General features: G+C 68.4%; 101 protein-coding genes, 1 tRNA gene, 1 other RNA gene and 4 pseudogenes (2 of these 107 only partly in view). 51 read left to right on the forward strand and 56 right to left on the reverse strand.

Annotated features, from left to right (window positions below; all coding sequences use genetic code 11):
• Positions 1-59, reverse strand: the 5' portion of a protein-coding gene (locus ACFTWF_RS08285) for a dihydrofolate reductase family protein (protein ID WP_378460762.1). 520 nt of this gene lie to the left of the window's left edge; 59 of the gene's 579 nt are visible here — the first part of the coding sequence; its start codon is at positions 57-59; its stop codon lies off the left edge, out of view.
• An 84-nt stretch (positions 60-143) separates the two neighbouring features.
• Here ACFTWF_RS08285 and ACFTWF_RS08290 point away from each other — a divergent pair, with 84 nt between their 5' ends.
• Positions 144-725, forward strand: coding sequence for a TetR/AcrR family transcriptional regulator (locus ACFTWF_RS08290; RefSeq protein WP_378460763.1), 582 nt, complete (start codon positions 144-146; stop codon positions 723-725).
• A gap of 13 nt (positions 726-738) precedes the next feature.
• On the opposite strand, the pseudogene ACFTWF_RS08295 reads toward ACFTWF_RS08290, so the two are convergent.
• Positions 739-1,215, reverse strand: a pseudogene (locus ACFTWF_RS08295) (lysophospholipid acyltransferase family protein); the annotation flags it as partial.
• Between the two features lie 53 nt (positions 1,216-1,268).
• On the opposite strand from ACFTWF_RS08295, the gene ACFTWF_RS08300 reads away from it, so the two are divergent.
• Positions 1,269-1,856 (forward strand): TetR/AcrR family transcriptional regulator, encoded by a 588-nt coding sequence (locus ACFTWF_RS08300; protein WP_378460764.1) that lies wholly within the window; start codon positions 1,269-1,271, stop codon positions 1,854-1,856.
• Here the strand turns inward: ACFTWF_RS08300 and ACFTWF_RS08305 are convergent.
• The 3 genes from ACFTWF_RS08305 to ACFTWF_RS08315 are packed head-to-tail and all read right to left on the reverse strand — an operon-like array spanning position 1,840 to position 4,784.
• The gene (locus ACFTWF_RS08305) at positions 1,840-3,378 is read right to left on the reverse strand and encodes a metallophosphoesterase (protein WP_378460765.1); all 1,539 of its coding nucleotides are present in this window, start codon (positions 3,376-3,378) and stop codon (positions 1,840-1,842) included. The two genes, ACFTWF_RS08300 and ACFTWF_RS08305, sit on opposite strands and share 17 nt — an antisense overlap.
• A 39-nt stretch (positions 3,379-3,417) precedes the next feature.
• On the reverse strand, positions 3,418-3,978 hold the full coding sequence (locus ACFTWF_RS08310) for a TIGR03086 family metal-binding protein (protein ID WP_378460766.1): 561 nt from the start codon (positions 3,976-3,978) through the stop codon (positions 3,418-3,420).
• On the reverse strand, positions 3,975-4,784 hold the full coding sequence (locus ACFTWF_RS08315; protein WP_378460904.1) for a helix-turn-helix domain-containing protein: 810 nt from the start codon (positions 4,782-4,784) through the stop codon (positions 3,975-3,977). The genes ACFTWF_RS08310 and ACFTWF_RS08315 overlap by 4 nt, the downstream gene beginning before the upstream one ends.
• Before the next feature lie 155 nt (positions 4,785-4,939).
• Between ACFTWF_RS08315 and ACFTWF_RS08320 the strand changes: the two genes are divergently transcribed.
• Positions 4,940-5,455, forward strand: coding sequence for a hypothetical protein (locus tag ACFTWF_RS08320; RefSeq protein ID WP_378460767.1), 516 nt, complete (start codon positions 4,940-4,942; stop codon positions 5,453-5,455).
• Here the strand turns inward: ACFTWF_RS08320 and ACFTWF_RS08325 are convergent.
• The 4 genes from ACFTWF_RS08325 to ACFTWF_RS08340 all read right to left on the reverse strand — a co-directional run bounded on the left by ACFTWF_RS08325 (position 5,430) and on the right by ACFTWF_RS08340 (position 7,991).
• Entirely contained in the window at positions 5,430-6,110 is a 681-nt protein-coding gene (locus ACFTWF_RS08325) for a YoaK family protein (RefSeq protein WP_378460768.1), read from the reverse strand. The genes ACFTWF_RS08320 and ACFTWF_RS08325 overlap by 26 nt on opposite strands.
• 101 nt (positions 6,111-6,211) lie before the next feature.
• Positions 6,212-7,171, reverse strand: coding sequence for an alpha/beta hydrolase (locus ACFTWF_RS08330; RefSeq protein WP_378460769.1), 960 nt, complete (start codon positions 7,169-7,171; stop codon positions 6,212-6,214).
• 178 nt (positions 7,172-7,349) lie between these two features.
• Positions 7,350-7,437, reverse strand: a tRNA-Ser gene (locus ACFTWF_RS08335).
• Positions 7,438-7,496: 59 nt separating this feature from the next.
• Entirely contained in the window at positions 7,497-7,991 is a 495-nt protein-coding gene (locus ACFTWF_RS08340; RefSeq protein ID WP_378460770.1) for a DUF3558 family protein, read from the reverse strand.
• A gap of 125 nt (positions 7,992-8,116) precedes the next feature.
• Here ACFTWF_RS08340 and ffs point away from each other — a divergent pair.
• Together ffs and ACFTWF_RS08350 are read left to right on the forward strand one after the other, a co-directional pair.
• An RNA gene (gene ffs, locus ACFTWF_RS08345) (signal recognition particle sRNA small type) lies at positions 8,117-8,211 on the forward strand.
• Positions 8,212-8,254: 43 nt separating this feature from the next.
• Positions 8,255-9,553 (forward strand): aminotransferase class I/II-fold pyridoxal phosphate-dependent enzyme, encoded by a 1,299-nt coding sequence (locus ACFTWF_RS08350; RefSeq protein ID WP_378460771.1) that lies wholly within the window; start codon positions 8,255-8,257, stop codon positions 9,551-9,553.
• A gap of 53 nt (positions 9,554-9,606) precedes the next feature.
• On the opposite strand, the gene ACFTWF_RS08355 is transcribed toward ACFTWF_RS08350, so the two are convergent.
• The gene (locus ACFTWF_RS08355) at positions 9,607-10,443 is read right to left on the reverse strand and encodes a DUF1206 domain-containing protein (protein ID WP_378460772.1); all 837 of its coding nucleotides are present in this window, start codon (positions 10,441-10,443) and stop codon (positions 9,607-9,609) included.
• Between the two features lie 88 nt (positions 10,444-10,531).
• On the reverse strand, positions 10,532-11,005 hold the full coding sequence (locus tag ACFTWF_RS08360; RefSeq protein WP_378460909.1) for a hypothetical protein: 474 nt from the start codon (positions 11,003-11,005) through the stop codon (positions 10,532-10,534).
• Between ACFTWF_RS08360 and ACFTWF_RS08365 the strand changes: the two are divergent.
• Positions 11,004-11,063, forward strand: a pseudogene (locus ACFTWF_RS08365) (hypothetical protein); the annotation flags it as partial. The gene ACFTWF_RS08360 and the pseudogene ACFTWF_RS08365 sit on opposite strands and share 2 nt — an antisense overlap.
• 385 nt (positions 11,064-11,448) lie before the next feature.
• Positions 11,449-12,042: an HhH-GPD-type base excision DNA repair protein gene (locus ACFTWF_RS08370; protein ID WP_378460773.1), complete on the forward strand. Its 594-nt coding sequence runs from the start codon at positions 11,449-11,451 to the stop codon at positions 12,040-12,042.
• Between the two features lie 35 nt (positions 12,043-12,077).
• On the opposite strand, the gene ACFTWF_RS08375 is transcribed toward ACFTWF_RS08370, so the two are convergent.
• Complete coding sequence (locus ACFTWF_RS08375; RefSeq protein ID WP_378460774.1) at positions 12,078-13,424, reverse strand: ammonium transporter; 1,347 nt, start codon at positions 13,422-13,424, stop codon at positions 12,078-12,080.
• A 198-nt stretch (positions 13,425-13,622) separates the two neighbouring features.
• Here ACFTWF_RS08375 and ACFTWF_RS08380 point away from each other — a divergent pair, with 198 nt between their 5' ends.
• A complete protein-coding gene (locus ACFTWF_RS08380) occupies positions 13,623-15,881 on the forward strand; it encodes a DNA polymerase III subunit gamma and tau (protein WP_378460775.1) in 2,259 nt (752 codons plus the stop codon).
• Between the two features lie 10 nt (positions 15,882-15,891).
• Here ACFTWF_RS08380 and ACFTWF_RS08385 read toward each other — a convergent pair whose 3' ends face one another.
• Together ACFTWF_RS08385 and ACFTWF_RS08390 are read right to left on the reverse strand one after the other, a co-directional pair.
• Entirely contained in the window at positions 15,892-16,782 is an 891-nt protein-coding gene (locus ACFTWF_RS08385) for an amidase family protein (protein WP_378460776.1), read from the reverse strand.
• Positions 16,746-17,234, reverse strand: coding sequence for an amidase family protein (locus tag ACFTWF_RS08390; RefSeq protein WP_378460905.1), 489 nt, complete (start codon positions 17,232-17,234; stop codon positions 16,746-16,748). The genes ACFTWF_RS08385 and ACFTWF_RS08390 overlap by 37 nt, the downstream gene beginning before the upstream one ends.
• Positions 17,235-17,392: 158 nt before the next feature.
• Here ACFTWF_RS08390 and ACFTWF_RS08395 point away from each other — a divergent pair, with 158 nt between their 5' ends.
• The 3 genes from ACFTWF_RS08395 (at position 17,393) to ACFTWF_RS08405 (ending at position 21,970) form a co-directional block, all read left to right on the forward strand.
• Positions 17,393-18,607: an acetyl-CoA C-acetyltransferase gene (locus ACFTWF_RS08395; RefSeq protein WP_378460777.1), complete on the forward strand. Its 1,215-nt coding sequence runs from the start codon at positions 17,393-17,395 to the stop codon at positions 18,605-18,607.
• A 29-nt stretch (positions 18,608-18,636) separates the two neighbouring features.
• Positions 18,637-20,778, forward strand: coding sequence for a 3-hydroxyacyl-CoA dehydrogenase NAD-binding domain-containing protein (locus ACFTWF_RS08400; RefSeq protein WP_378460778.1), 2,142 nt, complete (start codon positions 18,637-18,639; stop codon positions 20,776-20,778).
• 154 nt (positions 20,779-20,932) lie between these two features.
• Positions 20,933-21,970: a type IV toxin-antitoxin system AbiEi family antitoxin domain-containing protein gene (locus ACFTWF_RS08405; RefSeq protein ID WP_378460779.1), complete on the forward strand. Its 1,038-nt coding sequence runs from the start codon at positions 20,933-20,935 to the stop codon at positions 21,968-21,970.
• 30 nt (positions 21,971-22,000) lie between these two features.
• On the opposite strand, the gene ACFTWF_RS08410 is transcribed toward ACFTWF_RS08405, so the two are convergent.
• Both ACFTWF_RS08410 and ACFTWF_RS08415 read right to left on the reverse strand, forming a co-directional pair.
• The gene (locus ACFTWF_RS08410; protein ID WP_378460780.1) at positions 22,001-23,302 is read right to left on the reverse strand and encodes a class I SAM-dependent methyltransferase; all 1,302 of its coding nucleotides are present in this window, start codon (positions 23,300-23,302) and stop codon (positions 22,001-22,003) included.
• On the reverse strand, positions 23,299-24,750 hold the full coding sequence (locus ACFTWF_RS08415; protein WP_378460781.1) for an FAD-binding oxidoreductase: 1,452 nt from the start codon (positions 24,748-24,750) through the stop codon (positions 23,299-23,301). The genes ACFTWF_RS08410 and ACFTWF_RS08415 overlap by 4 nt, the downstream gene beginning before the upstream one ends.
• 248 nt (positions 24,751-24,998) lie before the next feature.
• On the opposite strand from ACFTWF_RS08415, the gene ACFTWF_RS08420 reads away from it, so the two are divergent.
• The 5 genes from ACFTWF_RS08420 to ACFTWF_RS08440 all read left to right on the forward strand — a co-directional run bounded on the left by ACFTWF_RS08420 (position 24,999) and on the right by ACFTWF_RS08440 (position 28,641).
• Positions 24,999-25,433 carry an SRPBCC family protein gene (locus tag ACFTWF_RS08420; protein ID WP_378460782.1) on the forward strand — a complete coding sequence of 145 codons (435 nt, stop codon included), beginning with the start codon at positions 24,999-25,001 and terminating at the stop codon, positions 25,431-25,433.
• A gap of 142 nt (positions 25,434-25,575) precedes the next feature.
• The gene (locus ACFTWF_RS08425) at positions 25,576-25,893 is read left to right on the forward strand and encodes a YbaB/EbfC family nucleoid-associated protein (protein ID WP_378460783.1); all 318 of its coding nucleotides are present in this window, start codon (positions 25,576-25,578) and stop codon (positions 25,891-25,893) included.
• A gap of 9 nt (positions 25,894-25,902) precedes the next feature.
• Positions 25,903-26,511 carry a recombination mediator RecR gene (recR, locus tag ACFTWF_RS08430; RefSeq protein ID WP_005248644.1) on the forward strand — a complete coding sequence of 203 codons (609 nt, stop codon included), beginning with the start codon at positions 25,903-25,905 and terminating at the stop codon, positions 26,509-26,511.
• A complete protein-coding gene (locus ACFTWF_RS08435; protein WP_378460784.1) occupies positions 26,508-27,080 on the forward strand; it encodes a TetR family transcriptional regulator in 573 nt (190 codons plus the stop codon). Before recR ends, ACFTWF_RS08435 begins: the two co-directional genes overlap by 4 nt.
• A gap of 85 nt (positions 27,081-27,165) precedes the next feature.
• Positions 27,166-28,641, forward strand: coding sequence for an MFS transporter (locus ACFTWF_RS08440; RefSeq protein ID WP_378460785.1), 1,476 nt, complete (start codon positions 27,166-27,168; stop codon positions 28,639-28,641).
• Between the two features lie 109 nt (positions 28,642-28,750).
• On the opposite strand, the gene ACFTWF_RS08445 is transcribed toward ACFTWF_RS08440, so the two are convergent.
• Positions 28,751-29,077, reverse strand: a complete 327-nt coding sequence (locus ACFTWF_RS08445) for an ArsR/SmtB family transcription factor (protein WP_378460786.1) — start codon at positions 29,075-29,077, stop codon at positions 28,751-28,753.
• Entirely contained in the window at positions 29,074-29,520 is a 447-nt protein-coding gene (locus tag ACFTWF_RS08450) for an SRPBCC family protein (protein ID WP_378460787.1), read from the reverse strand. The genes ACFTWF_RS08445 and ACFTWF_RS08450 overlap by 4 nt, the downstream gene beginning before the upstream one ends.
• 207 nt (positions 29,521-29,727) lie before the next feature.
• Here ACFTWF_RS08450 and ACFTWF_RS08455 point away from each other — a divergent pair, with 207 nt between their 5' ends.
• Entirely contained in the window at positions 29,728-30,744 is a 1,017-nt protein-coding gene (locus ACFTWF_RS08455) for a type IV toxin-antitoxin system AbiEi family antitoxin domain-containing protein (protein WP_378460788.1), read from the forward strand.
• 84 nt (positions 30,745-30,828) lie between these two features.
• Here ACFTWF_RS08455 and ACFTWF_RS08460 read toward each other — a convergent pair whose 3' ends face one another.
• Genes ACFTWF_RS08460 through ACFTWF_RS08470 form a run of 3 tightly spaced genes read right to left on the reverse strand, consistent with a single transcriptional unit; the run spans position 30,829 to position 33,728 of the window.
• Positions 30,829-31,539 (reverse strand): type 1 glutamine amidotransferase, encoded by a 711-nt coding sequence (locus tag ACFTWF_RS08460; RefSeq protein ID WP_378460789.1) that lies wholly within the window; start codon positions 31,537-31,539, stop codon positions 30,829-30,831.
• Positions 31,532-32,785 carry a MurT ligase domain-containing protein gene (locus tag ACFTWF_RS08465; RefSeq protein WP_378460790.1) on the reverse strand — a complete coding sequence of 418 codons (1,254 nt, stop codon included), beginning with the start codon at positions 32,783-32,785 and terminating at the stop codon, positions 31,532-31,534. The genes ACFTWF_RS08460 and ACFTWF_RS08465 overlap by 8 nt, the downstream gene beginning before the upstream one ends.
• Positions 32,786-32,810: 25 nt before the next feature.
• The gene (locus ACFTWF_RS08470; protein ID WP_378460791.1) at positions 32,811-33,728 is read right to left on the reverse strand and encodes an EamA family transporter; all 918 of its coding nucleotides are present in this window, start codon (positions 33,726-33,728) and stop codon (positions 32,811-32,813) included.
• Positions 33,729-33,800: 72 nt separating this feature from the next.
• Between ACFTWF_RS08470 and ACFTWF_RS08475 the strand changes: the two genes are divergently transcribed.
• Complete coding sequence (locus tag ACFTWF_RS08475) at positions 33,801-34,694, forward strand: LysR family transcriptional regulator (RefSeq protein ID WP_378460792.1); 894 nt, start codon at positions 33,801-33,803, stop codon at positions 34,692-34,694.
• A gap of 59 nt (positions 34,695-34,753) precedes the next feature.
• Here ACFTWF_RS08475 and ACFTWF_RS08480 read toward each other — a convergent pair whose 3' ends face one another.
• The 4 genes and pseudogenes from ACFTWF_RS08480 to leuA all read right to left on the reverse strand — a co-directional run bounded on the left by ACFTWF_RS08480 (position 34,754) and on the right by leuA (position 44,965).
• Positions 34,754-35,134, reverse strand: coding sequence for an SHOCT domain-containing protein (locus tag ACFTWF_RS08480; RefSeq protein WP_378460793.1), 381 nt, complete (start codon positions 35,132-35,134; stop codon positions 34,754-34,756).
• 223 nt (positions 35,135-35,357) lie between these two features.
• Positions 35,358-40,844 (reverse strand): biotin carboxylase N-terminal domain-containing protein, encoded by a 5,487-nt coding sequence (locus ACFTWF_RS08485; protein ID WP_378460794.1) that lies wholly within the window; start codon positions 40,842-40,844, stop codon positions 35,358-35,360.
• Positions 40,845-41,261: 417 nt separating this feature from the next.
• Positions 41,262-43,000: pseudogene (gene ctaD / locus ACFTWF_RS08490) on the reverse strand (cytochrome c oxidase subunit I).
• 156 nt (positions 43,001-43,156) lie between these two features.
• Entirely contained in the window at positions 43,157-44,965 is a 1,809-nt protein-coding gene (gene leuA / locus ACFTWF_RS08495; protein ID WP_378460795.1) for a 2-isopropylmalate synthase, read from the reverse strand.
• A gap of 203 nt (positions 44,966-45,168) precedes the next feature.
• On the opposite strand from leuA, the gene ACFTWF_RS08500 reads away from it, so the two are divergent.
• Complete coding sequence (locus tag ACFTWF_RS08500) at positions 45,169-46,191, forward strand: hypothetical protein (RefSeq protein ID WP_378460796.1); 1,023 nt, start codon at positions 45,169-45,171, stop codon at positions 46,189-46,191.
• A 1-nt stretch (position 46,192) separates the two neighbouring features.
• A complete protein-coding gene (locus ACFTWF_RS08505; RefSeq protein WP_378460797.1) occupies positions 46,193-46,546 on the forward strand; it encodes a hypothetical protein in 354 nt (117 codons plus the stop codon).
• 42 nt (positions 46,547-46,588) lie between these two features.
• Here ACFTWF_RS08505 and ACFTWF_RS08510 read toward each other — a convergent pair whose 3' ends face one another.
• Together ACFTWF_RS08510 and ACFTWF_RS08515 are read right to left on the reverse strand one after the other, a co-directional pair.
• On the reverse strand, positions 46,589-47,554 hold the full coding sequence (locus ACFTWF_RS08510) for a pirin family protein (protein WP_378460798.1): 966 nt from the start codon (positions 47,552-47,554) through the stop codon (positions 46,589-46,591).
• Between the two features lie 137 nt (positions 47,555-47,691).
• Positions 47,692-48,102 carry a DUF732 domain-containing protein gene (locus ACFTWF_RS08515; protein ID WP_378460799.1) on the reverse strand — a complete coding sequence of 137 codons (411 nt, stop codon included), beginning with the start codon at positions 48,100-48,102 and terminating at the stop codon, positions 47,692-47,694.
• 275 nt (positions 48,103-48,377) lie between these two features.
• Between ACFTWF_RS08515 and ACFTWF_RS08520 the strand changes: the two genes are divergently transcribed.
• The 5 genes and pseudogenes from ACFTWF_RS08520 to ACFTWF_RS08540 all read left to right on the forward strand — a co-directional run bounded on the left by ACFTWF_RS08520 (position 48,378) and on the right by ACFTWF_RS08540 (position 55,519).
• On the forward strand, positions 48,378-49,166 hold the full coding sequence (locus ACFTWF_RS08520) for a putative protein N(5)-glutamine methyltransferase (RefSeq protein WP_378460800.1): 789 nt from the start codon (positions 48,378-48,380) through the stop codon (positions 49,164-49,166).
• A 149-nt stretch (positions 49,167-49,315) separates the two neighbouring features.
• Positions 49,316-50,881 (forward strand): FUSC family protein, encoded by a 1,566-nt coding sequence (locus ACFTWF_RS08525; protein ID WP_378460801.1) that lies wholly within the window; start codon positions 49,316-49,318, stop codon positions 50,879-50,881.
• 37 nt (positions 50,882-50,918) lie between these two features.
• Positions 50,919-52,887: pseudogene (ggt, locus tag ACFTWF_RS08530) on the forward strand (gamma-glutamyltransferase).
• A gap of 46 nt (positions 52,888-52,933) precedes the next feature.
• Positions 52,934-53,125, forward strand: a complete 192-nt coding sequence (locus tag ACFTWF_RS08535; RefSeq protein ID WP_378460802.1) for a hypothetical protein — start codon at positions 52,934-52,936, stop codon at positions 53,123-53,125.
• 9 nt (positions 53,126-53,134) lie between these two features.
• Positions 53,135-55,519: a glutamate--cysteine ligase gene (locus ACFTWF_RS08540; RefSeq protein WP_378460803.1), complete on the forward strand. Its 2,385-nt coding sequence runs from the start codon at positions 53,135-53,137 to the stop codon at positions 55,517-55,519.
• A gap of 7 nt (positions 55,520-55,526) precedes the next feature.
• Here ACFTWF_RS08540 and ACFTWF_RS08545 read toward each other — a convergent pair whose 3' ends face one another.
• On the reverse strand, positions 55,527-55,736 hold the full coding sequence (locus tag ACFTWF_RS08545; RefSeq protein ID WP_378460804.1) for a hypothetical protein: 210 nt from the start codon (positions 55,734-55,736) through the stop codon (positions 55,527-55,529).
• Between the two features lie 475 nt (positions 55,737-56,211).
• Between ACFTWF_RS08545 and ACFTWF_RS08550 the strand changes: the two genes are divergently transcribed.
• Complete coding sequence (locus ACFTWF_RS08550) at positions 56,212-56,511, forward strand: DUF4193 domain-containing protein (protein ID WP_073359047.1); 300 nt, start codon at positions 56,212-56,214, stop codon at positions 56,509-56,511.
• 9 nt (positions 56,512-56,520) lie between these two features.
• Positions 56,521-56,955, forward strand: coding sequence for an SRPBCC family protein (locus ACFTWF_RS08555; RefSeq protein WP_378460805.1), 435 nt, complete (start codon positions 56,521-56,523; stop codon positions 56,953-56,955).
• A gap of 65 nt (positions 56,956-57,020) precedes the next feature.
• On the opposite strand, the gene ACFTWF_RS08560 is transcribed toward ACFTWF_RS08555, so the two are convergent.
• A complete protein-coding gene (locus ACFTWF_RS08560) occupies positions 57,021-57,929 on the reverse strand; it encodes a glycosyltransferase (RefSeq protein WP_378460806.1) in 909 nt (302 codons plus the stop codon).
• A 457-nt stretch (positions 57,930-58,386) separates the two neighbouring features.
• Here ACFTWF_RS08560 and ACFTWF_RS08565 point away from each other — a divergent pair, with 457 nt between their 5' ends.
• Positions 58,387-59,787 (forward strand): wax ester/triacylglycerol synthase family O-acyltransferase, encoded by a 1,401-nt coding sequence (locus tag ACFTWF_RS08565; protein WP_378460807.1) that lies wholly within the window; start codon positions 58,387-58,389, stop codon positions 59,785-59,787.
• Between the two features lie 60 nt (positions 59,788-59,847).
• On the opposite strand, the gene ACFTWF_RS08570 is transcribed toward ACFTWF_RS08565, so the two are convergent.
• The gene (locus tag ACFTWF_RS08570) at positions 59,848-61,671 is read right to left on the reverse strand and encodes an NAD(P)-binding domain-containing protein (RefSeq protein ID WP_378460808.1); all 1,824 of its coding nucleotides are present in this window, start codon (positions 61,669-61,671) and stop codon (positions 59,848-59,850) included.
• Positions 61,672-61,896: 225 nt separating this feature from the next.
• Between ACFTWF_RS08570 and ACFTWF_RS08575 the strand changes: the two genes are divergently transcribed.
• A complete protein-coding gene (locus ACFTWF_RS08575) occupies positions 61,897-62,337 on the forward strand; it encodes a YciI family protein (RefSeq protein ID WP_087557209.1) in 441 nt (146 codons plus the stop codon).
• A gap of 1 nt (position 62,338) precedes the next feature.
• Positions 62,339-63,598, forward strand: coding sequence for an RNA polymerase sigma factor (locus tag ACFTWF_RS08580; RefSeq protein ID WP_378460809.1), 1,260 nt, complete (start codon positions 62,339-62,341; stop codon positions 63,596-63,598).
• Positions 63,599-63,628: 30 nt separating this feature from the next.
• Here ACFTWF_RS08580 and ACFTWF_RS08585 read toward each other — a convergent pair whose 3' ends face one another.
• Genes ACFTWF_RS08585 through ACFTWF_RS08595 form a run of 3 tightly spaced genes read right to left on the reverse strand, consistent with a single transcriptional unit; the run spans position 63,629 to position 66,896 of the window.
• The gene (locus ACFTWF_RS08585) at positions 63,629-64,654 is read right to left on the reverse strand and encodes a crotonase/enoyl-CoA hydratase family protein (RefSeq protein ID WP_378460810.1); all 1,026 of its coding nucleotides are present in this window, start codon (positions 64,652-64,654) and stop codon (positions 63,629-63,631) included.
• Positions 64,651-66,288 carry an acyl-CoA dehydrogenase family protein gene (locus ACFTWF_RS08590; RefSeq protein ID WP_378460811.1) on the reverse strand — a complete coding sequence of 546 codons (1,638 nt, stop codon included), beginning with the start codon at positions 66,286-66,288 and terminating at the stop codon, positions 64,651-64,653. Before ACFTWF_RS08590 ends, ACFTWF_RS08585 begins: the two co-directional genes overlap by 4 nt.
• Positions 66,285-66,896: a TetR/AcrR family transcriptional regulator gene (locus ACFTWF_RS08595; RefSeq protein WP_378460906.1), complete on the reverse strand. Its 612-nt coding sequence runs from the start codon at positions 66,894-66,896 to the stop codon at positions 66,285-66,287. The genes ACFTWF_RS08590 and ACFTWF_RS08595 overlap by 4 nt, the downstream gene beginning before the upstream one ends.
• A 79-nt stretch (positions 66,897-66,975) precedes the next feature.
• Here ACFTWF_RS08595 and ACFTWF_RS08600 point away from each other — a divergent pair, with 79 nt between their 5' ends.
• Entirely contained in the window at positions 66,976-67,761 is a 786-nt protein-coding gene (locus tag ACFTWF_RS08600; protein ID WP_378460812.1) for a crotonase/enoyl-CoA hydratase family protein, read from the forward strand.
• 21 nt (positions 67,762-67,782) lie between these two features.
• Here ACFTWF_RS08600 and ACFTWF_RS08605 read toward each other — a convergent pair whose 3' ends face one another.
• The 5 genes from ACFTWF_RS08605 to ACFTWF_RS08625 are packed head-to-tail and all read right to left on the reverse strand — an operon-like array spanning position 67,783 to position 72,165.
• A complete protein-coding gene (locus tag ACFTWF_RS08605; RefSeq protein WP_378460813.1) occupies positions 67,783-68,910 on the reverse strand; it encodes an alpha/beta fold hydrolase in 1,128 nt (375 codons plus the stop codon).
• 58 nt (positions 68,911-68,968) lie between these two features.
• Positions 68,969-69,643 (reverse strand): DUF2064 domain-containing protein, encoded by a 675-nt coding sequence (locus ACFTWF_RS08610; protein WP_378460814.1) that lies wholly within the window; start codon positions 69,641-69,643, stop codon positions 68,969-68,971.
• Positions 69,640-70,302 (reverse strand): glycosyltransferase family 2 protein, encoded by a 663-nt coding sequence (locus tag ACFTWF_RS08615; protein WP_378460815.1) that lies wholly within the window; start codon positions 70,300-70,302, stop codon positions 69,640-69,642. The genes ACFTWF_RS08610 and ACFTWF_RS08615 overlap by 4 nt, the downstream gene beginning before the upstream one ends.
• Entirely contained in the window at positions 70,295-71,362 is a 1,068-nt protein-coding gene (locus ACFTWF_RS08620) for an NAD-dependent epimerase/dehydratase family protein (protein ID WP_378460816.1), read from the reverse strand. Before ACFTWF_RS08620 ends, ACFTWF_RS08615 begins: the two co-directional genes overlap by 8 nt.
• Positions 71,359-72,165 carry an S-methyl-5'-thioadenosine phosphorylase gene (locus ACFTWF_RS08625; RefSeq protein WP_378460817.1) on the reverse strand — a complete coding sequence of 269 codons (807 nt, stop codon included), beginning with the start codon at positions 72,163-72,165 and terminating at the stop codon, positions 71,359-71,361. The genes ACFTWF_RS08620 and ACFTWF_RS08625 overlap by 4 nt, the downstream gene beginning before the upstream one ends.
• 20 nt (positions 72,166-72,185) lie before the next feature.
• Between ACFTWF_RS08625 and ACFTWF_RS08630 the strand changes: the two genes are divergently transcribed.
• The gene (locus ACFTWF_RS08630) at positions 72,186-73,598 is read left to right on the forward strand and encodes a hypothetical protein (RefSeq protein WP_378460818.1); all 1,413 of its coding nucleotides are present in this window, start codon (positions 72,186-72,188) and stop codon (positions 73,596-73,598) included.
• Between the two features lie 39 nt (positions 73,599-73,637).
• Here the strand turns inward: ACFTWF_RS08630 and ACFTWF_RS08635 are convergent, their stop codons facing one another.
• The 9 genes from ACFTWF_RS08635 to ACFTWF_RS08675 all read right to left on the reverse strand — a co-directional run bounded on the left by ACFTWF_RS08635 (position 73,638) and on the right by ACFTWF_RS08675 (position 83,112).
• A complete protein-coding gene (locus ACFTWF_RS08635; protein ID WP_378460819.1) occupies positions 73,638-74,309 on the reverse strand; it encodes a hypothetical protein in 672 nt (223 codons plus the stop codon).
• A gap of 92 nt (positions 74,310-74,401) precedes the next feature.
• Complete coding sequence (locus tag ACFTWF_RS08640) at positions 74,402-75,061, reverse strand: methyltransferase domain-containing protein (protein ID WP_378460820.1); 660 nt, start codon at positions 75,059-75,061, stop codon at positions 74,402-74,404.
• On the reverse strand, positions 75,058-75,570 hold the full coding sequence (locus ACFTWF_RS08645) for a hypothetical protein (protein ID WP_378460821.1): 513 nt from the start codon (positions 75,568-75,570) through the stop codon (positions 75,058-75,060). Before ACFTWF_RS08645 ends, ACFTWF_RS08640 begins: the two co-directional genes overlap by 4 nt.
• A 1-nt stretch (position 75,571) precedes the next feature.
• Complete coding sequence (locus ACFTWF_RS08650) at positions 75,572-76,822, reverse strand: molybdopterin-dependent oxidoreductase (RefSeq protein ID WP_378460822.1); 1,251 nt, start codon at positions 76,820-76,822, stop codon at positions 75,572-75,574.
• Between the two features lie 117 nt (positions 76,823-76,939).
• Positions 76,940-78,145, reverse strand: coding sequence for a low temperature requirement protein A (locus tag ACFTWF_RS08655; protein WP_378460823.1), 1,206 nt, complete (start codon positions 78,143-78,145; stop codon positions 76,940-76,942).
• 89 nt (positions 78,146-78,234) lie between these two features.
• Positions 78,235-79,122, reverse strand: coding sequence for a carbohydrate ABC transporter permease (locus tag ACFTWF_RS08660; protein ID WP_378460824.1), 888 nt, complete (start codon positions 79,120-79,122; stop codon positions 78,235-78,237).
• A 3-nt stretch (positions 79,123-79,125) separates the two neighbouring features.
• Positions 79,126-80,151 carry a carbohydrate ABC transporter permease gene (locus ACFTWF_RS08665; RefSeq protein ID WP_378460825.1) on the reverse strand — a complete coding sequence of 342 codons (1,026 nt, stop codon included), beginning with the start codon at positions 80,149-80,151 and terminating at the stop codon, positions 79,126-79,128.
• A gap of 13 nt (positions 80,152-80,164) precedes the next feature.
• Entirely contained in the window at positions 80,165-81,430 is a 1,266-nt protein-coding gene (locus tag ACFTWF_RS08670) for an ABC transporter substrate-binding protein (protein ID WP_378460826.1), read from the reverse strand.
• Complete coding sequence (locus ACFTWF_RS08675; protein ID WP_378460827.1) at positions 81,427-83,112, reverse strand: glycoside hydrolase family 13 protein; 1,686 nt, start codon at positions 83,110-83,112, stop codon at positions 81,427-81,429. The genes ACFTWF_RS08670 and ACFTWF_RS08675 overlap by 4 nt, the downstream gene beginning before the upstream one ends.
• 183 nt (positions 83,113-83,295) lie before the next feature.
• Between ACFTWF_RS08675 and ACFTWF_RS08680 the strand changes: the two genes are divergently transcribed.
• Positions 83,296-84,312 carry a LacI family DNA-binding transcriptional regulator gene (locus ACFTWF_RS08680; protein ID WP_378460828.1) on the forward strand — a complete coding sequence of 339 codons (1,017 nt, stop codon included), beginning with the start codon at positions 83,296-83,298 and terminating at the stop codon, positions 84,310-84,312.
• A 2-nt stretch (positions 84,313-84,314) separates the two neighbouring features.
• Here the strand turns inward: ACFTWF_RS08680 and ACFTWF_RS08685 are convergent, their stop codons facing one another.
• The gene (locus ACFTWF_RS08685) at positions 84,315-85,394 is read right to left on the reverse strand and encodes an ABC transporter ATP-binding protein (protein ID WP_378460829.1); all 1,080 of its coding nucleotides are present in this window, start codon (positions 85,392-85,394) and stop codon (positions 84,315-84,317) included.
• Positions 85,395-85,700: 306 nt separating this feature from the next.
• On the opposite strand from ACFTWF_RS08685, the gene ACFTWF_RS08690 reads away from it, so the two are divergent.
• Complete coding sequence (locus ACFTWF_RS08690; protein WP_378460830.1) at positions 85,701-86,705, forward strand: ROK family glucokinase; 1,005 nt, start codon at positions 85,701-85,703, stop codon at positions 86,703-86,705.
• A complete protein-coding gene (locus ACFTWF_RS08695; protein WP_378460831.1) occupies positions 86,690-87,025 on the forward strand; it encodes a WhiB family transcriptional regulator in 336 nt (111 codons plus the stop codon). The genes ACFTWF_RS08690 and ACFTWF_RS08695 overlap by 16 nt, the downstream gene beginning before the upstream one ends.
• Positions 87,026-87,031: 6 nt before the next feature.
• On the opposite strand, the gene ACFTWF_RS08700 is transcribed toward ACFTWF_RS08695, so the two are convergent.
• From ACFTWF_RS08700 to ACFTWF_RS08710, 3 genes are all read right to left on the reverse strand, one after another.
• On the reverse strand, positions 87,032-88,813 hold the full coding sequence (locus ACFTWF_RS08700) for a serine/threonine-protein kinase PknD (protein WP_378460832.1): 1,782 nt from the start codon (positions 88,811-88,813) through the stop codon (positions 87,032-87,034).
• A gap of 51 nt (positions 88,814-88,864) precedes the next feature.
• Entirely contained in the window at positions 88,865-89,113 is a 249-nt protein-coding gene (locus ACFTWF_RS08705) for a hypothetical protein (protein ID WP_378460833.1), read from the reverse strand.
• Positions 89,114-89,203: 90 nt separating this feature from the next.
• Positions 89,204-91,849, reverse strand: a complete 2,646-nt coding sequence (locus ACFTWF_RS08710; RefSeq protein ID WP_378460834.1) for a LuxR C-terminal-related transcriptional regulator — start codon at positions 91,847-91,849, stop codon at positions 89,204-89,206.
• A gap of 339 nt (positions 91,850-92,188) precedes the next feature.
• Between ACFTWF_RS08710 and ACFTWF_RS08715 the strand changes: the two genes are divergently transcribed.
• A complete protein-coding gene (locus ACFTWF_RS08715) occupies positions 92,189-93,478 on the forward strand; it encodes a M23 family metallopeptidase (protein ID WP_378460835.1) in 1,290 nt (429 codons plus the stop codon).
• Between the two features lie 66 nt (positions 93,479-93,544).
• Here the strand turns inward: ACFTWF_RS08715 and ACFTWF_RS08720 are convergent, their stop codons facing one another.
• Together ACFTWF_RS08720 and ACFTWF_RS08725 are read right to left on the reverse strand one after the other, a co-directional pair.
• Entirely contained in the window at positions 93,545-95,353 is a 1,809-nt protein-coding gene (locus ACFTWF_RS08720) for an alkyl/aryl-sulfatase (RefSeq protein WP_378460836.1), read from the reverse strand.
• On the reverse strand, positions 95,350-96,474 hold the full coding sequence (locus ACFTWF_RS08725; RefSeq protein ID WP_378460837.1) for an AI-2E family transporter: 1,125 nt from the start codon (positions 96,472-96,474) through the stop codon (positions 95,350-95,352). The genes ACFTWF_RS08720 and ACFTWF_RS08725 overlap by 4 nt, the downstream gene beginning before the upstream one ends.
• A gap of 191 nt (positions 96,475-96,665) precedes the next feature.
• Here ACFTWF_RS08725 and ACFTWF_RS08730 point away from each other — a divergent pair, with 191 nt between their 5' ends.
• From ACFTWF_RS08730 to ACFTWF_RS08775, 10 genes are all read left to right on the forward strand, one after another.
• A complete protein-coding gene (locus tag ACFTWF_RS08730; protein ID WP_378460838.1) occupies positions 96,666-97,088 on the forward strand; it encodes a hypothetical protein in 423 nt (140 codons plus the stop codon).
• Positions 97,089-97,100: 12 nt separating this feature from the next.
• Positions 97,101-98,813 carry a SulP family inorganic anion transporter gene (locus ACFTWF_RS08735; protein WP_378460839.1) on the forward strand — a complete coding sequence of 571 codons (1,713 nt, stop codon included), beginning with the start codon at positions 97,101-97,103 and terminating at the stop codon, positions 98,811-98,813.
• A 61-nt stretch (positions 98,814-98,874) separates the two neighbouring features.
• Complete coding sequence (locus tag ACFTWF_RS08740) at positions 98,875-100,212, forward strand: DUF1254 domain-containing protein (protein ID WP_378460840.1); 1,338 nt, start codon at positions 98,875-98,877, stop codon at positions 100,210-100,212.
• A gap of 11 nt (positions 100,213-100,223) precedes the next feature.
• Complete coding sequence (locus tag ACFTWF_RS08745) at positions 100,224-100,409, forward strand: hypothetical protein (protein ID WP_378460841.1); 186 nt, start codon at positions 100,224-100,226, stop codon at positions 100,407-100,409.
• A gap of 119 nt (positions 100,410-100,528) precedes the next feature.
• Positions 100,529-100,744: a hypothetical protein gene (locus ACFTWF_RS08750; protein WP_378460842.1), complete on the forward strand. Its 216-nt coding sequence runs from the start codon at positions 100,529-100,531 to the stop codon at positions 100,742-100,744.
• Between the two features lie 45 nt (positions 100,745-100,789).
• A complete protein-coding gene (locus ACFTWF_RS08755) occupies positions 100,790-101,761 on the forward strand; it encodes a hypothetical protein (RefSeq protein ID WP_378460843.1) in 972 nt (323 codons plus the stop codon).
• A gap of 95 nt (positions 101,762-101,856) precedes the next feature.
• Positions 101,857-103,122, forward strand: a complete 1,266-nt coding sequence (locus ACFTWF_RS08760; RefSeq protein ID WP_012691385.1) for an aspartate kinase — start codon at positions 101,857-101,859, stop codon at positions 103,120-103,122.
• A gap of 2 nt (positions 103,123-103,124) precedes the next feature.
• A complete protein-coding gene (locus tag ACFTWF_RS08765) occupies positions 103,125-104,156 on the forward strand; it encodes an aspartate-semialdehyde dehydrogenase (protein WP_378460844.1) in 1,032 nt (343 codons plus the stop codon).
• Between the two features lie 81 nt (positions 104,157-104,237).
• Complete coding sequence (locus tag ACFTWF_RS08770) at positions 104,238-105,356, forward strand: alpha/beta hydrolase family protein (protein WP_378460845.1); 1,119 nt, start codon at positions 104,238-104,240, stop codon at positions 105,354-105,356.
• Positions 105,357-105,451: 95 nt separating this feature from the next.
• A complete protein-coding gene (locus ACFTWF_RS08775; protein ID WP_378460846.1) occupies positions 105,452-106,117 on the forward strand; it encodes a GAP family protein in 666 nt (221 codons plus the stop codon).
• On the opposite strand, the gene ACFTWF_RS08780 is transcribed toward ACFTWF_RS08775, so the two are convergent.
• Both ACFTWF_RS08780 and ACFTWF_RS08785 read right to left on the reverse strand, forming a co-directional pair.
• Positions 106,064-106,969, reverse strand: coding sequence for a hypothetical protein (locus tag ACFTWF_RS08780; RefSeq protein ID WP_378460907.1), 906 nt, complete (start codon positions 106,967-106,969; stop codon positions 106,064-106,066). The genes ACFTWF_RS08775 and ACFTWF_RS08780 overlap by 54 nt on opposite strands.
• A gap of 81 nt (positions 106,970-107,050) precedes the next feature.
• On the reverse strand, positions 107,051-107,989 hold the full coding sequence (locus ACFTWF_RS08785; RefSeq protein ID WP_378460847.1) for a formylglycine-generating enzyme family protein: 939 nt from the start codon (positions 107,987-107,989) through the stop codon (positions 107,051-107,053).
• 134 nt (positions 107,990-108,123) lie between these two features.
• Between ACFTWF_RS08785 and ACFTWF_RS08790 the strand changes: the two genes are divergently transcribed.
• The 5 genes from ACFTWF_RS08790 to ACFTWF_RS08810 all read left to right on the forward strand — a co-directional run bounded on the left by ACFTWF_RS08790 (position 108,124) and on the right by ACFTWF_RS08810 (position 114,413).
• A complete protein-coding gene (locus tag ACFTWF_RS08790; RefSeq protein ID WP_378460848.1) occupies positions 108,124-109,899 on the forward strand; it encodes a multicopper oxidase family protein in 1,776 nt (591 codons plus the stop codon).
• 90 nt (positions 109,900-109,989) lie between these two features.
• Complete coding sequence (locus ACFTWF_RS08795) at positions 109,990-110,583, forward strand: TetR/AcrR family transcriptional regulator (RefSeq protein WP_378460849.1); 594 nt, start codon at positions 109,990-109,992, stop codon at positions 110,581-110,583.
• Positions 110,580-112,070 (forward strand): flavin-containing monooxygenase, encoded by a 1,491-nt coding sequence (locus ACFTWF_RS08800; RefSeq protein ID WP_378460850.1) that lies wholly within the window; start codon positions 110,580-110,582, stop codon positions 112,068-112,070. The genes ACFTWF_RS08795 and ACFTWF_RS08800 overlap by 4 nt, the downstream gene beginning before the upstream one ends.
• Complete coding sequence (locus ACFTWF_RS08805; RefSeq protein ID WP_378460851.1) at positions 112,067-113,779, forward strand: FAD-dependent oxidoreductase; 1,713 nt, start codon at positions 112,067-112,069, stop codon at positions 113,777-113,779. The genes ACFTWF_RS08800 and ACFTWF_RS08805 overlap by 4 nt, the downstream gene beginning before the upstream one ends.
• The gene (locus ACFTWF_RS08810; RefSeq protein WP_378460852.1) at positions 113,763-114,413 is read left to right on the forward strand and encodes an acetoacetate decarboxylase family protein; all 651 of its coding nucleotides are present in this window, start codon (positions 113,763-113,765) and stop codon (positions 114,411-114,413) included. The genes ACFTWF_RS08805 and ACFTWF_RS08810 overlap by 17 nt, the downstream gene beginning before the upstream one ends.
• A 12-nt stretch (positions 114,414-114,425) precedes the next feature.
• On the opposite strand, the gene ACFTWF_RS08815 is transcribed toward ACFTWF_RS08810, so the two are convergent.
• Positions 114,426-114,828 carry the 3' portion of an SRPBCC domain-containing protein gene (locus ACFTWF_RS08815; protein WP_378460853.1) on the reverse strand. It continues 8 nt past the right edge of the window, so only the last 403 of its 411 coding nucleotides appear in the window; its start codon lies off the right edge, out of view — the gene reads right to left on this strand; its stop codon occupies positions 114,426-114,428.

Here is a 114,828-nt window from a genome sequence, read left to right on the forward strand (position 1 = left end):
TCGGAGCCGGCGATGAATCCGTCGATGGTGCCGGCGACGTAGTAGACGAGCTTTCGCATGTGGGTCCTCCCGCGGTCGGTAACTACTCCGTTTGTAGTACTGTAGGCGCAGTGGTTGCAAGCTCTTTTTGCGAAGGAGAGTCGATGGCGCAGAATCCGGAGCGACGCGCGGCGCTCGTGAACGCGGCGATCGAAGTGCTTGCGCGAGAAGGCGCCCGCGGGCTCACCTTCCGCGCGGTCGACGCGGAGGCCGGGGTGCCGAAGGGGACGGCATCCAATTACTTCGCCAACCGCGACCACCTGTTCGACCAGGTGGGCAAGCGGATTCACGAACGCATGGGGCCCGACCCCGCGGTACTCGAGGACAGCGTTCGTCGACCGCAGAACCTGGCGCTCGCGATCGAGTACATGCAGGCACTGTTCGGCAGGATCACCCACGACCGGTCGGGATACCTCGCGCTGCACGAGTTGCGACTCGAAGCGGTCCGGCGGCCCGAGTTGCGGACCACGTTGACCCGCCCGATCTCCGAGAATCTGGAGCGCGACATCGGGTTTCATCTCGACTCGGGGCTCCCCGGCGACCGCAGCACCGTCGTCATGCTCTACCTCGCGATGAGTGGGCTCATCGTCGAGCACCTGACGCTGCCCGGAGTGCTCGAGGCGGTCGACATCGACGCGCTCATCGCCGATCTCGTGACGCGCGCCGTGGCTACGCCGGACGCCTGAGCGCGTAGTCGTCCGGGTTGATCTGGCGGGTGCCGTGCATGGCTATGGGCACGACCGGTGCGCCCGTCGCGAGGGCGACCCGGGCGATTCCGGTCTTGCCCTTGTGGAGTCGGCCGTCGGGCGACCGCGTGCCCTCCGGGTAGATTCCCCAGGCCTTGCCGTCGCCGAGGATCTTCCGTGCGGTGTTCAGTGCGGATTCCGCCGCGGAGGCCCCGGATCGGTCGATCGGAACCTGCCCGGCCGCGGTGAAGAACCAGCGTTTCGCCCGGCCCTTCACGCCGCCCTCGATGAAGTACTCGTTCTTGGCGACGAACGTGATGCGCCTGCGGACCATCAGGACGAGGAAGAACGAGTCGACGACGGTGAGGTGATTGCTCGCGAGGATCACCGGACCCGACGCCGGGATGTGGTGTGCGCCGTCGATCGTGGGCCGTCCGAAGACCCGCAGAACCGGTCCGATCAGCACGTATTTGAAGATCCAGTACCACACGGTCGAACTCCTGACTCGCAGCGAAGGGAGCGTAGACACTGTCTATTGATGCTATGATAGACACTGTCTACATGAGTGGAGAAGTCCAATCCCTGCGCGAGCGACTGATCGACTGCGGCCGCGAATTGCTGGACGAGGGGGGCATCGACGCCGTCGGGTTGCGCGCGGTCGCCCGCCGCGCCGGGGTGTCGCACGGAGCGCCGCGGCGGTACTTCCCCACCCACAAGGCGCTGCTCGCCGCCGTCGCGGCGTCGGGGTTCGCGGAGCTGTCCGAGGACCTCCGGTCGGCGACCGCGTCCGAGACGGATCCTGTCGAGCGGTTGCGGCAGACGGCACACCGGTATCTCGCGTTCGCCGACACCCACCGCACCCTGTACGAATTGATGTTCCGGCACGACCTGCTCGAGGGTTCGGGGCAGGACCTCCGGCAGCACTCGGCACCCCTGTTCGCGTTCGTGGTTGCGCTCGTCGCGGACGCCGGTGCCGCGGAACCGGACGTCGTGGCGTTGAACCTGTGGACCCACCTGCATGGAGTGGCGACCCTCCGGACCGCCCGCAGCATCGACGTGATCGTCGGGGACTTCGACGCAGGCAGCTACGCCGCCCAACTGATCGAGCTACATCTCAGGGCACGGGGATGACGGCGCGCGGCAGGTCGGCCCGCAATTCCACATCGGTGACGAAGTCTCCGTCGCCGGGCTCGTAGCGTCGCTGCGGATCGAAGTCCTCCACCCGGAAGCTGTCCAACGTGGGGGAGTGCGTGGTGACCGCGAGCGCCCCGCCGTCCAGGTCGAACTGCAGGAGCCGCTGAAAACCGGTCTCGCGGCGGCCGTCGACGGTGAAGTATTGGTAGTCGGCCAGCAGTTCCACGACCTTCCGGTCCGTGTCGTCGACCTTCCGGTCGGTGACCGTGGTCTGCCCGTCGACATGTCCGGCGAGCACCAGGAACACCGTCTCGAACGGAACGACGAGCCGGTTCCAGATCTGCTGCCCCGCACTGCTCCCGATGTCGCCGAACCCGCTCATCCGCAGCGAGCCGTCCTCGTCCAGGTAGTAGTGGCTGCCGATCACCACGTTGCGGTCCGGATGGTCGGCGAGCACACCCTCCGCCCACTTCAGGACGTGCTCGGGTGGGTTGTAGCCGATGTAGAGCATCAGGAATTTCGCGCCGGCGATGTCGAGCAGATCGTAGTGCGCCGAATTGTCCGTGTCCGTGACGGATCCGCCCCAGTACGGCTGGTCGCGGAACCGCCAGGGCCCGAAGAACTCGTTGTAGAGGGCGTGGTTCTTCTCGTGCTCGCCCGGGATGAGCCGTCCGCCGGCGTTCCACAGATTGTCGTGGTTGCCTGGCAGGACACCGTAGGGAATGCCGGCGTCCTCGAGCGTGGCCATCGCCTTGTCCGCGACCTCGAACTCGGGCCGGGCCCGGGAGTCGGGTGCTCCCGGGCGGATCCAGCTCTGGACGAGGTCGCCGGTGTGCATGGAGTAGGCGATCTTGCGTGCGGCGGCGTTGTCGGCGGTCCACCGGGTCATGTCGAAATACACCTCGGGCCGATCGCGCGACACGTACTGGGTGTCCGAGATGTGCTGCAGCGCGAAGTCGTACGTGCTCGGGTCGGCGAACTGCTGATCGGCCGTCGCGTTGGCCTCACGGAAACTCCGGTCCCGCCGGGGACCGTCGACGACGAGGATCTGCGCGGAGTCCGCATCCTCGATCGTCGTGGTCAGCGTGACCGGGCCGCCCGGGGCGGACGGCTGAGCCGTCGCGACAGCCTCACCCCAGCTCTGCCTCTCCTCGTCCCACACGTGCATCGCGAGGTCGTCCAGATTCACCGACCGGCCCTGCCACGTCACGTCGCTCCCGGTGGTGTCCGCAGGAAACCGGACCTCGTATCGCATGTACGGGTACTCGTCGAAGTCGCGGCTGGTGGCCGACGTGCCGTCCGACTCGTCGCCCGGAATCCGCTGCGAGGGGATGGCCTCGCCGGTGGTCCCGGCGAACATCACCGCCGACGCGAGCGGCACCGAGGTGGTGAGGCCGCGGGCCGGCAGTCCCGACGCGCCGCGGGGTTCGGGATCGGCGAGGGCCACCATGTCGCCCCCGAGCAGTGCCGCGGCGAGCGTCACCGCAGCGAGTGCGGCAATCCGTCCCGGCGCGCTCATGACCCGAGGCTACAAGCGCGGCCGGGACGGTGCCGACCGTCAGGCCTTGCGGCCGAGGAAGGCCAGGACCCGGGTCTGCTCGTCGGCGTCCGCGGACACGTTCACGGCCGGGCCGCACACGCCGGCCGTGCGGATGTTGTCGCCCAACTGCTCGGCGACGCCGCCCACCCACGCCAGGTCGTCGGCGGGAATGGTCTCGTCGAGACCGGTGGCCCGGGCCAGGTCCCAGCCGTGGACCACCAGATCGAAGCAGTAGAAGCTGTCGACCGTCGTTCCGAGTTCGGTGCGGCCGAAGTGCCCGTCGTACTCACGGCCGGCGAGAGCGGGGTCGTCCAGGATCTTCTGCATCTCATCGCGGGTGGACGCCCACGCGGCAGCCGGATCGTCGTCGACGGACGGGCCTTCGGGCAGTTCGAGATCCACGACCGTGACGATGTAGCGCTGCGTGTCGATCACGTGCCGCACGACGTCGCGGGCCGTCCAGCCGTCGCACGGGGAACTGTCGTCCCAGCGATCGGCGGGCACGGACTCGACCCGGTTCGTGAACTTGGCGGCGAGATCGCGGTAGTGGGCGGCGGGGGTTTCGGTTGTCGAGGTCATGCTGCCGATTCTTCCCCTGTCCACTGCCCGGGCGCTTGAACATTTCCGACATCGACGACGGATTCCGTCCCGTGCCAGTCGGGTGCCTCGCCGGCGAGGAGAGCCGACGGGGTCAGCGACGAGATCCGGCGGCATTCCCGCGACAGGTGCGCCTGGTCGCTGTAGCCGGCGGTGGCGGCGAGTTCGGCGAGTCCGGCCCGCGTCCCGGACTGCGCCAGCGCCATGAACCGCTGCAGTCGCAGGATGCCGCGCAGTGTCGCGGGCCCGTACCCGAACGCGTCGTTGCAGCGCCGCTGCAGTTGCCGCTCGGTGACCGAGGCGGCGTCGGCGAGGGCACCGACGGTCCAGGAGTGCCGCGCGAGGGCCCGCCGGACATTGCCGATCAGCGGGTCGGCCTCGGGTCCGCGATCCCGCCACATCCGCACGGCGTTCTCGAACAGGGCGATGCGTTCCGCGTGGCCGGATGCGTTGTCGAGTCGGTCGGTCAGCGTCCGTTCCCAGGTGGACCCCAGCACGTCTCCCAGCCCGACCCGGACGTTGCGGACCTCGGCGGCCGACGTGCGCAGCAGCGGCGCGCCGGCGCCGGGACGGAAACGGACACCGACGGAGTCGGTGCCCGGAGGCAGCGTGAACGACCAGGCAGCGGTTTCGGGACCGCACACCCGGATCCCGACTCCCCGGATCCACAGAATGTCCATGCACGCGTCCGGCACCAGCAGGTGTTCGCCCTCCGTGCGCGCCGACCATCCGCACACCAGGGTGTCGGTGAGGTCGGGCGACGGCGAGGTCGGCGTGTACCAGCCCATGTCATGGAGCGTAATCACCGATACCGACACGTGCGGGCGGGCACATCGCCCGAAGTGCCCGCACCAGCACGCAACTCGAGGTGAACTGTATGCACGGGTCCGCAGAGGTTCCCCCGGAGGCCCGCCACTTCGCCGTCACAGAGAACGAGGACTCCATGAGACGAACATGGGCGCTGGCAGCGATCGTCGCCGTCAGCCTGACCTTCTCGAGTTGCGCATACGACCGCACCGACTCCGGCGACACGGGAGGAAACGCCCCGGTGTCGCCGACACCGACGTCCCCGCCCGCCGCGCCCGGCACGCCGGTGCTGAAGATGGGGTCGACCACGCTTGGCGAAGTGATGGTCGACGACGGGGGCATGACCGTCTACGTGTACGACAAGGACGAGGTCGGGTCCGGCGCCAGTTCGTGCCGCGACACCTGCCTGCAGTCGTGGCCGCCGGTCACCTCGGTCACCGAGAACCCGACGGTGCAGGGACTGAAGGAAGTCGTCGTCGACACGATCCCCGCCGCGGACGGCACCCATCAGCTCACCGTGAACGGCCGACCCGTGTACCGCTACAAGGACGACAACAAACCGGGCGACGCGTTCGGTCAGGCCGTCGGCAGCGTGTGGTGGACCCTCGACTCGGCGGGCAACCCGGTCACGACAACTGCGGGCGGCGAGTAGGCCGGTCGATTCGCCGGTGGACAGTGGCGGTCAGCGTCGCCGACAGCGCTGCAGCGAACCACAGGGCGTCCAGCCCGATCCAGTGGTGCGCGAGTGTGCCCGTCACCGCCCCTACCACGAGGCCCGCCCACAGCGCGAAGTGTCGGAGCCACGCCCACCGCGGCCCGCCGAACAGTGCCCCGGCCAGCCGATGTCCCATCTTGACGAGGGCACCCGTCATGTAGGTGAGGCCGACGGTGACCTCGCCGTCGCGCTGGAAGAAGGAGTTCTCGGCGCCCATCGCGAGCAGCATCGCGCCGACGGCCACGGTGCTCGCACCGAACGTCGCCGCGATCGAGCCGGCGATCAGCAGGCCCGACACCACCGCGAGCACCGTCGTCCGTACGGGCAGGTTCCGCCGGTCGGACAGGTGCACGACGACGGCACCCAGGACGCACCCGAGCACGAACGTGCCGATCACCGCCGCAGCCGTCAGGGCGGGTGACCATCCGGCGTCCGCGAAGTCGACGCTGAACCGGGTGAGGTTTCCGCTCATGAAGGCGACGAAGAACCCGCCGAGCGTGATGAACCCCAGCGCGTCCACGTACCCGGCCAGCGTGGACAGCACCACCGCCAGGACGACTATCCGCCTGCTGTCGTCGATCGGCACCCCCACATCAAACACCGCGGCGACCGCGCATCAAACCCCATCGAACGACAGTGGCCCCCGATCCGGAGATCGGGGGCCACTGTGCAGTGGAGCGGGGTGGGGTCTCGCTAGGAGGTGCCGAGGGCGGGGGCGAGGGTGCTGGCCCAGGACTCGTGCAGCCGGTCCTGCCAGTAGTTCCACGTGTGGAGGCCCTCGTCGGCGATGTGCGTCTGCAGGTTGGCGCCTGCGGCCCTCGCCGCGGGGACGAACGTCCTACTGCTCAGACCCGAGGCGGTCTCGAGGGGAACCGTCTGCGAGAACTTGACCGGGTCGAACGATTTGCTGTCCGGGTCGACGGTGGGATCGCCTGCCGCGGAACCGGCACCGGACGAGATGTAGACGGACTTGCCGCGCAGTGCGCCAACGTTGAGCAGCGGGTCGTTGCGAAGCCACGTCGCCGACGGCCAGAAGCCCCACATGTTCAGCGCGTTGCCGCCCATCTGGCCGACCGAGACCTGGATGCCCTGGGCGAAGCCGGGCGAGCTGGCCGTCGGGTACCCGCTGTAGGAGGCGACTGCCTTGTAGAAGTCGGGGTGGTGCGTGGCGAGGTTCAACGCCGAGGTGCCGCTCATCGACAGACCGGCGACCGCGTTGTTCACGCCGTCACTGCCGAACTGCGAAGCCATTACCGGGGGCAGTTCCTGCGTCAGGAAGGTCTCCCACTTGACCCGGCCGAGCTTGGGGTCGTCGCGAAGCCAATCCGAGTAGAACGTGCCGCCGCCGCCGAACGGAATGGCGACGTTGACGTGCTTGCCGGCGAAGAAGTTCTCCACGTCGGTCTCGATCAACCAGCCGTTGTTGTCGTCCGGTGCGCGCAAGCCGTCGAGCAGGTACAGGGTCGGTGCGGGACCGCCGCCCGCCGCCTTGAGCACCTTGACCGGAATGTTCTTGTCCATCGACGGTGAGTACACCGAGATCACGGCCGAGTCGGCATGCGCGATGCCGGTTCCGGCCAAGACGGACACGAGGCCCGATGCCAATACTGCGACGAGGCCCACGATCAGCGCGCGGGTGCGATGAATCGCCATCCGAATGTTCCTTTTATCTCGAATCGACACACTGCACAGCGAACGCTGCACGGGAGACGATAACAGGAAGATAACGAGTTGCGCCTGTCGTGGTCTGGTCGTCCGCTACGGAGGGGCTGCCTACACGACGAAAGAAGCCCCTACGAACCGCTTCTCGGCAGTTCGCAGGGGCTTCCTGTGGCGGAGGATAGGGGATTTGAACCCCTGAGGGCGTTAACCCAACCCGCGTTCCAGGCGAGCGCCATAGGCCACTAGGCGAATCCTCCGTGGAGGAGCATACCCAACGACGGCGGCTCACCGTTAAACGGCCAGGTAGTCGCCGGTTCTACGACCACTTCAGCTGGTCGGCGGCGTACTCGGCGAGGGGGACGGAGCGGTCGCAGGACGTGTCCGGGTTCGCGGTGGCGTCGAGCCCGAATTTCGTCTCGATCGACAGGGTTCCGGCGTCGGTGCTGACCTCGAGGATGCACTGGTACTTGCTCTCGGCGAGGGCGCGGCCCTCCAGTCCGCCGACGTCGATCGTGCGCAACGCGTCGACCGGTTCCGGTGCGCTCGTCGTGGTGACGGTCACCGTGTTCAGCGTCTCGGGCTTGCCCCACGTGCAGGCGCGACGCTCGGGACTGTCGGTTGCGGCGCCTTCGCCGGCGCCCGCCGTCAGAAGCGGTGCGAGCGTCGCATCGTCCGCGAGCGTGCACGGCTCGGCCGCGTCCCAGCTCACCGCGTCCGAGGCGGCCGAGGTGTCGTCGCCTCCGCCGCAGGCCGACAGTGCTGCCACGGCGACAGCGAGTACCGCCGCGTGTGCTGTCCTTCTCAGTTTCATCCCGATCCTTTGCCGAAGGTGGCCGAATGCGGGGGCGACCGTAGCACTGGCCGAGGTCAGACGTGCGGCGTCGGCCGCGACCCGGGGTGGATCCCAGCCACGGCCCGGGGCCGTCTACACTCTGTGGTGGATCCCGCGCGGCGCGCATCCTGTGAACTCCCCCAGGGCCGGAAGGCAGCAAGGGTCAACGGGCTCTGCCGGGTGCGCGGGGTCCCCTATCTTTCGCATACCCGACCCACGATGTCGGTGAGAGGCCGCTCCTGATGACCAACCAGACCCAGATCGGGTTGATGAGCCATGAGGAACTACTTTCGGAGCACGAGCGCCAGACTGCGAGTTACGCGCAGCTGAAGACCGAGAAGCTCACGCTCGACCTCACCCGCGGCAAGCCCTCGCCCGAGCAGCTGGATCTGTCGGCGGCGCTGCTGTCCCTGCCCGGTGACGGCGACTTCCGCGACGGCAACGGCACCGACACCCGCAATTACGGCGGGCTCACCGGGCTGCCGGAACTGCGCGCCATCTTCGGTGAACTGCTCGGCATCCCCGTCGAGAACCTGCTCGCCGGCAACAACGCCAGCCTCGAGATCATGCACGACAACGTCGTGTTCGCCCTGCTGCACGGCACCCCCGACTCCCCGCGCCCCTGGTCGCAGGAGGAGAAGGTCAAGTTCCTGTGCCCGGCTCCCGGCTACGACCGCCACTTCGGGATCACCGAGACCTACGGCATCGAGATGATTCCGGTGCCGATGCGCCCGGACGGCCCCGACGTCGCGGTCATCGCCGAGCTGGCGGCGAACGATCCGCAGATCAAGGGGCTGTGGGCAGTTCCCAACTATTCCAACCCCACTGGCGCGGTGTACTCGGAAGAGGTCACGCGGACGCTGGCGTCGATGCCGACCGCCGCCCCCGACTTCCGGCTGTTCTGGGACAACGCCTACGCCGTCCACCCGCTGGTCGGTGAGACGGCGCCGTCGCTGGACGTCCTCGGGATGGCCGCGGAGGCGGGTCACCCGAACCGGCCGCTCGTGTTCGCGTCGACGTCGAAGATCACGTTCGCCGGTGCGGGCGTCAGCTTCTTCGGTTCGTCCACCGCGAACCTGGCGTGGTACGAGAAGTACCTCGGCAAGAAGAGCATCGGTCCAGACAAGCTGAACCAGCTGCGTCACCTGCGGTTCTTCGGTGACGCCGACGGCGTGCGCGCCCACATGGAGAAGCACCGCGAGATCCTGGCGCCCAAGTTCGCGCTGGTCCTGAAGATCCTCGAGGATCGCCTCGGCGCGTCCAAGGTGGCGTCGTGGACGGAGCCGAAGGGCGGATACTTCATCAGCCTGGACGTCATCGAGGGCACCGCGAAGCGCGTCATCGCGCTGGCGAAGGACGCGGGGATCGCGCTGACCGCCGCCGGATCGGCGTTCCCGTACGGCGTCGATCCCGAGGACAAGAACATCCGGCTCGCGCCGAGCTTCCCGTCCCTGGAGGATCTGAACAAGTCGATGAACGGTGTCGCGACGTGCGTGCTGCTCGCGGCCACCGAGTCCCGCCTGGATCTGCCGAAGTCCTAGACATCGCCGTCCGGCCGCTCACCGTCGGGTGGGCGGCCGGACGCGTCTCTCCACTACATCCGGGCGTAGCGGGCCATCACGAAGCTGTACACACCGTATGCGGCGATGCCCAGTGCGGCGAGGACCAGCAGGAACTGCCCGAACGGCGCCGAGCCCAGGGTCTTCACCGCGCCGTCGATGCCGGTGGCCTTGGACGGGTCGGAGTTGAAGACTGCCACGATGACCAGCACACCCGCGCCGGCGATGACGAGCCCCTTGGCGACGTAACCGACCACGCCGAGGGGTTCGACGAACCTCGACGGAGTGCCCTTCAGGTCGTCCAGGAAGTTCTTCGCCGCCCCCTTGTAGATGTGGTAGACGCCGACGCCGATGGCGACCAGGGCGACGACGATCAGGACGAATTTTCCGCCGCCGGACTGCATCAGCCGGGCGCTCATCCCGGCGTTCTGCTCGCCGCTGGACTTGCCGCCGCCGCGCGCGAACTGGACTGCCGAGAACGCGAACGCGAAGTAGACGACGGCCAGGCTGAACGCCTTGATTCGGTCCATCGCCGACGTTCCGTCGTCGTTCGCGTCGGACTGTTCGGAGGGGTGCGGCCCGACGATCGTCTCGGCGAGCCGCCACAGCGCCATCGCGACGAACGCGATCGCCGCCGCCCACAACGCGAATCGGCCACCGGGTTCGGAGGCCAGCGTGCCCAGCGCCCCGGACTGGTCGGCGTTGCCACCGCTGCCGAACGCCAACTGGATGATGATGTACGCGATCAGCAGATGTACGAACCCGCTCATCACGTGTCCGGCGCGGGCCACCCGTTCGAAGGTGGTGCTGTCGGTTGCGCGATCCACGGCTCCGCTGATACCGCTGGCTCGGTTGGCTTCGTTCTGGGCCATCGGGTGTCCTTCGGGGTCGTGCGACGGACCGGAGTCCCTTGACCGTAGTCGCGTACCCGGTATCGGCCGCGCCGACACCGGGTGAGCGCTATCGCACTGCGCTCGTGACGCGGTCGATCAGGTTGGAGGCGCTGTAGTAGTCGAGGCGGAAGCTGTCCTTGCCGAGCGCGATCACCTGCTTCTCTACGGACGGCGTCTGCTGCAACGTCGGATCCGCGAGGAACCGCTCGGCGTCCGCCGCGTCACCGATCACGATGAACGTGGTGTTGCCGGGCACCGCCCGCGGCAGGTTCTCCTGCCCGACCGGCACGACGTCCTTGCGGCCGGCCATGACGCCCTTGTCGGCGGCGCTGATGTCGGCGGGCAGCCCCGATGGCCGCCGGATCTGACCGCTGAGGTCCTGCCACGACTTGTCGTCGTACCGCAGCACCACGACGGGCGCGATCGCCTCAGCACCCAGGAACTGGGATGCGGCGCCGAGTTCGCCGCCGATCTCACCGGCGCCACTACTGCCCTGGCTGCGGCGCGAATGGGCCGCCACCGGCAACCCGGCGTCGACCATCGTCGCCGGCTGCAGCCTGGGCGGATCGACGGCCTGCTACCTCGCACTGACGGCGCCGCACACGTTCGGGTGTGCCGTCAGTCTGTCCGGATCCTTCTGGTGGCCCGGATCGGGGCCGGGCGTCCCGTTCCAGGACCGGGTCCGGGCGACGCCGGCATCGGGCAGCCGGTTCGACCTGGAGGTCGGGGCCCTCGAATGGATGCTCGTCGAACCCAACCGCGACGTGCGCGACCTTCGTGCGGGAAACCGGCCACCACGTGCGGTACCGGGAGTTCTGCGGAGGCCACGACGTCCTGCACTGGCGCGACGGTCTCGTCGCCGGCGTGGCGGCGATGCTGAAACGTACCGACCGGTAATGCAGTGATGTGGATAACTCTGTGAATAAACCGCGCGTCGAGGTGAAGGGGGCACCCGCCCGATCGTGGGATGGCAGGATCGAACCCATGGCACGCACGCTGAATCTGGTAGGGGACCCGGACGCCGACGCACTCCTGGCGAGTGATCCGCTGGCGCTGCTCATCGGGATGTTGCTCGATCAGCAGGTTCCGATGGAGACGGCGTTCGCGGGCCCGAAGAAGCTGGACGACCGGCTCGGCGGGCTCGAGGTGCACCGCATCGCGGAGATGGATCCGGAGGAGTTCGCGGCCGTCTGCTCGCAGACCCCGGCCGTGCACCGGTTCCCCGGATCGATGGCTACCCGCATCCAGTCGTTGTGCGCGTTCCTCGTCGAGAACTACGACGGCAGCGTCGAAGCGGTGTGGACGAGCGGCGACCCCGACGGCAAAGAGGTGCTGAAGCGTCTGAAGGCGCTGCCGGGGTACGGCGACCAGAAGGCCCGCATCTTCCTGGCGCTGCTCGGCAAGCAGATCGGGGTGGAGCCGAAGGGCTGGCGCGAGGCCGCCGGCGACTACGGCACCGAGGGGTCTCGGCGGTCCATCGCGGACGTCGTCGACGACACGAGTCTCCACGAGGTCCGTGAGTTCAAGAAGGCCGCGAAGGCCGAGGCGAAGAAGGCCGCGGCAGCGAAGAAGAAATAGCCAGGGCTACGGCAGCGCCGAAGAAGTAGCCGCCGCTACTCCGTGTCGGACGGCTTCTGATTCTGTTCCGCTTCGAGTTGCCGCCTGCGTTCGGCCTCGTGCATCCACGGGAACACGCTGTTGCCCTGGCCGCCGCCGATCGGTCCGTGGCCGAGCACGCCGTGTTCGTAGGCCGATTCGGCGTGCAGCGCGAGGTCGATGCCGGAGGACTCGTCCTCTCGGCTCACCCGGAAACCGAAGAGGCGGTCGATCAGCTTGCCCAGCGCGAACGTCACGCCGAACGCGTACAGCGCGACGACCACCACCGCGACCAGCTGCTTGCCGAGCTGGGCGAACCCGCCCCCGTACAGCAGGCCTTCCGGTCCGCCGGTCATCACCTCGGTGGCCAGCAGGCCGATCAGGATCGTGCCGACGATGCCGCCCATGAGGTGGACACCCACGACGTCGAGCGAGTCGTCGTAACCGAGGCGGAACTTCCAGCCGACCGCGAACGAGCAGACCACACCCGCCACCGCACCGACGACCACCGCACCGACCATGCTCACGGTGCCGCAGGACGGGGTGATCGCGACCAGGCCCGCGACGACGCCGGACGCCGCGCCGAACGTGGTGGGGTGACCATCGCGCTTCTGCTCGACGAGCAGCCAGCCGAGCAGGCCGGTGCATCCGGCGACGAGGGTGTTCAGGAAGATCGCGGCGGCGGTTCCGTCGGCGGCGAGCGCCGAGCCCGCGTTGAAACCGAACCAGCCGAACCACAGCAGGCCGACGCCCAGCAGCACCAGCGGCAGGTTGTGGGGGCGCATCGACTCGGATTTGAATCCGAGCCGCGGGCCCAGGACCAGCGCCAATGCCAGGCCGGACGCGCCCGACACGATCTCGACGACCAGCCCGCCTGCGTAGTCGAGGGCGCCGAACTGCGCGATCCAGCCCTGCGGATTCCACACCCAGTGCGCGACGGGTGCATAGACGACGAGGGCCCAGACGGGCACGAAGATCATCCAGGCCGAGAACTTGGCCCGGTCGGCGATCGCGCCGCTGATCAGCGCGGCCGTGATGATCGCGAACGTCAGCTGGAACGTGGCGAACAGGATCTCGGGGACCTGCCCGTGAACGGTGGTCGGGTCGATACCCGCCATCCCCAGGTGTTCCAACCCGCCGATCAGGCCGCCGCCGATGTCGTCGCCGAAGATGAGGGAGTACCCGGCCACCAGCCAGGCGACCGTGACCAGCGCGATCGACACGAAACTCATCATGATCATGTTCAGTACGCCGGTGGAACGGACCATCCCGCCGTAGAACAGAGCGAGCCCCGGAGTCATCAGCAGGACCAGCGCGGTACTGATCAGAAGCCAGGCGGTAGCTCCGGCGTCGATTGCAGGCACGACATTCTCCTCACACACCCGGACGAAACCAGGCGCGGAAAATCACGATGACCGCGGGCGGTTTCCACTGTGATGCCGATGCGTTGCGAACGTGTTACACAATCCGATCAGGCCGGATTTCTGCCTGTGAGTAGCGTCCCGACCGGGTGCTTCGACCACCGGGGCCGAGCTGTCGGGGCCCGCCGGTAGTCTTTCCGCGTGGCCCTGTACCGGAAGTACCGACCCGCATCCTTCGCCGAGGTGGTGGGGCAGGAGCACGTCACCGAACCACTGAGCATCGCCCTCGACGCCGGACGGATCAACCACGCGTATCTGTTCTCCGGTCCCCGCGGCTGCGGCAAGACGTCGTCTGCCCGCATCCTCGCCCGATCGCTGAACTGCGTGGAGGGCCCCACCTCGACGCCGTGCGGCCAGTGCCCCTCGTGTGTGGCGCTCGGCCCCGGCGGGTCGGGCAACCTCGACGTCACCGAACTCGACGCGGCCAGCCACGGTGGCGTCGACGACACCCGTGAGCTGCGTGACCGCGCGTTCTACGCGCCCGCCGAGTCGCGGTACCGGGTGTTCATCGTCGACGAGGCGCACATGGTCACCACGGCCGGGTTCAACGCCCTCCTCAAGATCGTGGAGGAACCGCCGGAACACCTCATCTTCATCTTCGCCACCACCGAGCCCGAAAAGGTGCTGCCGACCATCCGTTCGCGCACCCATCACTACCCGTTCCGCCTGCTCGCCCCGGCCACCATGCGGGGACTGCTGGAGAAGATCTGCCAGCAGGAGAGCGTCCCGGTCGCGGACCCGGTGTATCCGCTGGTCATCCGAGCGGGCGGCGGTTCGCCGCGTGACTCGCTGAGCATCCTCGACCAGCTCCTCGCCGGCGCCGGAGACGAGGGTGTCACCTACCCCCGCGCGCTCGCGCTGCTCGGCGTCACCGACGTCGCACTGATCGACGACGCCGTGGACGCGCTGGCGTCCGGCGACGGCGCAGCGCTGTTCGGGACGGTCGACCGCGTGATGGACGCCGGGCACGACCCACGCCGCTTCGCTGTCGACCTGCTCGAGCGGGTGCGCGACCTCATCCTGATGCAGGCGGTGCCCGACGCCGCCGAACGCGGCCTGGTCGACGCGCCCGGTGACGTGCTCGAGCACATGCGAGCCCAGGTCCAGCGGATCGGTCCCGCCACGCTCACCCGCTACGCCGAGGTGATGCACGCCGGTCTCGGCGAGATGCGCGGCGCCACCGCTCCCCGGCTCCTGCTCGAGGTGATGTGCGCCCGGATGCTGCTGCCGTCGGCGTCCGATGCGGAGTCCGCCGTGCTGCAAAGACTCGAACGCGTCGAACGCGGACTTCCGCCCGCCGGGGCAACGCCGGCCGTCGACGGGGCCCGTCCCGCCGCGGCGCCGACTCGTGCGCCCGAACGGCCCGCGGAGCCCGAACCGGAACCGAAGTTTCAGCGTCCGTCGATGCGCCAGGCCGCGGCCGCCACCGTGCCCCCGCCGCCGGAGCCGGAACCCGAGCCGATGCCGCGGCCCGTCCCGGAACCCGAGCCGGCGCCCGTCCCGGAGCCGGAACCGACGCCGGAGCCTGTGCCGACTCCCGAACCGGAGCCGACCCCCGAGCCGACGCCCGTTCCCGCGCCCGAGCCCGAGCCGACGCCTGTTCCTGTCCCGGAACCGACGCCTGAGCCGACGCCGGTTCCCGTCCCGGAACCCGAGCCCGCTCCCGTACCCAGTCCTGCCCCAGAACCGGAGCCCGGGCCGGAGCCGCTCGCACCCGAGATGGAGGTGGCCCCCGCCGCTGCTGCGGGTCCGGATGCCGCCACCTTGCGCGAGGCCTGGAATTCGCTGCGCGAGAAGGTGAGTCAGCGGAACAAAATCCTGCCCGCGATGTTGTCCGCCGCGACGGTGCACGACGTGCAGGGCAACCGCCTGATCCTGGCGCATCCCGTCCCCAACCTGGGCGCGCGCATCGCGTCGCCGCACAATGCCCGGGTGCTCGCCGAGGTCCTGTCCGAGATGTTCGGCGGCTCCTGGGAAGTGGAGTATCAGGCAGGTGCTCCGACGGCGCCGCCGCCACCGGTGGCGAAGGCCGCCGCCGCGCCGACGAAACCGGCCGGCGCGCCCCGGTTCTCCCGGCCCAGCCAGGAGAGGGCGGCGCAGCGCCCGCCACAGCAGCAGTCCGACACCCGGCCCTCTGATACGGGTGCGGCCCAGGCTCGTCCGTCGTCGGAGCCCGACGACGACATCCCGCCGCCGGAAGCTCCCGACTACCCGGACGATCCCGGTCCCGTCGATTACGAGGCCGTGTCGTCGACGCCGCCCGTCTCCACACCGGAGGACGAGGAAGAGATGTTCGCCGAGGCGGCCGAGCCCGTCGACCCCGCCACGCGCCGCGACCCGGAAGACGTGGCGTTCGAACTGCTCAAGGACATGCTCGGGGCCAAGAAGCTCGAGGGCTGACGCCGCGCCGTCACACCGCCGCGGTCGAGGTCGTCGGAACGAACCGGAATCCCGGTCCGGTGTCGTCGGTGTTGGTGGCGGTGGGTCCGGCGCCGGGCGCCGCGACCCGCACCTCGGGGATCCGCCGGGGCGACGGGCCGTGTGGCGGTGCCTCCCGCCACACAGGCTGCGCCTCCTGCAGTTCCAGGACGATGGAGTTCAGCGCCGCCTCGGACCACGGAACCCCGCCCAGCTGCACCCCGAACGGAATGCCGGTGGCCGCGGACCTGCCCACCGGCGTGCAGACCACCGGCGCACCCGTGTAGTTGGCCCAGAAGTAGTTCTCCCGCGCCCTGTCGAACACGCTCGAGTCGGGCAGTGCGTCGCGGCGCACCCCATCGGTGACGCGGCCGGGGCGCAGGATCGCATCCAGTCGGTGCTCCGCGAACATCCGGTTGTAGTCGTGCTGGAAGCGCAGGCGTGCGCGTTCGAGTGCGAAGTAGTCGGCGACGGGCAGCGCGAGGCTCGCCACCGCCGCGGTCGCGGCCAGCGCCGACTCCGGTCCGTAGTCCGTGATCCGGTCCGCGAATTGCCGGTGATACGAGCCGAACTCGGCATAGTCCCCGCTCAGCAGTCCCTGGGGAACGTCAGGCTCGGTCACGTCGACGATCGCACCGCCCAGGCCGCGGATGACGTCGAGGAAGCCGGAGAACAGCGCCCCGAGGGCGCCGGGCCGGTCGTCGCCGACACTGAGCGGGAGCCCGAACCGCTTGCCGGACAGCGCTTGTGACCCGCCGACGGCGGCGAGCGGGTAGCCGTCCGCGGGAACGTCCGGACCTACCGTCGTAGTGGGGTCGTCGATGTCGACGCCTGCCAGGTGGCCCATCAGCACCGCGCCCGCGTCGCGCAGCTGCCGCCACACTCCGGAATCGCCTGCGGCGATGTTGCCCGCGAGGACGCCGCTCGACGCCTCACCGGCAGCCCGGCCACCGCGTAGAGGTCCTTCAACGCGATCGGCAAACCGCAGACCAGCGGAGCCGGACCGGCGGCCAGTCGCTGTGCGGCAGACTCCGCGGCCTCGTACGCCTGCTCGGGATAGATCCGGATCCACGACCCGATGCCGCCGTCGTGTGCGGCGCTGCGCGACAGGCACGCGTCGAGCAGTTCGCGCGGATGCAGCGCCCGGGACTGCAGCAGCGACGCCGCCTCGACCTCGCTGAGGAGTGCCGGGTCGGATATGCGGACGCGGCAGTGCGTCCCAGTCCGGTTGCGGTCACCGCACCCGCGGTCGCGGCGCCGAACAGTTGCCGGCGGGACAATCGGGTCGAGCGCCGCGTCATTACAGCACGAACGGGCGGGCCCGGCAGGGCGCAGATCCGTCGATCGTGATCGCCTGGGTCACGATCCAGGATCGCTTTGGTCCTTCCTCTGGTTTTGCAACACGTTCTAAGGTGGACGTGCCGGGGTATGCCCCGTGCAGAGCGCCGTGTGCACGGTCGGCGTCGACGCAAATAAGGAAGGAACACTTCACAGTGACCACAGAGGCATTCATTTATGAAGCCATCCGCACCCCGCGCGGCCGCGGAAAGAAGACCGGTTCGCTGCACTCGGTCAAGCCGATCTCGCTGGTCACCGGCCTGATCGACGAGCTCCGCGCCCGCTTCCCCGACCTCGACGAAGATCGCATCTCGGACCTGATCCTCGGTGTCGTCACCCCCGTCGGCGACCAGGGCATGGACATCGCCCGCGTCGCGGTCAACGACGCCGGACTGCCCGACACCGTCGGCGGCGTCCAGCTCAACCGGTTCTGTGCGTCCGGCCTCGAGGCCGTCAATACCGCGGCGCAGAAGGTGCGCTCCGGCTGGGACGAACTCGTCATCGCCGGTGGCGTCGAGTCGATGTCCCGCGTGCCGATGGGCTCCGACGGCGGACCGTGGGCGCTCGACCCGGCCACCAACTACGACAACTACTTCGTCCCCCAGGGGGTGGGCGCCGACCTGATCGCCACCATCGAGGGCTTCTCCCGCGAGGACGTCGACGCGTATGCCGTCCGCTCGCAGGACCTCGCCGCGAAGGCGTGGACCGGCGGCTACTTCGCCAAGTCCGTCGTCCCGGTGAAGGACATCAACGGGCTCACCGTCCTCGACCAGGACGAGCACATGCGTCCCGGCACCACCCTCGAGAACCTCGCGGGCCTCACCCCGTCCTTCGCCGGAGTCGGTGAGATGGGTGGCTTCGACGCCGTGTCGCTGCAGAAGTACCACTGGGTCGAGAAGATCAACCACGTCCACCACGGCGGCAACAGCTCCGGCATCGTCGACGGCGCCGCACTGGTCCTCGTCGGATCCGAGCAGGCCGGCAAGGACATGAGCCTGACCCCCCGCGCCCGCGTCGTCGCGACGGCCACCAGCGGCGCCGACTCCACGATCATGCTCACCGGCCCGACGCCTGCGTCGAAGAAGGTGCTCGCTGCCGCCGGTCTGACCGTCGACGACATCGACCTGTTCGAGATCAACGAGGCGTTCGCGTCCGTGGTGCTCAAGTTCCAGAAGGACCTGAACATCCCCGACGAGAAGCTCAACGTCAACGGCGGTGCCATCGCGATGGGTCACCCGCTCGGAGCCACCGGCGCCATGATCACCGGCACCATGATCGACGAGCTCGAGCGTCGCAATGCCCGGTACGCCCTCATCACCCTGTGCATCGGCGGCGGTATGGGCGTCGCCACCATCATCGAGCGCGTCTGACCGCCCGGACCATCAGGAGACTTGAAGCAGTGAGCGAGCAGAACATCATCAACTGGGAGCAGGACGCCGACGGCATCGTCGTGCTCACCATCGACGATCCCAACCAGGGCGCGAACACCATGAACGACGCCTACATCTCCTCGATGAAGGCGACCGTCGACCGCCTCGTCGACGAGAAGGACGCCATCACCGGTGTCGTCATCACGTCCGGCAAGAAGACGTTCTTCGCCGGCGGCGACCTGAAGAACATGATCAAGGTCGGCCCGGAGAACGCCGACGAGATCTACAGCCACAGCGTCGCGATCAAATCGGACCTGCGCCGCCTCGAGACGCTCGGCAAGCCCGTCGTCGCCGCTATCAACGGTGCCGCGCTCGGCGGCGGACTCGAGATCGCCCTGGCCACGCATCACCGCGTCGCCGCGGACGTGAAGGGCGTCAAGATCGGCCTGCCCGAGGTCACGCTCGGCCTGCTGCCCGGCGGCGGTGGCGTCGTCCGCACTGTCCGCATGCTCGGTCTGCAGAACGCGCTCATGCAGGTGCTGCTCCAGGGTCAGCAGCGGGGACCGGTGCAGGCCAAGGAGGTCGGGCTCGTCGACGAGGTCGTGTCCTCCGTCGAGGAACTCGTGCCCGCCGCGAAGGCGTGGATCAAGGCCAACCCCGAGGGCGGCGTCCAGCCGTGGGACAAGAAGGGCTACCGGATTCCCGGCGGCACCCCGTCCACCCCGGCATTCGCCGCCAACCTGCCGGCGTTTCCCGCGAACCTGCGCAAGCAGCTCAAGGGCGCCCCGATGCCGGCACCGCGCGCCATCATGGCCGCCGCCGTCGAGGGCTCGCAGGTCGACATCGACAACGCGCTCCTCATCGAGGCCCGCTACTTCACGTCGCTGGTCACCGGCCAGGTCGCGAAGAACATGATCCAGGCGTTCTTCTTCGACCTGCAGGCCATCAACTCCGGGGCCTCCCGCCCCGAGGGCATCGAGAAGACCCCGATCACCAAGATCGGCGTGCTCGGCGCCGGCATGATGGGCGCAGGAATCGCGTACGTGTCCGCGAAGGCCGGCTTCGACGTCGTCCTCAAGGACGTCACCATCGAGGCCGCGAACAAGGGCAAGGCGTACTCCGAGAGCATCGAGGCCAAGGCACTGTCGCGCGGCAAGACCACCGAAGAGAAGTCGAAGACTCTTCTCGACCGCATCACGCCGACCGCCGATCCCGCCGATTTCGCCGGAGTCGACTTCGTCATCGAGGCCGTGTTCGAGTCACAGGATCTGAAGCACAAGGTGTTCCAGGAGATCGAGGACGTCGTCGACCCGAAGGCGCTGCTCGGCTCCAACACGTCGACCCTGCCGATCACCGGCCTGGCGACCGGTGTGAAGCGTCAAGAGGACTTCATCGGAATCCACTTCTTCTCGCCCGTCGACAAGATGCCGCTCGTCGAGATCATCCGCGGCGAGAAGACGTCCGACGAGGCCCTCGCCCGCGTCTTCGACTACGTGCAGGCCATCCGCAAGACGCCGATCGTCGTCAACGACTCGCGCGGCTTCTTCACCTCCCGCGTCATCGGCACGTTCATCAACGAGGCCATCGCCATGCTGGCGGAGGGCATCGAGCCCGCCACCATCGAGCAGGCAGGCCTCCAGGCCGGCTACCCGGCGGCGCCGCTGCAGCTGTCGGACGAGCTGAACCTCACGCTGATGCAGAAGATCCGCAAGGAAACCGCCGAAGCTGCGAAGGCCGAAGGCAAGGAACTGCCCGTCGATCCGGCAGGCGACGTCATCAACACGATGGTCGACAAGTTCGACCGCAAGGGCAAACTCGGCGGCGCCGGCTTCTACGACTACGCCGACGGCAAGCGCACCGGCCTGTGGTCCGGGCTGCGGGAGAACTTCGGTTCCAAGGAACTCGAAGTCCCGTTCCAGGACCTCATCGAACGCATGCTGTTCATCGAGGCCATCGAGACGCAGAAATGCTTCGACGAAGGCGTGCTCCTCACCACCGCCGACGCCAACATCGGCTCCATCATGGGAATCGGCTTCCCCGCCTGGACCGGCGGTGTGTCGCAGTACATCCAGGGTTACGAAGGCGGCCGGGCCGGCTTCGTGAAGCGTGCCGAAGAACTCGCCGCCAAGTACGGCGAGCGCTTCACCCCGCCGGCGTCCCTGAAGGCGTAGGCGGCTCCGCCGCCCGTGCGCCTTTTTGGTAGCTGCAGCAACCAAAAAGGCGCACGGGGAAGGTTATCCACAACTTCGCGGTTATCCACAGGCAAGGTGGATAACCGTGTTTTTGTCGGTTTCGGAGTCGGATACGCATCGCACGATGCGCCGTATGACCGACATTGATCTCCCAGACTTCCAGCGCCTCGTCGACACCCAGTTCGGGATCGTCACGCAGGCCCAACTCGAGCCCTTCGGCTTCTCTCGGGGCAGGGTTCGTCATCTCCTGGACTCGGGGCAGTGGCGCCGTGTCCTCCAGGGCGTCTATGCCGTCACCAACGGCCCGTTGACCCGCGACATGATCCTGTCCGCCGCTCTGCTCTACGGTGGCGGGCATTCGATGCTCAGCCACATCACCGCCGCGGAGGAATGGGGGATGGTCGTTCCCCGAGACGGCGAGCCGATCCACATCACGGTGCCGTACGGGAAGTCGTCGCGGTGCCAGAGCGCTACCGGCATGCGTCTGTCGCGGAAGCCGGGTAATCCCGTCGCTTTGTCCACACCGCTGCATCCCGGCGTCGTCGTACATCGATCCAGGGCACACGAATACATTGCCGTCGACACCGATCCGCCTCGTACGTCGCGAGCCGACACCGCACTCGACCTCGCGATCGCAGAGCCGACGGCACGGGACGCCTACACCCGGCTCATCGCCCTCGTGACCAATGCCCGGATCCCACTCCGCGACATCCAGCGACGCATGGACGAACGACGCCCGCGCCGATATGGCAAGGCGCTCGTGGATTCGGTACGACTGCTGGCCGACGGAGTCCAATCGGTGCTCGAATACCGGTATGCCGCCGATGTCGAAGATGCGCACGGGCTTCCGCGGGCGCGGCGCCAGTCACCCGTGGTCGTGGACGGACGCACCCTGTTCGAGGACTGCGACTACTCCGATCTCGGTGTTCCGCTCATCGTGCGACTCGACGGTCGCCGCGCGCATGCCATGGCGGAGGTCGCATTCCGGGACCGTCGACGCGACAACGCCGCCGAACTGCAGGGGCGGCCGCGACTGGTCTACGGATTCGACGAGGTGACGAAGAATCCCTGCGTGGTGGCCCGCGAAGTCGAGACCGTCTTGGTGCGGGAGGGGTGGATCAGGCCCGGTGAGAGGCCCTGTCGGGCCTGTGCGCCTTTCTGGTTGTCCTAGCTACCAAAAAGGCGCACGGGCGCGAAGCGCCTACTGCCACCACGGCCGGAGCGGGACATGCGCCTCACCCTTGGGCCCGAGCTTGACGGCGAGGACCTGGTGCAGCTGAACGACGTTGCGTTCGAAGCCGAGCCGCGATCCGGCCATGTAGAGGCCCCACACGCGGGCGGTTCCCTCGCCGACCTCTTCGACGCAGGCGTCCCAGTTGTCGACGAGGTTCTGGCACCACCCGGCGAGGGTGAGTGCGTAGTGCTCGCGCAGGTTCTCTTCGTGCCGGACTTCGAGGCCCACGTTCTGGATCTCGCTGATGATGCGTCCGGAGCCGGTGAGTTCGCCGTCGGGGAAGACGTACCGGTCGATGAAGCCGCCGGCGCGGGCCTGGCTCTGGTTGTCGGGCCGGGTGATGCAGTGGTTGAGCAGCCGGCCGCCTTCGCGGAGTTTGCTCTGCAGCAGGCCGAAGTAGGCGGGGTAGTTGCCGACGCCGATGTGCTCGGTGAGGCCGATGGAGGAGATGGCGTCGAATCCGGTTTCGGGGACGTCGCGGTAGTCGGAGAATCGGACCTCGGCGAGGTCGGACAGGCCCTCTTCGGCGATGGCCTTCTGTGCCCATTCGGCCTGTTCACGGGACAGGGTGGCGCCGATGACCTTGACGCCGCGGCGGGCGGCGTACCGGACCATCGATCCCCAGCCGCAACCGATGTCGAGGAGTCGGTCGCCGGGCTGGAGGCCGAGCTTCTCGAAGACGAGGCGGTATTTGTTGTCCTGCGCCTCCTCGAGGGTCTGTTCGGCGTTCTCGTAGCAGGCGCACGTGTAGGTCATGGAGGGGCCGAGGACGTACTCGTAGAACGTGTTCGAGACGTCGTAGTGGTGGTGGATCACCTCGGCGTCGCGGGACTTGGAGTGCCGCAACCCTTCCGCGACGCGCCGCCACCGCGGAAGGTGTTCCTGCGGGGGAGGGGCGATGGGGCGCAGCAGGTCCCAGCCGAGCGAGCGCGTGATGGCGGCGAGGGTGAGCGCGGACGGACGACGGAAGTGCAGTTCATCGCCCATGACCCGGAGGATCTCGTAGGGGTCACCGGGGTGCACACCCTTCGCCTCGAGGTCGCCGGACACGTAGGCGCGGGCCATGCCGAGGTCGCCGGGTGCGGTCGCCAGATAGGTGGTGCCGCGGGTCGTCTTGAGGTGGAGTCCGTAGGCGGCGTCCTCCGGGCCGGCTGCGCTGCCGTCGTACGCGGAGAACCGCAGGGGGAGCATGCCGTCGGACAGAGTTTCGAGAATCTCTGCGATGGTGAGCTTGTGGTCTTGGGAGCGTGAAGCTTTCAGGGTCGTCATCGACGTTGCACCGCCTTGGAGAAAAGGTCCAGTAATCGTGATTTAGGGTCGTAGCGTTTTTTCAGTTCCGTGTATCGATCGCCGCCGTAGTAGAGGCGCTCGAAGTCGTCTCGTGAATAGTACGAATCGGAGTACAGGGACTTGTGTCCGTCGAAGTCGCTGACCTTGTCCTCGATCAGCCGATTCGCTGCCCCCTCGGGTCGGCCGGGGACGATGGGTACCGACGACCAGAATCCGATGTTCACGTACGTGCGTTTCGGTTCGAGGGGGTAGAGGGGCCACGGGCGCTGCGAAGACGCACCTGCGGGGGCGGGTTCCCGCAACCGCAACGGGCACAGCCACAGCGGCTCGATCGGGATCTCGTCGAGGAACCAGCGGACGAAGTCGGCGGTGCGCTCGATGGGCACCTCGACGTCTTGGACGACGCGTTCCCGCGGCGGGTTGCCCTTCCGCTTCTCGAGCCGGTCGCCGATGTCGTATTTGTGGTCGAGGGCGATGAGCTTCCAGTAGAAGCTGCTGCGGAGGAGGCTCTTCGGCCACAGTCGGCGGATGGCAGGGTTCTGGGCGCCGAACGCGCGTGAGCACCAGAACCAGTCGGTGTCCCAGCGCCACAGGTAGTCTCGGATGGTGAGTTTGTCCGTTTTGGGATGGTTCACCGATGCGTGCTGGATGGACCGGTAGAAGATGTCCGATCCGGTGTAGTCGCTGACGGGGCCGCCCTCGTCGGTCTGGTGGCCCAGCGTGAGGTAGCTCTCCGATTCGGTGAAGACGACGCCGTCCAGGTAGTCGACTGGAACGCCGTCGTGGTGGCGCTCGGTGACGATGCGATCCATCGCCGACTGCAGGTCGTCGAGGGAGTCGAACCGCAGGTGACGCAGTGCCACATACCGTTTGACGGGTTCGAGTTGGATGCGCAGGCGGGTGGAGTAGCCGAGTGTGCCGTAGGAGTTGGGGAACCCCCAGAACAGGTCGGAGTTCTCGCCTTCCGGTGTCGCGGTGACGATGTCGCCGCTGCCCGTGAGGACGTCGATCTCGAGCACCGATTCGTGCGGGAGGCCGCTGCGGAACGACGTCGACTCGATGCCGAGACCGGTGACCGCGCCGCCGAGGGTGATCGTCTTGAGCTGCGGAACCACCAGCGGCGCCAGCCCGTACGGCAGGGTGGCGTCGACCAGGTCCTCGTACGTGCACATTCCGGCGACGTCCGCGGTCCGGGCCTGCGGGTCGACGGAGATGACGCCGCCGAGCCCGGAGACGTCGAGGCCGGCCGCGGTGGTCTGGGCCCGCGCGCGGAACAGGTTGGATGTCTTCTTCGCCAGACGCACGGTGGCGTCCGCGGGAATTGCCCGGTAGGACGCGAGGAGCCGTTCGACGCCGGCGCGGTGAGCGTCGGTCCCCGTGACGGGCAGAGTGCGATGCGCACGGAAGGGGCGTCCACCCTCCCGCATGCTTTTCAGTAGTTCAACCGAAGAGGCAGCCACACCTTGACGCTATCCCTCTCCCGGGGTTCAAGCCACGCATATCGGCCCGGTCGGCCGAAGATTCACACAAATGTCTCATCAATCCGCGGGTCGCGACCACGGTGAGGTGACCTACCTCACAATAGATTGCCACGTCATCGCCGGGACTCGCGCACGGCAGGCAGGATGGGAGGTGAAAGCAGTTTCGTACAAATCGTACAAGAGGAGTCAGAACAGTGGGCCAGGTCAGCGCGAGCAGTTCGATCACCGTCGCAGCCACACCGGAGAAGACGCTCGCGGCGTTGGCGGACTACGAGACGGTGCGCCCGCGCATTCTCTCGGAGCAGTACCTGGACTACCGCGTCCTCGCGGGCGGGCAGGGCGGCGGCACCGTCGCGCAGTGGACGTTGAAGGCCACCGAGAAGCGGTCCCGCGACATCAAGGCCACGGTCACCGTGGCGGGCAACACGATCACGGAGACGGACGCGAATTCGTCGCTCGTCACCACGTGGGTCGTCGCCCCGAGCGGCAGCGGTTCGACGGTCACCACGACCACCGAGTGGAAGGGCGCAGGCGGTATCGGCGGCTTCTTCGAGAAGACGTTCGCCCCGCTGGGTCTCAAGAAGATTCAGGGGCAGGTTCTGGCGAACCTCGAGCGCGAACTCGCCTGACGCGACCCGCTCCGCTCCGGCGTCGTCGACGTGACCACTCGGTGACGGCGTCGGCGCCGGACCGCACCGACGGCCACGGTCTACGCTGGCAGGGGAAACAGCAGAAAGGACCACGTCAGTGCAACCAGGTGGACAACCCGACATGTCGCAGCTCCTCGCGCAGGCTCAGCAGATGCAGCAGCAGCTGTTGGCCGCCCAGCAGGAGATGGCCGAGGCCGAGGTCACCGGGCAGGCCGGTGGCGGACTCGTGATCGCGACGGTCAAGGGGACAGGTGAAGTGGTCGGTCTGAAGATCGATCCGAAGGTCGTCGATCCGGACGACGTCGAGACTCTGCAGGACCTCGTGATCGGTGCGATCGAGGACGCGTCGAGCAAGGCGCAGGACATCGCGGCGCAGAAGCTGGGTCCGCTCGCGGGTGGATTCGGTGGGGGAGGCCTGCCCGGTCTCCCCGGTTTCTAGAGGCGCGGCGTGTACGAAGGTCCGGTTCAGGATCTGATCGACGAACTCGGCAAGCTGCCCGGGGTCGGGCCGAAGAGCGCTCAGCGCATCGCGTTCCACCTGCTGAGTGTCGAACCGCCGGAGATCGACCGGCTCAAGAATGCGCTGCAGCGCGTCCGTGACGGGGTCCAGTTCTGCGTGGTGTGCGGCACCGTCTCCGACAAGGAGCATTGCCGCATCTGCGCCGATCCGCGCCGTGACCGCACGGTGATCTGTGTGGTCGAGGAGCCGAAAGACGTCCAGGCCGTGGAGCGCACCCGGGAGTTCAAGGGCCGCTATCACGTCCTCGGCGGCGCGCTGGATCCGCTGTCCGGGGTGGGGCCCGATCAGCTCCGCATCCGGGAGTTGCTCGCGCGCATCGGCAATCAGGAGGACGGCGTCGACGTCTCCGAGGTGATCATCGCGACCGACCCCAACACGGAGGGGGAGGCCACCGCGACGTATCTGGTGCGGATGCTGCGGGACTTCCCGGGGCTGACGGTGAGCCGGCTCGCGTCGGGTCTGCCGATGGGCGGCGACCTCGAGTTCGCCGACGAGCTCACCCTGGGCCGGGCGTTGTCGGGGAGACGCACGCTGTGACGTCGGAGCCGGGCACCGCCGCGCCGGTGAAGCGGACGGCGGAACAGTCGCGGTCGCTGATCGTCGACGCCGCCGGCCGGGCGTTCGCGACGCGCCCGTACCGGGAGATCACGCTCAAGGACATCGCCGAGGACGCCGGGGTCAGCGCGCCGCTGATCATCAAGTACTTCGGGTCGAAGGAGCAGTTGTTCGACGCGCTCGTCGATTTCCGGTCCGCCGCGGAGGTGCTGTTCAGCGGTCCGCTGGACGGCCTCGGGGAGCGGATGGTGTCGATGTTCGCGCGGCCGCTGGAGCCCTACAAGCCGCTGTCGCTGAGCATTCTGTTCATGAGCGGGCCGAGTGAGGAGGCCAGCCGGAAGCTGCGGGCCAACTATTCGACGCAGATGATCGACGCGCTGGCCGAACGACTGCCTGGGCCGGGCGGCCGGCTCCGCGCGGAACTGGTGATGTCGATGCTGACGGGACTGGCCGTCATGCGCCGCAAGATGATGCAGGAACACGCGACGGGCACCCCGGACGAGGTGGTGGCGCAGTACGCCCCGCTGGTGCAGGAGTTGCTCGACGGCTGAGAGCGGATTGTCCGGCTTGCGGGGTAAATGGTTGTTCACCTAATGTGGTGAACAACCATTTACCAGCTTGCGCGAGGGGTGACGCTTGACGATTTCGTTGCCGCGCCCACTGTCGGCGCTCGCGGATCAGCCGGTCGCACCGCCGGACTCTGCCGGCGGATCGCGTTACCTCTTCCCGATTCTCGCCTTCGCGGGCGTGTTCCAGGCCGTCCTGCAGACGGTCATGGTGCCGCTCCTGCCCAGCATGCCGACGTTCACCGGCGCGAGTCAGACGTCGGTGTCCTGGCTGATCACCACCACGCTCCTGGTCGGCGCGGTCGTCACCCCGATCTTCGGCCGGCTCGCCGACATGTTCGGCAAGAAACGGATGCTTCTCGTCGCGTTCGTCTTCATGACGATCGGCGCGCTGATCTGCGCCGTCACGTCCGACATCGCGTTCCTGATCTTCGCGCGCGGACTGCAGGGGGCCGGCGCCGCCGTCATCCCGGTCGGAATCTCGATCCTCCGTGACGAATTGCCGCGCGAGAAGGTCAACGGCGCCATCGCGATGATGAGCTCGACCCTCGGAATCGGCACCGCACTCGGGCTGCCGTTCGCGGCGTCCGTCGCCGAGTACTCCAACTGGCACGTCCTCTTCTGGGTCATCGCGGGAATCGGCCTCGCCGTCACGACGGCCGCGGCGCTGTTCATCCGCGAATCCGAGGTGCGGTCCGGCGGACGGTTCGACGGGGTCGGCGCCGTCGGCCTCACCGCGGCCCTCGTCTGCCTGCTCGTCCCGATCACGCAGGGCAGCTCGTGGGGGTGGGGAAGTCCCGCGGTGCTGGGCATGTTCGCGTCCTCGCTGTTCCTGTTCGCGCTGTGGGGGTACCAGCAGCTGCGCAACGTCAATCCGCTCGTGGACCTGCGGGTGTCGGCGCGACGGTCGGTGCTGCTGCCCCACGTCACCGCGCTGCTCGTCGGTTTCGCGTTCTACGGAAACGCCCTCATCACCACGCAACTACTCCAGGCGCCCCGCGGCGACGCCGGCTACGGACTCACGATCCTCCAGGCTGCGGTGTGCCAGCTACCGACGAGCCTGTCGATGATCGTCTTCGCGCAGGTCGGCGCCCGGGTATCCGAACGCTTCGGGTCGAAGGTGACGATCCTGTCGGGCGCGATCTGCCTCGTCCTCGGCTACGCGCTGCACACCGTGCCGCACAAGGCACTGTGGATGGTGATCGCGGCCCTCGGTGTCGCGGCGATCGGCACCGCGCTGGTGTACAGCACGCTGCCGATGCTGATCGTCCGGGCCGTGCCGTCCACGCAGATGGCTGCGGCCAACGGCGTCAACGTGCTGCTGCGGACGATGGGCACGACGATGTGCAGTGCGGTAGTCGCGACACTCCTGGCGGCGAGCATGGTCGGCGGGGTCGCCTCGGCCGCCGGATTCTCGATCGCCTACGGGGTGTGCGCGGTGCTGGCGGTGCTGGTGTTCGTCGTATCACTCGCGCTGCCCGGGCAGCGTGAACGCAGGGAAAAATTCCGTGGAATCTCTTGTGACGTAGATCACTCGTGCGTATAGTCAGTGATGCGGATCGAGGAAATGTACCTGTGAGCAGAGAAAACTCGAGAAGCAGAGATCCGGCCGAGAATGCAGAAGCATTCCCGGCCGAACCCCTGTCTGGGGGTATTCACTCCTCCATCGATTCCGCGATCTCCTTGATGGCAGACAGGCGCCGATCCCATTCGGCGCCGATCCGCTCCAGCGTCCGCGCAGTCTTGTTCAGTTCCGCGCCCAGCGCGCGGTAGCGAACCTCGCGGCCCACCTTCACCGACTCCACCAGGCCGCACGCCTGCAGTGCATTCAAGTGCTTTGCGATGGCCTGCCGCGACACCGGGAGTCGGGTGGCCAGCGACGACGCCGACTGGTCGGCCCGGCCGAGTTCGGTGAGGATCTCCCAGCGGGTCTCGTCCGACAGGGCCGCGAACACCGAGGCCAGTTCGGAGTGGGTGCTCATGCCTTCACGCCGTGCAGGTATGCGACCAGTTCGTCCAGTTCGGCGTGCCAGCCCTGGACGTTGCCCTCGCGGGCCTGCTTCTGATCGGCGACGTCGCGGTCGAGGGTGTCGAATCCGGTCTCGACGACGGTCAGTTCGGTGCCGGAGTCGTGCTCCGACAGCGTGAACCGCACCAGGGTGGAGTTGCCGATCACCGGGTCGGCGTCGATGTCGGCCGCCCACCGGAAGCCGAACGCGTTCGGTTCGTCGACCTCCGTGACCACGGCGCGGGCGGTGCCGTGCTCGTCCCACGTGAAGGCCGCCTTGCCGCCGACGCTGAGGTCGAGGGACGTGCGCTGGCCGAACCACTGGCTGATCTTGTCGGGATCCGTGATCGCCGCCCACACCGCCGATCTCGGGGCATTCACGACAACGGTCCGGGTGATGCTGCTCGATGCGTCCATGGTGGGCCACCTTCTCGACGACGATTTGATATGCAACTCCATGGTTGCACTCTCTTCGACATTCTGCAACCTCTCGGTTGCACTGCTTGCGTGAGTGGCAAAGCGTGCCCGAGGACGCATTGCCACTCACCTGGGTCATGCACCGCCTGTGGATAACCGGGTCCGTCGGAGCGATTCGTGTCGGGGACGGCCGCCACCGTTTCCGACATGGACCACGACTCATGGCAAGCACTTCTCGACGCCCAGGACGGCGTCGTCACCACGGCACAGCTACGGGCGCACGGCGTCAGTGCCACCGCACTCCGGCACCGGGTGGCCACCGGCCAATGGTTGAGGGTGCTTCCCCGGGTCATCGCGGTGACCAACGGCCCACTCACCCGCCCGATGGCCCTCTCCGCCGCGCTCCTATACGGCGGCGGTCGCGCGATCCTCAGCCACCGGACCGCGGCCGAGGAGTGGGGGATGCTCCGCATCGACGACCCGTCCGCACCGGTCCACATCACCGTGCCCTACAAGTGCTCGGCGGTGAACCAGGGGCCGACGCTACGCGCACCGGGCGGCCCACGCCCGACCTCCGCCGGCAACGCCCTCGTGCACGGCGGCGTCGTGGTCCATCGGTCCCGGGCGTTCGGGCACATCTCCGTTCCGTTCCGCCAACCCCGAACATCGAAGGCCGACACGGTGATCGACCTCGCGGTGTCCGAAGCGACCCCGAAGGACGCGGCCGCGCGAGTGATCGAAGCGGCCACCAACGGCAAGGTCCACGTCGATGCCCTCCGTCGGAAACTCGAGCTCCGGCGCCCGTACCGGCACGCGACGGACATCGCCGACGCCGTGACGCTGCTCGGCGACGGCGTCCAATCCGTCCTCGAGCACCGGTACGCGCTCGACGTCGAGAGGTCGCACGGACTGCCGGCCGGGAAACGCCAGATGCCGCACGTCGTGGACGGCCGGATTCTGTACGAGGACGTCGACTACAGCCCGACCGGTGTCCCGCTGATCGTCCGTCTCGACGGGCAGCAGTACCACAGGGGGCAGCAGTCCCGCTTCCGTGACCGCCGGCGTGACAATGCCGCGGAACTCGCCGACCGCCCGCGGCTGGTCTACGGGTGGGACGAGACCACCCGCGACCCGTGCGGGGTGTTCGAGGAGGTGCGCCGAGTGCTGGTCCGCGAGGGCTGGCCCGACACGTCGCACCGCTGTCCCGCCTGCCCACGTGAGTGAAAAAGCGTGTCCGGGCACTCTTTGCCACTCACCTGCGCAGGTGAGTGGGAAAGAGTGCGGGACTGCACTTTGCCACTCACGTGCCTAGACGCGCAGGCGCTCCCGGCGCAGCTGCTCGACCTCCGGGAGGTCGAGGGGGGCGAGTTCGTCGACGCCCAGCGCCCGCATCAGCAGCAGGTCGGCGAGTTCGGGGTTGCGGGCGAGGACGGGTCCGTGCATGTACGTGCCGATCACGGAACCCTGGACGACGCCTTCGAGCCCGTCCCCGACACCGTTGCCGACGCCGTGCGTGACCCGGGCCAGCCCGCGGGCGTCGGCGCCGAGTGTGGTTCCACCGCGGTGGTTTTCGAACCCCGACAGCGGCTGCGTCAACCCGTCGATCAGAGGGGTGGTGATGACCTCGCCGATGGATCGCGTCGCCTGCGGGGACGTGGTGACGTCGAGCATCGACACGCCGTCGACACGTTCGCCGCTGGACGTCTCGTACCAGTTGCCGAGCACCTGGATCGCGGCGCAGATCGCGAGGACGGGGGCGCCGCGTTCGGCGGCTTTCTGCAGTCCCGGGTACTGGGTGAGGTGGCGGGTCGCGAGCCGCTGCGCCGAGTCCTCCGCGCCGCCGAGCGTGTACACGTCGAGGGAATCGGGAACCGGGTCGTTCAGGGTGATCTCGACGATCTCCGCGTCGTAGCCGCGCATGCGCAGCCGCTGCCGGAGGATGAGGGCGTTGCCGCCGTCGCCGTAGGTGCCCATCACGTCGGGCAGGACCAGGCCGATGCGGACGGTCGACTCAGGCATTGCGGGCCTCCTTCGCGATGGCGGTGTTCAGGTCGCGGAAGGCGGTGTAGTTGGCGAGCACCTCGACACGTCCGGGCGGGCAGGACGCGATGGCCCGCAACGGGTTCGGGTCCAGCGTGTGCTCGACGCCGGCGTAGGTGAGGCGCACGGCCAGGTCGGTGCCGCGTTCACCCGCCGCCACCACCTTGACGCCCTCGAAGTGCTCGAACCGCACGTCCCACAGCCAGGACAGGTCCTCGCCGTCGGGGACCTGCCCGTTGACGACGATCACGAGTCCGTCGACGGTGGGGTCGATCATCGACAGCGCTTCCTGCCAGCCGGCGGGGTTCTTGGCGAGCAGCATGTGCACGGAGTGCGACCCGACCTCGACAGTGCTGTAGCGACCCGCGACCTCCTGGACGGTGGCCGCGGCGGCGACGGCGTCCTCCGCTGCCGCGCCCATCGCGACGGCCGCCGCGACGGCCTGCGCGGCGTTACCGCGGTTGGCGCGTCCGGGCAGGGCGAGGGTCATCGGGATCTTCAGGCCGTCGGGCCCGTACAGGTTTTCGTCGTCCAGCCACCAGTCGGGGGTCGGGCGCGCGAAGTCGGAACCGGTGCTGCGCCAGTGCGAGCCCTCCCAGACGATGGGTTCGCCGGTGCGCGGACAGCTGGCGGCGTCGCTGGCCCACCCGCCGCCGGCGGCGACCCAGACGACGTTCTTCGCGTCGTAGGCCACGGAGGTGACGAGGACGTCGTCGCAGTTGGCGATGACGACGGCCTCCGGGTGCGCGGCGACGCAGGCGCGGAGTTTGCGTTCGATCATGTTGATCTCGCCGACCCGGTCGAGTTGGTCGCGGCTGAGGTTGAGCAGAACCAGGGCTTCGGGGTTGACGGCGTCGCTGACGTGCGGGACGTGGAGTTCGTCGACCTCGAGCGCGGCGAGGGGCGCATGCACGCGGCTGCTCAGCGCCGCGACGATGCCGGCGTCCATGTTGGCGCCGTCCGCCTGCGTCGCGACCTCACCGAGGGTGGAGAGCGCCGCCGCGGTCATCCGGGTGGTGGTGGACTTGCCGTTGGTGCCGGTGATCACCGCGGTGCGCCGGTTGGCGCCGAGCTGCTCCATCAGTGTCGGGTCGATCTTCAGGGCGATCAGTCCGCCGATCATCGAGCCTTTGCCGCGGCCGGCCTTCTGCGACGCCCACGAGGCCGCGGCCGCCGCGCGCAGGGCGACCTTGCCGCGCGTCGTGATCCCAGTTCCAGTACTCACTCCGCGAGTTTTGCACAGGCTCCGGTCAGACGCCGACTCGCGCGGGTGCAGGTGAGTGCGGAAGTGTGCCCGGACGCACTTTGCCACTCACCTGGGTGGCGGCGGCACCGGCGATGACCACGGCCCCGCCGATCAGCGACAGGACGCTCGGCTCCTCGTGCAGCACCAGCCAGGACGCCCCGATTCCGACGATGGGAACAAGCAGGGAGAACGGCGCGACCATGCCGGCGGGGTAGCGGCTGAGCAGTGCCGTCCACAGACCGGAGCCGGCGATGGTGCCGAGGATCACGATGTAGGCGAGGCCCGCGAGGGCGAGCGGGCCGGTGCCGTCCAGTGACGAGGTCAGGGAATTCCACCCCGCGGACGGGCCCTCCACGACGAAGGACTGCGCCAGCATCGGCAGCGGCGGAATGACGCACATCCACAGCATCAGGCGCATCGGCTGGTCCGACGCGGCCTTGCGGTTGCCGATGTTGCCCACCGCCCACGACAGTCCCGCGAGCAACGTCAGGGCCACCGGCAGCAGGGCGGCGTGCTGGGCGCGGTCCCAGCCGATGAGCGCCATCCCGGCCATCGCGACGAGCAGACCGCCGACCTGCGTGGGCCGGAGGCGCTCCCGCAGCAGGACCGCGCCGAGGACCACGGTGAACGGCGCCGACGACTGCAGCACCAGCGACGCCAGCCCGGTCGGCATCCCCACGTGCATGCCCCAGAACAGGAATGCGAACTGGCCGACCCCGAATCCGAGGCCGTACACCAGCAGCCATTTCAGCGGGACCTGCGGCCGGGGTATGAACAGGATCACCGGGATCGCGATGACGAAGAACCGCAGCGCGGCGAAGAAGAACGGCGGGAAGTGATCGAGGCCCGCGCGGATGGCGAGGAAGTTGAGACCCCACAGGACGACGACGGTGAGTCCGAGCAGCCGGTCGCGGGAGGTCATGCATTCCATCGTGAGGGCCGAAAACAATCAGGACAAGCGCATAAAAGTGCATCATCGATGTAGTTTTGCTACATGGATGCGACCCGGTTACGCGTCCTGCGCGAGCTGGCCGACCGCGGGACGGTGGCCGCGACCGCGCGGGCGTTGTCGATGACGCCGTCGGCGGTGTCGCAGCAGCTCAAGATCCTCTCGCGGGAGGCCGGGGTGACGCTGCTCGAACCCGCCGGCCGGCGGCTGCGGCTCACCGATGCCGGTCAGGCCCTGGTCGTCCGCGCCGACGACGTCGTGGCCGCCCTCGACCGCGCGGCGGCGGAGATGACCGCCTACCGGGCCTCGCCGCGCGGCCGGGTGCGGGTGGCGCTGTTCCCGTCCGGTGCCGCCCTGCTGTTGCCGGGACTGCTGGACGCGCTCGCGGGCAGCGGGGTGGACGTGCAGGCGCGCGACGAGGACCTCCCGGCCGCCGCGGTGCCTGCCCTGCTCGCCGATTACGACGTGGTCCTGACCCATCGCGACGAGCGGGCCCCGGACACGTCGTCGCCGCGGGTGACGGCGGAACCGCTGATGCGCGAACCCATCGACCTGATCCTGCCGCCCGGTCATCCGCTCGCCGGACAGGATGCGGTCCGGCCGGACCAGTTGGCGGACGAGCGGTGGATCAGCGTGCGCGGCGGATTTCCCGTCGACGACGTGCTCATGTCGGTGGCCGCCGCGACCGGGGTGCAGCCGCATGTGGCGATGCGCATCAACGACTTCCGCGTCATCGAGGAACTGGTTGCCGGCGGTCACGGCGTGGCCCTGCTGGCCCGGCACGCGGTGACCAGTCGCGCGGTGGTGCAACTGCCGCTCGCCGGGGTACGCGCGGCCCGCATCTACGAGCTGGCCCGGCGACCCGCCGCCGACGACGTTCCCGCCGTCGCCACGGTGCTGCAGGCGTTCCGGGACGTCGCGGCCCGCATCGCGGACTGACCGGGCCGCACACGGAAGAAGGCCCGCCGGGTGGGCGGGCCTTCCGGGGAAACGGGTGCTCAGCTGCTCAGCGCCTTCGCCTTCAGCGTCTCGTACTCCGCCTGCGTGATGGTGCCGGAATCGAGGAGTGCCTTCGCGTCGGCGATCTGCTCGGCCGAGGACTTGCCCGCGACGGAACGGATGTAGCTGTCCTGCGCCTGCTTCACCTCCTGCGCGGCGGCCATCGACCGCTCGGCCATGCTCTTGCTCCGGGTGATGAGGTACACGAGCGCGGTCAGCAGCGGGACGAAGAACAGGAAGACGATCCAGATGGCCTTCACCCAGCCCGACGTCTTATGGTCGCGGAACAGGTCGGTGATGATGGAGAACAACAGGATCAGGTAGGCCACGAAGCCGAAGGTGACGATGATCACCCAGAGAAAGTCCCAGAAAGAGTCCATTGCAGCGCTCCATTCACAGTCGAATTCACTCTGCGCCGACTATCGCACCGACTGCAGCGGCCCGCGTCATCCGAAACAGGTGAAATGCGCGCCCGATGTGACATCGGTGCAGTGTGATCGGACTGCGGTGACATCGGGCCACCCAAAGCCCCAAAACCCACCAGCCCCGCGAAACGCCGAACGGCCGCGACACCGGTAGGTGCCGCGGCCGTTCGGGTGGGGACTACTTGCCGGCTTCGACCGCCCGGCGCATGCCGCGCTCGACCGCACCGATGATGTACGGACGCAGCTCCACGGCGGGGATGACGGCGTCGACGGAGCCGACCCGCTGTGCCCGCTGGATGTTGTGCACGGCCTCGAACTCGGCCGCGACCTCACCGAGCTTCTCGTTGCGCACCGCAGCCTGCTGAGCTGCCAGCTCGACCCGCAGGTGAGCCTGCTGCGCGTCGTTCTGGGCGCCCGCCAGGTTGGCCTCGAGCTCCCGGATCGACGGGTCGGCTGCCACTCGCGAGTTGACCTCACGGGTGAACACGACGGCCGCGGCGGGGGCACCACCGAGGACGGACGCGAACGAGCCCTCGACCGCGAGGACCTCCATGTTGTCGTTCAGTGCTCCGGAGAACACCACGAACGCGCCACCGTGGTAGCGGGAGACGACGCAGAACACGATCGGGCCGTCGAAATTGACGATGGCGCGGCCGATTTCGGCACCGTACTCGAGCTGGATGTGGCGGAGCGAGTCCGGGGACCCGTCGAAGCCGGACAGGTTGGCCAGCACCACGAGCGGACGGCTTCCGCTGGCGGCGTTGATCGCCCGGGCCGTCTTCTTCGACGACTGCGGGAACAGGGTGCCCGCGGTCCACTGGTCGGGACCGTTGGCCGGCGACCATCCCTTGCGGGCGATGGCCCGCGACTCGATGCCGATGACGCTCACCGGGTAGCCGCCGAGGTGTGCGTCGAACACGACGGATGTGTCGGCGTCCGCCATGTCGGCCCACCGCTCCAGCACCGTGTGGTCCTGGTCGACGAGCGAACGCATCACCGTGCGAATGTCGAACGGCTTCTTGCGTTCCGGGTTCGTCTCCGAGGAGAAGATGTCGCCGACCGTGGTGAAGTCGCTGGACGGGTGGACGTGCGGGAAGGACCGCACGTCGCGCCCGATCGGGTCGCTGGTCTGCGCCCGGCGCGGGAAGCGTTCCCCGGCAACGACGTACGCGTGGTCGTAGTGCGCGAACAGGATCTCGCACGCGGCGGGCAGGTTCGGCGCCCAGTACTGCGCCTCACCGTTCGGGCCCATCACGCGGTCGTAACCACCGATGCCGAAGTTGTCCTCGGCCGAGACGCCACCGGAGTAGTCGAGCGAGTTCTTGCCGGTGAGCACCATGGCGCTGTCCGGCGTCATGACGAGGATGCCCTTGGTGTGCATCAGCATCGTGGCTTCGGCGTTCCAGTAGGGCTGCGCACCGACGTTGATGCCGGCCACGATCACGTTGACCTCGCCACCGTCCTGCGTGAACGTGATGAGGCGACGCAGACCGCGGGACACCCAGTCCATGTTCTCGGTGCCGCTGTCCATGGAGATCGTCGCGCCGGACGACAGTGCGAACCACTCGACCGGGACACCCAGCTTCTCGGCCAGGTCGACACCGGCGACGAGGCGGGCGCACTCGGCTTCCGCGACGGTGCCGAGGGCCTTCGTCGGGTCACCGAACAGCGCGACGCGGGTCATGCCCTCGGGGTGCCGGTCGGTGCGGGCGGTGACGAGACCGACGACGAGGCCGGCCTTGTTCTGCCCGTACGGGCGCTCGACGGGTACCAGCTGGCCCGACTCGTCGAGGTCGTGCTCGACGAAGCTGCCGTCGCGGCCGGTGAGCAGCGGGATCAGCTCGTACGGGTAGACGGTGCCGCGAGCACGGGAGCTGCGGACCTTCTGGGTGTACGCGTCGAGCGGCTGCAGCGGTTCGGTCGGCGGTTCGGTGACCTTGACGACCACGCCGGCGCCGGTGCGGTAGGAGAAGCGCAGAGCCTTCTCCCGCGACTCCGTGCCGGGCTCACCCTGGAGCCGGGCGATGACGGTGATCTCCTCGAGGCCGGCGCCCGCGGTGAGCGGTGCCGCGACCCGGGCGAACGCCTCGAGGTCCTCGACGGGGACGTCGATCTTCGGCCACACGTACAGCACGACGCGGTTGGCGTCGAGCTTGCGCTTGCTGCCGCGGGTGGCCTGCGCGCGGCGGATGCCGTCGAGGCACGACTGCAGCACGCGTTCCGCGGCGGGAACACCGACGACCTGGCCGTCTTCGTTGCGGACCGGCGTGATGTCGCGGACCTCGGCGAGCGCGATGAGGCGTTCGTCGGTGGGGTTGTCCCGCGAGACCAGGTTGAACAGGAACGTCTCGGCGACCGCGGGGAGGCGGGTGCCGTCGAAGTTCTTCAGGCGCCACAGGTCGAGTCGCTGGCCGGTGAGCGGGTGCATGTCCCGGATCAGCGTCTCCTCCGCCAGGACACCCGCGTCCGGACGGAACGTGAACTTGCGGAGGTCGACGTCGGTGCCGCTGAAGACGGACACGGTGACGCGGCGGCAGGTGGCGGCCAGCGGCAGGGACGCCAGCGCCTTCCGCAGGTCGGCGGACATGGTGTCCGGGTCGGCGGGCGGCGCCGTCCACGACAGGTACAGGTCGAGGACGAGGTTCTCCGGGTTCACCGCGGCGACGGCGTTGATCTCGTCGAGTGCACCGGGCAGCTCGGCGTAGTCGGCGACGGCGGAGACGAGGTTCAGGCGCTCCCCGCGCAGATCGAAGTTGCCGGTGACGAAACGGCGCCCGTCGCGGTCGAAGGACGTGACGTCCTCGAGCGTGCGGATGTCGTAGTAGCGGCGGGTGACGACCTCGAGCAGCGGTCCGACGGTGTTGCTCTTGCGCGCGATCCGCTGTCCGAGGAGTTCGGTCAGCGACTGCGGGGTGGCGACCAGGGCCTCGAGGCGTTCCTGGTAGTCGGCTGCGCCGGGGTTCTCGGCGAGGTACTCCAGGCTGCCGCGGACACCGTCGTAGACCTGCTCGCGGGCCTTGCGGATCTGCGGCTCGTCGAAGAACCGGAACCGCACGTTGCGGGCGACGTTGCCGATCACCGGGTAGCGGACCTGCGTGGCGACGATGAGCCGGTCGAGGACCTCACCGAGTCCGCTGGGTGCGCGGCCCGGAGCGTTGCCGTCGTTCAGCCACCGGTCGAGCAGGGCGGCGATGACGGACACCTGGTTGTCCATGCGCTGCTGCGCGAGGAACAGGCGGTAGACCGCCTCCTCCAGCTCGCCGGTGCGCTCGAGGTCGGTGACGTCGTAGTGACGCAGCGCCCGCGACAACCGGGTCGTGAACGACTCCGGCAGGCCCTCGAGTTCGACGTCGAGGGTGTGGAGGTAGGTGTGGAAGTGCTCGCGCGGGCTGTGGACGCGCTCGTCACCGTCCTCCTCGGCGGCGGTGGGACGGTTACGCCCGATCTCGCAGATGTCCGCGAACGTGTTCAGCAGGGCGAGTTCCGCCTGCACCAGGTCCGGGTCGCCCGCGATCTCGGCGCGGAGCTTCTCGTATGCGGCGAGCAGCTGTCCGGCGCGCTTCGCGCTGACGTCGTAACCGGTGAGCAGCGCGCCGAGGGCGTCGATCTGCTCGAGGGCATCGGTGCGGGTGTCGCCCTTCGACGCGGGGGCGGCGACCTGGAACTCGACGCGCGGCGACTTCGGAGCGGCGGACTCCTCCGCGGTCTCCTCGACGCGCAGCAGTGCGGTGCCGGCGTCGACCTGCGAGTTGACCATCGCGAGGACTTCGCGAACCCGGCCCGCGACGGGCGCGCGGACGGCGGTCTCCATCTTCATGCTCTCGAGGACGACCAGCGTGTCGCCGACCTCGACCTCGTCACCGACGGACACGGGGACCGCGACCACGACCGCGGGGGCGGGGGCGCGGACGACGCCGGCCTCGTCCTGGCTGATCTGGTGGCTGATGCCGTCGACCTCGACGAGGTACTGGGCGCGGCCGGCCACCGACACCACGTGGTGGCGGCGGGTGCCGACGACGAGGCGGCTCTCGAACTCGCTGAGCCGGTCGACCTCGACCTCGACGTCGGGGCTGTCGCCGTCGACGCGGTAGCGGTGCGCACCGACCTGCGTGACGGTGAGGCCGTAGGCCTGACCCTGGTAGCTGAGTTCCACCTTGCGGCCGATGGCGTGACCGGCGCGGGGGCGTCCACCGCGGGCGGACGACAGGAATGCCTCGCGCTCGAGCTTCTCCTCGGCGTCGTAGACGTCGATGGCGGCGGCGATCAACGCGACGTCGGCCACCTTGGTGGGGGTCGTGACGCTGCCGACACCGGTGCGGTCGAGCCAGCCGGTGTCCGCGGACGCGGAGATGACCTCTTCGCGGTCGAGCAGTTCGAGGAGGAACGACTTCGTGGTGGTGCCGCCCTGCAGGACGACCGTGGTCTCGCGCAGTGCGGTGCGCAGACGGGCGAGCGCCTCGGAGCGGTCGCGGCCCCAGGCGATGACCTTGGCGACCATCGAGTCGTAGTCGGGCGGGATGACGTCGCCCTGGGCGATGCCGGTGTCGACGCGGAGACCGGAGCCGAGCGGGAACTTCAGCAGCTGCACGGCGCCGGGGGCGGGGGCGAAGCCGTTGGCGGCGTCCTCCGCGTTGAGGCGGGCTTCCACGGCGTGACCGAACTCGGGCGGGCAGTCGCCCACCAGGCGCTCGCCGTTCGCCACGAGGATCTGCAGCTTCACGAGGTCGAGGCCGGTCGTTGCCTCGGTGATGGGGTGCTCCACCTGCAGTCGGGTGTTGACCTCGAGGAAGGTGAAGGACTTCTGCTCCGGCTGGTACAGGTACTCGACCGTGGCCGCGCCGTGGTATCCGGCAGCACGCACGAGGTCGGCCGAGACGGAGCGCAGGTTGTTCGACTGCTCGTCGGTGAGGAGCGGTGAGCTGGACTCCTCGATGACCTTCTGGTTCTTGCGCTGGATGGAGCAGTCGCGGACACCGGGGGCCCACACGTTGCCGTGCTTGTCGGCGATCACCTGGACCTCGACGTGGCGGGCGTCGGTGACGAGCCGCTCGATGAAGACGACGGGGTCACCGAACGAGCGCTGCGCCTCGCCCTGGGTGCGTTCGAGGGCGAGTTCGAGCTCGTCCTCCGACCACACCTTGCGGATGCCGCGGCCGCCGCCGCCGGAGCGGGCCTTGATGATGAGGGGGTAGCCGATGGCCTGCGCGTGACGGCGGGCGTCGGCGCGAGTGGAGACGGGGCCACCGCTCCACGGCGCGACCGGCACGTCCACCTTCTCGGCGAGCAGCTTGGCCTCGACCTTGTCGCCCAGCAGTCGCATCGACTCGGCGGGCGGGCCGATGAACGTGATGCCGAGCTGGTTGCACACCTCGACGAACGCGGGGTCCTCGGCGACGAAGCCCCAGCCCACCCACACGGCGTCGGCCTTGCTCTCGCGCAGTGCGCGGGCCAGCTCGGCGTGATCGAGGTAGGCAGTGCCGGTCTTGACTGTGCGCAAGCACACACCTTCGTCGGCCTGGCGAACGAACATCGCGCGGCGTTCAGCCTCGGTGTGAAGGGCGATCGTCCGGATGCCGTAGTTGTGTTCGGCGTTCAGTTCGCGCACGGCACGAATCAGGCGGACCGCCGCCTCGCCGCGGTTGACTATCGCTATTCGCTTGAACATCAGTTATCGCTCCGTTTCCGTAAAACTCATTGATCCGCAGAGTGTTTCGATGGCCAAGGCCATGTCCGCCGAGGACTGGGTGCCGCCTTCGCGGACACGTGCACCCCTGCACAACCCACTCGAACTACCACCAGGGGCGCCCCGAACGCGATCGTCGAACCTGCGTCGTTGCAGGGCCGATGCTCGGGGAATGCGAGCATAACGTCGAAAATTTGTACCCGCGCGTAACTTCTGCGAGGGCCCGATCGGCTTGTCAAGTCTTCAAGAACTTGCGTGTCGACCCTACGAGAGAGTAAGAAGGCCGGAATTCCGTCGAGCTGGGCGTCCGCCGACGAGGTATCTGCAACCCGTTGTCACAGAGTCGGTTTCGTCCGGTTTGTCGAGATGTTCTCGGAGAAGCGAACTTTCACAAAGAAGTTACTGGCGGTTCACCTTCGGGTCCGCGGACGCGGGTTCGGTTGCGTGCGCCACCGCGCCCCGCACACCCACGTGCGCCTCGCGGTGCATCCGGTCGACCATGTGCGGGTAGTGCAGCTCGAACGCCGGGCGCTCGGAGCGGATGCGCGGCAACTCGGTGAAGTTGTGCCGCGGCGGCGGGCAGCTGGTGGCCCACTCGAGCGAGTTGCCGAAACCCCACGGGTCGTCCACCGTGACCACCTCGCCGTAGCGGTAGCTCTTGAAGACGTTCCAGACGAACGGCACCGTCGACGCTCCCAGGACGAACGCGAACACGGTCGAGACCGAGTTGAGAACGGTGAACCCGTCCGAGGGCAGGTAGTCGGCGTAGCGGCGCGGCATCCCCTCGGCGCCGAGCCAGTGCTGGACGAGGAACGTGCCGTGGAAACCGGTGAACGTGGTCCAGAAGTGCCACTTGCCGAGCCGTTCGTCCAGCATGCGCCCGGTCATCTTGGGGAACCAGAAGTAGATGCCGGCGTAGGTGGCGAACACGATCGTCCCGAACAGGACGTAATGGAAGTGGGCGATCACGAAGTAACTGTCCGTGACGTGGAAGTCCAGGGGCGGGCTCGCGAGGATGACGCCGGTGAGGCCGCCGAAGATGAACGTGATCAGGAAGCCCAGCGAGAACAACATCGGCGTCTCGAACGTCAGCTGACCCTTCCACATGGTGCCGATCCAGTTGAAGATCTTCACGCCCGTCGGGACGGCGATCAGGAACGTCATGAACGAGAAGAACGGCAACAGGACGGCGCCGGTGGCGTACATGTGGTGCGCCCATACCGCGATCGACAGGGCCGCGATGGCGATCGTGGCGTAGACGAGACCGCTGTACCCGAACAGCGGCTTGCGGCTGAACACCGGGAAGATCTCCGAGACGATGCCGAAGAACGGCAGCGCGACGATATACACCTCCGGGTGGCCGAAGAACCAGAACAGGTGCTGCCACAGCAGCACACCACCCGTCGCCGGATCGTACAGATTGGCGCCGAGGTGACGGTCGACGAACAGGCCCATCAGCGCGGCCGTGAGGATGGGGAACGCCACCAGGATGAGGATGCTGGTGATGAAGATGTTCCACGTGAAGATCGGCATCCGGAACATGATCATGCCGGGGCGCGCAGGCAGATGACGGTGGTGATCATGTTGACACCACCGAGGATGGTGCCGAGACCGGACAGCGCCAGCCCCGTGATCCAGAGGTCCGCGCCGACACCCGGCGAATGCAGTGTGCTCGTCAGCGGCGAGTACGCCGTCCAGCCGAAGTCCGCGGCGCCACCCGGCGTGATGAACCCGGCGATCGCGATGGTGCCGCCGAACAGGAACGCCCAGTAGCTGAACGCGTTGAGGCGGGGAAACGCCACGTCGGGGGCGCCGATCTGCAGCGGCAGGATGTAGTTGGCGAACCCGAACACGATCGGCGTCGCGTACAGCAGCAGCATGATCGTGCCGTGCATCGTGAACAGCTGGTTGTACTGCTCGTTCGACAGGAACTGCAGCCCCGGGACCGCGAGTTCGCCGCGGATCAGCAGCGCCATCAGGCCACCGGCCATGAAGAACGCGAACGACGTGATCAGGTACAGGATGCCCAGGTCCTTGGGATCCGTCGTCGTGATCATCTTGTAGAAGAAGCTGCCCTTGCGGCGGCGCCGGGCCGGATACGGACGGACCGGGAGATGCTGTGGAATTGCCAGATTCACGACGCCCCCCGAAGGGTCCGAGGCGGTTCGGGTCCGGTGTGGACTCCGTTACCAGGGTAGTCACCCGGAGCCGCAGACGGAGCTTTTTTCCGGGCCGGACACGACGCTGCCGCAGGTGCGCGGGGTGCGCCTGCGGCAGCGGGGGAGCGAGAGCGGTCAGTGCGCCCGGTTGACCGCCGAGACGACGGCGCGCAGCGACGCGGTGGTGATCGACGTCGCGATGCCGACACCCCAGACCACGGTGTTCCGTCCGTCGGGAGCGGTCACGGCGCACTCGACGTAGGCGGCCGCCTGCGCATCGTCACCGGCCGACATGGCGTGCTCGGAGTAGTCGAGCACACGCACGTCGAAGTCGATCGTGGCGAGCGCGTCGACGAAGGCGGCGAGCGGGCCGTTGCCCGAACCCGAGATCTCGTGCTCCTTGCCGTTCACCTTCACCGTCGCGGTGATGGAGTCGGTGCCGCCGTCCTCCTCGGCCGCCGTGACCTTCTGCTTCATCCGCTCGAGCGGATTGATCGGCGCCAGGTACTCCTCGTGGAAGACGTCCCACATCTCCTTGGGCGACACCTCGCCGCCCTCGCCGTCCGTGATCCGCTGGACGGCCTGCGAGAACTCGATCTGCAGGCGGCGCGGCAGCACCAGCCCGTGATCGGCCTTCATGATGTACGCGACGCCGCCCTTGCCGGACTGCGAGTTGACGCGGATGACGGCCTCATACGTGCGGCCCACGTCCTTCGGGTCGATCGGCAGGTACGGAACCGCCCACAGGATGTCGTCGACGTCGGCGTCCTGCGAGTCGGCGTCGAACTTCATCGCGTCGAGGCCCTTGTTGATCGCGTCCTGGTGGCTGCCGGAGAACGCGGTGTACACGAGGTCGCCGCCGTACGGGTGACGTTCGTGGACGGGCAGCTGGTTGCAGTACTCGACGGTGCGGCGGATCTCGTCGATGTTGGAGAAGTCGATCTGCGGGTCGACGCCCCGGGTGAACATGTTGAGCCCGAGCGTGACCAGGCACACGTTGCCGGTGCGCTCGCCGTTGCCGAACAGGCAGCCCTCGATGCGGTCGGCGCCGGCCTGGTAGCCGAGTTCGGCGGCGGCCACGCCCGTGCCGCGGTCGTTGTGGGGGTGCAGCGACAGGATGACCGAGTCGCGGCGCGCCAGGTTACGGTGCATCCACTCGATGGAGTCGGCGTACACGTTCGGCGTCGCCATCTCGACGGTGGCGGGCAGGTTGAGGATCACCGGGTTCTGCGGCGTCGGCTGCAGCACCTCCGTGACGGCGTCGCACACCTCCTTGGCGTACTGCAGTTCGGTGCCCGTGTACGACTCGGGGGAGTACTCCCAGCGCCACTGCGTGTCCGGGTACTTCTTCGCCTCTTCGAGGGCCAGGGTCGCCGCGTCGGTCGCGATCTTCTTGATCACGTCGCGCTCGGCCTTGAACACCACCCGCCGCTGCAGGATGGACGTCGAATTGTAGAAGTGGACGATCACCTTGTTCGCGCCCTCACAGGCCTCGAACGTGCGCTTGATCAGCTCCGGCCGGGACTGCGTCAGCACCTGGATGGTGACGTCGTCGGGGATCGCGCCGTCCTCGATGATCTCGCGGACGAAGTCGAAGTCGGTCTGGCTCGCCGACGGGAACCCGACCTCGATCTCCTTGTAGCCCATCCGCACCAGCAGTTCGAACATGCGGCGCTTGCGGGCGGGGCTCATCGGGTCGATCAGGGCCTGGTTGCCGTCCCGGAGGTCGACGGCGCACCACTGCGGGGCGCGGTCGATGACCTTGTCGGGCCACGTGCGATCCGGCAGCGACACCGGCTCCACTTCCTCGGAGAAGGAGCGGTAGCGGAACGTCGGCATCGACGAATTCTTCTGCGTGTTCCATTCCGGCTGATCGGAGGGAGCAGGCTTGGAAGGCGGCGTGATGGTGCGCGTTCCGGAGGTAAAGGCGTCAGCGGGGGACATGGGTTTGATCTCCAGGTTCGATGTGGACTTTCTGAGTCCAACGGCTGTGTCGACCGGCGCACGAGAAACCCCGCGACGGGAAGCCAGTCTGGATCAGACCCCGTCGCGGCAACCAAGGAGGAGTGCGCGCTGCATACTCAGCACTGTACTCCGGGCATCGTCGTTCGCGTGCCGGGGTTCGAAGTCCGAGTGAGGAGAGAGCGGTGGGCCGCAGCGCGACGGTGGTATCTCCGCTGGTGGCCGCCCTTTTTGTGGTTCTCCTGGTGTCGTGTTCCGGTGCGGTCGAGGGGTCGCCGGGCGTCGTCGGAGTCGGCGAGCCGATCTACGGACGGCCGGTCAGCGAACACACCCGGGCGGAACTGGCCGTCGCCGCCGCGGCTCGCGACATCGCGCCGTGCGGGCTGCTCGACGAGGATCTGGTGGGGTCGTTCGGACAGGTCACCGCGTTCGGGCTCGTCGGCGACCTGTCGACGTGCCACGCCGAGTTGGTGCCTCCGCGCGGCACTCCCGCCAACCCCGTCTGGGTCGAGGTGTCGGTGGGCGAACGCGAACCCACCGAGCGCACCGGAGCCGGTACGGCGACGGCCGGCATCGAGGTGCGGCCCGCGGCCGGCGCGCTCCCGGGCACGTGCACCCTCTACTTCTCGCTGCCCCCGGTGCCGGGACCGCAGGACGGCGTCGGAGGGCGCTGGGGCCACGTGTCGTATCTCGACGGGGCAGGCGGCACGGGTGATTCCGCTGCCGGCGACGACTGCGCGGAGGCGCGCACGGTGCTCGGCTCGGTGACGGACAGGCTGCGTTCCCCGGCCCGAACAGCCACGGATCTCCCTCTCGCGCAGCAGGATCCGTGCCGCGTGGTCGAGAAGATGTCCGAGCGTGGAGTCGAGGCGTTCGCGCCGGGCAGCCGCCCCTACGAATGTCTGCTGACCCTCCGCGGCGGCGCCGACGCGTCCGTGCAACTGGCGCTGTCGCCGGAACCGCCGCGCACCGGCGGTCCCGAGACGGTCGAACTCGACGGTAAGTCGTTCACGTTCTTCCGGGACGCGCTCTCGTGCCACTACTACTTCTATCCGGGTGCCGTATTCGACACCAACCTGCCGTCGAGCCCGGCCAGTGAACGGGACAAACGGAGCAATCGGCTCACGGCGTCCGTGGCGGCGTCCGCGCCCAGCTGCGACGACGCGGAAACCCTGGTGCTCGCGTCGGCCGAGATGTTCGACTACTGACATGAACACACAGGTCGATGTCGCCCGGGCCTACCTGGACGCGTTGCTCAGCCACGACGGAAACGCGGTGCCCATCGAACCGCGGGCGGTCCGGTACGAGGTGGGCCTGAAGACGGCGTTCTCCGGAAATCACCTGCGCCGAAGCCTGTCCGGCGGCCCCCAGTACCGGCTGATCCGGGCGATCCGCGACTGCGTGTGGTCGGTCGACGGCGACGACGTCACCGCCGACTACCTCCTCGATGCCGGACTGTTCGGCCGCACCCTCGTGACGGTCCGGGTGGTCGAGACATTCCGGATCCCCCCGGACGACTTGCGAATCCGCCGCATCGACGCGAGGATCCACTTCCGTACGTGAGTGGCAATGTGTGCTCCGGGACGCATTGCCACTCACCTGGCGTCAGCTCAGCGTTTCGTGCGCCGCGGGAACGGAACCCAGCCGTCCGGCCTGGAAGTCCTCGAACGCCTGCATCACCTCGGCCCGGGTGTTCATGACGAACGGTCCGGCCATCGCGACGGGCTCCCGGATCGGCTTGCCGCCGAGGACGAATACCTCGAACGACTCGGTCCGCGAATCCTGGGTGTCGGCCGCGGCGATCGTCAGGGTGTCGCCGCGCCCGTAGACCGCGGTCTGCCCCATCCGGATCGGCCTGCGCTCCGAACCCACGAGCCCCTCGCCCGCGAGAACGTAAGCAAGGGCGTTGAATTCGGGGTTCCATGGCAGTGTCAGGCTCGCACCCGGCGCGACTGTCGCATGGACGAGGCTGATCGGCGTGTACGTGGATCCGGGACCGTGGTGGCCGTCGACCTCACCGGCGATCACACGAACGAGTGCGCCGCCGTCCGCCGACGACAGCAGGGCCACCTTCTGCCCCGTGATGTCCTGGTACCGGGGTGCGGCCATCTTGTTGTCGCGCGGCAGGTTGACCCACAGTTGGACGCCGTGGAACAGGCCGCCGCTCATCACCAGATGCTCGGGCGGGGTCTCGATGTGCAGGATGCCGCCACCCGCGGTCATCCACTGCGTGTCGCCGCCGCCGATGGTCCCGCCGCCGCCGTTGGAATCCTGGTGCTCCATGATCCCGTCGATCATGTAGGTGACGGTCTCGAAGCCGCGGTGCGGATGCCACGGCGTGCCCTTGGGTTCGCCGGGGGCGTAGTCGACCTCACCCATCTGGTCCATGTGGATGAACGGGTCGAGGGCGGACAGGTCGATGCCGGCGAACGCGCGGCGCACCGGGAAGCCTTCGCCCTCGTATCCGACCGGGGCGGTGGTGAGCGACCGGATCGGGCGGTCGACGGCGCCGGGAGCAGGTGCGTCGATACGCGGCAGGGCAAGGATGTTGTCGACCGTCACGGCAGGCATGGGGTGTCTCCTCGTACTCAGGTAATTGATTCTTCAACTACTTCATGGTGTGTAACACCCGAAGGGGAAATAAATTCCCCGTGCGCCTTTTTGGTAGCTGCAGCAACCAGAAAGGCGCACGGGCGCGAAGCGCCTAACTAGTTGAGGACGTTCTCGTGATCGGGGCAGTACCGGGTGATCGCGCCGATGATGTACGGGTAGACGCCGTCGTTGGTGAGCATCGGCACCCACTCCTCACGCACCTGGTCGAGGGGCTTGCCCGCGTCGAGCGCGGTGCAGATCTCGCCGGCCTGATGCACCGCCAGGTCGTCGTCGGTGACGGTCTGGCCGTTCGCTCGCAGGTAGGTCAGGTAGTCGGCGGCGGTCTGCGGGTCGTCGGCTACGGCGAACACGCGGCTTCCGGGGGCCGTCGCAGCGGTGGTCCGCGCCGCCACGGAGGCGGAAGCGGACGTCGTCTCGGATGCTGCGGTGTCGGTGTCGCCACCGCACGCGGTGAGGATCGCCGCGGAGCAGACGGTGAGGGCGGTCAGAGCAAGGGTGCGGCGCATGGGGCGTGTGATTCCTTTCGAGGCCTGTGACGGCGACGATCGTATCGTCCGCGACGCCGCGGGTCCCGGCGGCGAGCAACCCGGGGTGACCCGGTAATTCCGCTGCCCGTCGGCGGTGGGTGCAGGTAGTGTGGCCAGTCCGAGCAGGATCCGAATCGAGGAGGTGAGACCCGTGTCCGTTCGTTCAGGTCGGGTGCTCTCACCCCGCGACCGCGCGGTCTTACCGACATAAGGTGACCGGGAGAGCGCCCATCGGCATTCCGAAAGGCTCTCCCATGTCAGTGTCTCTGTCACCGTCCCTCGAATTCGTCCTCGTCACGAGGCTGCGCGCCGCCGGTTGTGTGTTCGCCGAGGACGAGGCGCGGTTGATCGTCTCGGCCGCCCGGACGTCGGACGAACTCTCGTCGATGCTGGACCGTCGCGTCGCCGGCGTGCCACTCGAGCACGTCCTCGGCTGGGCGGAGTTCTGCGGGCTGCGGATCGCGGTGGATCCGCGGGTGTTCGTGCCCCGCCGCCGCACCGCGTTCCTCGTCGAGCAGGCCGCCGCCCTCGCGCCGCCGAACGCTGTCGTGGTCGACCTGTGCTGCGGTTCGGGGGCGGTCGGGGCCGCGCTGGCCGACGCGCTCGATCGGATCGAGTTGTATGCGGTGGACATCGACCCCGCCGCGGTCCGGTGCGCACGGCGCAACGTTCCGGATCCCGGCCGGGTCTTCGAGGGCGATCTGTACGCGCCGTTGCCGACCTCGTTGACGGGACGCGTCGACATCCTGGTGGCCAACGCCCCGTACGTTCCGACCGAGGCTATCCGATTGATGCCGCCGGAGGCGCGGCTCCACGAACCGCGGGTCTCGCTCGACGGCGGCGCGGACGGCCTCGACATCCAGCGCCGGGTCACCGCCGGGGCGCGGAGTCGGCTCGCGCCCGGAGGGCATCTCCTCATCGAGACCAGCGAGAAGCAGGCGCCGCACACCGCCGGCGCATTCGCCGATGCGGGGTTGACGACCTGGGTCGAAAGTTCGGACGAGACGGGCGCCACCGTCGTCGTCGGCACCAACCCCAGGTGAGTGGCAAAGCGTCCGGGAGCACTCGTTGCCACTCACCTGGGACGTGAGATGCACCTCAACGACTGTCTGGAGTGACCCGCCCCCTCGTATTCTGTGTGCTCGTGTCGGTAGGTGCGCAGGATCGAGGGACCGGGTCGCGGGACCACGGTGTGCCGATCCCTGCGCCGGCCCCGGCACGATCGTTGCTTCTGGGGGTGCCGCGGCAGGGGCGCCGGTGGCCGGGTGTGGTGCGGGCCGGGGTGGCCGTCGCGTTGCCCGCACTCGCCGGAGTCGCGCTCGGACATCCGGCGGTCGCCGCGACCGCGACGGTGGGTGCATTCGCCGTCGTCTACGGCGAGGGCCGGGCCTACCGGGTGCGCTGGCGGGTGGTGTCGATCGCCGCGGCGGTGATGGTGGTGCTGGCCGGTGTGGGCGCCGCGGTCGGCGCTTTCGTGCACGACGCGACGGCGGCGGGCGGCTCCGCGCTGTGGTGGATGGCGCTGGTCCTGGCGATGACGGTCGTCGTCGCCGTCTGCGCTTTCGTCGTCGACGGACTACGGCTCGGGGCGCCGGGTGCCTTCCTTCCCCTGCTCACCGTCGAGATCTCGTCCGCGCTGCCCGCGCTCGGTGTCGCCGTGACGGAGGTGCTGGCCTGGTCGGCGTTGGGGGCGGCGTCGGCGTTGATCGTGTCGATGGCGGGTGCGGTGGCGCGTCCGCGCACCCCCGAGCGCGCCGCCGTCGGGACCGCGGTCGCCGCCGTCGACGCCGCGCTCTCCGGCACGGGGTCGCCGACGGCCCGCCGGGACGCGGTGCGGTCGCTGCACGCCGCGTGGCAATGCCTGCACGACGCTGCCCTCGGCGGCCGTGACCACCCGCTGACCCGCTCGTTGCGGTCGGCGCATCTGCGTTTCGCGGCCGCCGTGACCGGCCGCGAATCCGATCACGCCTCGACGATCGACGACCTCCGGCCGCAGGTGCCGCTGGCGAGGCCGTCCATCCGCTACCGGCTCACGCGGGCGGCCCATCTGCGGGGGCGGTCCTGGACCATCGTCGCGCGACTGCTGGTCGCGTGCCCGGCGGCGGGTCTCCTGGCGCTGGGGCTGGGTGTGGGACGGCCCGACTGGGCGGTGATCACCGCGGCGATGATCCTGCATCAGGGCCCGGACCGGGTGCTCGGAACGTATCGCGGGCTGCACCGGTTCGTGGGAACGGTGCTCGGTCTCGTTCTCTTCGCGGCGCTGGCGTCGCTCGACCTGTCCCCGGCCGCGCTGGTGCTCGTCGTGGCGGTCCTGATGGCGGGGATCGAGGCGTTCCTCGTTCGCAACTACGGGCTGGCGATGATGTTCATCACCCCGCTCGCTCTCGTGCTCGGTGGCCTAGGGACCCACGTCGACCTCATGGTGGTCACCCGGGACCGGCTTCTCGAAACCGTGCTCGGCGTGGCGGTGGCGATTGCGGTGCTGTGGGCGGTGCTTCCGGGTTCGTACCGCCGGATCCTGCGGGACGCGGACGAACAGGTCGCCACCACGATCGGTCGGATCGGCGATGCCCGCGACCCGGTTGCCGTCGCCGAACTCGGCCGCGACCTGGAGTTCGATCTGCACGCGTCCACGACGGCCGCGATCATCGCCGCCCACACCGATCCGGTCTGGACCCGCACCCGCTGGCCCGAGCACCACCACCTCCACGAGCTGGGCTACCGAATCCTCACCCGGAACTTCGGACCTCGGCTTTAGCCGGTTTTCGCAGGATCCCCGCTGTTAGGGTTCATCGATGGGTCCTGTGACGGGAATCGGAACAGCAATTCGGGCCTCGTTGGCCGCCGCCCTGTGCGTCGGCATGCTGGCCGCGTGCGCGTCGGACGAGGAGCCGCAGAGCGACCCCGCGGCCACGTGCGCGGACGTCCCCAACGGCACCCCGATCACCGCGGCGCCGCCGCCCGGTCCGGCGCCGGCCACCCAGAATCTGGCGACCAACCCCGAGATCGCGACGGTGTACCGCTCCGGGATGACGCCCGTCGAGACGGCGTCGTACGCGGTGTCCACCGCCAACCCGGTGTCGACGCAGGCCGCGTGCGAGGTGCTGCGGGACGGGGGAACGGCCGCGGACGCGCTGATCGTGGCCCAGACGGTGCTCGGTCTCGTCGAACCGCAGTCCTCCGGGATCGGTGGCGGGGCGTTCCTGCTGTACTACGACGCCGGGCAGAACAGTGTCGAGGCCTACGACGGGCGTGAGGTCGCGCCGATGGCGGCGACGGAGAACTACCTGCGCTGGATCAGCGACACCGACCGCACCGAGCCCAAGCCCGACGCGCGCGCGAGTGGACGGTCGATCGGAGTTCCCGGCGTGGTGCGGATGCTCGAGATGGCGCATCGCGAGCACGGACGGGACCAGTGGCGGGACCTGTTCGACCCGGCGATCGCACTCGCCGACCAGGGTCTCGAGATCAGCCCCCGGATGGCTGGGCAGATCGCCGAGTCCGCGCCCGACCTGGCCGTCGACGAAGCGTCGAAGGCGTACTTCCTCAATCCGGACGGCAGCCCGAAGCCGGCCGGGACCAAGCTGACGAACCCCGCCATGGCCAAGACCCTCGGGGCGATCGCGGCGGGCGGCGCCGACGCCTTCTACACCGGCGCCATCGCCCAGGGCATCGTCGATGCGACGGCCACGGCAACGGGCGGTCGCACCCCCGGCCAGATGACCCTCGACGACCTCGCGAACTACCAGGCGAAGAAGCGGACCCCGCTGTGCACGCCGTACCGGGACCACGAGATCTGCGGCATGCCGAACCCCTCGTCCGGTGGCACGGCGGTCGCGGCGACGCTGGGCATCCTGTCGAACTTCGACCTGTCGCAGTACGGTCCGACGAACCTCGACGACAACGGCGGAAAGCCGACGGCGGAGGCCGTGCATCTCATCTCGGAGGCGGAGCGTCTCGCGTACGCGGATCGGGACAAGTACGTCGCGGACTCGGATTTCGTTCCGCTGCCCGGCAATTCCGTCGACACGTTGCTGAACGAGGACTACCTGAAGCAGCGGGCCGCCCTCATCGACCCGGGCAAGAGCATGGGTACCGCGCAACCCGGCAACTTCGGTCCCGTTCCGCTGGGTGTGCAACCGCAGGACAGGGAACACGGCACCAGCCACATCTCGATCGCCGACAAGTACGGCAACGTGGCGTCGATGACGACGACGGTGGAATCGGCGTTCGGGTCGTTCCACATGACGGACGGCTTCGTGCTCAACAATCAGCTCACCGACTTCTCCGCTCAGCCGGTCGGACCGGACGGGGCGCCGGTCGCGAACCGGGTCGAACCGGGTAAGCGTCCGCGGAGTTCGATGGCGCCGACGCTCGTCTTCGACCGCGGCAGCGATGGTTCGCGCGGAGACGTCCAGTACGTGACGGGTTCCCCGGGCGGTTCGGTGATCATCCAGTTCGTCGTGAAAACGCTCGTGGGGATGCTGGATTGGGGTCTGAATCCGCAGCAGGCCGTGTCGGCGGTCGACTTCGGGGCGGCGAACACCCCGGTCACCGGTGTCGGCGGCGAGCATCCGAACATCGATGCGGTCGACGACGGTGCCGGCGACCCGTTGATCGCGCAACTCCGGGCGATGGGACATCAGGTGTCGGTCGCCCCGCAGTCCAGTGGGCTCAGTGCGCTGCAGCGCCAGGATTCGGGGTGGGTCGGCGGAAGCGGACCCGCGACGGGAGGGCGCCGTGATGGGTGACGGCACGGGGTAGCCGGTTCGGATGGTTCAGACCCCGCCGTGCGGGGAACCCGTCGACCATGGCGAAATACCGAGTGATCGATCCGCAGGGCAGCGTCGTCGAGACGAAGGAGATCCCGAGCGCCGACGATGCGCACGCGTGGTTCGTCGACGCCCGCGCAGACAATTCCGAACTCGGCTGGCGGATGGAGGTCGACGAGGATGGCACCTGGGCGTTCTTCGACGACACCGAGGGTGCCACGGAGCGATAGAGACCCATCGTGCTCGCCAGCAGCCCACGCAAAGTGGGTGTCGAGGAGGAATTCCACCTCATCGACCTGAAGACCCGGCGCCTGACCACCCGCGCGCCGGAGTTGCTGGCACGACTTCCCGACGACGCGTACGTCGACGAACTGCAGCAGTGCGTCGTCGAGGTGAACAGTGGCGCGTACGCCGACCTCGGCGAGTTGCGCGACGACCTGGAGCGGCACCGGGCGCTGCTCATCGCCGCGGCGGAAGGCATCGGCATCGGCGTGGCGGCGGCGGGCTCGATGCCGTTGGCCCTGCCCGCCGAGATGCACGTGACCGGGTCGCAGCGGTACCGCCGCATGCTCGCCGACTACCAGGTGCTCGCCCGGGAGCAGTTGATCTGCGGCACACAGTTTCACGTCGACCTGCCCGACCGTGACGACGCGGTGCAGGTCGCTCACCGGGTGGCCCCGTACATGCCCGTGCTGCTGGCACTGAGCGCGAGTTCGCCGTTCCGGTCCGACGGTGCGGACACCGGCTACGCCAGCGCGAGGACGCTGCTGTGGCTGCGCTGGCCGAGCACGGGACCGGCCGCGCCCGTCGCCACGGCCGCCGAGTACGACGCCCTGATCGACGACCTCGTCGCGAGCGGTGTGATCAGCGATCCCGGCATGGCCTACTTCGACGTCCGGCCGTCGGTGAAACTGCCGACTCTCGAACTGCGGGTGTGCGACAGCTGCCCGCGTCTGGACACGGTCCTGCTCATCGCTGCGCTGTTCCGCGCGCTCGTGGAGCGGGAGGTCGCGGGGCTGCATGCCGGGGCGAAGGGGATCGACGTCGTGCCGACCCTGACCCGTGCGGCGCTGTGGCGGGCCGCCCGGTCGGGACTGGAGACGGACCTCGTCGACATGACGGTTCCGCGGTCGCGACCGGCGTCGGAACTCGTCGACGATTTCGTGAACTCGCTGCGCCCTCAACTCGAGGAGTCGGGCGACTGGGACAGTGTGGCGAAGCTGGCCGCCGAGGCGACGGCCCACGGGAGTTCCGCCGCCCGGCAACGGCACGCGCTCGGTCGCCGCGGCCGGCTCACGGATGTGGTCGATCTGCTGCTCGCGGAGACGGCGGGCCGCACCGAGCACCTCCCCGAGGTTGAGGCACCGAGGACGCCGATAGCGTCCGGCCCGACATCGACCGCCGCAGGCCGGACCCGACGGTATTGGAGCGCCCGGTTCTGGGATCGCAGCGACACCGCCGACATGACGTGGACGGAGTCGACGGAACTCGACGCGAAGAAGCTGATCGAGTGGCGCCGCGACCTGCACGCGCATCCGGAACTGTCGTTCGAGGAACGGCGCACCACGAGGGTGGTGCGGGACCACCTCGTCGGTCTCGGCCTCGAACCCGTCCCGTTGCCCGGCGGAACCGGCCTGTGGTGCGACCTCGGGCCCGGGACGGGCGGTCGAATCGCGCTGCGGGCCGACCTCGACGCGCTGCCGGTAGCAGAGGCGACCGGCTTGCCGTTCGAGTCGACGGTCCCCGGGGTGTCGCACGCGTGCGGCCACGACGCCCACACGACGATGCTGATGGGGGCGGCGTCCGTGCTCGTGAAATACCCGCCGCCGTCCCCGGTCCGGCTGATCTTCCAGCCCGCGGAGGAGACCACACCCGGCGGTTCCGTCGACACCATCGCCGCAGGCGCACTCGACGGGGTCTCGAAAATCTATGCGCTGCACTGCGACCCGCACCTCGAGGTCGGCAAACTCTCGACCCGGACGGGACCGATCACGTCGTCCAACGATTCCGTCACCGTGCGGTTGTGGTCGGCGGGCGGGCACACCGCTCGACCGCACCTGACCGGCGATCTGATCCACACCGCCGCCGTCCTGGTGACGGGACTCGCGTCCGTCCTCGACCGCCGCGTCGACGCCCGCACCGCGACCGTCCTGACCTGGGGCAAGGTGGCCGCCGGGCAGGTCGCGAATTCGGTACCCGAGTCGGGCGAGCTGGTGGGCACGCTGCGCAGCGCCTCCCGCGAGACGTGGGCCTCGCTTGAACCGCTGGTCACGGAGACGATCTGTCACCTGCTCGCCCCGTACGACGTGCGGTACGAGCTGTCCTACCTGCAGGGCGTCCCGCCAGTCGTCAACGATCCCGACTGCACCGCGGACCTGCGGGAAGCGATCGAATCGGTGGTGGGATTCGATCATCTGGACGAGGCCCAGCAGTCCAGCGGAGGCGAGGATTTCGCGTGGTACCTCGAGCGGGTTCCGGGTGCGATGGCGCGGCTCGGGGTGTGGGACGGAACCGGACCGCGTCAGGAACTGCACCAGCCGGGGTTCGATCTCGACGAGCGCGCCCTGGTTCACGGGGTCCGGACCCTGGTCGCGCTCACCCGGCTCGAAGATCAGTCGGAGTGAGTGCGCGTCAGGCGGGTCTGCCGGCGGCGTCCGCCAGTTGCGGCACGATCGCGTCGACTGCGTAGGGGAGGCTGAGGACGGTGCCCCAGCTGCGGGCGCCGGAGATGGTCGGGTCTTCGACGAACACCGCGCGGTCGGCCCGCGCGACCGGGGTTGAAGGCTTCGGGGTGCGTCCCGTCGAGCGCGTCCTGGGCCCAGGGCAGTCGAGTGTACGCATACACCACCTTTCCCGTAGATAAGGCTAACCTATGCGAGAGGGTCCGGGTTGTGCATCTGCGGCGGAAACGGGGGTGTCGGGTCGGGAATCGGTGGCGTGGGTGGCTGCGGCGGTCCAGGCGGCCCCGGTTGAGGTCCGGGCTCGGGCGGTGCGGGTTCCGGGCCGGGCTCGGGCGGAAACGGGTGGGGCGGCGTCGGCGTCGGCGGCACAGGCGGAGGACCCGGGTCCGGCGGTACAGGCTCCGGATTCGGCAGGGGATTGCCGGGCTCGTCGTGGGCACTCGCCATCAACTGACCACCTTCCGATCGCGTGAATATCGGGTGATTGAGGCGTACCCGGAACGGGCATCCCGCAATCACCGGGCGGGTTGCGGTCGTCCGGGAACAAAATGCGGGATCGATGCGTTGTCTAGCAACCGTGCCCCGCAAGTGAAGAATTTCACGACACGGGGAACATGAGCCAAAGGGAGGAAGTCATGGCAACCGACTACGACGCACCACGGGTTACCGTCGACGACGAACTCGCCGCGGACTCGCTCGAAGAACTGAAGACACGGAGGAACGACTCGCAGTCGTCCGTCGTCGACGTCGAGGAGACCGACACGGCGGAGTCCTTCGAACTGCCCGGTGCCGACCTGTCCGGTGAGGAACTCACGGTCCGCGTCATTCCGAAGCGGGCAGACGAATTCACTTGCAGCAGTTGTTTCCTGGTCCATCATCGGTCGCGCCTCGCGTCCGAAGAGGGCGGACAGCTGATCTGCCGCGACTGCGCATAGGAGGCCGGAGTGGCCGAGGTCCGTCGAACGTTCACCGTCGCCGCACCGCTCGAGAAGGTCGTCGCGTACCTGCGGGACTTCGCGAACACCGCCGCCTGGGATCCCGGGACCGAACGGTGCGAGCAGACCACCCCCGGCCCAGTGGCGGTGGGCACGGAATGGCACAACGTGTCCTCGTTCTTCGGGCGGACCACCGAACTCACGTACCGCATGACCCGCGACGACCCCGATCACGTCGTGTTCGAGGGCCGCAACAAGAGCGCCGCCACGTCGGACGACCTGGCCTTCGAGAAAGTGGACGACAACTCGACGTCGATCACCTACCGCGCCCGGCTCCAGTTCACCGGCCTGGCGCGATTCGCCGACCCCGTGGCGCGCCTGGCATTCGAGGTGCTGGCGGCCAAGACCGTCAAGCAGATGAGCGGGGTCCTCGAAGCGAGGTGAGCGATACCAAGGATTGCCCGAGCGCCCTCACTCGCGACGAGTGAGGGCGCTCCGTCCTGTCCGGATCACGGAATGATCCGGTCTTCGTGATCCGAGAAGATGCGTCGCACACTGTATTTGCGGGTAACAGGGTCGAAACTGCGGGTGGGGATCCAGAAGATGAAATACATCGTCCGAACCAGCCACACGCCGATCCACGAGACGCGCGCCTGCTTCGTCAGCCCGTGGGCGCGCAGCGTGCGGGGAAGCGATGCGGTGTACTCGAAGTACGACTTGCGAGACGACAGCATCCGCCGACCGGACACCTGCACCTTCATGTCGGGCAGCATCGCGATCTTGATCCCCGCACCATGGAGCGAAAGCGAGATGTCGGAATCTTCCCAGATACCGCGGCCCTCGTGTAGTGCGGGCAGGATGGTTTCCCATGCGGTCTTGCGCACCGCCATGTTCGCGCCGTAGACGCCGCGAGCTTCTTGGATGCCGGCGTCCTTCTTCGTGTCTGATGCCACGCGAACCATGAATCGCTGGACTCCCTGCAGGGGCATGTCATATTGCTCGAACGGACCGAGCGCGGCCCCGAACTCCGCGTCGGCGGTCGCGAAGAATTCGCGAATCGCCTGCGCCCAACCGGGCTGCACGATGGTATCGGCGTCGATGCGCGCGACGATCGGTGTCTTCGCCGCCGCAATGCCCGCGTTGCGGGCGGGGATCAGGCCGGGTAGTTCCTCGGTGATGATGCGGATCTTGCCTGCGGCTTTGTGGGCCTGGGCCACGGCGACGGTGTCGTCGGTGCAGTTGTTGTCGACGACGATGATCTCGTCGATCTGGTCGGCCTGCGCGACGAGCGCGTCGAGCGCTCGACCGATGGTCGTCTCCTCGTTGTAGGCCGGTATGACCACGGTCAGCATCGGCGCGGTGGGGTGTGCGGTCGGCCGGGGGGCTGACTGCTGCCCGGGGGTGGAGGGCTGCGTCATCGCGCTCGGTCCTTTGGTGTGTAGGGGTAGGAAGCTGTGATTTCCCTGAGGATCTTCACATACTTTCTAGTTTGTTACAGTGCGCAGGGGGTGCTCGGCGGACTCGAACAGCGATGTGCGAGGCGGAGGTGGTAACGAAATTCGCGGCGTTGGTCCGACCCCGAGTGCGCGGTGGGGGCGGGCGCTCGCCAGTTCGAATGGTGTTACCGGCGAGTAATTTACGAGTACGTCCCGTCCTGTTCGCGTGGCTGTCTGCCGGTGTCACCCACGAGTTTCGCGACCCTGGGCAATCGGTGGTCTGCCTCGGACACTGGTCGCTTGTTCAATCATTGCTCGCTCGCGGATCGGCAAATGTCGTCGCGAGGCACTCGCACTCTCGGTGGCTCTTGTGCTAGCGCTCGTCGGGCGCCCGGCCCCGAGTCGATCGATCGTCGTCCAACCAGAAGGAGCCGAAGAAGTGAAGCTGTATCCACGCGACGCCGCATGGGTGTATCTGGAGCAGGCGAACACCCCGTTGCTCAGCATCGCGATGTACATCTTCGACACGTCGACGGATCCACGAGGTGCGATGACGTCGGCCGAGGTCAGGTCATTCGTGGCGGAACGAGTGCAGGCGGTCGACGTGTTCACACGCCGGCTGCAACGGGTTCCTCTCGACCTCGACCACCCGAGCTGGGTCCCGGACCACGACTTCGACATCGACAACCATCTCGAGGTCCTCGATGCGCGCGGCGGAGGGTGGGGCGAGTTCCGTCGCATCGCCTCGGAGTTCGTCGGCAGCGGGCTGGATCTGCAGCGTCCGCCCTGGCAGATGAGGGTCGTCACCGGGTTGACTGACATCGACAGAGCCGTGGAGGTGTCTGCAGTGCTGCTGAAGTTCCACCACTCGGTAGGCGACGGCGCGGTCACCCTGGACTTGACCCGGCGACTCTTCTCCGCTCGTGTGGAGCGACAACCGGGGACGGGGCTGCAGAAGCCTGTCGGCCCGCGATCGGTCATGCAGGCGCTTCCGACCCTTTCACGGCAGCTGCGGACGTTCGTGCGAGGCATCCGGCACGTCTCGACCGCCGGCAAGGAAGTGAAGGCCGCGGTCGACAGCGGGGCCGTGCGGGTGCCGCCGCGGATGCGGCCGGCCACCCGGTTCAACGGGAGCGTGAGCCCGGAGCGGACGTTCGATGCCGCGTCGTTCCTGCTGGACGACGCCCGGGCGATCCGGGCCGCCGCCGGAGATGTGACCGTCAACGACTTGGCGTTGACGCTGGTGGCCGGCGCCCTTCGCGACTACCTGCAAGAGATCGGCGAAGAACCGGAACAGTCGCTGGGAGCGAAAGTTCCCATGTCGATCCGGTCGCTCGGACACCTGGAGTCGGCGAACCAGCTCACGGTCCTGCAGGTCGACCTCCATACCGACATCGCCGACCCCGTGGAGCGTCTTCGGGCGATCCACGCCTCCGCAGCCGCGGAGCGGCACCGCAAGCAGCGCGCCGAGGTGCTGCGTTCCGAGTCGCTGGTCGACGTGACTCCGGGTTTCGTCGTGCGGCCGATCAGCTGGATCGCATCCCGGCTACCGTCCTCGTCCTCGTCCGTTCCGTACTTCAACGTGGGGACGACCAACGTCGCACGCGGTGGCGAAGATCTGTGGCTGCGGGACGCGCAGGCGGTGTCGACGTACGGTGCCGCGGCACTGTCGGAGCGGCAGGGTCTGACGCACGCGGTCCATTCGCTCGGCAACTCCCTGACCATCTCGGTGCTCGCTGATCCGAACATGATGGACGACCCCGAGCACTACGTGGCGCTCATCCGTGCGCAGTTCGATTCCCTGGCGGCCGCAGTCGGCGCGTCGATCTCGGCCGGGTGAACCGGAGCACGGCAGCGGCGCCCCCACATGATGGGGGCGCCGCTGCCGTGCCGGGACCGATCAGCTGAGGTGATGGACCTCCTGCAACCCGTAGACCGGAGTCGGGATCTCCTCGTGCCGGGCCTTGAGCTGCAGGGCAAGGTACAGCGAGTAGTGCCGAGACTGGTGCAGATTGCCGCCGTGGAACCACAGGGCTTCCTGCTGGGTGGGCTTCCACATGTTCCGCTGCTCGCCCTCCCAGGGGCCGGGGTCCTTGGTGGTGTCGGAGCCGAGGCCCCAGCACTTGCCGACCTTGTCGGCCACGTCCTGACCCATGAGGTCGGCCGCCCAGCCGTTCATCGAGCCGTAGCCCGTCGCGTAGACGACCAGGTCGGCGGGCAGTTCCGTGCCGTCGGTGAGTACCACCGCGTCCTCGGTCAGCCGATCGACCTGTCCGGACACGAGGTGGATGCTGCCGTCGGCGACGAGCTCGGACGCGCCGACGTCGATGTAGTAGCCCGAACCGCGGCGCAGGTACTTCATGAACAGACCGGACCCGTCGTCACCGAAATCGAGCTTGAACCCGGCCTTTTCGAGCCGATCGTAGAAGTCCCGGTCTCGTTCGGCGATCTTCTGATAAATCGGGATCTGGAATTCGTGCATGATCTTGTACGGCAGCGACGCGAACGTGAGATCCGCCTTCTCCGTCGTCATGCCTGCCGCGAGGGCGCGCTCCGAGTAGAGGTCGCCGAGGCCGAGATCCATCAGGGAATCGGACTTCACGATATGCGTGGACGACCGCTGCAGCATCGTCACGTCGGCACCGGTCTCGAACAGCGCCTTGCAGATGTCGTGCGCGGAGTTGTTGGCCCCGACGACGACCACACGCTTGCCCGCATACGCGTCCGGACCCGGGTGCCGGCTCGAATGGTGCTGCTCGCCCTTGAAGACGTCCTGGCCCGGGAACGTGGGAACGTTCGGCTTGCCCGACATGCCCGTCGCGAGCACCAACTGCTTCGGGTGCAACACCACGTCCTCGCCGTCGCGGTCGAGGACGACGGTCCACTCCTTCGTGTCTTCGTCGAACGCCGCGGACGTGCAGGTGGTGGACGACCAGTACGGAATCTCCATCACCTTTGTGTACATCTCCAGCCAGTCGCCGATCTTGTCCTTCGGCGCGAACACCGGCCAGTTGTCGGGGAACGGCATGTAGGGCAGGTGGTCGTACCAGACCGGGTCGTGCAGGCACAGCGACTTGTACCGATTGCGCCACTGGTCACCGGGCCGCTCGTTCTTGTCGACGACGATGGCCGGGACCCCGAGTTGACGCAGGCGCGCACCGAGGGCGATACCGCCCTGACCGCCACCGATCACGAGGACGTACGGCTGGCGGGTGTAGCCGAGTTCCTTCTCCTCGATCTCCCGCTTCTCCGACCAGCTGAGGGTGTCGCCGCCGGAGCCGTGGACGGCGCCCTTGACCCGGTTCCGTCCGCGGCGTTCCTCGTGGCCCTTCAACTCCTGCATGGTGGTGAGGAAGGTCCAGGCCTCGTCGCCCTTCAGACGCAGATGTCCCTTGCCGCGGCCCGTCGCCGTCTCGAATTCGATCCACGCGGACGTGACGCCGTCGGCCTCGTCGGGGGTCTCGGTGGTGCGGAAGTTCGCCGGATCGGTGTCCTCCAGCCGTGCGTGCAGCATCGCGGCGACCGCGTCGCGCCCCTCGACGGTCTTGAGGTTCCAGGTGAACGCCACCAGATCCCGCCAGAAGCTGTCGACCGCGAACATCCCTGCCGCGCGGTCGATGTCACGCGCGGCGAGTGCGCCTTCGAAATCCGCCAACCACAGGTCGACCCGCTCCTGAGGCGTCGAGGACGTCTGCACCGTGGGCGGCTGGACGGTCTGTGTCATGAGCCTCTCCTTCGTTGTCGTTGTGACTCACAGCACACTCCTCTTCGCGGTCGGCAACAAGCGTTGCATCGTGTTGCAATCCCCCCGTGAGTACTTGTTAACCGCCCGCGGTTAATAAGTACTCACAGGCTGCGCAGCGGCATTGTCGAAATCCGGGCCTGCCGTTCGACGTACCGTGTGAGTCCACGGCAGAGGCCGGGACCGACCGCAATCGAGGAGGAAATCATGCGGGTCATGGTGATGATCGAGGGTGCCGGAGCCGACGAAGACAAGATCGCCCCGACGGAGGCGATGCTCGCCGCGATGAGCGCGTACAACGAGGACTTGGTGAACGCCGGGATCATGCTCGACGGGCAGGGTCTGAAGCCGACCAGCGCCGGGGCGCGGGTGGTGTTCGAGGGCGGTACGACGTCGGTGGTCGACGGCCCGTTCACGGAGTCGAAGGAGATCGTCGCGGGCTTCTGGATCTGGGAGGTGCGGTCCCTCGAGGAGGCGATCGAGTGGGTGAAGAAGTGCCCCGCCGATCCCGGAACCGGTATGCGTCAGCTGATCGAGGTGCGGCCGATCTTCGAGTCGGACGACTTCGGGGACGAGTTCACGCCGGAGTTGCGGGAGCGGGAAGAGGCGCTCGCGGCGCGGATCCGCGAGCAGCACCCCGACCGCTGACATGGACGCGCGGCGCACGGTCGAGGCGGTGTGGCGGATGGAGTCGCCGCGGCTCATTGCGTCCCTCACCCGTCTCGTCCGTGATGTCGGCACTGCCGAGGAGATCGCGCAGGACGCGTTCGTGCTGGCGTTGGAGCAGTGGCCGCGGGACGGTGTCCCGGACAATCCGGGTGCGTGGCTGACGGCGACGGCCAAACACAAGGCGATCGATTGGATTCGCCGGGAGCGGTCGCAGCAGTCGAAGTACACGCAGATCGCCGTCGACCCGTCGGCGCAGCAGCCGAGTGCGATGCCCGCACCGGACGCGGTCGAGGGTGTGGAGGACGACCTACTGGCGCTGGTGTTCGTGGCCTGTCATCCGGTGCTTCCCCGGGAGTCGCGGGTGGCGTTGACTCTCCGGCTGGTGGGCGGGCTCCGCACGGACGAGATCGCGCGGGCGTTCCTGGTGCCGTCGGCGACGATGGGGCAGCGGATCAGCAGGGCCAAGCGGACGTTGTCGGAGGCGAAGGTGCCGTTCGAGGTGCCGGCGCGCGAGGACCTTCCGGCGCGACTGTCGGCGGTCCTCGAGGTGGTCTATCTGGTGTTCAACGAGGGCTATTCCGCCACGTCGGGTGAGAACTGGATACGACGGGATCTGGCCGCCGAGGCGATGCGGCTCGCCCGTGTCCTCGCCGGACTGCTGCCGGACGAGCCGGAGGTGCACGGGCTGGTGGCGCTGACCGAGTTGCAGGCGTCGCGGTTCGCCGCTCGGCTGGGTCCCGGCGGCGAGCCGATCCTGTTGCAGGATCAGGACCGGTCGCGGTGGGACCGCATCCTGCTGAGGCACGGTACTGCCGCGCTGGAGCGGGCTGTCGCGCTGGGCCGCCCGCTCGGCCCCTACTCGTTGCAGGCCGCGATCGCCGGATGTCATGCCCGGGCATCTCGTTTCGAGGACACCGACTGGGAGGCGATCGTCGCCCTGTACGACGCGCTGGCGCAGGTGGCGCCGTCGCCGGTGGTGGAGCTCAATCGCGCGGTGGCGCTGCTGCATTCGGACGGCCCGGACGCTGCGCTGGCCGCCCTCGATGCGGTGCGCGGCGATCCCCGGCTGGCCCGTCTCCATCTGTACGGCGCCGTGCGGGGCGAAGTTCTCGAGCGTCTCGGCCGCTACGAGGAGGCGGCCCGGACCCTCGAGGACGCCGCGGCCACCGCACCCACCCGGCGGGAACGCAACCTCCTCATGGCACGGGCCGCGGCCGCGTCCGCGCGCACCGAACCGTGAGGCAACCGGTAGTCGTGGCGCGGATCAGGGTCAGGATCCGGGCCGGGCCTGCTTGTGGTCGCCGAACGGCTCGTCGCGTTCGCGGACGGCCTCACGGAATCCGGTGGTGGCCGAGCGCAGTTGGAACGCATACCCTTCGCGGGTGTGCCTGGAGACGCCGTCGAAGACGGTGCTGACCATGGCCGAGTTGGTGACGCCCTGGGCGAGCAATGCGCTGTTGAGGGCGAGTTTGACCATCATCAGCTGGTTGATCGGCATCTGTGCGATCCGTCCGACGAGGTCCTCCGTCCGTTCGTCGAGTTCGTCGACGGGCGCGGATTCCACCGCCAGTCCCCATTCGGCTGCCTGTCGGCCCGTGATGCAGTCACCGGTGAGCAGGAGCCGTTTGGCCCGCTGGTCGCCGAGTCGGTGCGCCCACATGCCGGCGGCGGGCACACCCCACACCCGGGTCGGGGGATAGCCGATCTTCGTGTCGTCCGCGGCGATGATCTGGTCGCAGTACAGCGCGATGTCGGTGCCGCCGGCGACGCAGAAACCGTGGATCTTCGCGACCGTCGGCTTGTTCGCGTGGAGCAGGCTCGCGAAGCCGCGGTTGAACCGGCTCATCATCGCGTAGTCGGCCATCGGGTCCCAGTTGCCGAACGGATTGTGGTTGCGCGCCTGGACCACCGGGTCGAGGACGGTTCCCGTCGTGCGGTCCGGTGCCTCGCCGGGGGCGCCGCCGTGTTCGGCGAAGACGTTCAGGTCGTATCCGCCGCAGAAGCCCTTCCCGCGTCCGGACACCAGGATGACGTGGACGCGGGGGTCGAGGTCGGCGCGTTCGACGGCGTCGGCGATGTCGAAGGGCGTGTCGCCGGTGATCGCGTTGCCGTGTTCCGGTCGGTCGAACGTGATCCGGGCGATCCGCCCGGTCACCTCGTAGGTGAGGGTCCGGTACCTCGAGGTGTCGTCTTCGTGTCCCGGCCGACGATCCGCGAACAGGGAGTCGCCGCCCTCGTCCCAGCCGTCGCGCCACGCGGCCGAACGGGTGCCCGCGTGGTCGTCGTGGCCGGTCACGACCCCACCTTGGGTGTGGCGCGGTCGATGATGGCGGCGGTGTCGACGCCGGTCGGCAGTGTGCCGAACACGGTGCCCCAGTCGCCCGACAGCCTGCTGACGCAGAACGCGTCGGCCACCGCGGGGTGGCCGTGGCGGATCAGCAGCGAACCCTGGAGAGCGAGCGCCATGTCACCGACGACGCGACGGGCCCGGTGCTGGAGCGTGTCGATGTCGCCGAATTCGGCCTTCAGGTTCGTGACCGCGGCGTCGAGTCGCGCGTCCACACCGGCGGTGGAATCGAGTTCGTCGAAGAACACCTGAAGTGTCTTTGGCTGTTTCGCGATCGCGCGCAGGGTGTCGAGGGCGGCGACGTTGCCGGAGCCCTCCCACACGGACAGCAGGGGAGCCGCCCGATACAGCCGCGGCATCCGCGACTCCTCCACATACCCGTTGCCGCCCAGGCATTCCAGGGCCTCGGCGGCGTGGATCGGCCCGCGCTTGCACACGAAATATTTGCTGACCGCCAGCGTGATCCGCCGCAGCGTGTTCGCGTGCTCGTCGCCCGCGGTCGCCCGGTCGGTGAGTGCGGCCAGCCACAGGGCGACGGTGGTGGAGGCCTCCGACTCGACGGCGAGGTCGGCGAGCACGTTCCGCATCAGCGGCTGATCCACCAGGTGGGCGCCGAACGCGCTGCGGTGCACGGCGTGGTGGGCGGCCTGAGCGGTACCGACGCGCATGCCGGTGGCGGTGCCGAGGGTGCAGTCGAGGCGGGTCATGTTGACCATCTCGATGATGGTCGGAACGCCGCGACCTTCCTCGCCGACCAGCCAGGCCACCGCCTCGTCGTACTCGACCTCGCTGCTGGCGTTGGAATGGTTGCCGAGTTTGTCCTTGAGGCGCTGCAGGTGCATCCGGTTGCGGGTGCCGTCCGGCAGCACCCGGGGCAGGAAGAAGCACGACAGCCCGCCCGGTGCCTGGGCCAGTACGAGGAACACGTCGGACATCGGCGCCGACGTGAACCACTTGTGCCCGGTGAGCAGGTAACTTCCGTCGGCCTGCGGCACGGCGCGGGTGGTGCCCGCCCGGACGTCGGAGCCGCCCTGCTTCTCCGTCATCGACATCCCGGCGATCAGACCGGCCTTCGTCAGCGGCGGATGCAGTGCCGGGTCGTACACCCGCGCGGTGAGCAGGGGTTCGTACTGTTCTGCCAGTTCGCGATTGTGCCGCAGGGCGGGGACGACGGCGTACGTCATGGAGATCGGGCAGCCGTGGCCGGCGTCCACCTGGCCCCACACCGCCATCTTCGCGGCGCGGATCAGGTGGGCGTGCGGATTCGGGTCGGCCCACGGCGCGCCGTGCAGGCCCATCTCGACGGCGGTGGTCATCAGCAGGTGGTAGGCGGGGTCGTAGTCGACCTCGTCGATGCGGTTTCCGTAGCGGTCGTGGGTACGGAGGACGGGCGGGTGTGCCTCGGCGAGGTCGCCCCAGCGCTGGGCGTCCGCGCTGCCCGCGAGGCGTCCGACGTCGTGCAGTTCCTCGAGCGCGTCGTGCGCGCCTTCGCGTTGCAGTGCTTCGAGGATCGGGGGGTAGTCGGCCGCGTCGAAGTCGGTCAGCGGCGGCACCTGGTTGAAGACCTCGTGTGTGGCACTCATGTCGGGCTCCCGAGAGATCGAAGGGTGAAGGTGAGCAGTGCGGGGATGATCGCGGCGTCGGCGGCGCCGCGCGCGAGGGGCAGAACGAGCGCTTCGCCGATGGCACCGACGAGGCAGGCGGCAGTGATTGAGGCGTCCTGTTCCGGGATCTCCCCGGTCTCGACGGCGGCGGCGATCGCGACGGCGAGGGCGTCGCGGAACGATTCGCGGAACAGCAGGCGTTCCGTGTCGACCTGCGGGTCGACGGGTTCGACGAGCAGCGCGTACGCCAATGTGGGTGCGCGCAAGGCGCGTTCGGCGAACGTGCGGACCGATGCGGTCACCGCGGCTACCCGGTCTCCTTCCGCGGTGCGGGCGCAGTTGCCGGATTCGACGGCGGCGCTCACCTCCCGGCTGCAGACGATCCGGAAGACCTCGGCGAACAGTTCGCCCTTGTTCGCGAAGTGCCGGTAGACGGTTCCGGTCCCCACGCCCGCCTCGGCCGCGACAGCGGAGATCGAGCAACCGCCGTAGCCGTGGCGGGCGATCAGCCCGATCGCGGAATCGATGAGCGTGGTGCGGAGAGCGTCCAGTCGTTCCTGGACTGCGGGCGTGCGCCGATAGGCCATACCCAAGGAGTGAACACCGGTTCCGTTCTTCCGTCAAGAGTGCTAGCGTCGCTCGTACCAGCGAGGAAAGGTGCACTCGATGACTTCCGACGTGGTACTCGTCCGCACCGACGGCCCGGTCACGACGATCAGCCTGAACCGGCCCGAGGTGCGCAACGCCGTCGACCGACCCACCGCCGAGGCGCTCACCGCCGCCTTCCGCGCATTCGATGCGGACGCGGACGCGTCCGTCGCCGTGCTGCACGGCGAGGGCGGAACATTCTGTGCCGGAGCCGATCTCAAGGCCATCGCGTCCGGCAACGGAAACCGGGTGGCCCCCGACGGCGACGCACCCATGGGCATCTCCCGGCTGCGGCTGTCCAAACCGGTGATCGCCGCGATCGACGGACACGCGGTGGCCGGCGGACTCGAACTGGCGCTGTGGGCCGACCTGAGGGTCGCCGGTGACGACGCCGTCCTCGGAGTGTTCTGCCGCCGCTGGGGCGTACCCCTCATCGACGGCGGCACCGTCCGACTGCCGCGGCTGATCGGGGAGAGTCGCGCGCTGGACCTCGTCCTCACCGGCCGGGCCGTCGACGCCGCCGAAGCCCTGAGCATCGGGCTGATCAACCGGAAGGTCGCGGCGGGCGGCGCCCTCGCCGCGGCCCAGCAGCTGGCCGCCGAGATCGCCGCCTTGCCCCAGGTCTGTATGCGGCAGGATCGGTTGTCGCTGCTCGAGCAGAGCGGACTCACCGAGGATCAGGCGCTGCTCAACGAATTTCGGCACGGCGCGATCTCGCTGGCCGACGGAATGGTCGAGGGTGCCGCCCGCTTCGCCGCCGGGGCCGGACGGCACGGGGATGCCGCACCCGTGAGTACTTGTTAACCGCGGGCGGTTAACAAGTACTCACGGGCGGCGGAGCTGCACGGGGCGCAGGAACGGCAGGATCCGGTCGGTGATCGCGTTGTTGTAGGCGACGGGCTGCTGGTTCGGGTTGGCGTGGCCGGTGCCGTCGAGTTTCGCGACGAGCAGTGTCCCGTCGACGCCGCCGGACTGTTCGACGAGAATCTTCTGCGTGTAGTCGACGTCGACCACACCATCCATCCAGCCTGCGCGGGGGCGCACGAAGACGATTCCGGGCCGCGGTTTGTCGTCCGTCTCCACGGCCAGCGACTTCAGGTTGTCGATGGCGCCGGACGCGACGATGGTCTTGAACTGCGATTCGATCAGCCCGTTGCTCGCCACGTCGTTCGACAGCACCTTCTCGGTGAGGACCTCGTCGAGGACGTCCCGGAACTCGGCGACGTCGATGTGCGGGTACCAATCCGACTCGGTGTCCAGGAACCGGCTCTGCCGCGCCGCGGTCTCCACGACCAGGCGCATCGTCCTGCTTTCCCGGGCGCCGGGCAGCCAGCCGATCCAGCGCAGCATGTCCTCACCGCTGTCGCGGCTGCCTGCGCGGACGGCGTGCAGGTCGACGGGCGTGCAGTCCAGCACGACACCGAGAAGGGCGGCATCCGTGTCCTCGTAGATGTGCTGCGCGACCTCCAACGCGACGACGCCGCCCATGCTGTGGCCGGACAGGACGATGTTGTCGATGCCCTCCTCGGCGGCGCGGGTGGCGATGAGTTCGCTGATGACCTTGGTGTCGATGCCGCCGTTGTCGTACCTGACCGCCCACACGCGTCCGATGCCGTCGTATGCGGACAGGGTGCGGGCCGTGTCGGCGGCATCCTTGTTGCCCAGTCCGACCAGGTCGACGACCGCGGTGTCGTGGTCTGCGGGGGACTGCGCGTCGTACACCTCGGAGATCTGGGGCTGGGTCAGCGCGAGCCGCTGGCGTTCGGGTTGCACGTCGTGCACCCAGTACTGCCCGCCGGCCAGGAGCAGGGGAACGGCCCCGAGCGCGACCGCGGTGAGGAAGCGCCGGGTGCGACCGAATTTCTGCCAGTGGTGACCGAGCCGCGTCGCGTGCAGACGCGCCTTGCGGCGGTCGTTGCTCCAGTCGGCCACGGTGGACGGATGGCGTGTCATTCTCTCCGACATCTACTCCGACTGTACGCGCGGGTGATGCTGCGCCCGTGAGTACTTATTAACCGCCCGTGGTTAATAAGTACTCACGGCGGAAGCGGCTGGACTCGGGACACAGGGCGGCCACCGGCGCGACGTCGGTCGCGTAGTCGACGTCGCGGAGCGTCGGCAGCGACAGCACCTCGGCGCCGGCGGCGAGCAGCGCGTCCCGGGTGAGCCGGCCGGTGTCGGGACTCGATGTGGGAACCGGGCGTATCGCCTCCGCGGCGTCCGCGTCGGGGACACCGAGGATCCACCACCCGCCGTCCTCTGCGAGCCCGAGGACGCATCGGTTCGGCCTCTCGGTGAGCAGACCCGCCGAGTCCGCCAGCAGACCCGCGGTCACCTGCGGTGTGTCCATGCCGATCTGGAGGACGGGCAGGCCGAATGCGGCGAACGTGTCGGTGTGGGCGTTGACCAGTCGTTCGGCGAAGTCGTCGCCCCGTTGCGGTACGACCGTGAAACGTCCCAGCGCGGCGGTGATGTCGGGACCCTGGACGGCCCGGCCGAGGTCACCGGTCATCGCCACCACCCGCTGCGCCACCCCGGCACCGGCGACGGCGTCGAGGGTGTCCAGCAGGGAGGCGGCGGCCAGGTCGGCGGCCCGGACGTCGCCGACCTCCCGGGCGAGCCGGGTCTTCGCGAAACCGGGAACCGGCGCCTTCGCGACCACGAGTACGGCGACGTCGAGACTCACCCGATCACCTTCCAGAAGTCGTGGACGGCGACGACGGTGCCCTTCAGCGAACCGGATACCTTCGACGTGCCCGCGGTGCGCGGACGGTAGGTGATGTCGTGTTCCGCGACCCGCCAGTGGGCGCGGCCTGCGAGCACGAGAAGCTGCAGTGGATAGCCGGACCTGCGGTCGGTGACACCCAGGTCGAGGAGGTCCTGCGTGCGCACGGCGCGCATCGCCCCGAGGTCGTGAATCGGCAGCCCGTACCGGCGCCGGAGGCGTGCGGCGAGGACCGTGTTGCCGATCCTGCTGTGCAGCGGCCATGTTCCGCGTCGCCGCCCCACGGCGAGGTCGGCACCCGAGTCGAGGGCGGCGACCAGCCGGGGGAGTTCGCCGGGATCCATCGAGCCGTCCCCGTCCAGCACACAGACCACCCGTGTCTCCGCCGCGAGCACCCCGGTGTGTACGGCGGAACCGTAACCCGGGACGGGTTCCCGCACCACCGACGCCCCGTGTGCCACCGCGACCGCGGCAGTGTCGTCGGTGGAGTTGTTGTCCACCACCACCGTCCGGTAGTCGTGGGGTACCGCTGCCAGCACTCCGGGCAGGGATCCGGCCTCGTTCATGCACGGGATCACCACGGTGACGTCCCGCGGAGTGATCGGCGCCCGCTCAGACACGGGGAGGTCCTGCCGCCGCCGCGGTCCGCAGGGGTGCGGACGCGAACGCCGCGATCCCGTCGGCGGGCATGATGCGGGCCTCGAACCCCAGTTCCTCCCTGGCGGACCGGGGGTCGGCGACGATGTGCCGCACGTCACCGGGACGGTACTCGCCGGTGACGACGGGGGCGGGGCCGCCGTAGGCGCGGGCGAGGGTGGCGGCCACCTCACCGATCGTGACCGGTTGTCCCGAGCACACATTGAACGCGGAGAACCCCGGCAGCGCGCGGTCGACCGCGGCCACATTCGCCGCCGCGACGTCGTGGACGTGCACGAAGTCCCGCGTCTGCCGGCCGTCCTCGAACACGCGCGGTGGTTCGCCGGCTTCGAGGGCGGACCGGAACATCGCGGCGACACCGGAGTACGGGGTGTTGCTCGGCATGTGGTCGCCGTACACGTTGTGGTACCGCAGTGCCGTCACCGAACCGCCGGTGGCCAGCGACCATGCGAGGGCGTAGTTTTCCTGCGCGACCTTGCTGGCGGCGTAGAGGCTGCGTGGTCGCAGCGGCGAATCTTCCTTCACCAGTGCCCAATCGAGTGGCTCGCCGGTGTCCGGGTCCGTGTCGTCGAAGATTCCCGCGTCGAGGTCCGCGCGCCTGCGCGGCGCGGGTGTCACGAACTCGCCCCGTGCGTTGCGGTACCGTCCCTCCCCGTACACGACCATGGACGAGGCGAGTACCAATCTGTTGCAACCGGATTCGTGCATCGCCGCCAGCAGTGTCGCCGTGCCGAGATCGTTGTGGCTCGCGTAGGCGGGCGCGTCGCCCGCATCCACCCCGGCCCCGACGACGGCGGCCTGATGGCACACCACGTCGACGCCCCGCAGCAGCGCCGTCAGTGCGGGAAGGTCGCGGACGTCGGCACGTAGTACCCCGTCCGGTGGTTCGGCGCCGGCCCCGTGCGCGGACGGCAGCAGTGCATCGACGGCTACGACGTCGAATCCGGCGTCGCTCAGCGCACCACGAACGTGCCCGCCGATGAATCCGGCTGCGCCCGTGAGCAGTACTCGCGCACCGGTCACGGCAACTCGATCGGCAGGGTCACGTCCTCGTGTGCGCGACAGGCTTCACAGGGCCCCTCGGGGGCCGCGGCGATCGCCGACCGCACCAGCGTCTTCAGCGACCCCAGGTTGCGCTGGAACTCGGCGAACACGTCGACCGCACGCACTCCGGCCCCCGCCTCGATCCCCGCGTCGAGATCGGTGACCAAAGCGATGGTGGCGTAACACATCTCGAGCTCGCGGGCGAGAACCGCCTCGGGATGGCCCGTCATGTTGACCAGCGTCCAGCCCTGCCGGGCGAACCAGACGCTCTCCGCGCGGGTGGAGAATCGCGGTCCCTCCACCACCACCAGCACCCCGCCCTCCACGGTGCCCGGCCGTGAGGCGGCCTTGCGCAGGTCGGCGCAGTACGGGTCGGCGAACTGGACGTGCACGCCGCCGCCGTCGAAATACGTCTGCGTGCGACCGCTGGTGCGATCGACCAGTTGGTCGGGCACGACCATCGCGCCCGTACCGAGGTCGGGGGTGAGGCTGCCGGCGGCGCACGGTGCGAACACCTGCCGCACGCCCAGCATCCGCAGCGCCCACAGGTTCGCGCGGTAGGGGATCGTGTGGGGTGCGAATTCGTGCTGCACACCGTGCCGGGGAAGGAACGCGACCCGTCTGCCCTCGACGTCTCCGACCGTGATCGGGGCGCTGGGGCTGCCGTAAGGCGTGTCGATCGCGACTTCCGCGGCTCCCTCGTCGAAGAACGAGTAGAAGCCGCTTCCTCCGATCACGGCGACGTCCGCGCGGGGAGTGCCGGGTGAACTCGTTGCGGTCATACGCTCCATCCTCCGTCGTTATGCTGGGCGCGAGTGCGACTTTCGCCGAAGGAGATGACGTCATCGGATCCCCACCATGCGCCGAGGAGCGGAACTTTCTCTACCGCGACTTCGCCGGTGCCGGGCTCGCCCTGGTCCTCGTGGTGGTCGCGTTCGTGGTTCCACGCCTCGGAAACGAGACGATCACCCCCATCGTCCACCGCACGGCGAAGAGTGTGCGGGACTTCGCGGACGCCGCGCCGCTGTTCGGATTCCGCGACATCCACGTGGGGTGGGGGACGCCGGTCGCGATCGCCGTCGCGGCGGCCGTCGTCGTGTGGGGGCCCGGGTTGGCGCAGACGCTGTCGTGGCGCCGCCTCACCGTCGGCGTGTGGTTCGTGTCCGCGGCGTGGGCGATGGCGCTCGCGCTGGTCGACGGCTGGCAGCGAGGGTTCGTCGGCCGCCTGACCTCCACCGACGAGTATCTGCACGAGGTCCCGGGCATCACCGACATCCCGGCGACGTTGCGGGGCTTCGCGGACCGGATCCTGGACCACCAGCCCGATTCGTGGACCACCCACGTGTCCGGGCACCCGCCCGGCGCGCTGCTGACATTCGTGTGGCTCGACCGGATCGGGCTCGGCGGCGGGGTGTGGGCGTCCGCGCTGTGCGTCGCGGTCGGGTCGAGTGCCGGCGCCGCCGTGATCGTGGCCGTCCGCGCGCTCGGCGACGAGGCGATGGCACGCCGGGCGGCGCCGTTCCTCGCCCTCGCTCCGGCTGCGATCTGGGTGGCCGTGTCGGCGGACGCGCTGTTCGCCGGGGTCGTGGCGTGGGGGATCGCCCTGCTCGCGCTGTCGGCGGGGCGCGCCGTCCGGCACCCCGTTCCGGTCACCGTCGCTGCTGGCGTACTGCTCGGGTTCGGCGTCTACCTCAGCTACGGACTCGGTTTGATGGCGATACCGGCGGTCGCGGTCCTGGCGATCGCCCGCACCGTCCGACCGCTGGCCGGGGCACTGGTCGGGGCAGTCGCGGTGGCGGCCGTCTTCACGGCGTACGGATTCTGGTGGTTCGACGGGTACCACCTGGTCCAGGAACGCTACTACCAGGGCATCGCATCGGATCGGCCGTTCGCGTACTGGGGATGGGCGAACTTCGCCTCCCTCGTCTGCGCCGTCGGCCTGGCGGTGCCCGCCGCGCTGCCCCGGGCGTTCGCGTGGTCGCGGATCCGGGCGCTGTCGCCGGTGCCCGTCCTCGTGCTGTCGGCGCTCCTGGCGGTGGTGATCGCCGACCTGAGCGCGTTGAGCAAGGCGGAGACCGAGCGGATCTGGCTGCCGTTCGAGGTGTGGCTCCTGGCCGCCCCGGCACTCCTGCCGAGGGGCAGCCATCGGTTCTGGCTCGCGGTGCAGGCGCTCGGGGCGCTGGCCGTCAATCACCTGGTGTTCACCAACTGGTGACGGCCGGCGCGACCGAGTTGCCATTTCGCGGGCCGGCGATCACTTGGTGGCGATCGTGATGGTGGCGACGCCGACGAGCAGGCCCGGCGTCACGGCGTCCGTCTTGAACGTCTGGTTGAGCAGACCGGCCGCATCCGCCGATATCTTCACCTCGGTTCCCTGCAGGATCGCGGTGTCGTTCGGGCCCGTCTGCAGGGGCTTCAACGTGCGGCCGTTGAGATCGAACAACACCACATCGGTGGCGGCGGAGGCGCCGTTGACGCTCACGTCACCGGTGAGGAGGGAGGTGCCGGGGTCGATCGTGAAATCGGTCAGCTCGACCGTGGTTCCCGGTGCGGCGAGTGACAATCCGCTGCCGTCGTGCATGATCTCGCCCTGGACGTAGGGGTCGACCGTGCCCGGCTCCCAGTACTTCACGTTGCCGCCCGTGATGGGAAAGCTGACGGATCCGTCGGCGAGGGTTGCCGTGCCCACGACTCCGGGTGTGAGACCGAGGGTCGTCAGCGCGCCGGTGAATCCGGGATCGAGTGCGACGGCGGTACTGACGCCGGTCAGGTTGTCGACCTGTGCGGCGGGTTCGGGCTGTGTGGACATAGCTGCTGCGCTCGTGGCCGCGGACGTACTCGAATCGTTGCTCGAACATGCGGCCAGCGGGGCGAATGCCAGTGCGCCGATGGCCGCGGTGACGAGTGCTTTTCGATAGTTCGACATGATGATCAAACAACCTTTCCTGCGGAAGGGGTTTCGGGTGGATGTTCACTAGGTATTCGGCGCAACTCCCACATCGGATGGGAGAGAGTGCCCTACGCCCGTTCCATCCGCACGAAGTACCGATTCGCGTGGTCGAGAACGTCGATCACGCGAAGTCCCGCCGCGAGTGCGACCGCGGCCATGGCGGTGACCCCGACGCTCGCCCAGGCGAACCACTCTCCGACGAGATGCTCCGTCTCCCAACGCAGGAGGTCGTAGCGGACGTCGGGGGTGGTCGGCGGATCCACCTCCGCGATCACAATTCCGTGCGGTTGCAGCAGTTCTCGTGCGCGGCGGAGCACCCGGACCGGTTCTCCGCCGATGCCGATGTTGCCGTCGGCGAGGAGCACCCTGTCCCAGCGGCCGGACCGCGGCAACGGCGCGAAGATGTCCCGATGCAATGCGAGACCTCCGCGCCGGATCGTCAATTGCACTGCAGTGAAGGAGGAGTCGACACCCAGCACCGTGACGCCGGCGGACACGAGCGCCGCGGTGAGCCGGCCCGGCCCGCAACCCAGATCGACGGTGGGGCCACGACACCCGGTGAGCATCATCCGGTCGGCGATCCGATCGGAGAGGCAGGACGCGTCGCCGCCCATCCACCGGTCGAGCGGCAGGGCGCGGCGCGTTCCCCGCGCATCACGCACCCAGCACGGCAACCCCGCCGACGCCCGTCGCAGCAGAACGTCCGTGGAGACGTCGGGTCTCCTCATGATCCGCGCACCCCGTCACCGGTGGTGCGGGACAGCGCGAGTCGGACGGCATACGCCACAGCGGACGCCGCGAAGAACGCGGCGGTCAGCAGAAGCCAGCGGCCCTGGAACGGTTCCTGCGTCAGCCCCGTCGCCGCGACGTACGAGTCGGCGCCCTGCTCGATGATCCCCGGCAGGAACAGCAGTAGCGTGAGTCCGGACGCGAGCGCCGGTATGCGAATGTAGTTCAGCGCCGGAACCGACCGGGGTCGCGGGCGTCTGCGGCCCCGCATCGCGTCGAGGCCGGCACTCAGGGATCGGTCGGCTAGCGCGTACAGCGGGAACAGCACGAGGTCGTGGGCGATCACCGCGCCGAGAAACCACACGGCGATCGACTTCCACCACGCGTCCGGATTCCACAGCGTGTCCGGGCCCACCACCACGACCGCGTATCCCGCGAGTGCGAAACTGAACAGCACGGCCAGCAGGTGCAGGGGGTTGGCACCGTAGAAACGCGCGAACCGCTTCATCTCACGCCTCCCGGAATTCGATGGCCTGCACCCACTTGGTGTTGTGGACACCGGGCAGGGCGGGGACGATGATGCGTGCGGGATAGCCGTGGTCGAGGGACAGTTCCGCGCCGTTGACGTCGAGGGCGAGAAGCGCGTCGGCGTCCCGCACCTGATCCGCCGTGAGCACCGCCTGGTTGAACGCGCCGGACCTTTCCAGCGACGTCACCTTCGCCGAACCGAACGTCGTCACCCCGGCGGCCGCCGCGAGATCGCGGAGCCGGACGCCGGTCCACGTCTCGGTGGTGGACCATCCCTCGACACATGCGATGGGGAGCGACGCGCTGTGCAGTGTCATCGCGTGCAGTTGATTCCGGCTCAGCTGCACCGGCGCCGCACCGCCCGTCACCGACAGCCGCCAGGTGTCGCCGGTCTGCTCCGGGGTGATCTGCGCTGCCGCCGCGGTTCGGTTGATCTGAAAGTCGTTGGGACCGTTGCCGTACGAGCGACCGCGGGGGAGCAGCAGTGCGGCGTTGCGCAGGAATCCGCCGGTGGTCTGACCGGCCGACAGGACGGCGACGAGGACCGCGCCGCCGCCGACCAGGGCGAGTGCGCCGCGCCGGCTCATCGTCGGCGGGGCGGGATCGTCGGCGACGAGGCCGCTCTCGTCCGGCGGTTCGGGCAGTGTGTCGGCGCGGGACGTGCGCAGCACGGCGCGGAACGAACGCGACCGCAGCGACCGCACCATCAACGGCACCTTCAGGATCGTGTGCGTCACGAAGCCGGCGATGAACACCCAGGCGCCCCAGTAGTGGGCCGTGTAGAAATCGAAGCCGAAGATGTAGTCGTATTGGATGTTCAGTACGCCGGTGATGATCTCGAACAGCGCACCCCCGACCAGGGCGATCAACGACAGCCGCTCGAGAGCCTGGGCCGCCGACCGCACCGGCGGGAACACGAACAGTTTCGGGATCACCGACCACAGCTTGGCGAGCACGATCGGGATCAGGACCAGTCCCAGCCCGACGTGCAGCCCCTGCGTCAGCCGGTACAGCCACGACGGCCGGGTCGGCCAGGCGAAGTACGGAAGGTGCAGCCATCCGACGTCGCCCGGCCGGGCCTGCCCGAACTGCGGTCCGTACGCGATGTACGACAGCAGGCCCGTGACGATGACGATGGGCAGGCCGATCAGCAGGACGAGGCCGAACACGGAGGTCAGCCATGGTCCGCGCAGTGGGCTGCGGAGCCGGGGGCCGCGAGAGTGGTCGGTCATGGTGTATCAATCCCTCCGGCTCGATCATCTCGAGCCTCAGAGGTAATTCGGTGCAGCCTGGGTGCCGGACTGCATTCGCCCGTGAGTACTTATTAACCGCCGGACGTTAACAAGTACTCACGGGTGGCCGTGCCTGATCTCGTCGCGGGGCTGGTCGTAGCGCACCATCTCGTATCCGATCATCGCGAGCAGGACCGCGGTGAGCACCCCGAGGGTGGCGAGGGCCGGGATGTGCCAGACGACGGGGATCAGCGCGATCAGCACGACCGCCGTCACGACCCGCGGTACGGTGACCGACCGCGTCGCGTACGCCTTGAAGGCGACCAGCGCCAGCAGGTACAACGCCGCGCCGCCGAACAGCGCGATCAGCGGCCAGCCGTACAGCGGGTCGGTGAGCCGGTGATGGTTACCGTCGCCGACGTAGGACAGGATCTTTTTCAGCCCCAGCGACAGCATGACGACCCCGATCACCATCGGCAGGTGCATGAAGCTGTAGCAGTTGCGGGCGATCTTGATCTGACGCGCACCGGTCGCCTCCTCGAACGCGTGTTCCACGGCCAACGACGTGACGTCGAAGTACGACCACCACAACAGTCCCGAAATCGCGAGACCCAGCAACGAGGCGACGATGATCGCCCAGGAGATCGGCAGGCTGGCGACGCCGATGCCGATCGACACGATCGACTCACCCAGCGCGACGATGACGATGAGCCCGTGCCGTTCGGCGAAGTGACTCACCGACCGCAGCCGCCAGTCGGTGCCGCCGACGAGGGTGCCGATGTAGTCGCCGGCGAGAGCCAGGATCCACATCACGGTCTGCGCCGTGCCCGACAGTTGCGACGCGACGAGCAGGAACACGGTGCCGGTGACCATGCTCGGTGCGAAGCGCAGCACCTGGCCGCGCAGTTGCGGGTCGGTGCGGCTGATCACCCAGAACATCACCAGATGCAGCAACCGGACCACGAAGTAGCCGAGCGCGAAGATGACGGGACCGTCGAGTCCGCCCGGCAGGTCGTCGAACGCCTCGGGGATCGTCAACGCGGTGACGAACATGGCGCCCATCGCGCCGAACATCACCACCCGCACGATGCCCTCGTCGGCGCGCACCAGGTTGCAGAGCCAGGCGTACCCCACCCAGCTCCACCACAGCACAGCCATCACCAGTGCGCCACGCAGCAGATTGACCCCGGTGGGATCCTCGGCCATCAGATCGGTGACGCGGGTCAGAGCGAAGACGAAGACGAGGTCGAAGAACAACTCGAGCGGCGACACCGACGCTCGTTCTTCGACGAGGCGGGGACGCAAACGATGGGCAAAGGTCACAGGGAGAATGCTGCCACCGGTGGGCGGCGCAGGGAAGTCGACCCGTGAGTACTTATTAACGTCGGGCGGTTAATAAGTACTCACGGGTGCTATTTGACGCCGCCGGCAGTGAGGCCGGACACGATGCGCCGCTGGAGCAGCAGGACGATGATGACGAGGGGGATGGTGACGACGGTGCCCGCGGCCATCACGGACGTGAAGGGTTCCTCGTGCGGTTTGCTTCCGGCGAATTGTGCGATGGCGACGGTGGCCGGCTGGGTGATGTCGTTGGACAGCTGACTGGAGATCAGGTATTCGTTCCACGACGCGATGAACGCGAGAATCGCGGTGGTGAACAGTCCGGGTGCGGCCAAGGGCAGCAAGACCATTCGGAATGCCTGGCGCCTGCTGGCCCCGTCGATCCGGGCGGCCTCCTCGAGTTCCCACGGCAACTCCTTGAAGAAGGCCGTGAGGGTGTAGATGGTGAGGGGCAGCACGAACGAGATGTTCGGGACGATCAGCGCCTGATACGTGCCGAACCAGCCCAGGGACGTGAACAACTGGAACAGCGGCGTCAGGACGGCGACACCCGGGAACATCGACGCGGCCAGGATGATCCCGAGGACGACGTGCTTGCCCCGGAACTGCAACCGCGCCAGCGCGTACGCGGTGCCGATGCCGACCACGAGGCCGATCAGCGTGGTGACGGCGCCGATGATCGTGCTGTTGACGAGCGCCCTGCCGAAGTGGTTGCCCGCGTCCGTGGAGAACACGCTCGCGAAGTTCTCCAGCGTGACGTGGGTGGGCCACGGGGTGGTGTCGAACGTGTAGTCGGAGTGCCGGAAGGCGGTGACGACCATCCAGTAGACGGGGGCCAGACCCCAGACGACGATCACCGCCAGGCCCAGGTAGTTGCGGACGGATGCGAGCGACGGTCCCCGGCGCCGGCGTGCCACCGTGGGCCGGGGCATGCCCGGCGTGACGACTGCTGTGGACATGGGTCAGGCCTTTCGCTGCTGCTCTTGGGTGTCGATCACGTTGACGCCCATCACCTTCACCAGTGCGTACGCGACGGCGAAGATGAACAGGAATGTGATCGTGGAGAGGGCGGACGCGCTGTTGAAACCCTGGCGCATCTGGTCGATCACCAGGATCGACAGTGTGGTGGTGGCGGTGCCGTCGCCGCCACCGCCGCCGGTGAGGATCGCCGGGAGGTCGTAGATCCGCAGGACGTCGAGCACGCGGAACAGGACCGCCACGAGGATGGCCGGCTTGATGAGGGGCAGCGTGATCGACCGGAACCGCTGCCACGCGCCGGCGCCGTCCATGCGCGCCGCCTCGTACACCTCGGCGGGTACCATCTGCAGTCCGGCGAGGATCAGCAACGCCACGAACGGTGTGGTCTTCCAGGCGTCGGCGATGACGACCGCGAACCGGGCCGGCCACGTGTCACCCGTCCACAGGATCTCCGTGCCGAGCAGTTTGTTGGCGATGCCGTCGTAGGCGAAGACGAAGTACCACAACTTCGCGGTGACGGCGGTCGGGATGGCCCAGGCCACGAGGATGCTGGTGCGCAGTAGTGCCCGACCGCGGAACGCCCGGTTCATGATGGTGGCGAACCACAACCCCAGCGCCACCTCGATGGCGACCGTGACGACGGTGAAGAACACGGTGACCCACATCGACTGCCAGAACAGCGATCCCAGCGTGCCGCCGGGGCAGGACACGGAAGCGCCGGTCGTGTCGGTGCACCGCTGGAACAGCCAGTGCGTGTAGTTCGACAGCCCCGCGAAGCCCTGGTCGACGAACTTGCCGGTGGCGGGGTCGATCGTCGGGTCCTTGAACAGCGACATCACCATCGCACTGACCACCGGGTACAGGACGACGATGCCCAGCAGGATCATGGTCGGCAGGATCAGGAACATCGCCGCCTTGCTGCGTCCCTTCCGGGGCCGTGGAGGCGTGTCGTACGAATCTTGTTGTGGGACAGACTCGGTTGTCTGTTCCGAGAGTTCGGAAACGGTCATCGTCTGGACTCCTCTAGGACCCGGCCGCGGCGATCGCGGACTGGATGTCGGCGGCGGCCTGGTCCACCGACTTCTCGCCTTTGATCGCGGCGTAGGCGTTGTTCTGCACGGCCCGGGTGACCGCGGGGTAGAAGGGGGTGACCGGCCGGGTCACGGCATTCTCGATCGACGTCTTCAACGTGGGCAGGTAGGGGTACTGCGCGATCAGTTCCGGGTCGTCGTAGACGTCGGCGCGGACGGGGGCGAGCGATCCCTGCGAGAGGAAGAATGCCTGGGACTTTCTCTCCAGGAAGAATTTCAGGAAATCGGACGCGGTGGCCTTGTGCTCCGAGTAGACGTTGATGGCGGCGCTGTGTCCGCCGAGCGTCGAGTGGCCGGGCCCGTCCTTCCCCGGCAGCGGGGCCACCGCGAACTTGCCCGCCACCGCGGAACCGCCCTGACCCTCCATCAGGCTGTAGGCGTACGGCCAGTTGCGCATGAACATCAGGTTGCCGCTCTGGAACGCCTGCCGTGCCTGCTCTTCCTGAAACGTCACGGATTCGCGGGGGATGGCACCGGAACGGTAGGCGTCGACGAGCGACTGCAGGCCGGCCTTCGCTTCCGGGGTGGTCATCGTGGGGGTCACGCCGTCCGGTCCGAGGATCGACCCGCCTGCCGTGTTGACGGCCTCGGACGTGTTGACGGTGAGCCCCTCGTACTTGGCGTACTGACCGGCATAGCAACCGATTCCGGCGTTCTTTGCCGTCCCGCACGCGCCGATCAGCTCGTCCCAGGTGGCGGGCGGATGATCCGTCAGGTCGGTGCGGTAGTAAAGCAGGGCGCCGTCGCTGGTCTGCGGCGCCGCGTACAGGACGTCGCCGTACGTGGCCCCCGCGACCGTCGCCGGGAGCAGGCCGGACGTGTCGATCGCCATCGGCCCCTCGAGCGGTTGCAGCCACCCGCGGGCCGCGAATTCGGCGGTCCACACGACGTCGACGACGGCGACGTCGTATCCGGAGTCACGGGACTGGAAGTGCTGCACCAGATCCTCGTGCTGCTGGTCGGCCTGGTCGGACTGCTCCTTGAACGTCACCTCCTCGCCGGGGTGGGTGGCGTTCCATTCGGCGATGAGCGGCCGGACGACGTTCGAGTTGTCCTTGCCCTGCACATAGGTGATGGGCCCGCGACCGTCGAGGTTCTGCTTCTCCGCCTGCGCGGCGGCGTCGATGCCCTGATCGGCGCAGGACGTCGCCACGAACAGGACGCCGACGGCCACCGCGGCGGCGGCGATGCGCTTCACCGTGATTCACCCGCGCCCGGTTCCGACAGCCACACCGCGGCGTCGGACGGGAGGACTCCGCCGGTGATGCCGGCGACGGAACCGAGAATCACGGTCGACCCGGCGGGAAGCGCGATCGGTTCGGTGCCGGTGTTCACCCAGCACTGGACTGCGCCGCGTGCGAACGCCAGCGCGTCCCGGGGAGTGTCGAGCCACGCGACGCCGTGCGGGGTGTCGAAGAACTCGCGTCGCAGTTCCAGTGCCTCGCGGTACAGCGTGAGGAACGACTCGGGGTGGCCGGCCTGCGCCTCCGCCGTGTGCGGGGCCCAGTGCCCGGGCTGCGGGAGCCAGGTGTCCTCCTCCGCGTCGAACGGGGAGAAACCGTACGGCACTGCGTCGTTCGACCACGGGATCGGCACCCGGCAGCCGTCGCGGCCGCAGTCGGTGAACCCGGTCTGGAACCACGTCGGATCCTGCCGGACGTCGTCGGGAAGGTCTTCGACCTCTTCCAGTCCGAGTTCCTCGCCCTGATAGATGTAGGCGGTGCCCGGCAACGCCAGTTGCAGCAGCGCGGCCGCGCGGGCGCGGCGCCTGCCCAGTTCGTGGTTCGGCTCCTCCAGCGCCCAGCGGGCGCGCTCCCAGTCGGTTTCCACCAGGTGGTCGGGCTGGGTGCGTGCGTAGCGGGTGACGGTGCGGGGCACGTCGTGGTTGGACAGCACCCACGTGGCCGGGGCGCCGACGGTGGCCGCCTGTTCCAGCGCGTCGTCGATCACGGCGCGGATGCTCTCCGAACGCCACGGGGCGCGCAGGAAGTCGAACTGGAACGCGGTGTGCAGTTCGTCGGGGCGCAGGTAGCGGGCCAGGCGGTCGTTGCCGGGCACCCAGGCCTCGGCGACGAAGACGCGGTCGGCGTAGGCGTCGGCGACGGCCCGCCAGCCCCGGTACACCTCGTGGACGGCGTCCTGGTCCCACGCGGGGTGGGGATCGGTGTGCTGCGAACCGGGAAGGCGCTCACCGGCATCGGGCAGTGCGGGATCCTTGGCCAGGCCGTGGGCGACGTCGATCCGGAAGCCGTCGACGCCCTTGTCGAACCAGAAGCGCAGGATGTCCTCGAACTCCGCCCGGACCTCCGGGTGGTCCCAATTCAGGTCGGGCTGCGCGGGAGCGAACAGGTGCAGGTACCACTCGCCGGTGTCGAGGCGGCTCCACGCGGGACCGCCGAACGCGCTCTGCCAGTCGTTCGGCGGCTCGTCGCCGGCCGGACCGCGACCCGGCCGGAAGATGTAGCGGTCGCGGGCCCCGGGCTCGTCGCGCAGCGCCGCCTCGAACCAGCGGTGCTCACTGGAGGTGTGGTTGGGCACGATGTCGAGGATCACGCGGATCCCGAATTCGTGGGCCTCGGCGATGAATGCCTCACCCTCGGCGAGCGTGCCGTAGGACGGCTCGATGTCGCGGAAGTCGGCCACGTCGTAGCCGGCGTCGGCCATCGGCGACGGGTACCAGGGGTTGATCCACACGGCGTCGACGCCGAGGTCGGCGAGGTAGGGCAGCTTGGATCGCAATCCGGTGAGATCGCCGATGCCGTCGCCGTTCCCGTCGGCGAAGCTGCGGATGTAGACCTGGTAGACGACGGCGGTCTTCCACCAGGGTTCGGGGTGCCGGCTCGCGACGGTGGTGGCGGTCGACTCCACGGACTGGGTCATCGAATCTCCTCGGTGCGGGGACGGGATGGGGAAATGTGATGAGTAAACGTTTGCGTAATGAGCGTGAGGCACGTCACAGGGGCCTGTCAACTCGAACGGGGAGATTTCTTTTTCGCACTACAGCGGCGCGATCAGTGTGAGAAATCTACGCAAATATTTGCGTAGTTCGCCTACTGTGAAGACGTGATCCCCAAGCAGTCCGTCAACATGGCCGACGTCGCACGTCGGACCGGAGTCTCGATCGCCACCGTCTCCCGCGCACTGCGGGGCGAACGGGGCGTGTCCGAAGCGACGCGACTGCGCATCCAGCGGGTCGCCGACGAGTTGGCGTACGTCGTCTCACCCGAGGCGTCGAAGCTGTCGGGCGGCGCGACGGGCCGGGTGGCCGTCGTGGTGCCGTGGATCGACGCCTGGTTCTACTCGACGATCCTCGCCGGCGTCGAACGCGAACTCCGCGCCGCCGACCTTGACGTGATGCTGTACTGCCTCGAGGAGTCGTCGCAGCGAGAATTGTTCTTCGAACGGCTTCCGTTGCGCCGCAAGGTCGATGCGGTCATCGCGGTGGCGTTTCCGCTCACCGCGACGGAGCGGGCGCGACTCGAGGAGATGGAGGTGACCGTGGTCGTGATCGGCGCGCACGCCGGTGAGTTCCCGTCCGTCCGGATCGACGACGAACTCGCCGCCCGCCAGGCCGTCGGGCACCTGATCAGGATCGGCCACACAAGGATCGGAATGATCCGCACCGTGGACCCGGAAGGTCGCTCCTGGGAGGGCGACATCGCCCGGGTGGCGGGTTTTCACGCGGCTCTCACGGGCGCCGGACTCGACGACGACTGCACCGTCAGCGTTCCCTGGGGTATCGAGGGCGGCGAGCGCGGCATGGAACTGCTGCTCAGCCGTGCCGACGTGCCCACCGCGGTGTTCTGCCATTCCGACGAGGTCGCGGTCGGGGCCCTGCGCACGCTGCGACGTGCGGGGATCCCCGTCCCGGCCGGGATGTCGGTGATCGGCATCGACGACCACCCGACCGCCGAGCTGGCCGACCTGACGACGGTCCGGCAACCGGTGGTCGAGCAGGGAGTGGCGGCCGGCCGGGCGGTGGTGGACCTGCTCGCCGGACGGGAACCGGCAGAACGGGCGGTCGTGCTCCCGACCCACCTCGTGGTTCGGGGCTCGACCGCCCGGCCTGCGGAACTCTGAGGTCAGCGCACCAGACGCTCGCCCGCCGCGTCGGTCGCGAAGAGGTGGGCGTGGGCCTCGTCGACGCGGACGTGCACGACCTGCCCCTTCTCGGGCGGGTTGCGCCAGTCGACCCGGGCGACCAGGCTCTCGGTCTGCCCGTTGACCGTGGTGCGGCCGAACACGAAGGCCTCCGAGCCGAGTTCCTCGACGACGTCGATCTCGAGTTTCAGTCCGCCCGAGTCGGCGATCTCGACGTGCTCGGGCCGGATCCCGAAGATCACCTCGCCGCCCGCCGCGGTCAGTGCGTCGCGGGGGACGGGAACCAGCTGGTCGCCGACCTGCACGCCGCCGTCGGCGACGGGAACGGTGAACAGGTTCATCGAGGGTGAGCCCATGAATCCGGCGACGAAGACGTTCGCCGGCCGGCGGTACAGCACGCGGGGGGAGGCGCACTGCTGCAGTACGCCGCCCTTGAGGACGGCGACGCGGTCACCCATCGTCATGGCCTCCACCTGGTCGTGCGTGACGTAGACGGTGGTGGTGCCGAGGCGGCGCTGGAGCTGGGCGATCTGCGTCCGGGTCTGCACACGCAGCTTCGCGTCCAGGTTGGACAGCGGCTCGTCCATCAGGAACACCTGCGGTTGCCGGACGATGGCCCGCCCCATGGCAACTCGCTGCCGCTGCCCGCCCGACAGTGCCTTGGGTTTGCGGTCGAGGTAGGCGCCGAGGTCGAGCATGTCGGCGGCTTCCCCGACGCGCCTGCGGATTTCGGACTTGTCGGTGCCCGCGAGTTTGAGGGCGAAACCCATGTTCTCCGCGACGGTCATGTGGGGGTAGAGCGCGTAGTTCTGGAAGACCATCGCGATGTCGCGGTCCTTGGGTTCGGAATGCGTGACGTCGCGGCCGCCGATCAGGATCCGCCCGCCGTCGACCTCCTCGAGGCCGGCGAGCATCCGCAGCGACGTGGACTTGCCGCAGCCCGACGGGCCGACGAGGACGAGGAATTCGCCGTCCTCGATGTGCAGGTCGAGTTGGTCGACGGCGGGGACGTCCGAGCCCGGAAAGAGCCTGGTCGCGCCGTCGTAGGTGATTGTTGCCATGAGAAATGAATCCCTCCACCGGCAGGAACGTGCCGGACGATCCGAGTGTCAGGGGCATGTCGGCAGACGCCGACGGAGAAGAACTATGGCCCAGATCACATGCCTTGTCCACTCGGGCGCTCTTTCTAGGACGAACGGGACGCTCGTCGCGTCAGATCGAACGAGCGTCCCGTTCGTCCCAGGGCGCTCCCTGGTCGTGCCTCGCTTTGTTCTCAAAAAAACCAAAGTACGTATTGATAACGCGCCAAAGGTCCTCTAGTGTCAGCGTGACACCGCTCACTCGAAGACTTGAAGAGGACGCGAAACATGGCCCTGACGATTGGCGTCGACGTGGGTGGCACGAAGATCGCGGCCGGAGTCGTGGACGGCGACGGCGTCATCCATCGGATGGAACGCCGGGAAACCCCGTCCCACGATGCGCGGGGGGTGGAGAACGCCATCGCCGAACTCGTTCGCGAACTGGCGGCCACACACCCCGTGCAGGCGGTCGGTATCGGCGCGGCCGGGTTCGTGGCCGCCGATCTCAGCACCGTGCTCTTCGCTCCGAACCTGGCCTGGCGCAACGAACCCCTCGGCGAGGTCGTCCAGGCCGCCTGCGGATTGCCGACCGTCGTCGAGAACGACGCCAACGCCGCCGCCTGGGGTGAGGCGCGCTTCGGGGCCGGACGCACCGGACGCACCGTCGTCGTGCTCACGGTCGGAACCGGAATCGGCGGCGGCATCGTCGTGGACGGGGTGCTGCACCGTGGACGCTTCGGCGTGGCAGCGGAATTCGGTCACCTCAACGTCGAACCGCACGGCCGTCGCTGCGGGTGCGGCAACCACGGATGCTGGGAGCGGTATGCCAGCGGGCGGGCGCTCGTGCGCGAGGCGCAGGACCTCGCCACCGTCTCGCCCGGATTCGCCGCCGACCTCCTCGACCGCGCGGGCGGACGGGCCGACGGCATCACCGGTCTGCACATCACCGCGGCGGCGCAGGACGGCGACCCCGCCGCACTCGAATGTTTCCGGGTGATCGGCTCCTGGCTGGGGCACGGCATGGCCGACATCGCCGCGTTCTTCGACCCCGACCTCTTCATCATCGGCGGAGGTGTGTGCGAGGCAGGCGAACTGCTGCGCGCCCCCGCCGCCGCCGCGTTCGAGAACCGCCTCACCGGACGCGCACACCGCCCGGTCGCCGAAGTGCGACTGGCTGAACTCGGCGCGGACGTCGGCATCGTCGGCGCCGCCGATCTGGCCCGGGAGCACATGCTCGGGCTCGCACATGACGGCTCACGAGTATCTGGAGGAGTGCAATGTCCAATCGGCTGAGTCTTCCCATTCCGGTCGCCGAGGTGTGGGACTGGCAGCGAGAGGCCGCATGCCGCGGCTTCGAGTCGTCCACCTTCTTCCATCCCGACCGGGAACGCGGCCGGGCGCGCGAGATGCGTGACTTCCGGGCCAAGATGATCTGTCACAGCTGCCCGGTGCTGGTCCAATGTCGCGAACACGCGCTGAGCGTCGGGGAACCGTACGGGATCTGGGGCGGGCTCTCCGCGGCCGAACGCGAAGAACTCCTCGCCAGCAACGAGGGCAGGGTGGGCGACGCCGTCGCCGAATCGTTCGGCTTCGATCTGGCCCGCCACGCCTGAGCGGCGTCAGCTACCGGCAGGCAGCATGAGAATCCTGCCGTTGTCGGTGTCCGCGACGTACACGTCGCCGCGGCTCGACACGGCGATTCCCTCGGGCGCGCTGAGACCGGTGAACGGGAGAACCTCCTGTTCGTCCGAGCCGGCCTGCAGCCGCAGCACGCGGTGGTGGTTCTGGTCGATCGCGTACACGGTGCCGTGGTCGTCGACGGCCACCCCGCCCACGCTCTGCAGGTCCGTCAAGGGCAGGAAGCTCTGCGCGCGGGTCGCGGCGTTCCAAACGAGAACCTTGTTCGGAGTGCCCACGTAGAGGTCGCCCTGCTTGTCGACGGCCACGGTAAACGGGCCGATCACTGTCAGCGGCACGTCGACCGGGCTCGCCGTGACGTCGTGCAGCGACACCACCCGGTTGTTCAGCGTGTCGGCGACGTACACGGTGCCGTCCGGCCCCACCGCGACACCGAACGGCTGATCGAGTCCCGGCAGTGGCAGCGGCAGCGTGGTGTCGTCGTGCAGCATCGTCACCGTGTTGGTCACGAGATCGGAGACGTACACGTCACCGGCGGCGTTGACGGCAACACCCTGCGGCACCTCGAGTCCGGTGAAGGGGAGGATGGTCTGCTCGCCGGAATCGGCCCGCACCCGCATCACCTGCTTGGCCGAGCTGTCCGCGATGTACAGGTCCCCGGCGGCGCTGACCGCGATCCCGGCAGGACTCGCCAGGCCGGTGATCGGCAGGACCACCTGCGGGCTCGACGGCTGATCGTCGGGCCACGCGACGTAGGCGACGCCCGCCAGGATCACGGCACCGGCCAGGGCCGCGGCCGCCGCCACCGGTGTGCGCCACCACCGCCGTCGTTTCGGTTCCGCCACCGTCTCGGTGAGGGTCCCGCCGCTCACCTGGGTGGTTGCCGCGGGATCGACCGGCCGGGACGGACCCGGGTCGCGGACGGGTGCGGTGCGTGACGCCGCGTCGATCGCTTCACTGAACTCCCGGCAACTCGCATAGCGGTCGTCCCGGTCCTTCGCCATGGCCCGCGCGACGACGTCGTCGAATCCGGCCGGAAGGTCCGGTCGCAGCGTGCTCGGTTTCGGAATCGGACCGTTGAGGTGCCCGTGCATGACCGCGGACGCGGTGGTGCCGGGATACGGCGGCTCGCTCGTCAGCAGGTGGAAGAACGTGCACCCCAGCGCGTAGATGTCGACGCGGTGATCGAGCGTCTCACCCTCGATCTGCTCGGGCGCGGCGTAGTGCAAAGTGGCGACGAGCATCCCCGTCCGGGTCAGCTGATGTGTTTCGTCCAGCGCCTTCGCGGTGCCGAAGTCGGCGAGCAGCACCCGCTCCGGGTCACCCTCGGCGAGCAGGATGTTCGCGGGCTTCACGTCGCGATGCAGGATTCCGGACCGGTGCGCATGGTCGAGGGCGTTCCCGGTTTCGGCGACGATCCGCACTGCCCGCGCGACATCCAGTCCGCCGGTCGCGAGCGCCTTCCGCGCATCGACGCCGGGCACGTACTGCATCGCGATCCACAACCGGCCCCGCTCGCGGCCGCGGTCGTGAACGGTCACGATATTGGGGTGTTCGAGCTTGGCGGCGTGATCGGCCTCGGACTCGAAGCGCGAGCGGACGTACTCGTCGCTCGCCCACGCCGAATCCAGCAGTTTGAGGGCGACCTTGCGTGGCAGGTTCGGATGCTGGGCGAGGTAGACGGTGCCCATGCCACCTCGTCCCAGAACCCGTTCGATCGTGTAGCCGGCAAACACCGTGCCCGGTTCGAACTCGCCGCTCACATCGGCTTCACCGCCTCCCGGGACCCTTCACCATTGAACCCCGACGCCGGGTCAGTCCGGTAGCCTGCGCATCTCGATGACGGTCAGTCCCAGCGCATCGAAGCGGGCCAGCAGGCCGCGGAGATCCGTCGGACCGTGGACGGGGCCGTAGAGCGTGGTGTCGCCGGTCGTGACGTCCGAGACGTCCAACTCGGGGAAGGCGGCCAGCACCCGATCGGACAGGGCGCCGCTGATCAGGAAGGCATACCTGACCTTGCCGGGCCAGTTCGATTCAGGACGCACCACGGCGGGCTCCTTCATTTACATCGTCGTTCCAGAACTCGGTCAGCCGTAGATTTCAGGGTGACCGACAGAACGGCGACGCGCCTCACCCGCAAGTGGTGAACCGCCTCAGAGCAAGCCGTTGTGTTGCGCGGCGGCGATGGCGTCGCGGCGGGACGTGACGCCGAGTTTGCGGTAGATCCCGCGCAGATGGGTCTTGACGGTGTTCACCGATACGCACAGATCTGCCGCGATCTGTTCGGCGGTGCGCCACGACGGAAGCTCCACGAGGAGTTCCAGTTCGCGCGGAGTCAGCATGTCGGAGGCGGCGCTCTCCGACCTCGGGAACGACGCGCGAAGTCTCTCCGCGAAGGGTTCGAGCACGCCGAAGCGGCCGGTGCTCCGCACGAGGAGGTCCCTGATCTGTGGACCGCAGTCGTGGAACGGGCGCAGCACCGACTGCGGCTCCGCGCGTCGCAGCGCCTCGGTGAGTGCGCTGTGGGCGCGTGAATCATGTTTGCGGGCAAGCGCGATCGAGACCTCGACGAGCCAGGCCGCGATCAGGTTGGTGCCCGCCGCGCACTCCTGTTCGCCGTCCAGGACGGGCTGGAGCGTCTTACGGGCCAGGTCGAGGCGGTGCAGGTGCAGGTGGATGATCGCTTCGACGAGAGGCGTGTCGCCGGTGGGGCCGAGGACCGCTGATGTCTCGGTGGCCAGCTCGTGTGCCCACCCGATCTCCCCGGCGGACAGGTACGCGTACTGGATGGCGGGCAGCAGGACCGCCCGGATACCCGGCGGCACCGGCAGCGAGGACGACACGGGACTGTCCGTATGCACCGTCGTCACCGAGTTGTGCCGGTGCTCGGCCTCGTCGAGACCGAACAGGGCCGCGGCACCGTCGGCGAAACCCGCGGCAGCGGTGTCCGTGCGCCGCAGCGCCTCGGCCGATTCTGTGGCGATGCGCGCGGCGTCGGGGTCCATCCGGATGTAGCGGCACCAGGAGTCGATGAGTTTCGTCATGAGGAACGTCGGATCGTTCGTCGCCGACTGCGCCCGACCGATCGCGAGTGCCTCGTCCACCAGTTCCGACGCGCCCAGCACGTCCCCCCGCGACACCGCGACGGCGCCGAGCGTTCCGAGGCAGTACATGACGCTCAGCGGCGTGTCGCCGAGTCGCGCGTGCGCGAGCGACTTCCGGAGCACGGCCTCCGACTCGTCGTGTCGTCCGAGGAAGAGCAGCGCGCGCCCCTCCTGGAGCAGCACGAACGCGTCGAGATCGGGATCGCCGCTCGATCCGGCGCCCACACTCCGCAGCCGGGTCAGGGCGGTGTCGATGTCGCCGGTGCGGATTGCGGTCTGCACCCGCAGCGATTCGCGGAGCAACAGGTGCACGCGTGATTCGGTGGCGCCGTCCACCAGTAGACCCGACCGCCTGCGGTCGAGCAGGTCGAGGGTGGACGCGGCCACCGGAACGTTGCCCGATGCGAGCGCCGCGGCGGCACGGAGAAGCCGCGCCGACGGGTGATCCTGCGATGCCCGGGGCGCCCGCGTCAGAAGCCGGTCGACGGCCTCACCGTGGCCCCCGACGATCAGGGCCATCGACGTCCGTGCCAGCAGCGCCACGATCTCGTCGTGATCGCCGGAGTTCACAGCGTGCTCGAGGGCGGGCAGTGCGTCCCCGAATTCGTCGTGCCAGTGGGCCGCCGTCAATTCGAGATGTTCGACCTCCACGTGGCCGATCCGGCTGATCTCGGCGCGCAGATAACTCCGCAGCAGCGGGTGGTAGCGGTACTGTGTGGGGTTCTCGGTGATGCGGCTGATCAGGAAATTGTGGTGTTCGAGCCAGTCGATGTTTCCGTGCGCGTCCGGGCAGCCGGTGAGCTTCTCGGCGAGTTCGACCGTGAACGAGGCGGGGACGGACGTCCGCAGCAGGAATTCGCGCATCTCGTCGGTCTGGCCGGCGAGAACCTCCTCGATGAGATAGTCGGCGACGGCCCGGCGGTCGCCCGTGAACTCGGCGATCAGGCGGCTCGGATCCGGGTGTCCTTCCAAAGACATTCCTGCCAGCCGGATTCCGGCGGCCCAGCCTTCCGTGCGATCCATGAGGGCATCGAGGTCGTCCGGGCGCAGCACCACACCGTGTTCGGCGAGCATCTCGGCCGCCTCGTCGGAGGTGAACGCGAGATCCGCTGCGGTGAGCGTGAACAGCTTGCCGTCCAGGCGAAGTCGTTGCAGCGCGAGTGGCGGCTCGAACCGTCCGACGATGACCGTTCGCAGCATCGGCGGCTGCCAGCGCATGAACGATTCGAGGTCGGTGAGCACGTCGGTGTCGCGGAGGAGATGCGCGTCGTCGATGATCATCCAGACGTTCTCGCCGAGCGCGTGCACCGCGGCCGACAACCTCGCGCCGAGGTCCGGAGACTCGGAATCGAGCGCGGCGCAGGCCGACTGCAGGCGAGGATTCCCGGTGTCGGTGAGTGCGCGGAGGATCGCTCGGTGGACGACGTCGAGGTCGTTGTGCCGCTCCTCGATGGTGAGCCAGGAAATGGTCGGAGCGTCGTCGACGGTGAGCAACTCCCGCGCCCAGTCCGCCACGGCGCGCGTCTTTCCCGACCCGGCCGGCGCGCAGACCAATGCGACCGGGTAGGGGCGGTCCTCGTCGGTGAGCGCCTCGGTGAGCACGGTGTGCAGGCGGGTCCGGGTGACCGTTCGACCCCCTGCACGCGGCGGTATTCGAGTGCTCAGATGAAATTCCCCCAGTGGTGCTGCCGTCACGCCGACCCCCAAGTCTCGCTGCCCCGAGAAACGATCTTCGACAAACGCCAATAGCCGACGCCGAGAGCCGGTGCGTCTCCGACGCCGTCCGTCGGTGTGTCTCCGACGCCGTGGGCCGGTGTGATGATTTTAGCGAGAACGGGTTGTTCTGTGTGGCTGAACGTTTTTTCTGCAACCCGACAGCAACCCGGGATTCACCGGGAATCACACGCGGCGGGTGAGTCCGTCGCGATCGAACCGGCGGACGATGACCATCAGGCGCTCCGCGCCCGTGCGCCTTTTCGGTAGCGGGAACAACCAGAAAGGCGCCCGTGCGCGAAGCGCCCGAGAGGAGTGAGCATGAAAATTTTCGCTGCTGCGCTGGTGATGTCGGTGGTGTGCATGGTCGCCGGGTGTTCGTCCGGCGACGATGCGTCGGGGGCGGGCCCGTCGTCGACCGCGGCAGGTGGGACGGGGGCGGTCACCGTCCCCGACGCGTACACCGGACTGACCCTGATCCCGATCGGGGACCCGACGTTCCCGTTCCTGGGCACCGACGGGAAGTACCACGTCGCCTACGACCTCCAGTTGACGAACGCGACACCGGTCCCGGCGACCCTCGACAAGCTGGACGTCGTCGACGGGACCGACCCGTCGACGGTGGTCGCGTCGTTCTCCGGTGCGGCGCTCGTCGAACCGAATTGTCCGTATGGCGACTGCAACCGGCTGCGGATGCTCACCGCACCACCCGCGACGTCCACGGCCATCCCACCGCAGCAGACTCGCATCCTGTTCGTCGACTACACGTTCGATTCACTCGACCAGGCCCCGAAGACGGTGCTCCACCATCTGTACGGCAGCGCCGCCGCGGCTCCGGCGGCGAAGGAACCGTCGCCAGTCGACTATCTGGTGACGGCGCTCGACATCGACGCCGGGACGCCCCGCGTCATCTCGCCGCCGCTGAAGGGCGACAACTGGATCGCGCTCAACGGCTGCTGCCTGCCCGGCTTCCCGCACCGCACGTCGCCGCTGCCGGTCGACGGCAAGATCAACAACAGTCAGAGGTTCGCGATCGACTGGAAGCGGACCAACGACCAGGGCGAGTTCTACACCGGCGACCGCACGAAGAACGAGAGCTACGTCGACTACGGCTCCGACGTGTACGCCGTCGCCGACGGCACGGTCGTGGCGACGCTCGACAACGTGCCCGCCAACGCCCCGGGCACCCTGCCTGCCGAGGTGCCGGAACTCGCCGCGAAGCTCACCGTGGAGAACGTCGACGGCAACCACGTCGTCCTGGACCTCGGGGGCGGCGTCTACGCGATGTATGCGCACTTCATCGAGGGGTCGCTGGTGGTGAAGCCGGGTGACCAGGTGAAGAAGGGTGACAAGATCGCGCAACTCGGGAACACCGGCAACGCCAACGCGTCGCACCTGCACTTCCAGTTGATGAACGGCCCGAGCCTGCTGTACGCCGACTCACTGCCGTACGTGTTCGACAGCTTCGAGTACGAGGGACAGGTGGCGCCGCAGCAGATCCTCGATGCGGACGACTACCTGTCGGGGCAATTCCTGCAGGGCAAACTGCCCACCGGTGAGCCGCGGACGGACCAACTTCCGACCAACCTGGCGATCGTCGACTTCGGGTAGGCCCTCCGGGCTCGTGCGCCTTTCGGGTTGTTCCAGCTACCAAAAAGGCGCACGGGCGCGGAGCGCCTACGGCGTGACGATCGGGAACGCGTTGTCGGGTGAATCGAGTAGTTCGGTGAGCGCGAGGAGCTTCGACGGGTCGCCCGTCACCTCGATTCCTTCGAGTCCCTGGCCGGCGAACAGGGCGAGCAACTGCATCTTCGTCAGGGTCAACGACACGTCCGGTTTCGTCGTGGTCCTGGGCGCGAGCGTCTGGATGAGCGCCCCGTTGGACAGCGTCGTCCGGTAGTGCGCCTCGGGTTCGGTGAAATGCCATTCGGCGACGAGCGTCTTGTCCCAGGCTCGGGGGCCGTTGATGCGGAGGGCGACGGAGTCGAAGATCTGCTCGATGGTCAGGGCGCTCAGCATGTCCGCGCCCAGGTCGCTGAGCGGCGGGGCGGCGATGCCGCTGCGTAGTTCGAGTGCACCCGTGAGGTAGAAGTTGCGCCAGGTCGCGTTCTCCGCGCCGAATCCGAGTTGCTCGTACGTTTGGGCCAGCAGGTCCTTGGCCGCACTGTCGGAGGGGTCGGCGAACACGGCGTGCTTGAGCAGTTCGGCGGCGAACCGCAGATCTCCCTGCTCGAGGTACTGCGCCGCCTTCGACCGGACCTCGCCCTGGCCACCCATGCATTCGACGTAACGGGTCGCCAGGTTTTCGGGCGGATGCTGCCACAGCGACGTCGGGTTGCCGTCGAACCAGCCCATGTACCGCTGGTAGATCGCCTTCACGTTGTGGCTGACCGATCCGTAGTACCCGCGTGCGTGCCAGGCGGATTCGAGGGCGGGTGGCAGCGGGAAGTCCTCGGCGATCTCGATGCCGGTCATGCCCGCATTGAGCATCCGGAGGGTCTGGTCGTGCAGGTACTGGTACAGGTCGCGCTGCTGCGACAGGAATGTCACCACCCGGTCGCGGCCCCACGTCGGCCAGTGGTGGGAGGCGAACGCGACGTCGTAGCTGCCGTCGAACATCTCGATCGCCTGATCGAGATACCGCGACCAGGCGCGGGGGTCCCGGACCAGCGCGCCCCGCAGCGTGAGGAGATTGTGCAGATTGTGGGTGGCATTTTCGGCCATGCACAATGCCCGGTGGTCGGGGAACAGGAAGTTCATCTCGGCAGGCGCCTCGGTGCCCGGCGTCACCTGGAAGAGGATCCGGATGCCGTCGACGGTCTCCTCCTGACCGGTGTGGGTGATGTCGACGGTCGGTGGGATCAGACCGGGCCGCCCCGTCGACGTGTTCGTGCCGAGCCCCGCACCGAGGTGCCCGCGCGGACCCTTGGGGAGCAGCGGCCCGTACATGTAGGTGGCGCGCCTGCCCATCGCCGTTCCGGCATAGATGTTCTCGGAGACGGCGTGCTCGAGGAACCCCTCGGGTGCGAGGATCGGGACGTCGCCGCGACCGTCCGGGAGCACGCCGACGACGCCACCGAAGTGGTCGATGTGGGAGTGGGTGTAGATCACCCCGGTGACGGGCCGGTCGCCACGGTTCTTCCGGTACAGCGCGAGCGCGGCGGCAGCGGTTTCCTGCGAGATCAGCGGGTCGATCACCAGGACGCCCGTCTCGCCCTCGACGATCGTCATGTTGGACAGGTCGATTCCGCGTAGCTGGTAGATGCCCTCGGTGACCTCGTACAGACCGTCCTTCGCGCACAGTTGCGACTGACGCCAGAGACTCGGATCGGCTGTGTCCGGGCAGTCCCCGGAAAGGAACGAATACTCCTGCATGTCCCACACGACGCGACCGTCCCGGTCCGTGACGGTGCAGGGGTCGAGGCGGTCGACGAAACCGCGGTCGGCGTCCTCGAAATCGGTGGTGTCGGAGAAATCGGGTGTCATGATTCTTCCTTCTCGTGTCGAGGTCTGGCAGGGGCGGTGGTCGGTGCCGGGGGAGTGGGCGCGCTGCTGAGAATCGTGTTCACCCACCGCGTGGACGGGTCGATGTCGATGAGCAGCGCCTTCGTCATCAGCGTCAGCGGGATGGCCAGGATCGCGCCGAGGGGACCGAGGATCCACGTCCAGAACACCAGCGACAGGAACGTGAACGTCACGGACAGGCCGACCGCGTCGCCGACGAACTTCGGCTGGATCACGGACTGGATGATGACGTTGATGACGCTGTACAGGACGATGACCGTCAGCATCAGTCCCGGGCCGCCCTGCAGGAGCGCGAGGATCGCCGGCGGAACGAGTCCGAGGACGAAGCCGATGTTCGGGATGTAATTGGTGATGAACGACAGCAGTCCCCACAGGATTGGCAGCGGAATGCCCAGCGCCCACAGGGCTCCGGTGTCGATGACCGCGACGATCAGCCCGAAGACCGTGGTCACGACCAGGTACTTGCGGGTGCCGACGGAGAAGGCGGAGAGCGCGGTGGCGATTTCGGGGCGCATCTGCGTGACGATGCGCATCCGGGAACCGTACGAGCTTCCGTCGACGGCCATGAACAGCAGGAGCGCGAGAAGGAAGAGCAGGTTCGAGAAGATCCCCAGCATCGCCTGCAGGATCCCGTCGACGAGGCCGAACACCTTGTTGTAATCCACCTGGGACAGCAGGGTCTGGGCGTCGGTGGAGTTCACGCCGACGCTGTTCAGGAAACTCTGGGCGCTGTCGATGAGCGTGCCGAAATCGTCCGCGTACTCCGGCAGAAGCGTCGCGAGCTGCGCGACGGACAGTGCCAGCGACAGCACGAGGACGACGAGGATCCCGTTGACGACCAGGATCGCCGCGATCGTGGCGAGCCAGGACGGAACGCCCTTCCGGTGAAGCCATTCGGGGAGGGGGTGGACCGCGACGGTCAGCATGAGCGCGAGGAAGATCGGGCTGACGATCGCCGCGGCCACCTTGATCCCCGCCACGGTGACGACGAGCGCGGCCAGACCGAGAATCACGATCAGGCCCCGGGGCATCGACCACCGAGAATCCGGCACCGCGCCGGCTACGTCCTGCGGATCGGTCATCGCGTGTCCCTTCGCAACAATCGGCCACCCGGAACGTTTCTGCCAACCGGGATGCCCCTACACGACCTTCGCACCCGGACCGACGACGGCACATCATCCGTTGCAGATGAGGATCACCCGGCGCGGATGATGCCGGCGCCGCCGCGACGCCGCACGATTCCACTGTTCGAGCACATCCTTTCGAGAAGGGCATGGACATGACGACAACTCCGGAGTACAGAACCAACAGCCCTGTGAAACAGGGGTTTGCCGCGGGAACGTCGCTGGCAGCGGCGATATTGCTGCTGACCGTCGGCGTGATCTCCTTCTTCCAGGGCATCGCCGCGGTCGCATCCGACAATCTGCTGGTCGTCGGCGTCGAGTACATCTACCAGTTCGACACCACCACGTGGGGATGGATTCACATCGTGCTGGGCGTCGTGCTGGTCATCAGCGCGATCGGGCTGATGACGGGTGCCACGTGGGCTCGCGTCGTCGCGGTCTGCATTGCGGCGCTGTCGATCCTCGCGAACTTCCTGTGGCTGCCGTACTACCCGCTGTGGTCGATTCTGATCATCGCTCTCGACGTCGTCGTGATCTGGGCGGTCACCACGTGGGACACCGCCAGGGACTAGGACGATGACGACGTGGTGACGTCCGCGACCGGCGTCTGGCCGGTGTTCGGCTCGCTGCAGGACTACCGGCGGGGGTGGGTCAGGCCCGATGTGATCGCGGGCCTGACCGTGTGGGCCGTGCTCGTGCCCGAAGCGCTGGCCTACGCGACCATCGCGGGAGTGCCCCCGGTCGTCGGCCTCTACGCGGCGGTGCCTGCCCTGATCCTGTACGCCGCGGCCGGCAGTTCGCGGCATCTCGTCGTGGGTCCGATGTCGGCGACCGCTGCCCTGTCGGCGGCCATCGTCGCGCCGCTGGCGGGCGCGGACGGCGGAAAGTATGCGGCCCTGTCCGCCGTTCTCGCGATCGCCACCGGCATCGCGGGGTTGGTCGCCGGTCTGCTGCGTCTCGGATTCGTCGCGTCGTTCATTTCCGAGCCGGTGCTGAAGGGGCTCATCGTCGGCCTCGCCCTCACCATCATCGTCGGGCAGGTGCCCGCGCTCTTCGGCGTGGAGAAGTCGAAGGGCAACTTCTTCGAACAGGCCCGGGGGGTGATCACCCACCTCGGGGACACCGACGGGGGCACACTCGCCGTCGGCGTCGTCAGCCTGGTGGTGGTGCTCGGATTCAAACGGTGGCTGCCACTCGTCCCCGGATCGCTGCTCGCGGTGCTCCTCGGGATCGCGGCGGTGACGCTGTTCGGCCTGGACGGCAAGGGCGTCGACATCGTCGGTCACATCGACTCGGGTCTGCCCGCGCTCGGATTGCCCGGCGGTGTCGGGTTCGACGATTACGTGGACCTGCTGGGCCCGGCGGTCGGTGTGCTGCTGATCGGATTCGCCGAGGGCCTCGGGGCCGCAAAGACCTATGCCGCCAGAGAGGGTTACGACGTCGACGCGAACCGCGAACTCCTCGGTCTCGGCGCAGCCAACCTCGGTTCCGGGCTGTGCTCGGGAATGGTGGTCAACGGCAGCCTCTCGAAGACGGCGGTCAACGGGGGAGCGGGCGCCAAATCACAGGTCAGCGGTCTCGTCGTCGCCGCACTGACCGTGGTCACGCTGCTGTTCCTCACCGGACTGTTCGAGAAACTGCCCGAGGCGACACTTGCGGCGGTGGTGATCGCCGCCGTCATCGAACTCGTCGACATCTCCGCGCTGCGCCGGCTGTACGGCGTGTGGACCGAAAGGCTCGGCAGCATCTACGGATACGCCGCCCGGGCCGATTTCGCGGCCGCGCTCGCCGCGATGATGGGCGTGCTCCTGTTCGACACCCTGCCCGGGCTGGTCATCGGCATCGGCGTATCCATGCTGCTGCTGCTCTACCGGGTGTCGCGTCCCCACGTCGCGGCGCTGGCGAAGGATGGGTCGCTGTGGGTCGACGCCGAGCGTCACCCCGACCTCCCGACCACACCGCACGTGGTCGTGGTGCGCGTCGAGGCGGGACTGTTCTTCGCCAACGCCGATCACGTCAAGGACGCCATCGAGAAGCTGTGCACCGACGACACGCGCATCGTGGTCCTGGACGCCGAGACGTCGCCGTTCATCGACGTCAGTGCCGCGCAGATGCTCGTGCAGTTGCGGGATGCGCTCGCGCGCCGGCGAATCGAACTGCGTGTGGCGCGGGACATCGGACAGTTCCGGGACACGGTACGACGCTCGGGTTCGGACGCGACCCCCGTCGGCCTGTATCCGACCGTGCGGGAGGCTCTCGCCGGACCGGACCGAGCGGACCCGCCCGTGAGTGGTTGACGAGTATCTGGACTCGCGGACCGCGCACAGGCGGCGGAGCCCCCTCAGACAGGAGAGAGTTGTGAGCGCTGAATTGCAGGAACTCGCCGCCAAGGCGTGGGTGTACGGCTTCCCGTTGGTTTTCGACCTGGATCAGGTGAACCGGTTCGTGGCAGAGGGGATGGGGAGTCTCGACGCTGCACCGTTCAACACGTTCAGCCACGCCCGCACACTCGCCGGGCCGCAGGACACGTTCGTCTCCGTCAACAACGACACCATCTATTCGATCGCTCAGCTCGACCTCGCCCACGGACCGCAGTTGCTGCGAGTGCCCGACAGCGGCGGCGCGTATTACGTGCTGCAGTTCGTCGATGCGTGGACGAACAATTTCGCGTACGTCGGCAAACGTGCGACGGGAACGGCGGCCGGGCGCTACCTGCTCACCGGCCCCGAATGGTCCGGCGAGGTCCCGGCCGGTGCGACGCGGATCGCGTGTCCGACATCGGCGGGCACCATCGTCGGCCGGTGGGCGTGCGACGGCGAGGACGACCTGGGGAGGGTGCGGCAATTGCAGTCGGCCCTGACGCTCGAACCCGTCGGCGACCAGGACCTGGCGGAGGGGCTGCCCGCACCCGACCCGAACGTCCCCGACGACCTTCGGTTCTGGGAGAAGCTGCGGGTGTACTCGCAGGCGTACCCGCCGGCACCGCAGGATCTCGTCGTGCAGCAGGCGTTCGCCCCGCTCGGACTGCTCGAGACCGGGCCGTCGCCGTATCTCGAGGCGCCCCCGGACCTCGCCTCCGTTCTCACTGCCGGAGCCGAGGCCGGGCATCGATCGCTCGACACCGCACTGAAATCGGGAGCCAGCGGAACGGTGGTCAACGGCTGGCAGCTGATGTACCACGCCTTCGACTACAACGACGACTTCTTCGAGGTCGGCACGGTCGACTCACCCGAATGGCGCATCGCGGATCGGTCGCGGGCGCTGGGCATGCGGGCGGGCGCGGCGAGGGCGGGCCTGTGGGGCAATCACGGGTACGAGGCCGCGTACGCGCCCGTCTACCACGACAGCGACGGCAACGAACTGTCCGGCGAACACACATACACGCTCACCTTCGCGCCGACCCCGCCGGTCGACGCGTTCTGGTCGATCACCATGTACGACCTCCCGGACTTCTTCCTCGTGGACAATCCCCTCGACCGCTACTCGATCGGCGACCGCACGCCGGGATTGGTGTTCGCGGACGACGGTTCGCTGACCATCACCCTCAGCGCCGCCGCCCCGGCCGATCCGGCCGCCCGCGCCAACTGGCTGCCCACACCGGCAGGCGGATTCCGGCCGCTGCTGCGGATGTACAGCCCGAGGCCGCCGGTGTTCGACGGGACCTTCGAGATCCCGCCCTTCGTTCGGACCACCTGACAGGGGCACCCGTGAGCGAGGAGATCTGGCTGCTCGTCCCCGTGATGATCGGTCTGATCATCACGCCCGCCGCGGTCATCGGCTGCGTGCTCCTGCTCGAATCGGCGAACGCGGTGCGGAGCGCCCTCTCCTTCGGGTCCGCGTTCCTGCTCGTGTACTCGCAGATCGCGGTCGGCGCTGCTCGGCGGTGCCGGTGATCCGTCGGCGACGTCGGAGACGGTGAGCAACTGGTCGGGCTGATCGTCGGTGTGGTGTTCCTCGTCGTGGGCGTGATCATGCTTGCGTGAAGACCGGACCCGGTGGGGGTGATGCCGAAATGATGACGACACTCGCGTCGGCCACACCGCGCATCGCGTTCATCGCCGGGCTGGCCCTCGGCGTGATCAATCCCAACATCTTCGAAGATCGAGCCCGTCGGGGCCTGAGCGCCGCCAAGACCTGGATGGTGCGGCACAACCGGGCGCTCGGGGTCGCGGTGTTCTTCGGCTTCGGCACCCTCTTTGCGTTACGGGGACTGCTCGCCCTCGTCTGACCCGAATGTCGGCGGTAGTGTTCGGGCCGATTCGAGGGGGATCGAGTGAAGACAGTTGCCGCGGCGCTCCTGTGCGCCGCGATCACGTCCGGGTGTGCGCACAGCGTGTCGGGGACCGCGGGGGCGTCGCCGCTGCAGGAACTGACTCCGGACCAGCAACGGCACGTCCACGTCGAGGATGCGCTGCGCGCCGCCGATCCGTGCGGGCTGCTCGACGAGGCGGTGGTGCGGCACGCCGGGACGGTCCAGCAGTACGGGTCGGCCGTGCAACTGCCGGTGTGCTCGGCGCTGATGAGGCGGCCCGACGGCCCGAGTACCTATGTGGAGTTGTCGCTGCTGCCGTCGATGCTGCCCGACTCGTCCCTGACGCGGCCGGAGACGGTGGACGGGGTGACCGTCTACCGCGGCGCGGGCGCCGACCTCGCCCGCGGGACGTGCGAGCGCGTCTTCCGGCTGAACCTCGGAACACTCCAGGACCTGGTGGCACCGCAACTCGCGACCGTCCGCGTCGGAACCGTCGCAGGCCAGGACGCGTGCCCGCTGGGCGACGCGGTGCTGGAGTCGGCGATCGACAGGATGCGGTCGGGGCTGCCCGGACGCGACACCGGTTCCCCGGACCAGGTGGCGCTCGCCGTCCAGGACCCCTGCGAGGTCCTCGACGTGCTGGGGACGACGGCGGGCGGACGCGTCGTCGATCCGGAGTCGCCGCCCACCCCGTTCGACTGCGTCCTGTTCCCGAACCCGAATCGGGTGCCCGGGAGCGAGGTGACCGTGTCGTTCACGATGACCCCCGTCAAGGAAAACCGACCACCCGTTCCCGCCGAGCCGGAGACGGTCGGCGACCGGTGCCGGTGGACGAGCCCGATGGGCGATCCGATCGACATCACCCGGCCCGGAGCGGGCGTCGACGAGTTCACCCGCAGGCTCGGTCACGCGGGCGCAGTCGTCACTGTTCACGGCCCGAACTGCGCGGCCGTGGCGAGGGTCGCGGACGCCGCGAGCACGGCGTTCGGATAGGCGTCCGAACGGACTCACCCGGGATCAGATTGGACTCCGCCGGTAAGCTCGACAGCTGGACCAGTACAGATTCATCGACCTGGAGGTAGAAACGCGTGGCTCTCGTCGTCCAGAAGTACGGCGGATCCTCGGTGGCAACCGCCGAGAGAATCCGACGAGTGGCTGAACGGATCGTCGAGACCAAGAAGGCCGGCAACGATGTCGTCGTCGTGGTTTCAGCGATGGGGGACACCACTGATGAGCTGCTCGATCTGGCTCAGCAGGTGTGCCCAGCCCCACCCGCCCGCGAAATGGACATGCTGCTGACCTCCGGTGAGCGCATCTCCAATTCTCTCGTCGCAATGGCAATTCACTCGCTCGGTGCGGAGGCCCGTTCGTTCACGGGTTCGCAGGCGGGCGTCATCACCACCGGTGCTCACGGCAACGCCAAGATCATCGACGTCACTCCGGGCCGCGTCCGGGATGCGCTCGACGAGGGCTCGATCGTCCTCGTCGCCGGATTCCAGGGCGTCAGCCAGGACAGCAAGGACGTGACGACCCTCGGGCGTGGCGGTTCGGACACCACCGCGGTCGCCCTCGCAGCAGCCCTCGAGGCCGACGTCTGCGAGATCTACACCGACGTCGACGGCATCTTCACCGCCGACCCGCGCATCGTTCCCGACGCGCAGCGTCTCGAGACGGTGTCGTTCGAAGAGATGCTCGAGCTCGCGGCGTGCGGCGCGAAGGTGCTGATGCTCCGCTGCGTCGAGTACGCCCGCCGATACAACGTGCCTGTGCACGTCCGTTCGTCATACACGACCAAGCCGGGCACCATCGTGTCCGGATCGATGGAGGACATCCCCGTGGAAGAGGCAATCATCACCGGAGTCGCGCACGATCGCGGCGAGTCCAAGATCACCGTCGTCGGCCTGCCCGACACCCCCGGTTACGCCGCGCAGGTCTTCCGCGCGGTGGCCGAGGCGGAGATCAACATCGACATGGTGCTGCAGAACATCTCGAAGGTCGAGACGGGGAAGACGGACATCACGTTCACCCTGCCGACCGCCGACGGCCCGCGCGCCGTCGAGAAGCTGACCAAGCTGCAGGGCGACATCGGCTTCACCCAGGTGCTGTTCGACGACCACATCGGCAAGGTGTCGCTCGTCGGTGCGGGAATGAAGAGCCACCCGGGCGTCACCGCGACGTTCTGTGAGGCGCTCGCGAAGGCCGGGGTCAACATCGACCTCATCTCCACGTCGGAGATCCGCATCTCGGTGCTCGTCAAGGACGTCGAGCTGGACAAGGCAGTGAAGGCGATCCACGATGCATTCGAGCTCGGCGGCGACGAAGAAGCCGTCGTGCACGCAGGAACGGGACGGTAGACATGACCACCATCGCTGTCGTCGGTGCGACCGGCCAGGTCGGCATCGTCATGCGCACCCTCCTCGAGGAACGCAACTTCCCCGCGGACAAGGTGCGGTTCTTCGCCTCCGCGCGGTCGGCGGGCAAGAAGCTGCCGTTCCGCGGCGAGGAGATCGTCGTCGAGGACGCGTCCGCGACGTCCGACGAGGACCTGAAGGGCATCGACATCGCCCTGTTCTCGGCCGGTGCGACGCTGTCCCGTGAGCAGGCCCCGCGCTTCGCGGCGGCCGGTGCCACGGTCGTGGACAACTCTTCGGCGTTCCGCAAGGACCCCGACGTCCCGCTGGTCGTCAGCGAGGTGAACCCGGAGCAGGCGAAGAACCCGCCGAAGGGCATCATCGCCAACCCCAACTGCACCACGATGGCCGCGATGCCGGTGCTGAAGGTTCTGCACGACGAGGCGGGGCTGCAGCGTCTCATCGTGTCGAGCTACCAGGCCGTGTCCGGCAGCGGCATCGCCGGTGTCGAGGAGTTGGTGGGCCAGGCCCGCGCCGTCATCGGCGATGCGGAGAAGCTGGTGCACGACGGCGGCGCCGTCGACTTCCCGGCCCCGAACAAGTACGTCGCACCGATCGCGTTCAACGTGCTGCCGCTCGCCGGCTCGCTCGTCGACGACGGCAGCGGCGAGACGGACGAGGATCAGAAGCTCCGCAACGAGAGCCGCAAGATCCTCGGTCTCCCCGACCTGCTGGTGTCGGGCACGTGCGTGCGCGTCCCCGTGATCACCGGTCACTCGCTGTCGATCAATGCCGAGTTCGAGCGACCGCTGTCGGTGGAGCGGGCACAGGAGATCCTCTCGAAGGCTCCCGGTGTGAAGCTGGTGGACGTCCCCACTCCGCTCGAGGCCGCGGGCAGCGACCCGTCGCTGGTCGGCCGCATCCGCCAGGATCCGGGTGCCCCGGAGGGCCGCGGGCTGGCGCTGTTCGTGTCGGGTGACAACCTGCGGAAGGGTGCCGCCCTCAACACCATTCAGATCGCCGAACTGCTGGTCTGATCTCTCCCCCCACGTGAGTGGCAAAGTGTGCTCCCGCACGCTTTGCCACTCACGTGTCGGTTGCGGGTGGATACTGGGCCGATGAGAGTGCTCGGGGTCGCGCTGATGGCGATCCTGGTGGTGCTCACCGGCGCGACCGAGGTGTCGGCGCAGCCGAGAATCCTGCTGTCGCAGGAAGAACTGCCGCCCGCCGTCGTTCCGTCCCACGTGGGTGAGAGCGTGAGGGTCCGGTACTCGACGCTGCGCACCGCGACTGCGACCGGTGAGTCCACCGGATCGATCTTCCTTCCCCGGGGCGAACCTCCCGACGGCGGCTGGCCCGTGGTGGCCTACGCGCACGGCACGGTCGGGGTCGCCGACCAGTGCGCACCGTCCGTCGCCGGGTTCAACTACGTCGAACTGCCCGCGGTCGAGCAGTGGCTCGCAGCCGGGTATGCCGTCGCCGCAACGGATTACGCGGGGATCGGCACACAAGGTGTCAACGCCTACCTCGACGGTCCCGCGGCCGCCGCGAACGCCGTCGACATCGTCCTGGCCGCGCACGAGGTCTACGGCGAGGTGCTCGCCGACCGGTGGATCGTCACGGGACTCTCGCAGGGCGGGCAGGCGGCCTATTTCGCCGCCCACGAGGCGACCACCCGCGCGCCCGCACTCGACTTTCGCGGCGCCGTCGCCGTGGCCGCACCGACCCACTTGGAACAGCTCTTCCCGGCCGCGGGTCCCGCGGTTCCCGCCCTGCCGACCAGCGGAATCGTGAACTATGCGTTGCTGACTCTCGCCGGTATCGACGACCAGCGTCCCGAGGTCGGCATTCGGCGGTACCTGTCGCCGAAGGGGATCGAATTGATGGAACTGGCGAAGGTGACGTGCAGCCGGGAAATCGGCCGGTACCTGCTCGTCCATCCCACTTCAGTCGGGGACCTGTTCGCCGCGCCCCTGTGGACCGAGCAGTTCCGGGACCTGTTCCGGGAGATGCAACAGGTGCCGGTCGACGGCTTCGACCGTCCGCTGCGGGTGGTGCACAGTCTGTCCGACAGGTCGGTGCCGATTCCGTTGACGTGGGCGCAACTCGCCGAGATGCGGCAGCACGGGGTGGACGCCGAGTACCAGCAACTGACCGGCGAGGACCATCGCGAATCGCTGATGGCGTCCATGCCGGAGTCCCTGGAGTTCGCGGCGCGTGTGCTGTCCCCCAGGTGAGTGGCAAAGCGTCCTCGCGCACACATTGCCACTCACGTGGGGTTCACCCGGCACGTGCGAGGCGGGGCCGGCGCCCCGACCTTACGGTTTCGGACATGGGCTCAGTCATCGGAGATGTGTTACCGCTCGCCGTGGGTGTCGCGATCTCGCCGATACCGATCATCGCCGTCATCCTCATGCTGCTGTCGAAACGCGCGGGCGGTGCGAGCGCGGGTTTCGGTGTCGGCTGGATCGTCGGCATCCTCGTCGCGACGGGCATCTTCCTGCTCCTGTCCGGTGGCATCGACACGGCCGACTCGGACAACCCGTCCGCGATGTCGTCGTGGGTGAAGGTGGTCCTCGGTGTGCTGCTGCTCCTGCTCGCGGCGAGGCAGTGGAGAAGCCGCAACGCGAACGCGGAACCGCCGAAGTGGATGCAGGCCATCGACGAGCTGAACTTCGTGAAGTCGACGGGGCTCGGATTCGCTCTGGCCGCGATCAACCCGAAGAATCTGCTGTTGTGCGTGTCGGCGGGCGTCTTCATCGGCACCGCGAACATCAGCGGCGGTGAGCAGGTGGTGGCCCTCGTCGTCTACACGCTGCTGGCCGGGTCGTCGGTGCTGGTCCCGGTCGTCGCGTACGCGGTGGCCGCCGACAGGATGCGCGGCACCCTGGACGGCCTCAAGGTCTGGTTGCAGGCCAACAACGCAACGGTGATGAGCGTGCTGCTACTCGTGATCGGGGCCGTCGTCCTGGGCAAGGGATTCGGCGGCCTGTTCTGACGCGACCGCGCCGGGACCGCGGAGGTAGCGTCCGACGTAGCCCTCGTCGAGCGCGACAGCCTTGACGATCACCGCGGACCCCACGATCACGACGGACAGGACGAACAGCCAGCTGATCGCGGTGAACACCAGGCCGAGCGACCCGAACTGGTGTTGTGCGGCGGCGGTGATCCGGGGCAGGACGAGCCGTCCACCGGTGTGCAGGATGGTCAGGGCAGCGGCGGTCAGCGCCCCAGTGGCCCAGAGCACGCGACCCCTGAGGGTGCCCATCGTCAGCAGGTACGGGCTGAGCGTCCATACGACCATCCACACCGCGAACTCCCCGGCGAGTGCGAGAGGCGGTCCGATGAACCGGACGTTCGTGAGTTCGCTGGTCAGGCCGATCGCGGTTCCCGACATCGCGACGGTGAACAGGACGACCAGCCACCGCCAGGCGTCCCGGATGTTGATCGACGGGATGTTCCAGATCTTGCCGTAGATGCGGGCGAGGGCCCGGGCGAACGACGTGCCGCTGATCGCGATCATCAGCAGACCCACCACACCGAATGCCGCGAAGGAGGGGTCGGTGGTGTCCACGGTGCCGGACGCGGACGACAATTGCGAGGGGTCGAAGCCGAACTGGGTCTTGATGGTGCGGGCGGTCACGTTCCAACTGCTGAGCGTCGAGGCGGCGATCATCACGGGGAGGACCGACGTGAAGATCCTCGCGGCGAGTGTCATCGACCGGTCGACGAGTTCGATCTCGATCAGCCCGTCGATGACACGTCGAACCGTGCGGCCCGGGGGTGTGCCCTGCAACCAGCCGTTGGCCGTTTCGGTCCGCGCGATCAGCGCTTCCCGGGCCAGCGCCACGGACAATTTGGTGGATCGCACATGTCGAGCGAACACCGGTCGGGCGCACGTGTCTTCATCCCCGTGAGGTGAGAACGACGGTCACGGGCGGATGATGCACCGGAACCCGATGTGGCACGTCGACGTCTCCTCGGTGTCACCCTGCCGTGCCGCGGGCCGGTAGCGGAGGCAGTAGTTGGGCGCGCAGAGGTGCGAGCCGCCCTTGATCACCCGGCGCGGATACGGTTCGTCCGGGTGCTCGACGCGCGCCGTGTCGACGCGCGGGTTGGCAGGGATGCAGCAGGAACTGGCGGGTGCGACGTTTTTACCACTGGCGGAGTGATCCGCGGTGAAGTAGTCGGTGGTCCATTCCCACACGTTGCCGGCCATGTCGCTGAGTTCGTACCCGTTGGGCCGGAAACTTCCGACCGGCGACGTCCCGGCGAAGCCGTCCTCGAGGAGGTTCTCCCACGGGAACCGCCCCTGCCAGACGTTGCCGCCGGGTCGCCCGCCCGGTTCATGCTCGTCGCCCCACACGAACGGCTTCCGATCCAGCCCGCCTCGCGCGGCGAATTCCCACTCCGCCTCGGTGGGCAGGTCCTTGCCCGCCCACTCGGCGTACGCCTGCGCGTCGAACCACGACACGTGCGTGACGGGATGGCGTTCACGTCCGCCGACGTTGCTGCCCGGACCTTCCGGATGCCGCCAGTCGGCGCCCGGTGTGAACGACCACCACCGGGTGACGTCGTCGAGGGGCACCGGTCCGGGCGGCGGGGTGAAGACCAGCGAACCGGGTACGAGCAGCGTGGGATCGGCTCCCGGGTACTGGGCGGGGTCGGGGGCGATCTCGGCGGTGGTGACGTGACCGGTGGCCTTCACGAAGCGCCGGAATTCGGCGACGGTGACCTGGTGCGAGTCCATCCAGAATCCGTCGACCGTCACCTGGTGGGCGGGGCGTTCCTCGGGGTAGAAGTCTTCCGAACCCATCCAGGACGTGCCCCCGGGGATCCACACCATGTTCTTCGGAACTGCACGAGTCATGAGGTCAGACTCGCACGACGGCGGCCGCAGTGGGGCGGGACGCCCCCGTAAACCCGGTGCGAGCGGCGGCGGTTGGGGTACCGTCGGCTACTCGAGTCGCAACGTTGGCCGCATCGTGCAGGGGGCTCCGCCGGATGGATGGACGAATTCCGCGTAGGTCGTTCGTTCGTGGGCTCGCGCTGACGGCCGGTCTCGGCGCCGTCGGGGTGGGGTCGGCGAGCGCCTACCCGTTCGGGATCGATCCGTTGCGGCCGCTCGTGTTCTCGTCGCCGCCGCTGCAGCCGTTCCGGGAACAGTTGCCGGTGCTGCCGATGCTGGGCGGGAGCGCCGTCGAGGTGCACGCGAACAGCACGACGCACGTGTTCCACCCCGACCTGCCTGCCTCCCCGGCCCTCGGATACGGCGGCATGGACTACCTGGGTCCGACGATCGAAGCGCACGTCGGACAGCGGACGACGCTCACCTACCGCAACGACATCACGAGCAACCCCCTGGCCGCCGACGTCGACACGAGGATCCACGGCGTCACCGACCAGGACCGCACCCAGGTGCCGACGTCGCTGCACCTGCACGGCGGTCGCACGCCCCCCGAGTTCGACGGGCATCCCGAGGACATCATGCGGCCGGGACAGCAGATGGTGCACGAATTCCCGAACCGGCAGGACGCCTGCGCGCTCTGGTATCACGACCACGCGATGGGCGTCACCCGGCTCAACATCTACGCCGGGCTGGCCGGCCTGTACCTCCTGCGCGACGAGTACGACACCGGTCGGGCCGGTAACCCGCTCGGCCTGCCCTCGGGTGAGTTCGAGCTCCCGCTGGTGCTGCAGGACAAGAACTTCACCGACGACGGACGGCAGAGCGTCCGCTCCAACCCGCTGAATCCGCAGGGCAGCTGGGAGGCCGCCACTCCCGGCGACGTCGGCGTCGTGAACGGCAAGGTGTGGCCGGAAATGTCCGTGGCGCGGGGACTGTACCGCCTGCGGATGGTCAACGCGGCGTCGTTCAGTGTGTGGAATCTGTTCTTCGAGAACCGGATGAGGTTCTGGGTGATCGGCGCCGAGGGCGGGCTGCTCGACGCGCCGGTCGCCACCGACCACGTCCGGCTCGGCCCCGGTGAACGGGTGGACCTCCTCGTCGACTTCGGGGCGCTCGCACCCGGCACGACGGTGGAGCTGCGCAACGACGAACCGATTCCGGCGCAGGTCGCGCAACGCGGCGTGCAGATCATGCCGCGGTTCTGCCGGTTCCGGGTGGGGACCGCCGCCGGGTTCACCGGCGGTGTGCCGGAGACTCTGCGGGGCGGAAGCCGCGGTCCCGCCGTCCTCGCGCCGCCCGCGCAACCGTCGGTCGTGCGGAATGTGTCGGTGATGCAGCTCGCGGACGGACCCGGCCAGCCGTCCCCGCTGATGTCGCTGAACAACCTCCGCTACACCACCGACGACATCGAGATGCCCCGGCAGGGCACCGTCGAGCAGTGGAACATCGTCAACGTCACGCCCGAACCACACCCGATTCACCTGCACCTGGTGACGTTCCGGGTGATCGGACGGCAGGCGATCGACACGAACGCGCTGATGCAAGCCGTCCCCGTCCCCGCGATCGGGATGCGGTGGACACCGTCGGCGGATCCGTTCGCCGTCGGGCCGAACCTGGCGCCGCAGGTGTGGGAGTCGGGGTTCAAGGACACCGTGATCGCGGATGCGAACTCGATCACCCGGATCATCGTCCGGTTCCCGACCGCGGATGAGCTCGGCTTCGACCCCGACGCGACGTTCGGGATGTCCGGGGGCATGAGTGGGCACGACCACGGGTCGGGTTCGCATCCCCTGCAGGGGTACGTGTGGCACTGCCACATGCTCGACCACGAGGACCACGACATGATGCTGCGGTACCGCCTCGTGCCCTGAGGCCCGTGAGTACTTGTTAACCGCCCGACGTTAAGAAGTACTCACGGCAACTTAAAGTCAGTCTGGACTGTTTTCTTTTTTCCGCCTACAGTGCTGGGTGTGACACCTGACACAGCAGTAGTCAAACCGACCCGCACGCAGGCCGAGCGGACTGCGGCGATGCGCACGAAACTGCTCGACGCGGCCGTCGACTCCCTGGTGGAGTTCGGATATGCCCGCACCACCACGCAGGGCATCGCCCGGCGGGCGGGGGTCTCGCGCGGCGCCCAGCTGCACCACTTCCCAACCAAGGAGTCACTGGTCGTGGCCGCGGTCGAGCATCTCGTGGACAAGCGGATGGAGGAGATCCTCGCCGCCGAGGTGGACGCCGGCCGGGGCGTCGAGGTACTCGCGGACGCCTTCTCCGGTCCGCTGTTCTACGCCGCGCTCGAGTTGTGGGTGGCCGCCCGGACCGATCCGGCGCTGTACGAGGCGACGGTTCCGCTCGAGCGGAAGGTCAACGAGGCGCTGCGCCACGGGTCGGCGGAGGTGTTCGGCGATCGCTTCGACGCCGACGCCATCGAGCTCAGCATCGAATTGGTTCGCGGTCTCGCGGTGTCGGCGCTGTTCCGCACCGCCGAGGCCGAGCAGTCACTCCGCGCGCGGCTGCTGCCCGTGTGGGAATCGAAGATGGAGAAGTCGTGAATCTTCCACAGCATGTACACACCCTGATCGTCGGGGCGGGTTTCGCCGGCATGGGGCTGGCGGCACGCATTCTGCAGACGCAGCCGGACGCCGACGTCCTGATCATCGAGCGCGGGCAGGATGTCGGGGGGACGTGGCGCGACAACACCTACCCGGGTTGTGCCTGCGACGTCCCGACGTCGTTGTACTCGTTCTCGTTCGCGCCCAGCGCCGACTGGAGTCACACGTTCGCCCGCCAGCCCGAGATCCAGCGCTATCTGAAGAAGGTGGCCGTCGACACCGGCGTCGGAACTCGCGTGGTGACCGACTGTGAACTGCAGGAAGCGCACTGGGACGACGCCGAGGCCCTCTGGACCGTCCGGACCGGTCGTGGAACGGTGACGGCGAACGTCGTGGTTGCCGCGACCGGCGCGCTCTCGACGCCCAGCGTGCCGGACATGCCGGGGCTCGAGACGTTCGGCGGCACCACGTTCCACTCGGCCACGTGGAACCACGACCACGACCTCGCGGGGGAGCGGGTCGCCGTCATCGGCACCGGCGCGTCGGCCGTGCAATTCGTCCCGGAGATCGCCCCCGTGGCCGAGCACGTGACCGTGTTCCAGCGCACGCCTGCCTGGGTGATCCCGCGCCTCGACCGCGAGCTGTCGCTGGCCGAGAAGAAACTGTACCGTCGACTTCCGTTGGTGCAGAAGGCTGTCCGGGCATCCGTGTACAGCTTCCGGGAGGCTCTGGGTGGGGTGCTCGCGCATGCCACCGGGTTGCTGCCCGTCTTCGAGGTGGTGGCCCGGGTTCATCTGCGACGTCAGGTGCGTGATCCAGAACTCCGCAGGAAGCTCACCCCGAATTTCACGATCGGCTGCAAGCGGATGCTGCTGTCGAACGACTGGCTCCGGACCCTCGACCGCCCCGACGTCACGCTGGTCGACGCGGGACTCGCCGGGGTCACGCAGGACGGCGTCGTCGACGCGACCGGACGGGAGCACAAGGTCGACACCATCGTGTTCGCGACCGGCTTCACCCCGACGGAACCGCCTGTGGCGCACGCGTTGCGTGGCGTCGACGGCCGCACCCTCGCCGAGCACTGGGGCGGCAGCCCGAGCGCGTACAAGGGGACCACCGTCGCCGGGTTCCCCAACCTGTTCCTGATGTACGGCCCCAACACCAATCTCGGTCACAGCTCCATCGTCTACATGCTCGAGTCGCAGTCCGCGTACGTCGCCGACGCGCTGGAGGCGATGCGTCGCAGCGGGATCGCCGCTTTCGAGGTCACCGAGGAGGCGCAGCGCCGGTACAACACCCGCATCCAGTCCGACCTGCAGACCACCGTTTGGAACAAGGGCGGCTGCTCGAGCTGGTACTACGACTCGGAGGGCCGGAACTCGGTGCAGTGGCCGACCTTCACCTGGAAATTCCGCTCGCAACTGCAGCGTTTCGACCAGGAGAACTACGTGTCACGACGCGGGGCCGCGCGGGAGACCGTCGCATGACGCATTACGACGTGGTCGTGGTCGGCTCCGGGTTCGGCGGCAGCGTCGCGGCACTGAGACTCACGGAGAAGGGGTACCGGGTCGGCGTCCTCGAGGCGGGCAGGCGCTTCGAGGACGACGAACTGCCCGAGACGAGCTGGCGGTTGCGTCGCTACCTCTGGGCGCCCCGGCTGGGCTGCTATGGCGTGCAACGGATTCACCTCCTGCCCGACGTCCTGGTCATGGCCGGGGCCGGGGTCGGAGGCGGATCGTTGAACTACGCGAACACGCTGTACCAGCCGCCGCGCCGCTTCTTCGAGGACAGGCAGTGGGCGCACATCACCGACTGGCAGTCCGAGCTGGTCCCGTACTACGAGCAGGCGAAGCGGATGCTGGGTGTGACGGCCAATCCGTCGTTCACCCCCGCCGACGCCGTCATGCGCGAGGTGGCCGAGGAGATGGGCGCCGGCGCGACGTTCACGTCCACACCGGTCGGCGTGTTCTTCGGCGAGCCGGGTGCGACGGTCGCCGACCCGTTCTTCGGAGGAGCGGGGCCCGACCGCACGGGATGCACCGAATGCGGGAGCTGCATGACCGGGTGCCGGATCGGCGCGAAGAACACGCTCGTCAAGAACTACCTCCACCTCGCCGAGAAGGCCGGCGCACGGGTGCATCCGCTGACGACGGTGACGGAACTGCGGCCCCGGCCGGGCGGCGGTTACACGCTGCGGACCCGCCGCACCGACGGGATTCGCAAGCGGGAGCGCACGTTCACCGCCGACCAGGTGGTGGTCGCGGCCGGCACGTACGGCACCGCGCGGCTGTTGCTGGCGATGAAGGAATCCGGCGCGCTGCCGCGGTTGTCACCGCGGCTGGGGTCGGTGGTGCGCACCAATTCGGAGGCCGTCCTCGCCGCCACCGCGAAGAACCGTGCCACCGACTTCACCCAGGGTGTGGCCATCACGTCCTCGTTCCACCCCGACGACCACACCCACATCGAACCCGTGCGGTACGGCAAGGGCAGCAACGCGATCGGGCTGCTGCAGACCGTCCTCAGCGACGGCGGCGGCAGAACACCGCGGCTGCTGAAAACGGTCGGCGTCGCGATGCGTCGTCCCGGGGCGTTCCTGCGCAGCCTGTCGGTGCGGCACTGGTCGGAGCGCACCGTGATCGCGCTCGTGATGCAGACCGACGACAATTCGCTCGAACTCGCGAAGGGGAAGGGCCGCCTCGGTCGCGCGGTCACCAGCCGGCCCGGACCCGGAGATCCACCGCCCGAATGGATTCCGCAGGGGCACAAGGCTATCCGCAAGGTGGCCCACCGGATCGGGGGAGACCCAGGCGGGTCGTTCGCCGACGTCGTGAACATTCCGATGACCGCGCATTTCCTCGGGGGCTGCGTCATCGGGGACTCACCGGACACGGGTGTCGTCGACCCCTACCTGCGGGCGTACGGACACGACGGCTTGCACGTGGCCGACGGGTCGGTGGTGAGCGCCAACCTGGGCGTCAATCCGTCGCTCACCATCACCGCCCAGGCCGAGCGTGCATTCGCGCTGTGGCCCAACAAGGAAGAGCCCGACCCTCGACCAGCGCCAGGCAAGCCATACGTACGTATCGAACCGACTCCGCCGCGGAATCCGGTGGTCCCCGATGACGCCCCGGGCGCACTGCGGCTCCCGCTGACCGTGATCACCCGAAGGGAGACAGTCGATGTGGAGCGTGCCTGAATCGCACACCGACCGGGCGGACTGGCCCGCGAGCTCACCGCCCCCGTGGCCGGCGGGGGTGCGCGCGACGCTCTGGTGGCACCGCAGCACCGACACCGCTCGGGTGCTCGGGCCCGGCGGCGCGACCGTGCCGCTGACCCTGGTGATGGTGGTCGACTACCTGGACTCACCCGTCGGTCCCTACCGCGAGATCCTCGCGAGCCCGGTACTGCGGGCGCCGGGTCGCCGCACCGGCTATCTCCCGCGCATGGCGGTGCCGTTCATCGCGGTCGATTCGGACCCGTCTGTGCACGGCGGACGGGTCCACTGGGGTCTGCCGAAGGTCCTGGCTGAATTCGGCGGCGACGTGCACGGCGCCTTCGCGGCGTCGGCCGAGTCGTGGCGCGTCACGACGAGTACTCGGCCGCGCGGGCCGCGGCTACCGATCGCCGGGGCGCTCGGATTCGCGCAACCGGCCGAGAACGGACACGGGCTCGTGACGGCGTCGGCGCGGCTGCGCGGACATTTCCGGTACGCCCGCGTCGACGTGCGAGCCGAGGGTCCGACCCTGGCCGCATGGCTGAGGCCCGGCAACCACCACGGCATCGTGATCACGGACGGCCGGATGACCACCGGCCCCGCGCGTAGGCGCTGACGTCTCGGCGCGCTACCCGATGTCCGCGGCGACGCCGGCGAGGCGCGGCAGCACCGTGTCGCGCCAGCCCGGACCCATCCGCTCGAACGCGTCGCGACTGCGCTTGTCGTCGAGGTCGAAGCCGGAATGTTCGAGGAATAGGCGGGTGCCGGTGCCCTCGGGTGTGACGGTCCAGGTCAGCGTCCAGTTCTCGGTGAACGTGTAGACGAAGCGCCGTTCGACTTCGACCTCGATCACCTCGCAGGGCACGGAACCCCAGCCGGGCATGTCCAGGTGGAACCGATGCCCGACCGTCGCGGCGATGTCGCCTGCGGCCCACCATCGGGCCAGCAGTTCCGGCTCGGTCAGGGCCCGCCATACCGCCGCGGGCGTTGTGGCGATGAACTGGTCGACGGAGATCACGGTGGTGGTGCGG

The organism is Rhodococcus sp. NPDC056960 (assembly GCF_042674125.1).
In the GTDB taxonomy this organism is placed as follows: Bacteria; Actinomycetota; Actinomycetes; order Mycobacteriales; family Mycobacteriaceae; genus Rhodococcus_F.

Coding starts and splice junctions, on each gene's coding strand:
- ACFTWF_RS08290 (WP_378460763.1), top strand. CDS start 144: ATGGCGCAGAATCCGGAGCGACGCGCGGCGCTCGTGAACGCGGCGATC.
- ACFTWF_RS08300 (WP_378460764.1), top strand. CDS start 1,269: ATGATAGACACTGTCTACATGAGTGGAGAAGTCCAATCCCTGCGCGAG.
- ACFTWF_RS08305 (WP_378460765.1), bottom strand. CDS start 3,378: ATGAGCGCGCCGGGACGGATTGCCGCACTCGCTGCGGTGACGCTCGCC.
- ACFTWF_RS08310 (WP_378460766.1), bottom strand. CDS start 3,978: ATGACCTCGACAACCGAAACCCCCGCCGCCCACTACCGCGATCTCGCC.
- ACFTWF_RS08315 (WP_378460904.1), bottom strand. CDS start 4,784: ATGGGCTGGTACACGCCGACCTCGCCGTCGCCCGACCTCACCGACACC.
- ACFTWF_RS08320 (WP_378460767.1), top strand. CDS start 4,940: ATGAGACGAACATGGGCGCTGGCAGCGATCGTCGCCGTCAGCCTGACC.
- ACFTWF_RS08330 (WP_378460769.1), bottom strand. CDS start 7,171: ATGGCGATTCATCGCACCCGCGCGCTGATCGTGGGCCTCGTCGCAGTA.
- ACFTWF_RS08340 (WP_378460770.1), bottom strand. CDS start 7,991: ATGAAACTGAGAAGGACAGCACACGCGGCGGTACTCGCTGTCGCCGTG.
- ACFTWF_RS08350 (WP_378460771.1), top strand. CDS start 8,255: ATGACCAACCAGACCCAGATCGGGTTGATGAGCCATGAGGAACTACTT.
- ACFTWF_RS08355 (WP_378460772.1), bottom strand. CDS start 10,443: ATGGCCCAGAACGAAGCCAACCGAGCCAGCGGTATCAGCGGAGCCGTG.
- ACFTWF_RS08360 (WP_378460909.1), bottom strand. CDS start 11,005: ATGGTCGACGCCGGGTTGCCGGTGGCGGCCCATTCGCGCCGCAGCCAG.
- ACFTWF_RS08370 (WP_378460773.1), top strand. CDS start 11,449: ATGGCACGCACGCTGAATCTGGTAGGGGACCCGGACGCCGACGCACTC.
- ACFTWF_RS08405 (WP_378460779.1), top strand. CDS start 20,933: ATGACCGACATTGATCTCCCAGACTTCCAGCGCCTCGTCGACACCCAG.
- ACFTWF_RS08410 (WP_378460780.1), bottom strand. CDS start 23,302: ATGACGACCCTGAAAGCTTCACGCTCCCAAGACCACAAGCTCACCATC.
- ACFTWF_RS08415 (WP_378460781.1), bottom strand. CDS start 24,750: ATGCGGGAGGGTGGACGCCCCTTCCGTGCGCATCGCACTCTGCCCGTC.
- ACFTWF_RS08425 (WP_378460783.1), top strand. CDS start 25,576: ATGTCGCAGCTCCTCGCGCAGGCTCAGCAGATGCAGCAGCAGCTGTTG.
- ACFTWF_RS08445 (WP_378460786.1), bottom strand. CDS start 29,077: ATGAGCACCCACTCCGAACTGGCCTCGGTGTTCGCGGCCCTGTCGGAC.
- ACFTWF_RS08450 (WP_378460787.1), bottom strand. CDS start 29,520: ATGGACGCATCGAGCAGCATCACCCGGACCGTTGTCGTGAATGCCCCG.
- ACFTWF_RS08455 (WP_378460788.1), top strand. CDS start 29,728: ATGGACCACGACTCATGGCAAGCACTTCTCGACGCCCAGGACGGCGTC.
- ACFTWF_RS08460 (WP_378460789.1), bottom strand. CDS start 31,539: ATGCCTGAGTCGACCGTCCGCATCGGCCTGGTCCTGCCCGACGTGATG.
- ACFTWF_RS08470 (WP_378460791.1), bottom strand. CDS start 33,728: ATGACCTCCCGCGACCGGCTGCTCGGACTCACCGTCGTCGTCCTGTGG.
- ACFTWF_RS08475 (WP_378460792.1), top strand. CDS start 33,801: ATGGATGCGACCCGGTTACGCGTCCTGCGCGAGCTGGCCGACCGCGGG.
- ACFTWF_RS08480 (WP_378460793.1), bottom strand. CDS start 35,134: ATGGACTCTTTCTGGGACTTTCTCTGGGTGATCATCGTCACCTTCGGC.
- ACFTWF_RS08485 (WP_378460794.1), bottom strand. CDS start 40,844: ATGTTCAAGCGAATAGCGATAGTCAACCGCGGCGAGGCGGCGGTCCGC.
- leuA (WP_378460795.1), bottom strand. CDS start 44,965: ATGTCCCCCGCTGACGCCTTTACCTCCGGAACGCGCACCATCACGCCG.
- ACFTWF_RS08505 (WP_378460797.1), top strand. CDS start 46,193: ATGAACACACAGGTCGATGTCGCCCGGGCCTACCTGGACGCGTTGCTC.
- ACFTWF_RS08510 (WP_378460798.1), bottom strand. CDS start 47,554: ATGCCTGCCGTGACGGTCGACAACATCCTTGCCCTGCCGCGTATCGAC.
- ACFTWF_RS08515 (WP_378460799.1), bottom strand. CDS start 48,102: ATGCGCCGCACCCTTGCTCTGACCGCCCTCACCGTCTGCTCCGCGGCG.
- ACFTWF_RS08520 (WP_378460800.1), top strand. CDS start 48,378: ATGTCAGTGTCTCTGTCACCGTCCCTCGAATTCGTCCTCGTCACGAGG.
- ACFTWF_RS08535 (WP_378460802.1), top strand. CDS start 52,934: ATGGCGAAATACCGAGTGATCGATCCGCAGGGCAGCGTCGTCGAGACG.
- ACFTWF_RS08545 (WP_378460804.1), bottom strand. CDS start 55,736: ATGCGTACACTCGACTGCCCTGGGCCCAGGACGCGCTCGACGGGACGC.
- ACFTWF_RS08550 (WP_073359047.1), top strand. CDS start 56,212: ATGGCAACCGACTACGACGCACCACGGGTTACCGTCGACGACGAACTC.
- ACFTWF_RS08560 (WP_378460806.1), bottom strand. CDS start 57,929: ATGACGCAGCCCTCCACCCCCGGGCAGCAGTCAGCCCCCCGGCCGACC.
- ACFTWF_RS08570 (WP_378460808.1), bottom strand. CDS start 61,671: ATGACACAGACCGTCCAGCCGCCCACGGTGCAGACGTCCTCGACGCCT.
- ACFTWF_RS08575 (WP_087557209.1), top strand. CDS start 61,897: ATGCGGGTCATGGTGATGATCGAGGGTGCCGGAGCCGACGAAGACAAG.
- ACFTWF_RS08580 (WP_378460809.1), top strand. CDS start 62,339: ATGGACGCGCGGCGCACGGTCGAGGCGGTGTGGCGGATGGAGTCGCCG.
- ACFTWF_RS08590 (WP_378460811.1), bottom strand. CDS start 66,288: ATGAGTGCCACACACGAGGTCTTCAACCAGGTGCCGCCGCTGACCGAC.
- ACFTWF_RS08595 (WP_378460906.1), bottom strand. CDS start 66,896: ATGGCCTATCGGCGCACGCCCGCAGTCCAGGAACGACTGGACGCTCTC.
- ACFTWF_RS08600 (WP_378460812.1), top strand. CDS start 66,976: ATGACTTCCGACGTGGTACTCGTCCGCACCGACGGCCCGGTCACGACG.
- ACFTWF_RS08605 (WP_378460813.1), bottom strand. CDS start 68,910: ATGACACGCCATCCGTCCACCGTGGCCGACTGGAGCAACGACCGCCGC.
- ACFTWF_RS08625 (WP_378460817.1), bottom strand. CDS start 72,165: ATGACCGCAACGAGTTCACCCGGCACTCCCCGCGCGGACGTCGCCGTG.
- ACFTWF_RS08630 (WP_378460818.1), top strand. CDS start 72,186: ATGCTGGGCGCGAGTGCGACTTTCGCCGAAGGAGATGACGTCATCGGA.
- ACFTWF_RS08635 (WP_378460819.1), bottom strand. CDS start 74,309: ATGTCGAACTATCGAAAAGCACTCGTCACCGCGGCCATCGGCGCACTG.
- ACFTWF_RS08640 (WP_378460820.1), bottom strand. CDS start 75,061: ATGAGGAGACCCGACGTCTCCACGGACGTTCTGCTGCGACGGGCGTCG.
- ACFTWF_RS08645 (WP_378460821.1), bottom strand. CDS start 75,570: ATGAAGCGGTTCGCGCGTTTCTACGGTGCCAACCCCCTGCACCTGCTG.
- ACFTWF_RS08650 (WP_378460822.1), bottom strand. CDS start 76,822: ATGACCGACCACTCTCGCGGCCCCCGGCTCCGCAGCCCACTGCGCGGA.
- ACFTWF_RS08660 (WP_378460824.1), bottom strand. CDS start 79,122: ATGTCCACAGCAGTCGTCACGCCGGGCATGCCCCGGCCCACGGTGGCA.
- ACFTWF_RS08665 (WP_378460825.1), bottom strand. CDS start 80,151: ATGACCGTTTCCGAACTCTCGGAACAGACAACCGAGTCTGTCCCACAA.
- ACFTWF_RS08675 (WP_378460827.1), bottom strand. CDS start 83,112: ATGACCCAGTCCGTGGAGTCGACCGCCACCACCGTCGCGAGCCGGCAC.
- ACFTWF_RS08685 (WP_378460829.1), bottom strand. CDS start 85,394: ATGGCAACAATCACCTACGACGGCGCGACCAGGCTCTTTCCGGGCTCG.
- ACFTWF_RS08690 (WP_378460830.1), top strand. CDS start 85,701: ATGGCCCTGACGATTGGCGTCGACGTGGGTGGCACGAAGATCGCGGCC.
- ACFTWF_RS08695 (WP_378460831.1), top strand. CDS start 86,690: ATGTCCAATCGGCTGAGTCTTCCCATTCCGGTCGCCGAGGTGTGGGAC.
- ACFTWF_RS08705 (WP_378460833.1), bottom strand. CDS start 89,113: ATGAAGGAGCCCGCCGTGGTGCGTCCTGAATCGAACTGGCCCGGCAAG.
- ACFTWF_RS08715 (WP_378460835.1), top strand. CDS start 92,189: ATGAAAATTTTCGCTGCTGCGCTGGTGATGTCGGTGGTGTGCATGGTC.
- ACFTWF_RS08720 (WP_378460836.1), bottom strand. CDS start 95,353: ATGACACCCGATTTCTCCGACACCACCGATTTCGAGGACGCCGACCGC.
- ACFTWF_RS08725 (WP_378460837.1), bottom strand. CDS start 96,474: ATGACCGATCCGCAGGACGTAGCCGGCGCGGTGCCGGATTCTCGGTGG.
- ACFTWF_RS08730 (WP_378460838.1), top strand. CDS start 96,666: ATGGACATGACGACAACTCCGGAGTACAGAACCAACAGCCCTGTGAAA.
- ACFTWF_RS08750 (WP_378460842.1), top strand. CDS start 100,529: ATGATGACGACACTCGCGTCGGCCACACCGCGCATCGCGTTCATCGCC.
- ACFTWF_RS08765 (WP_378460844.1), top strand. CDS start 103,125: ATGACCACCATCGCTGTCGTCGGTGCGACCGGCCAGGTCGGCATCGTC.
- ACFTWF_RS08770 (WP_378460845.1), top strand. CDS start 104,238: ATGAGAGTGCTCGGGGTCGCGCTGATGGCGATCCTGGTGGTGCTCACC.
- ACFTWF_RS08775 (WP_378460846.1), top strand. CDS start 105,452: ATGGGCTCAGTCATCGGAGATGTGTTACCGCTCGCCGTGGGTGTCGCG.
- ACFTWF_RS08785 (WP_378460847.1), bottom strand. CDS start 107,989: ATGACTCGTGCAGTTCCGAAGAACATGGTGTGGATCCCCGGGGGCACG.
- ACFTWF_RS08790 (WP_378460848.1), top strand. CDS start 108,124: ATGGATGGACGAATTCCGCGTAGGTCGTTCGTTCGTGGGCTCGCGCTG.
- ACFTWF_RS08805 (WP_378460851.1), top strand. CDS start 112,067: ATGACGCATTACGACGTGGTCGTGGTCGGCTCCGGGTTCGGCGGCAGC.
- ACFTWF_RS08810 (WP_378460852.1), top strand. CDS start 113,763: ATGTGGAGCGTGCCTGAATCGCACACCGACCGGGCGGACTGGCCCGCG.